106 protein-coding genes, 2 tRNA genes and 2 pseudogenes (2 of these 110 running past the window's edge) are annotated in these 112,966 nt (G+C 64.8%); 63 read left to right on the forward strand and 47 right to left on the reverse strand.

Annotated elements, in window-relative coordinates; translation table 11 throughout:
- Together G566_RS15675 and G566_RS0109065 are read right to left on the reverse strand one after the other, a co-directional pair.
- Positions 1-1,432: the 5' portion of a multicopper oxidase domain-containing protein gene (locus tag G566_RS15675; protein WP_022680354.1), read on the reverse strand. Its footprint begins 515 nt before the window's first position; the window shows 1,432 of its 1,947 coding nt (coding positions 1-1,432); the start codon lies at positions 1,430-1,432; the stop codon falls past the left edge of the window.
- Positions 1,429-2,184, reverse strand: a complete 756-nt coding sequence (locus tag G566_RS0109065) for a MauE/DoxX family redox-associated membrane protein (protein ID WP_029131471.1) — start codon at positions 2,182-2,184, stop codon at positions 1,429-1,431. Before G566_RS0109065 ends, G566_RS15675 begins: the two co-directional genes overlap by 4 nt.
- A 68-nt stretch (positions 2,185-2,252) precedes the next feature.
- Here G566_RS0109065 and G566_RS0109070 point away from each other — a divergent pair, with 68 nt between their 5' ends.
- The 3 genes from G566_RS0109070 to G566_RS0109080 all read left to right on the forward strand — a co-directional run bounded on the left by G566_RS0109070 (position 2,253) and on the right by G566_RS0109080 (position 4,498).
- The gene (locus tag G566_RS0109070; RefSeq protein WP_022680356.1) at positions 2,253-2,651 is read left to right on the forward strand and encodes a MerR family transcriptional regulator; all 399 of its coding nucleotides are present in this window, start codon (positions 2,253-2,255) and stop codon (positions 2,649-2,651) included.
- Between the two features lie 46 nt (positions 2,652-2,697).
- Complete coding sequence (locus tag G566_RS14010; protein ID WP_040605564.1) at positions 2,698-3,813, forward strand: hypothetical protein; 1,116 nt, start codon at positions 2,698-2,700, stop codon at positions 3,811-3,813.
- An 82-nt stretch (positions 3,814-3,895) separates the two neighbouring features.
- A complete protein-coding gene (locus G566_RS0109080) occupies positions 3,896-4,498 on the forward strand; it encodes a hypothetical protein (RefSeq protein ID WP_051135999.1) in 603 nt (200 codons plus the stop codon).
- A 184-nt stretch (positions 4,499-4,682) separates the two neighbouring features.
- On the opposite strand, the gene G566_RS0109085 is transcribed toward G566_RS0109080, so the two are convergent.
- From G566_RS0109085 to G566_RS0109100, 4 genes are read right to left on the reverse strand one after another with little or no spacing between them, the layout of a single operon-like run.
- A complete protein-coding gene (locus G566_RS0109085; RefSeq protein ID WP_022680359.1) occupies positions 4,683-5,453 on the reverse strand; it encodes a precorrin-2 dehydrogenase/sirohydrochlorin ferrochelatase family protein in 771 nt (256 codons plus the stop codon).
- A 21-nt stretch (positions 5,454-5,474) separates the two neighbouring features.
- On the reverse strand, positions 5,475-6,557 hold the full coding sequence (locus G566_RS14015) for an NAD(P)/FAD-dependent oxidoreductase (protein ID WP_022680360.1): 1,083 nt from the start codon (positions 6,555-6,557) through the stop codon (positions 5,475-5,477).
- Entirely contained in the window at positions 6,554-7,282 is a 729-nt protein-coding gene (locus tag G566_RS0109095; protein WP_022680361.1) for a methyltransferase domain-containing protein, read from the reverse strand. Before G566_RS0109095 ends, G566_RS14015 begins: the two co-directional genes overlap by 4 nt.
- Complete coding sequence (locus tag G566_RS0109100) at positions 7,279-8,379, reverse strand: type III polyketide synthase (RefSeq protein WP_022680362.1); 1,101 nt, start codon at positions 8,377-8,379, stop codon at positions 7,279-7,281. Before G566_RS0109100 ends, G566_RS0109095 begins: the two co-directional genes overlap by 4 nt.
- 87 nt (positions 8,380-8,466) lie before the next feature.
- Here G566_RS0109100 and G566_RS0109105 point away from each other — a divergent pair, with 87 nt between their 5' ends.
- Positions 8,467-9,366, forward strand: a complete 900-nt coding sequence (locus G566_RS0109105; protein WP_022680363.1) for a P1 family peptidase — start codon at positions 8,467-8,469, stop codon at positions 9,364-9,366.
- On the opposite strand, the gene G566_RS0109110 is transcribed toward G566_RS0109105, so the two are convergent.
- Entirely contained in the window at positions 9,360-9,905 is a 546-nt protein-coding gene (locus G566_RS0109110) for a hypothetical protein (protein ID WP_022680364.1), read from the reverse strand. The genes G566_RS0109105 and G566_RS0109110 overlap by 7 nt on opposite strands.
- Before the next feature lie 76 nt (positions 9,906-9,981).
- On the opposite strand from G566_RS0109110, the gene G566_RS0109115 reads away from it, so the two are divergent.
- The 3 genes and pseudogenes from G566_RS0109115 to G566_RS15105 all read left to right on the forward strand — a co-directional run bounded on the left by G566_RS0109115 (position 9,982) and on the right by G566_RS15105 (position 12,270).
- Positions 9,982-10,058, forward strand: a tRNA-Arg gene (locus tag G566_RS0109115).
- A 204-nt stretch (positions 10,059-10,262) separates the two neighbouring features.
- A pseudogene (locus G566_RS15100) lies at positions 10,263-10,361 on the forward strand (excalibur calcium-binding domain-containing protein); the annotation flags it as partial.
- 250 nt (positions 10,362-10,611) lie between these two features.
- Complete coding sequence (locus tag G566_RS15105) at positions 10,612-12,270, forward strand: trypsin-like peptidase domain-containing protein (RefSeq protein ID WP_169522823.1); 1,659 nt, start codon at positions 10,612-10,614, stop codon at positions 12,268-12,270.
- Positions 12,271-12,446: 176 nt separating this feature from the next.
- Here G566_RS15105 and G566_RS15925 read toward each other — a convergent pair whose 3' ends face one another.
- From G566_RS15925 to G566_RS14020, 3 genes are all read right to left on the reverse strand, one after another.
- Positions 12,447-12,818 (reverse strand): Rap1a/Tai family immunity protein, encoded by a 372-nt coding sequence (locus G566_RS15925; protein ID WP_419185338.1) that lies wholly within the window; start codon positions 12,816-12,818, stop codon positions 12,447-12,449.
- Between the two features lie 187 nt (positions 12,819-13,005).
- On the reverse strand, positions 13,006-15,996 hold the full coding sequence (locus tag G566_RS0109120; RefSeq protein WP_022680365.1) for a TonB-dependent receptor: 2,991 nt from the start codon (positions 15,994-15,996) through the stop codon (positions 13,006-13,008).
- 58 nt (positions 15,997-16,054) lie between these two features.
- Positions 16,055-17,473, reverse strand: a complete 1,419-nt coding sequence (locus G566_RS14020; RefSeq protein ID WP_022680366.1) for a purple acid phosphatase family protein — start codon at positions 17,471-17,473, stop codon at positions 16,055-16,057.
- A 503-nt stretch (positions 17,474-17,976) separates the two neighbouring features.
- Here G566_RS14020 and G566_RS14815 point away from each other — a divergent pair.
- The 8 genes from G566_RS14815 (at position 17,977) to phnN (ending at position 24,681) form a co-directional block, all read left to right on the forward strand.
- Positions 17,977-18,795 (forward strand): transglutaminase domain-containing protein, encoded by an 819-nt coding sequence (locus tag G566_RS14815; protein ID WP_169522825.1) that lies wholly within the window; start codon positions 17,977-17,979, stop codon positions 18,793-18,795.
- A gap of 173 nt (positions 18,796-18,968) precedes the next feature.
- A complete protein-coding gene (locus G566_RS0109135; RefSeq protein WP_084706830.1) occupies positions 18,969-19,955 on the forward strand; it encodes a phosphate/phosphite/phosphonate ABC transporter substrate-binding protein in 987 nt (328 codons plus the stop codon).
- The gene (locus tag G566_RS0109140) at positions 19,952-20,848 is read left to right on the forward strand and encodes a PhnD/SsuA/transferrin family substrate-binding protein (RefSeq protein ID WP_156874475.1); all 897 of its coding nucleotides are present in this window, start codon (positions 19,952-19,954) and stop codon (positions 20,846-20,848) included. The genes G566_RS0109135 and G566_RS0109140 overlap by 4 nt, the downstream gene beginning before the upstream one ends.
- A complete protein-coding gene (phnE, locus tag G566_RS0109145) occupies positions 20,845-21,750 on the forward strand; it encodes a phosphonate ABC transporter, permease protein PhnE (protein ID WP_022680370.1) in 906 nt (301 codons plus the stop codon). The genes G566_RS0109140 and phnE (G566_RS0109145) overlap by 4 nt, the downstream gene beginning before the upstream one ends.
- On the forward strand, positions 21,747-22,589 hold the full coding sequence (gene phnE, locus G566_RS0109150; RefSeq protein WP_022680371.1) for a phosphonate ABC transporter, permease protein PhnE: 843 nt from the start codon (positions 21,747-21,749) through the stop codon (positions 22,587-22,589). The genes phnE (G566_RS0109145) and phnE (G566_RS0109150) overlap by 4 nt, the downstream gene beginning before the upstream one ends.
- A 16-nt stretch (positions 22,590-22,605) precedes the next feature.
- The gene (gene phnC, locus G566_RS14030) at positions 22,606-23,436 is read left to right on the forward strand and encodes a phosphonate ABC transporter ATP-binding protein (protein WP_022680372.1); all 831 of its coding nucleotides are present in this window, start codon (positions 22,606-22,608) and stop codon (positions 23,434-23,436) included.
- 35 nt (positions 23,437-23,471) lie between these two features.
- Complete coding sequence (locus G566_RS0109160; RefSeq protein ID WP_029131476.1) at positions 23,472-24,122, forward strand: LbetaH domain-containing protein; 651 nt, start codon at positions 23,472-23,474, stop codon at positions 24,120-24,122.
- Positions 24,091-24,681 carry a phosphonate metabolism protein/1,5-bisphosphokinase (PRPP-forming) PhnN gene (gene phnN, locus G566_RS0109165; protein ID WP_022680374.1) on the forward strand — a complete coding sequence of 197 codons (591 nt, stop codon included), beginning with the start codon at positions 24,091-24,093 and terminating at the stop codon, positions 24,679-24,681. Before G566_RS0109160 ends, phnN begins: the two co-directional genes overlap by 32 nt.
- Here the strand turns inward: phnN and G566_RS0109170 are convergent.
- From G566_RS0109170 to phnG, 8 genes are read right to left on the reverse strand one after another with little or no spacing between them, the layout of a single operon-like run.
- Positions 24,662-25,354, reverse strand: a complete 693-nt coding sequence (locus G566_RS0109170) for a DUF1045 domain-containing protein (RefSeq protein WP_156874476.1) — start codon at positions 25,352-25,354, stop codon at positions 24,662-24,664. The two genes, phnN and G566_RS0109170, sit on opposite strands and share 20 nt — an antisense overlap.
- Before the next feature lie 5 nt (positions 25,355-25,359).
- Positions 25,360-26,484: an alpha-D-ribose 1-methylphosphonate 5-triphosphate diphosphatase gene (locus G566_RS0109175; RefSeq protein ID WP_207789920.1), complete on the reverse strand. Its 1,125-nt coding sequence runs from the start codon at positions 26,482-26,484 to the stop codon at positions 25,360-25,362.
- Positions 26,481-27,191 carry a phosphonate C-P lyase system protein PhnL gene (gene phnL / locus G566_RS0109180; RefSeq protein WP_029131480.1) on the reverse strand — a complete coding sequence of 237 codons (711 nt, stop codon included), beginning with the start codon at positions 27,189-27,191 and terminating at the stop codon, positions 26,481-26,483. Before phnL ends, G566_RS0109175 begins: the two co-directional genes overlap by 4 nt.
- 11 nt (positions 27,192-27,202) lie before the next feature.
- A complete protein-coding gene (gene phnK / locus G566_RS0109185; protein WP_022680378.1) occupies positions 27,203-28,000 on the reverse strand; it encodes a phosphonate C-P lyase system protein PhnK in 798 nt (265 codons plus the stop codon).
- A complete protein-coding gene (locus G566_RS14035) occupies positions 27,997-28,944 on the reverse strand; it encodes an alpha-D-ribose 1-methylphosphonate 5-phosphate C-P-lyase PhnJ (protein ID WP_022680379.1) in 948 nt (315 codons plus the stop codon). The genes phnK and G566_RS14035 overlap by 4 nt, the downstream gene beginning before the upstream one ends.
- Positions 28,941-30,056, reverse strand: a complete 1,116-nt coding sequence (locus tag G566_RS0109195; protein WP_022680380.1) for a carbon-phosphorus lyase complex subunit — start codon at positions 30,054-30,056, stop codon at positions 28,941-28,943. Before G566_RS0109195 ends, G566_RS14035 begins: the two co-directional genes overlap by 4 nt.
- A gap of 3 nt (positions 30,057-30,059) precedes the next feature.
- A complete protein-coding gene (gene phnH / locus G566_RS0109200) occupies positions 30,060-30,680 on the reverse strand; it encodes a phosphonate C-P lyase system protein PhnH (protein ID WP_022680381.1) in 621 nt (206 codons plus the stop codon).
- Complete coding sequence (phnG, locus tag G566_RS0109205) at positions 30,677-31,156, reverse strand: phosphonate C-P lyase system protein PhnG (protein ID WP_022680382.1); 480 nt, start codon at positions 31,154-31,156, stop codon at positions 30,677-30,679. The genes phnH and phnG overlap by 4 nt, the downstream gene beginning before the upstream one ends.
- A gap of 162 nt (positions 31,157-31,318) precedes the next feature.
- Between phnG and phnF the strand changes: the two genes are divergently transcribed.
- From phnF to G566_RS14040, 4 genes are read left to right on the forward strand one after another with little or no spacing between them, the layout of a single operon-like run.
- Positions 31,319-32,047, forward strand: coding sequence for a phosphonate metabolism transcriptional regulator PhnF (phnF, locus tag G566_RS0109210; protein WP_022680383.1), 729 nt, complete (start codon positions 31,319-31,321; stop codon positions 32,045-32,047).
- A gap of 8 nt (positions 32,048-32,055) precedes the next feature.
- Entirely contained in the window at positions 32,056-33,183 is a 1,128-nt protein-coding gene (locus G566_RS0109215) for an alpha-D-ribose 1-methylphosphonate 5-triphosphate diphosphatase (RefSeq protein ID WP_022680384.1), read from the forward strand.
- Between the two features lie 2 nt (positions 33,184-33,185).
- A complete protein-coding gene (locus tag G566_RS0109220) occupies positions 33,186-33,947 on the forward strand; it encodes an endonuclease/exonuclease/phosphatase family protein (protein WP_029131484.1) in 762 nt (253 codons plus the stop codon).
- Positions 33,944-35,749, forward strand: coding sequence for an ABC transporter ATP-binding protein (locus G566_RS14040; RefSeq protein ID WP_022680386.1), 1,806 nt, complete (start codon positions 33,944-33,946; stop codon positions 35,747-35,749). Before G566_RS0109220 ends, G566_RS14040 begins: the two co-directional genes overlap by 4 nt.
- Positions 35,750-36,206: 457 nt before the next feature.
- Here G566_RS14040 and G566_RS15405 read toward each other — a convergent pair whose 3' ends face one another.
- Positions 36,207-36,392, reverse strand: a complete 186-nt coding sequence (locus G566_RS15405; protein WP_156874477.1) for a hypothetical protein — start codon at positions 36,390-36,392, stop codon at positions 36,207-36,209.
- On the opposite strand from G566_RS15405, the gene G566_RS0109235 reads away from it, so the two are divergent.
- A complete protein-coding gene (locus tag G566_RS0109235; RefSeq protein WP_029131485.1) occupies positions 36,387-37,658 on the forward strand; it encodes a YdcF family protein in 1,272 nt (423 codons plus the stop codon). The two genes, G566_RS15405 and G566_RS0109235, sit on opposite strands and share 6 nt — an antisense overlap.
- Before the next feature lie 515 nt (positions 37,659-38,173).
- On the opposite strand, the gene G566_RS0109240 is transcribed toward G566_RS0109235, so the two are convergent.
- Positions 38,174-38,248 (reverse strand) — tRNA-Val (locus tag G566_RS0109240).
- Positions 38,249-38,371: 123 nt separating this feature from the next.
- On the opposite strand from G566_RS0109240, the gene G566_RS14045 reads away from it, so the two are divergent.
- Positions 38,372-39,259 (forward strand): N-formylglutamate amidohydrolase, encoded by an 888-nt coding sequence (locus G566_RS14045; RefSeq protein ID WP_022680389.1) that lies wholly within the window; start codon positions 38,372-38,374, stop codon positions 39,257-39,259.
- Between the two features lie 196 nt (positions 39,260-39,455).
- Here the strand turns inward: G566_RS14045 and G566_RS0109250 are convergent, their stop codons facing one another.
- The 3 genes from G566_RS0109250 to G566_RS0109260 all read right to left on the reverse strand — a co-directional run bounded on the left by G566_RS0109250 (position 39,456) and on the right by G566_RS0109260 (position 43,956).
- A complete protein-coding gene (locus G566_RS0109250) occupies positions 39,456-41,555 on the reverse strand; it encodes a TonB-dependent receptor (RefSeq protein WP_022680390.1) in 2,100 nt (699 codons plus the stop codon).
- A gap of 136 nt (positions 41,556-41,691) precedes the next feature.
- Positions 41,692-42,450: a SapC family protein gene (locus G566_RS0109255; protein ID WP_022680391.1), complete on the reverse strand. Its 759-nt coding sequence runs from the start codon at positions 42,448-42,450 to the stop codon at positions 41,692-41,694.
- 99 nt (positions 42,451-42,549) lie between these two features.
- Complete coding sequence (locus G566_RS0109260) at positions 42,550-43,956, reverse strand: FAD-binding oxidoreductase (RefSeq protein WP_022680392.1); 1,407 nt, start codon at positions 43,954-43,956, stop codon at positions 42,550-42,552.
- A gap of 188 nt (positions 43,957-44,144) precedes the next feature.
- Here G566_RS0109260 and G566_RS14820 point away from each other — a divergent pair, with 188 nt between their 5' ends.
- The 6 genes and pseudogenes from G566_RS14820 (at position 44,145) to G566_RS15815 (ending at position 50,421) form a co-directional block, all read left to right on the forward strand.
- On the forward strand, positions 44,145-44,633 hold the full coding sequence (locus G566_RS14820; RefSeq protein WP_156874478.1) for a DUF6491 family protein: 489 nt from the start codon (positions 44,145-44,147) through the stop codon (positions 44,631-44,633).
- 227 nt (positions 44,634-44,860) lie between these two features.
- Entirely contained in the window at positions 44,861-47,782 is a 2,922-nt protein-coding gene (locus G566_RS0109270; RefSeq protein WP_022680394.1) for a TonB-dependent receptor, read from the forward strand.
- A 165-nt stretch (positions 47,783-47,947) separates the two neighbouring features.
- Positions 47,948-49,573, forward strand: a complete 1,626-nt coding sequence (locus tag G566_RS14055) for a DEAD/DEAH box helicase (protein WP_022680395.1) — start codon at positions 47,948-47,950, stop codon at positions 49,571-49,573.
- A 58-nt stretch (positions 49,574-49,631) separates the two neighbouring features.
- A complete protein-coding gene (locus G566_RS0109280) occupies positions 49,632-49,820 on the forward strand; it encodes a hypothetical protein (protein WP_022680396.1) in 189 nt (62 codons plus the stop codon).
- An 81-nt stretch (positions 49,821-49,901) separates the two neighbouring features.
- A pseudogene (locus G566_RS15930) lies at positions 49,902-50,045 on the forward strand (hypothetical protein); the annotation flags it as partial.
- 7 nt (positions 50,046-50,052) lie between these two features.
- Positions 50,053-50,421 carry a hypothetical protein gene (locus tag G566_RS15815; protein ID WP_022680397.1) on the forward strand — a complete coding sequence of 123 codons (369 nt, stop codon included), beginning with the start codon at positions 50,053-50,055 and terminating at the stop codon, positions 50,419-50,421.
- 46 nt (positions 50,422-50,467) lie between these two features.
- On the opposite strand, the gene G566_RS14825 is transcribed toward G566_RS15815, so the two are convergent.
- From G566_RS14825 to G566_RS0109305, 4 genes are read right to left on the reverse strand one after another with little or no spacing between them, the layout of a single operon-like run.
- A complete protein-coding gene (locus G566_RS14825; protein ID WP_022680398.1) occupies positions 50,468-51,736 on the reverse strand; it encodes a nitroreductase family protein in 1,269 nt (422 codons plus the stop codon).
- Positions 51,676-52,605, reverse strand: coding sequence for a sterol desaturase family protein (locus G566_RS0109295; protein WP_022680399.1), 930 nt, complete (start codon positions 52,603-52,605; stop codon positions 51,676-51,678). The genes G566_RS14825 and G566_RS0109295 overlap by 61 nt, the downstream gene beginning before the upstream one ends.
- Positions 52,602-52,970, reverse strand: coding sequence for a hypothetical protein (locus tag G566_RS0109300; RefSeq protein ID WP_156874480.1), 369 nt, complete (start codon positions 52,968-52,970; stop codon positions 52,602-52,604). Before G566_RS0109300 ends, G566_RS0109295 begins: the two co-directional genes overlap by 4 nt.
- 14 nt (positions 52,971-52,984) lie before the next feature.
- Positions 52,985-53,404, reverse strand: a complete 420-nt coding sequence (locus G566_RS0109305) for a protein tyrosine phosphatase family protein (protein ID WP_022680401.1) — start codon at positions 53,402-53,404, stop codon at positions 52,985-52,987.
- 157 nt (positions 53,405-53,561) lie between these two features.
- Between G566_RS0109305 and G566_RS0109310 the strand changes: the two genes are divergently transcribed.
- Complete coding sequence (locus tag G566_RS0109310; protein WP_022680402.1) at positions 53,562-54,410, forward strand: SDR family NAD(P)-dependent oxidoreductase; 849 nt, start codon at positions 53,562-53,564, stop codon at positions 54,408-54,410.
- A gap of 6 nt (positions 54,411-54,416) precedes the next feature.
- Here G566_RS0109310 and G566_RS0109315 read toward each other — a convergent pair whose 3' ends face one another.
- From G566_RS0109315 to G566_RS0109335, 5 genes are all read right to left on the reverse strand, one after another.
- The gene (locus G566_RS0109315; RefSeq protein WP_022680403.1) at positions 54,417-55,250 is read right to left on the reverse strand and encodes a TauD/TfdA dioxygenase family protein; all 834 of its coding nucleotides are present in this window, start codon (positions 55,248-55,250) and stop codon (positions 54,417-54,419) included.
- 49 nt (positions 55,251-55,299) lie between these two features.
- On the reverse strand, positions 55,300-56,829 hold the full coding sequence (locus G566_RS0109320; protein WP_022680404.1) for a DHA2 family efflux MFS transporter permease subunit: 1,530 nt from the start codon (positions 56,827-56,829) through the stop codon (positions 55,300-55,302).
- Positions 56,826-57,965, reverse strand: a complete 1,140-nt coding sequence (locus tag G566_RS0109325; protein ID WP_022680405.1) for an HlyD family efflux transporter periplasmic adaptor subunit — start codon at positions 57,963-57,965, stop codon at positions 56,826-56,828. Before G566_RS0109325 ends, G566_RS0109320 begins: the two co-directional genes overlap by 4 nt.
- Entirely contained in the window at positions 57,965-59,383 is a 1,419-nt protein-coding gene (locus tag G566_RS0109330) for an efflux transporter outer membrane subunit (RefSeq protein WP_029131490.1), read from the reverse strand. The genes G566_RS0109325 and G566_RS0109330 overlap by 1 nt, the downstream gene beginning before the upstream one ends.
- 117 nt (positions 59,384-59,500) lie before the next feature.
- Positions 59,501-60,370 (reverse strand): alpha/beta fold hydrolase, encoded by an 870-nt coding sequence (locus G566_RS0109335; protein WP_022680407.1) that lies wholly within the window; start codon positions 60,368-60,370, stop codon positions 59,501-59,503.
- A 105-nt stretch (positions 60,371-60,475) separates the two neighbouring features.
- Between G566_RS0109335 and G566_RS0109340 the strand changes: the two genes are divergently transcribed.
- Entirely contained in the window at positions 60,476-60,739 is a 264-nt protein-coding gene (locus tag G566_RS0109340; protein WP_022680408.1) for a GlsB/YeaQ/YmgE family stress response membrane protein, read from the forward strand.
- A 1-nt stretch (position 60,740) separates the two neighbouring features.
- Here the strand turns inward: G566_RS0109340 and phhA are convergent, their stop codons facing one another.
- Positions 60,741-61,589 carry a phenylalanine 4-monooxygenase gene (gene phhA, locus G566_RS0109345; RefSeq protein ID WP_022680409.1) on the reverse strand — a complete coding sequence of 283 codons (849 nt, stop codon included), beginning with the start codon at positions 61,587-61,589 and terminating at the stop codon, positions 60,741-60,743.
- Positions 61,590-61,673: 84 nt separating this feature from the next.
- On the opposite strand from phhA, the gene G566_RS0109350 reads away from it, so the two are divergent.
- The gene (locus tag G566_RS0109350) at positions 61,674-63,176 is read left to right on the forward strand and encodes an acetyl-CoA acetyltransferase (protein ID WP_022680410.1); all 1,503 of its coding nucleotides are present in this window, start codon (positions 61,674-61,676) and stop codon (positions 63,174-63,176) included.
- A 3-nt stretch (positions 63,177-63,179) separates the two neighbouring features.
- On the opposite strand, the gene G566_RS0109355 is transcribed toward G566_RS0109350, so the two are convergent.
- The 3 genes from G566_RS0109355 to G566_RS0109365 form a co-directional block, all read right to left on the reverse strand.
- Positions 63,180-64,556: an amidohydrolase family protein gene (locus G566_RS0109355; protein WP_022680411.1), complete on the reverse strand. Its 1,377-nt coding sequence runs from the start codon at positions 64,554-64,556 to the stop codon at positions 63,180-63,182.
- Between the two features lie 67 nt (positions 64,557-64,623).
- Positions 64,624-65,433 (reverse strand): TrmH family RNA methyltransferase, encoded by an 810-nt coding sequence (locus tag G566_RS0109360; RefSeq protein ID WP_022680412.1) that lies wholly within the window; start codon positions 65,431-65,433, stop codon positions 64,624-64,626.
- 12 nt (positions 65,434-65,445) lie between these two features.
- Complete coding sequence (locus G566_RS0109365) at positions 65,446-66,066, reverse strand: DNA-3-methyladenine glycosylase family protein (RefSeq protein WP_022680413.1); 621 nt, start codon at positions 66,064-66,066, stop codon at positions 65,446-65,448.
- 105 nt (positions 66,067-66,171) lie between these two features.
- On the opposite strand from G566_RS0109365, the gene G566_RS14065 reads away from it, so the two are divergent.
- Positions 66,172-67,299, forward strand: coding sequence for a sensor histidine kinase (locus G566_RS14065; protein ID WP_022680414.1), 1,128 nt, complete (start codon positions 66,172-66,174; stop codon positions 67,297-67,299).
- A gap of 4 nt (positions 67,300-67,303) precedes the next feature.
- Entirely contained in the window at positions 67,304-68,095 is a 792-nt protein-coding gene (locus tag G566_RS0109375; RefSeq protein ID WP_022680415.1) for a LytR/AlgR family response regulator transcription factor, read from the forward strand.
- Here G566_RS0109375 and G566_RS0109380 read toward each other — a convergent pair.
- The 3 genes from G566_RS0109380 to ubiG form a co-directional block, all read right to left on the reverse strand.
- A complete protein-coding gene (locus tag G566_RS0109380) occupies positions 68,092-69,231 on the reverse strand; it encodes an alpha/beta hydrolase (RefSeq protein WP_029131491.1) in 1,140 nt (379 codons plus the stop codon). The two genes, G566_RS0109375 and G566_RS0109380, sit on opposite strands and share 4 nt — an antisense overlap.
- Positions 69,228-69,743, reverse strand: a complete 516-nt coding sequence (locus G566_RS0109385; protein WP_029131492.1) for a VOC family protein — start codon at positions 69,741-69,743, stop codon at positions 69,228-69,230. Before G566_RS0109385 ends, G566_RS0109380 begins: the two co-directional genes overlap by 4 nt.
- 64 nt (positions 69,744-69,807) lie before the next feature.
- On the reverse strand, positions 69,808-70,545 hold the full coding sequence (gene ubiG / locus G566_RS0109390; protein ID WP_022680416.1) for a bifunctional 2-polyprenyl-6-hydroxyphenol methylase/3-demethylubiquinol 3-O-methyltransferase UbiG: 738 nt from the start codon (positions 70,543-70,545) through the stop codon (positions 69,808-69,810).
- Positions 70,546-70,648: 103 nt separating this feature from the next.
- Between ubiG and G566_RS0109395 the strand changes: the two genes are divergently transcribed.
- From G566_RS0109395 to ptsP, 3 genes are read left to right on the forward strand one after another with little or no spacing between them, the layout of a single operon-like run.
- Complete coding sequence (locus tag G566_RS0109395; RefSeq protein WP_022680417.1) at positions 70,649-71,908, forward strand: aspartate kinase; 1,260 nt, start codon at positions 70,649-70,651, stop codon at positions 71,906-71,908.
- Positions 71,905-72,933, forward strand: coding sequence for an NAD(P)H-dependent flavin oxidoreductase (locus tag G566_RS0109400; RefSeq protein ID WP_022680418.1), 1,029 nt, complete (start codon positions 71,905-71,907; stop codon positions 72,931-72,933). Before G566_RS0109395 ends, G566_RS0109400 begins: the two co-directional genes overlap by 4 nt.
- The gene (ptsP, locus tag G566_RS0109405; RefSeq protein ID WP_022680419.1) at positions 72,933-75,194 is read left to right on the forward strand and encodes a phosphoenolpyruvate--protein phosphotransferase; all 2,262 of its coding nucleotides are present in this window, start codon (positions 72,933-72,935) and stop codon (positions 75,192-75,194) included. Before G566_RS0109400 ends, ptsP begins: the two co-directional genes overlap by 1 nt.
- On the opposite strand, the gene G566_RS0109410 is transcribed toward ptsP, so the two are convergent.
- The gene (locus tag G566_RS0109410; protein ID WP_029131493.1) at positions 75,191-75,469 is read right to left on the reverse strand and encodes a YciI family protein; all 279 of its coding nucleotides are present in this window, start codon (positions 75,467-75,469) and stop codon (positions 75,191-75,193) included. The two genes, ptsP and G566_RS0109410, sit on opposite strands and share 4 nt — an antisense overlap.
- A 307-nt stretch (positions 75,470-75,776) precedes the next feature.
- Here G566_RS0109410 and rpmB point away from each other — a divergent pair, with 307 nt between their 5' ends.
- Together rpmB and G566_RS0109420 are read left to right on the forward strand one after the other, a co-directional pair.
- Positions 75,777-76,067, forward strand: a complete 291-nt coding sequence (gene rpmB, locus G566_RS0109415; protein ID WP_022680422.1) for a 50S ribosomal protein L28 — start codon at positions 75,777-75,779, stop codon at positions 76,065-76,067.
- A gap of 88 nt (positions 76,068-76,155) precedes the next feature.
- Positions 76,156-76,776 (forward strand): GNAT family N-acetyltransferase, encoded by a 621-nt coding sequence (locus G566_RS0109420; protein WP_040605580.1) that lies wholly within the window; start codon positions 76,156-76,158, stop codon positions 76,774-76,776.
- Here G566_RS0109420 and G566_RS0109425 read toward each other — a convergent pair.
- Complete coding sequence (locus G566_RS0109425) at positions 76,757-77,746, reverse strand: esterase-like activity of phytase family protein (protein ID WP_029131495.1); 990 nt, start codon at positions 77,744-77,746, stop codon at positions 76,757-76,759. The two genes, G566_RS0109420 and G566_RS0109425, sit on opposite strands and share 20 nt — an antisense overlap.
- A 46-nt stretch (positions 77,747-77,792) precedes the next feature.
- Between G566_RS0109425 and recQ the strand changes: the two genes are divergently transcribed.
- Positions 77,793-79,577 carry a DNA helicase RecQ gene (gene recQ / locus G566_RS0109430; protein ID WP_022680425.1) on the forward strand — a complete coding sequence of 595 codons (1,785 nt, stop codon included), beginning with the start codon at positions 77,793-77,795 and terminating at the stop codon, positions 79,575-79,577.
- On the opposite strand, the gene G566_RS14830 is transcribed toward recQ, so the two are convergent.
- The gene (locus tag G566_RS14830; RefSeq protein ID WP_169522827.1) at positions 79,566-80,234 is read right to left on the reverse strand and encodes a glycine zipper 2TM domain-containing protein; all 669 of its coding nucleotides are present in this window, start codon (positions 80,232-80,234) and stop codon (positions 79,566-79,568) included. The genes recQ and G566_RS14830 overlap by 12 nt on opposite strands.
- Before the next feature lie 135 nt (positions 80,235-80,369).
- Here G566_RS14830 and G566_RS15605 point away from each other — a divergent pair, with 135 nt between their 5' ends.
- Positions 80,370-80,672, forward strand: coding sequence for a hypothetical protein (locus G566_RS15605; protein WP_169522829.1), 303 nt, complete (start codon positions 80,370-80,372; stop codon positions 80,670-80,672).
- A 5-nt stretch (positions 80,673-80,677) separates the two neighbouring features.
- On the opposite strand, the gene G566_RS0109445 is transcribed toward G566_RS15605, so the two are convergent.
- The 3 genes from G566_RS0109445 to G566_RS0109455 are packed head-to-tail and all read right to left on the reverse strand — an operon-like array spanning position 80,678 to position 83,364.
- Positions 80,678-81,337, reverse strand: coding sequence for an NrsF family protein (locus G566_RS0109445; protein WP_022680427.1), 660 nt, complete (start codon positions 81,335-81,337; stop codon positions 80,678-80,680).
- The gene (locus G566_RS0109450) at positions 81,337-81,864 is read right to left on the reverse strand and encodes a sigma-70 family RNA polymerase sigma factor (RefSeq protein WP_022680428.1); all 528 of its coding nucleotides are present in this window, start codon (positions 81,862-81,864) and stop codon (positions 81,337-81,339) included. Before G566_RS0109450 ends, G566_RS0109445 begins: the two co-directional genes overlap by 1 nt.
- 60 nt (positions 81,865-81,924) lie before the next feature.
- Complete coding sequence (locus G566_RS0109455; RefSeq protein ID WP_022680429.1) at positions 81,925-83,364, reverse strand: ABC transporter substrate-binding protein; 1,440 nt, start codon at positions 83,362-83,364, stop codon at positions 81,925-81,927.
- Positions 83,365-83,649: 285 nt separating this feature from the next.
- Between G566_RS0109455 and G566_RS0109460 the strand changes: the two genes are divergently transcribed.
- From G566_RS0109460 to G566_RS0109555, 20 genes are all read left to right on the forward strand, one after another.
- Positions 83,650-84,624 (forward strand): cysteine synthase A, encoded by a 975-nt coding sequence (locus G566_RS0109460; RefSeq protein ID WP_022680430.1) that lies wholly within the window; start codon positions 83,650-83,652, stop codon positions 84,622-84,624.
- Positions 84,625-84,647: 23 nt separating this feature from the next.
- Positions 84,648-84,872, forward strand: a complete 225-nt coding sequence (locus G566_RS0109465) for a hypothetical protein (RefSeq protein ID WP_022680431.1) — start codon at positions 84,648-84,650, stop codon at positions 84,870-84,872.
- A gap of 338 nt (positions 84,873-85,210) precedes the next feature.
- Positions 85,211-85,702 carry a division/cell wall cluster transcriptional repressor MraZ gene (locus tag G566_RS0109470; RefSeq protein WP_156874482.1) on the forward strand — a complete coding sequence of 164 codons (492 nt, stop codon included), beginning with the start codon at positions 85,211-85,213 and terminating at the stop codon, positions 85,700-85,702.
- Positions 85,699-86,661 carry a 16S rRNA (cytosine(1402)-N(4))-methyltransferase RsmH gene (gene rsmH / locus G566_RS0109475; protein WP_022680433.1) on the forward strand — a complete coding sequence of 321 codons (963 nt, stop codon included), beginning with the start codon at positions 85,699-85,701 and terminating at the stop codon, positions 86,659-86,661. Before G566_RS0109470 ends, rsmH begins: the two co-directional genes overlap by 4 nt.
- Positions 86,658-87,167 (forward strand): hypothetical protein, encoded by a 510-nt coding sequence (locus tag G566_RS0109480; RefSeq protein ID WP_022680434.1) that lies wholly within the window; start codon positions 86,658-86,660, stop codon positions 87,165-87,167. The genes rsmH and G566_RS0109480 overlap by 4 nt, the downstream gene beginning before the upstream one ends.
- On the forward strand, positions 87,167-88,906 hold the full coding sequence (locus G566_RS0109485; RefSeq protein WP_022680435.1) for a peptidoglycan D,D-transpeptidase FtsI family protein: 1,740 nt from the start codon (positions 87,167-87,169) through the stop codon (positions 88,904-88,906). The genes G566_RS0109480 and G566_RS0109485 overlap by 1 nt, the downstream gene beginning before the upstream one ends.
- A gap of 2 nt (positions 88,907-88,908) precedes the next feature.
- Entirely contained in the window at positions 88,909-90,351 is a 1,443-nt protein-coding gene (locus G566_RS0109490) for a UDP-N-acetylmuramoyl-L-alanyl-D-glutamate--2,6-diaminopimelate ligase (protein WP_022680436.1), read from the forward strand.
- Complete coding sequence (locus G566_RS0109495) at positions 90,348-91,733, forward strand: UDP-N-acetylmuramoyl-tripeptide--D-alanyl-D-alanine ligase (RefSeq protein WP_029131499.1); 1,386 nt, start codon at positions 90,348-90,350, stop codon at positions 91,731-91,733. The genes G566_RS0109490 and G566_RS0109495 overlap by 4 nt, the downstream gene beginning before the upstream one ends.
- Positions 91,730-92,803 (forward strand): phospho-N-acetylmuramoyl-pentapeptide-transferase, encoded by a 1,074-nt coding sequence (gene mraY / locus G566_RS0109500; RefSeq protein ID WP_022680438.1) that lies wholly within the window; start codon positions 91,730-91,732, stop codon positions 92,801-92,803. The genes G566_RS0109495 and mraY overlap by 4 nt, the downstream gene beginning before the upstream one ends.
- 103 nt (positions 92,804-92,906) lie before the next feature.
- On the forward strand, positions 92,907-94,172 hold the full coding sequence (murD, locus tag G566_RS0109505) for a UDP-N-acetylmuramoyl-L-alanine--D-glutamate ligase (RefSeq protein WP_022680439.1): 1,266 nt from the start codon (positions 92,907-92,909) through the stop codon (positions 94,170-94,172).
- A 10-nt stretch (positions 94,173-94,182) separates the two neighbouring features.
- Positions 94,183-95,382: an FtsW/RodA/SpoVE family cell cycle protein gene (locus G566_RS0109510; RefSeq protein WP_022680440.1), complete on the forward strand. Its 1,200-nt coding sequence runs from the start codon at positions 94,183-94,185 to the stop codon at positions 95,380-95,382.
- Positions 95,379-96,503: an undecaprenyldiphospho-muramoylpentapeptide beta-N-acetylglucosaminyltransferase gene (gene murG / locus G566_RS14085; RefSeq protein WP_022680441.1), complete on the forward strand. Its 1,125-nt coding sequence runs from the start codon at positions 95,379-95,381 to the stop codon at positions 96,501-96,503. Before G566_RS0109510 ends, murG begins: the two co-directional genes overlap by 4 nt.
- Complete coding sequence (murC, locus tag G566_RS0109520; RefSeq protein ID WP_022680442.1) at positions 96,500-97,936, forward strand: UDP-N-acetylmuramate--L-alanine ligase; 1,437 nt, start codon at positions 96,500-96,502, stop codon at positions 97,934-97,936. Before murG ends, murC begins: the two co-directional genes overlap by 4 nt.
- Complete coding sequence (gene murB, locus G566_RS0109525) at positions 97,933-98,829, forward strand: UDP-N-acetylmuramate dehydrogenase (RefSeq protein WP_022680443.1); 897 nt, start codon at positions 97,933-97,935, stop codon at positions 98,827-98,829. The genes murC and murB overlap by 4 nt, the downstream gene beginning before the upstream one ends.
- Positions 98,826-99,773 carry a D-alanine--D-alanine ligase gene (locus tag G566_RS0109530; protein ID WP_022680444.1) on the forward strand — a complete coding sequence of 316 codons (948 nt, stop codon included), beginning with the start codon at positions 98,826-98,828 and terminating at the stop codon, positions 99,771-99,773. The genes murB and G566_RS0109530 overlap by 4 nt, the downstream gene beginning before the upstream one ends.
- A complete protein-coding gene (locus tag G566_RS14090; protein WP_022680445.1) occupies positions 99,770-100,645 on the forward strand; it encodes a cell division protein FtsQ/DivIB in 876 nt (291 codons plus the stop codon). The genes G566_RS0109530 and G566_RS14090 overlap by 4 nt, the downstream gene beginning before the upstream one ends.
- A 7-nt stretch (positions 100,646-100,652) precedes the next feature.
- Entirely contained in the window at positions 100,653-101,930 is a 1,278-nt protein-coding gene (ftsA, locus tag G566_RS0109540; RefSeq protein ID WP_040605527.1) for a cell division protein FtsA, read from the forward strand.
- Positions 101,931-101,989: 59 nt separating this feature from the next.
- Positions 101,990-103,510: a cell division protein FtsZ gene (gene ftsZ, locus G566_RS0109545; protein WP_022680447.1), complete on the forward strand. Its 1,521-nt coding sequence runs from the start codon at positions 101,990-101,992 to the stop codon at positions 103,508-103,510.
- A gap of 141 nt (positions 103,511-103,651) precedes the next feature.
- Positions 103,652-105,094 carry a DUF1800 domain-containing protein gene (locus tag G566_RS0109550; RefSeq protein ID WP_022680448.1) on the forward strand — a complete coding sequence of 481 codons (1,443 nt, stop codon included), beginning with the start codon at positions 103,652-103,654 and terminating at the stop codon, positions 105,092-105,094.
- Positions 105,091-106,257, forward strand: coding sequence for a DUF1501 domain-containing protein (locus tag G566_RS0109555; protein ID WP_022680449.1), 1,167 nt, complete (start codon positions 105,091-105,093; stop codon positions 106,255-106,257). The genes G566_RS0109550 and G566_RS0109555 overlap by 4 nt, the downstream gene beginning before the upstream one ends.
- Here the strand turns inward: G566_RS0109555 and G566_RS0109560 are convergent.
- Positions 106,247-107,110, reverse strand: a complete 864-nt coding sequence (locus tag G566_RS0109560; RefSeq protein WP_022680450.1) for an alpha/beta hydrolase — start codon at positions 107,108-107,110, stop codon at positions 106,247-106,249. The two genes, G566_RS0109555 and G566_RS0109560, sit on opposite strands and share 11 nt — an antisense overlap.
- Before the next feature lie 235 nt (positions 107,111-107,345).
- On the opposite strand from G566_RS0109560, the gene G566_RS0109565 reads away from it, so the two are divergent.
- From G566_RS0109565 to G566_RS0109580, 4 genes are read left to right on the forward strand one after another with little or no spacing between them, the layout of a single operon-like run.
- Positions 107,346-107,795: a (2Fe-2S)-binding protein gene (locus tag G566_RS0109565; RefSeq protein WP_022680451.1), complete on the forward strand. Its 450-nt coding sequence runs from the start codon at positions 107,346-107,348 to the stop codon at positions 107,793-107,795.
- A complete protein-coding gene (locus G566_RS0109570) occupies positions 107,792-110,023 on the forward strand; it encodes a xanthine dehydrogenase family protein molybdopterin-binding subunit (RefSeq protein WP_029131503.1) in 2,232 nt (743 codons plus the stop codon). Before G566_RS0109565 ends, G566_RS0109570 begins: the two co-directional genes overlap by 4 nt.
- Positions 110,024-110,030: 7 nt before the next feature.
- Positions 110,031-112,193, forward strand: coding sequence for a xanthine dehydrogenase family protein molybdopterin-binding subunit (locus G566_RS0109575; protein WP_022680453.1), 2,163 nt, complete (start codon positions 110,031-110,033; stop codon positions 112,191-112,193).
- Between the two features lie 41 nt (positions 112,194-112,234).
- Entirely contained in the window at positions 112,235-112,900 is a 666-nt protein-coding gene (locus G566_RS0109580) for a DUF2490 domain-containing protein (RefSeq protein ID WP_022680454.1), read from the forward strand.
- 21 nt (positions 112,901-112,921) lie between these two features.
- On the opposite strand, the gene G566_RS0109585 is transcribed toward G566_RS0109580, so the two are convergent.
- Positions 112,922-112,966, reverse strand: the end of a protein-coding gene (locus G566_RS0109585; protein WP_022680455.1) for a c-type cytochrome. It continues 321 nt past the right edge of the window; 45 of the gene's 366 nt are visible here — the last part of the coding sequence; its start codon lies beyond the right edge, outside the window; its stop codon occupies positions 112,922-112,924.

Consider the following 112,966-nt stretch of genomic DNA (forward strand, 5'->3'; position numbering starts at 1 on the left):
TGTCGCCTTCCTTGCCCAGCACCGGCATGTTCATCATGCCCTTCATCTTGCTGTGGTCCATCCCGGCCATCGGGTCCTTGCCATAGCCATAATCGACCACCGGGAAGGGCGTGCCGCCCGCAGGCTTCTCGGCTAGCGCCACGGCAGTGGCGGCACGCGGGCCGGCGGCCTTGGGGGTACAATGGCCCATGGCGGCATGTTCCGGCGGGCAATCAGGGTCAGCCGGCTTCACGGCCGCGGGAGCCTTGGGGGTGCAATGGCCCATCGCCGCATGCTCCGGTGGGCAATCAGGGTCGGCAGCGCCAGCCGCAACAGGCGTCACACCGGCAATCTGGCAATGGCCCATTGCGGCGTGTTCGGCCGTGCAGGCCTCGCCCGGCGCTGGCATCGAATGGCCCATCTCGGCCAGCAGCAGCACCTGTTTCGGCCGAGCGGCCGGTGCGGCCACGGTGAGCGCCGGATCACTGGTCAACCGCCCGAGCACACTGGCGCGCCGGTCGAGTGTTTCCACCCACAGGGCATGGGCGCCGGCCGGTGGCTCCACGATCACGTCATAGGTTTCAGCCACGCCCATCCGGAATTCATCCACCGTCACCGGCTGCACCGGCCGGCCATCGGCGGCAACGATGGTCATCGGCACACCCGGAATGCGGATGTCCATGAAGCTCATTGCGCTGCCGTTGATGAAGCGCAGCCGCACGCGCTGGCCGGGCTGGAAGGCCAGGGTCGGCCCCGCCGCGGTTGGCCGGCCGTGCATCAACAGCGCATAGCCGGTGACATCGGCGATATCGGTCGCATCCATGCGCATGTCGCCCCACGCCGCGCGCTCGGCCATGGTCGCCTTCATCCCGAATTTCTTCGCATCACGCATCAGCTCGGGCAGCGTGCGCTTGTTCCAGTTGTAATAACCGGAATCGCTTTTCAGATTTTTCTGCACCCGGGCCGGATCTTCACGCGTGTGGTCCGACAGCAGGATCACATGCTCCACATCAGACTTGATCGGGTCCTCGGCCTTGGGCGCGATGATCAGCGCGCCATATTGGCCGGCCTGTTCCTGGCCCCCGCTGTGGGCGTGATACCAATAAGTGCCGCTCTGCCTTATGCGGATGCGATAGGTGTAGGTCTCGCCCGGCGCGATGCCGGCAAAGCCGTTGAACCCCGGCGCACCATCATAGGCACCATCGACCAGAAGCCCATGCCAATGGATGGAGGTGGTGGCGCTCAGCTTGTTGGTGACGCGCACCACCGCTTCCTCGCCCTCCTTGAAGCGCAAGGTTGGGCCGGGCACGGTGCCGTTGATCGCGATCACGCTGTCGGTGCGGCCAGGCACGATCTGCATCGCTGCCCGTTCGACCACCAGATCATAAGTGCCGGCCTGCGCCAGTGCGGGCAGCAACAGGCCAGTAACAAGGAGAAGCAGTCGCAACATCATGCCGCTCCATGCATCGCCAGCATCCAGAAGGCCATGGCGATCATCGTCACATTCTCCAGCAGCGACACAAAGCCCAGGGGCACGTTGCTGCCGCCGCCGACACAGGCGCAGGTGAGCGTGCGGCGCTCGATGTAGACCGCCTTGATCACCGAGACTGCGCCGATGGAGCCAATGAAAAGCGCAATTGCCGACGACAGCCAGACCAATTGGCCCGACAACATCAGCACGCCGGCCGCAGCCTCCGCCCACGCATAGACAGTGGCATAAGGCAGCCACGCTCGCGCCAGCAGATCATAGCCGATGAAGCCGGTGACAAAGCCTTCAATATCCTTCAGCTTCAAAAAGGCGAGCAGGCACATCGCCATCCCAACGAACCATTCGGCGGCGTGCAGCGTGAAGGGCGTGCCCATGGTCGCCATGCTCAGCGCCAGCGCCATCGCGCCGGCCATGCCGAACAGGGCGATCACCGGGCGATAGCTGATCGCCTTCGGGTCATGCAGCTTCAGCCCAAGCCATTGGCGCAGATCATCATGGCCACCGACGCGCTGGCCGGCGATCCAGATCTGCGGGGTGGTCTTCACGTCGTTGGCGGCCTTGAACGCCTCCACCTCTTCGCGGCTGGTCAGCAGTTGGTCCTCGAATTCATAGCCGTGGCTGCGCAGCAAATGGCGCGCGCGCAGGCCCCAGGGGCAGACATGATCGGGCAACGCCATGCGCACCAGCAGGGCTGTGCGGGGAAGCTGTGCATCCATCGGAAACATCCTTTGCGAATCAGCGATGGAAACCTCATACCCTCCGTACCGCGATACGGAGTCAAGCCATGACCAATCTCACCATCGCCCGCCTTGCTGCCAGTGCCGGCGTTGGCGTCGAAACCGTGCGTTTTTACCAACGCAAGGGCTTGCTGCCGGTTCCCGCCAGCAGCGGCGCTGTCCGCCATTATGACGAAGCCGACGTGCAGCGCCTGCGCTTCATTCGCGCCGCCCAGCGCGCCGGTTTCAGCCTGAAGGAAATATCCGAACTGCTGGCGCTCGATGCCAGCGACGACCGCACCCGCGTCCAGGCGCTCACCCGCACGCGGCTGGCCGCGCTCGATGCCGAAATGGCCGAACTTGCCGCCGCCCGCGCCATGCTGTCGGGTCTGCTCAGCGAATGCACCAGCGGCAAGGCTGGCCCTTGCCCGATCATCGCCACTTTCACCGGCAAGGCCTGCCATTGATGGCCCCGGCTCGACACGGCCCGGTGTGTCGCCCAATGTGCCGGCCATGAAAGCCCTTGCACATAATCCCCCTTTGGCCTGGCTGACCGTGATGCTGGCCGGGGCCGTTCTGCCTATTGCGGCCATACTGCTGCTGCGCGATGCGCCGGCGCCGGCACCGCTGGCGCTGATCGGGGGACCGATCCTGGCGGTGGGGCTGATGGGCATGGGCATGATCGCCGCGGCGGCGGCTGGACGGCTGTGGATCGGCCTGGGCCTGGCGCTGCTTGCCGGGGTGGGCCTGATCCTGATCGCGCGAGCGCTGGGCATGCCCGCCCTGCCGCACCCGTTTTCCACCGGGTTGGCGGTGATCGTGGCCAGCCTCAGCTTTGCTGCGCGCGGCACATTATTTGCCCGCGCCATGGGGCGTAACGGCTGGCTGATGGCGCTGTTCGTGGTCGCAGGAGAGGCAGCGATGCTGGTTTCGGCTGCGATGCTGCCGGCCTGGCTGCTCACCCTGCTGCCCGCCCAATGGGCCAGCACGGCGATCCAGACGGCGCTGACCGGCACCGGCACCCGCGCGGCCAGCTCTGCGCTATTCGCACTGGCCGGCACGGCAGCCACGACGCTGCTGGTCGCCTTCCTGTGGCCGCGCCGCTGGCCTTATGCGCTCATGTTCACGGCTTGGATCGGCCTGTCGGCGCTGGTCTGGCACCGGCCCGGCCCGCCGATGCCGCACGCCGATCTGGCAATTTACGCTCTGCCAGCATTGCTGGAGCGTCCGGCTCATGTCGCCCCCATCGCGATTTCACCGCCCGATCCCGCCACGGCCAGCGCGCTGGCGCGGGTGCAGCGCCAGATCGATAACTGGCCCGCCGCGGCCGAACCCGATCTCACCCAGCGCGCCCGCAACCTGCTGCTGATCGCCGCCGTGGCCGATCTTTACGATACTGAACCGCTGCAATCCCAGCTGCCAACGCTGGTCGCTGCCGAGCTCAAATCCCGCCTTCCCGCCGCTCAGCGCACCGCCATCCTCATCGCCATTTCGCTCCACCCCGAACAGGGCAGCGTTGCGGCGCGGGAAACGCTGCCGGCCCTGGGCCTGCCCGCCAATGTGGGCGATGAAGCGCCGGTGCGCGGCCGGGTGGCACTCTATGCCGCGCAACTGGCTACGCAGCCCTGATCAGCAAGGCCTGACGCGGGGGCGACTTGCCAATCCGCAACACCCGCTGTTCTGTGGCGATGTGGGTAATCGAGGAGCAAGCATGACTGCCCTGAGGAGCTTCCCTGCAGCCGTGATCGGGGCGCTGATCGCACTGTGCACACCCCTTGCCGCCAGAACCCAGCCTGCGCAGGCCGCACAACTTGTGCCCGCCGGCTTCACGGTGCCCGTCGCGGCCCAAGCGGCCACCTTCAAACTCGTGCCGCTGGGCCCAGCTTTGGTAAAGATCGATTATGAAGCCTACATGTCGTCCATCGATCATCTGCAAAGGACCTTCACCCGCAGCACGGATTGGCCGCACAAGAACCTCACCGCTGCCGATGCTATGGCCGACATGGAGAACGAAGCGGCCCGTTTCCAGAAACGCGAATCCTTCGCCTATGGCGTGCTCACCCCGGATGGCCGCCGCGAGCGCGGCAGCGTCTATGTCTCGCCCAGCACTGTCGCCGGCTATGATGCCGTGGTCCGATTGTGGGTGACCAAGGCCGAACATGACGCCGGCTTTGATGCGGAACTCTACGTCTGGGTGCAGACCTGGGTGCGCGCCAAATGGCCGTTCGCCAAAGTCGCCTACCCCGGCCGTGCCATCGATTGGGCGACATGGGATGCACTGGTGGCGGCTTCGAAGAAGAACGGGAAAGAGTAAGAGGCCTCCGGCGGGCAGGGCCTGAGGCCCTGCACCCACTTTCGTTTTTGGCAAGCGATTCAGACACCAAACCAGCGCCGCAGGCAATCAATCCCGCCTGCAGCGCTGATGTGTGCGCGTGCTGCAAGGGCAGACCGCAATCGAACGGGTGCACGGACTGCATCTCTGCACGCCGGAGGCCCTCTTACGCTTCGTCCCGCAGCACCACCGTCAGCCCCGCCGGCAACGGATCAGGCACAGCGTCCAGCCGCGCCGCGTCGCGGCGGGCGCGGTCGATGATGGCGGGGACGACGGCGCCGACCACAACCAGCGCGTCGCAGCGGGCCAGGGCATTCAGCTGGTTAAGGGTGAGGTCGCCGGGGTCGTCGCTGGTGATCGCGATCTCCCGCAATTGAGGAGTGGCAGTGGAGCTGCCTTCGATCACGCGCGACACAGCGGCGTCCGCATCGGGCAGTGCGGCGAAGGGATCAAGTGGCCCCGCTTGCGCCAGTGCACGTTCCCAGAGGCGGCGGCGATCATTGGGGGTGGGGTGGCGGGCGGCCACCGCGTCGCGGGCGGCGAGGATGGCGCGCGCCAATGGCCCGAGGCTGGCGGGGAGCAGCGCCTCGAAGCGGGTGCGCAAGGCGCGGGCGAGGCTGGCCGAGGCGCCGGCGGTGGAGATGGCAACCACCACGGGCGAGCGATCGATGATGGCACCCATCAGAAAATCCGACATGGCGGGTTTGTCGACCACGTTGACCAGCAGGCCCCGCGCGCGCAGCCGGGTGGCGGCGGCCAGGGCTTCAGCGTCATCCTCGATGGCGACGAAGGCAAGGACGGCTTCAGCAGCATGTTCGCCCACCAGTTCGCCGCCGGCGGCGCGGACGAGGCGGGCCTTGGCTTCCGCGGGTTCACCGTCGCCAACAAGGATGACCTGGCGGCCGGCGAGGTTCACGAAGATCGGCAGTTGCTGCATGGCGCGGCTGTGCCCTGCGGTTCAGGCCGGTGCAAGTGCGTGCGGATCAGCGACGCGGGTGAGGCGCGCCAACAGCGCAAGGCCGCCGGGGATGGCAGAGAGCCCGGCCATGGCGGCCAAACGCCCCAGCGGGTGCCGGGCAACGGCGAGCGCCGCCATCGCGAGGCGGACAGGGCGGCGGGTGCGGGTGAGCAGCGCTTGGCTGTAATCCGCCGCGCTGGCACCCTGCGCCAGCATGGTGGCCGCCAGCCGCCCAGATTCGAGCGCAATGGCCATGCCGTCGCCGCAGAAACTGGGGATGACGGCGGCCTGATCGCCCAGCCGCCACAGGCCGTCCGTCGTTGGCCCAGCCAGATGCCCGTAGGGCACGCGGGAGATGGCGAGCGGGCGCGGCAGCAAGGGTTCCGCATCGCCCAGCGCGGCAAGGGCTGGCTCGGTGATCAACCTCGCCAGCAGGGCGGGCCAGTTGCCCAGCTCGCGATAATGCGCGCCATTGACCAGCAGGCACAGGTTCAGCCGGCCGCCCTCCACCGGTTGCAGCCCGGCATAGCCGCCATCGAAGAAGGTGACGGCCACGGTGCTGGCAAGGCGGCGGGACAGGGCTGGGTCACGGAAATACATCTTGAAGCCAATCTCGTCCGGCCCATCGGGACGCGGCAGGCCCCGCACATCATGCTTGCCGGTGGCAAGCAGCAGGGCCGGCGCGGCGATGTCTCCTGCGCTGGTCTGGGCGACGCCGTCGGCCAGACCGCGCACGTTCACCCCACGCTGCACCTCCACACCGGCAGTGGCGGCGCGTTCCAGCATCGCTTCATCGAGAACACGGCGCGACAGGCTAAGCGCGGGGAAGGGTAAGGCGGCAGCCGCCTGGCGCTGGCCGGCGTTGATCTCGACACGGGTGATAGGGACGGCGCCGAGGCTGCGTGCATCCTCGCCCAGCCCGGCCAGCGCGGCAACAGCCTCGCCACTGAGAAACTCACCGCAGATCTTGTCGTGCGGGCCTGTCTCGCGCTCCAGCAACAGCGGCGCATGGCCCGATCTGGCCAGATCGATGCCGGCTGCCGCGCCGGCCAGGCCGCCGCCGATGATCAGCGGCGCCGTCATTTCGGGCATGACTCCACCGTCCAGCGGAAGGGGAAATGCCAGCGGACTTCGGCCTCCACGCCGGCCGCCGTCAGCAGCGCCTCCCAATCGGCGCGGGTGAAAGCGCGGCGCACGGACAGCGCGCCATCATGGGCCACGATCGGATGCCAGCGGAAGACAAAGGCAAGGGTACGAAAGCCGGCCCAGGCCAGCCAGTGCCGGTGCAGATCGTTGATCAGCCAGCCGACGCGGGCCGTGCGCTCCATCCACTGGATGAACGCCACCAGTTCATCATCGCGCATGTGGTGGGCCACCAGCGACGAGATGATGAAATCGGGCTGCCAGTCCAGCGCTTCGGCGCGGCCCGTATGGTAAGTGATGCCCAGCGCCGGATCAGTGGCCGCGGCGGCGACCGGCGCCGAACGCGGATTGAGATCGATGCCGGCCAGTTCGGCGTGCAGCCCGCGCCCCTGCAGCCAGCGGGCGATGGCGCGCAGCATGTCACCATGGCCGAAGCCGACATCGAGCAAGGTGAAACCAACGCGGCTGGGCAATTGCCTGCGCAGCCAGGCGATGGTGGGCCAGCGCGCCAGCGTTATCGTGTTGACCTGTGCCAGATCGGCGATGACGGCGGCATAGGTGGCGGGATCAAGCCCGTCGGCATCCATCACCTCCGGCAGATCGGCGCGCTTGGAGAAATCCAGCCGCGCGCGCGGCCAATCCGAAGGAACGGCGTTCGCGTTCACACACCCACCGTTTCAAAGCGGAAGCTTTCCGCCGCCAGGCCCGGCCCGAAGGCCACAGCAAAGCCCGGCACGCCCTTGGGCACACTGGTGCCGATCCCGGCCATGATGCGTTGCAGGACGAACATGATGGTGGCGCTGCTCATGTTGCCGCATTCGCGCAGCACTTCGCGGGACCAGTTCAATGCGCCCTGCCCGATGCCCAGCCCGGTTTCCACCGCATCCAAGATGGCGCGGCCGCCGCCGTGCACGGCCCACACACCATATTCATCCGGGCTGCGGCCATGCAACAGATCGACGCCCGCAGGGCCGGCCAGCGCCTGTTGCAGGATCGCCGGCACGCGGCCCGAAAGCACCATGTCAAAGCCCTGATCGCCCACACCCCAGGTGATGGTATCAGCGGAATCGGCAATGGTGGCGGCGCGGAAATCGGTGAGGGCGATGCCGGTGGGATCAGCCGTCACCAGCGCGGCGGCACAGCCATCGCCGAACAGCAGCATGGCCAGCAACGATTCCAGTTCGCCCGTTTCCTGAAAATGCAGGCTGCACAGTTCCAGATTGACCACCAGCACCCGCGCCGATGGATCGGACCGGACGAAATGATGCGCGAGCCTGAGCGAATTCACCGCCGCATAGCAGCCCATGAAACCCACGTGCGTGCGCTCCACGCCGGGATTGAGGCCAAGGCGCTGCACCAGGATCTGATCGATGCCCGGCGCTGTCATGCCGGTGCAACTGGCAACAACCAGATGCGTGATGCCCTGCAGTTCCGCGGCCGACAGACCCAGCCCGGCGATGGCCTGTTCAGCCAGGCCCGGCGCGGTGGCGGCGAAACGCGCCATGCGCTTGGCCGTCGATGGGAACGCGCCGGGACGATAGAAACCCTCGGCGTCCGCGGTGAAACCGTCCGGGTCTTTCACCGGCGTAAAGAAGCTCCAGCGGTGATCGATGGCGCTGCGGCCAACCAGGCGCTTGAAGATCAACTGGTCGCGCCGATCCTTGATCAGGCCGCCAACGAAATCCACGAACGCCTCGTGCACATCATTGGGCGGCAGCGCGGTGCCGATACGGTTGATGTGCGCGATTGCAGGGGCAGGCATCGCGGAAATTCCTTTTGAGTTGAAGGGCGACAGTGCGCCGGTTGGGCAGGGCTTGCAACAGCACGCACTGCGGCCGATGGATGCGCCATGAACTCATCAGGCATCAGCGCGGTTCCCGGCATATACGTCGGCCATGCCCATTGCGATGTGGCGCGCACCGGCGTCACCCTGATCTTGCCACACGAACCCGCGGTGATGGCGGTGGACGTGCGCGGCGGTGGCCCCGGCACGCGCGAGACGGATGCACTTAATCCCATCAACCTGGTCGAGCGCGCCCACGGGCTGGCGCTGGCTGGTGGTTCGGTGTTCGGGCTGGCGGCCGGCGATGAGTTGGCGCTGCTGCTTTCCGCTGCCGGGCGCGGCCTGCCGATGGGCGACGGCCTGCCCGCGGTGCCGGTCGTGCCGGCGGCCATCCTGTTCGATATCACCAATGGCGGCGACAAGGCGTGGGGCATGGACCCACCCTATCGCCGGCTGACGCGGGAGGCCTTTGCCGCCACCGGCCAGCCGGGCAGTGACGGCCACGGGCCCATCGGTGCCGGGTTCGGCGCGCGGGCCGGCAGCCGGGCGGGCGGCATCGGCAGCGTCTCGCGCGTGCTGGATGATGGCAACATTGTTGGCGCGCTGATTGCTGCCAACAGTTTCGGCGAAATTTATGCCGATGCGCCGCCCGGTGACGGCCCGGTGGAGATGCCAAAACTGGCCAAACATCGCCGCTTCGGGCGGGACAACACGATCATCGGCGCGGTCGCCACCAACGCGCCGCTCACCCGCGCCCAGGCCTTGCGGGTGGCGATGATGGCGCAGGGCGGGCTGACGCGGGCCGTCCGCCCGATCCACACGCCGTTCGATGGCGACTGCCTCTTCGCCCTCTCCACCGCGCCCCCCGGCCAGACACCAGTGGACGATGTGCAACTGATCGAAATCGGCACGGTGGCCGCCGATCTGGTGGCCGCTGCCGTGCGCCAGGCTGTCGGGCTCTACTGAGCCTGCAAGGCCGTGATGCGGCCCGCCAGGGCGTCGAGACGCGGCGCCAGCGTGGCCGCCGCAGCCGGCGCGTCACGCAAGGCTTCAGCCAGCGAAGCGCGGCGATAATCGGCGCCAGCCAGCGGCGCCAGCGCGGCGCCCAGGGCGGATTCGGTCGCTTCCCGTTGCAAGGCAGCAGCCGAATCGGCGGCGCTGCCGGCAGCGCCCGCGCGCGCGGCATCACGGGCGGCGCGGGCCGGGGCAGCGGCGGCTTCCACCTGCGCCACCATCGCTTCCAGCGCGGCAATCTCGGTTTCGGCAGCGGCCGGCGTTGGCGGTGGGGTGGGTGCCGGCATGTCGGGCGCGGCCGGGGACACGGCTTCAGCCGGGGGGGCGCAGTCGGCGTCACCTCTGGGGCAGCGGCCGACACCCGGCACGTTGCGCGGCACCATCGGCGAGATTTCACCGGGACGCGGGTTCAGGCTGGGCCAATCATTGGATCGGCCGGCGCAACCGACCAGCAAAAGGGCAAGAACAAGAGGCTGGGCCATGCGGTGCATGATTTATCGCCTAAAACGGCAAGGAAGAGGTTGCAATGCCCCGCGCGCATGGCTATCAGGCCGGCCTTCACGGTGTGCGCCCGTAGCTCAGCTGGATAGAGCATCAGACTACGAATCTGAGGGTCGGACGTTCGAATCGTTCCGGGCGCACCATTTTTTCCTCAATTTCTTAAGAACTTAGCGTCACGTGCGGCGCTGGCATCCTATGGCTGCTTATTTCATTTTGGCGCCGGGCATCAGATAGGCATCAGACCGACCGGTTTCAGTCGAGCCGGTTTGGCCCAACAGGGCCCTCCCAAAGGCGGCCCAAAGTTTCTTCTTACCTGATTCGCTCCCCCCGGGGGCAGGGCCAACTGTAATGCCGTCAGAGCAGCAGGCGCAGCCCCGCTGAGGCGCGGACAGCCGGGATATGGGCCGCATCTTGACGGCGATCATGATGGCTTAGGGTGTGAGTAAGTCGACGCGCATGTGAAGGTGGCGAGAAAGTCGTCAGAAACTTAAAATCCTCGGAGGGTATCCCTCGTGCCGGTTCGTGTCCCGCCGTCCGCACCAGCATGGATCGAGGTGGGAGCTAAGCCCTCAATTGACACAGAGTCTTGTAATTCGCACGAAGGGCAGAGGAGATCGCAGTTCGCTTCCCCAGGGCGGCAGGAGACGTCTTATGCTAAAACACGCCCGTACGACGGCGCTGGCAATCGCCGGATCAATGCTGTTCGTTGGCGCCCAGCCGGCGCAGGCAGGCTTTTTCAACAACACTGCATTCCTATCAGCCAACAAAGCTGATGAGAATGGCGATTATATCAAAGCCGCGAAGCTGTATGCGAAGGTGGTGGAAGGTGGCAGTCCGGAATTAGCCGCAGCAGCCGCTTTTAAGCTCTACAAATATTATTTAAATGGTATCGGCGTTTTCAAAAATTCCGACTCAGCGTTGCATTATTTAGAGATCGCGGCCCAAAGTGTTGATCCAACATGGGCAAAAATAGCCAACTGGGAGATGGGCTACCAATTGATGACTGGCTTCGAAGGATCAATGCCGATCAAGAGAACAGAAGCTGTGCCATATTTTCTCCGTGCCAAACAGTTAGGCTCAGACGGTAGTTCAAAAGCCTTGGATGTACTTCAGGCGTACCCAGAAGTGATTTTGGCTTCACGAGCGGAATTATTTTCGCCACCGAGCGAGCAAATTGCACCTTTCAGTCTTGCAGCTGCATTCCAATTTCTTAACGCGGGAGATGTCGCAAAAGCCCGGGGCACGCTGAACTGGCATGCTCGACGGGGGAACGAGCAAGCCCAAATCGAATTGGCTTTGTTACTTTTGACAAAGGGTACGCCGAGCGATCTGCAAGAGGCAGGCGGCTGGTTCCTCCTGGCTGCCCGATCAGGCAATGCCAGTGCTCAGCGGTTATACGGACTCATCCTGATGGAAATCGCGAAGGCGCCTCCACTAGAGGCGCTTGAGTGGCTGCAGCGTTCTGCAAATCAAGGCGATCCAGACGCAGAAAACTTCCTAGGCCAATACGCGGCAAATCCTCCACGAAACTACGCCCAACCCGAATATGCCGTAGCAGTCACTCATTTCGTAAAGGCAATGTCATTGGGCTCGCCAAAAGCTGCACTGAATCTTGGCGATCTTTATGCAGATGGACTTGGGGTTGCGAAAGATGCCGCGACCGCTATCGAGTTGTACAAGGCTGCTGCAGATGCGGGTCTGGTGGAGGCGCGAAACCTTCTCTTTTCTAAATTCGACATTGTTTACACTCCTTCGTCGAAGGCAGCTCCTGCGGCTCAGAATGCAACATCTCATCGCCAGGTCATTACGTCCCGCGAACTTTCGCCTGTAGAAATCTATCAGAGGAATGCAGCTAGCGTCTTCTTGATGCAGGCTGAAACTCGGGGCCAAAAAGGTGGCATGGGCGGATCCGCAGTAGCCATTTCGAGCCATGAACTTTTGACGAACTGCCATGTCACGGAAGGGCATAATTTGTTTGGAGTAAAAATTAATGGCGCGTGGCAGCTGGTAGAATTCGGAAAGGGCAAAAAGTCCGTCGACCTCTGCATTTACAAAACAGATTTGAACCTCAGCCCCATAACGCAGGTTCGCGGTTACGAAACTTTGCAAGTTGGTGAAAAGGTTTACGCGATCGGATCGCCGGCGAGACTAGAAAACACCCTATCTGAAGGAATTATTTCAGCGCTGCGTATTTTGAATGGCGTCAAAGACATTCAAATTACAGCTCCGATAGATCATGGATCATCGGGTGGGGCACTCTTCGATGCCCAAGGGCGACTAATTGGAATAACTACATGGCGTCAAGGTGTTTCAGGCAATCTCAACTTCGCTGTTTCAATCGATGAAGCGCCCTAAGCCAAATTGACTAGCCGCTGCTCTGCCCGTTCCAGCGCCGCTATTCGGCAACCGCGCAGCGATGCTTGCCCGCTGGCTTTCACTCAGGTGGCGGCGCTGGGAACGAAAAATAAGTAGAGTGGGCAGGTGATGTAAAAAGAGGCATGTTCGCGCTGCGCGGATCGGAGGGCACCCCGTTACCGAACTTGACGCGGATGGCACGCAGGGAATGCCTGGGTGATTGCCTCCACTGCCAGATTGATCGCTGGCAAATGGCGACGAGCAGGATTGTCCCGTAAATAAAATAGGACAATATCTTCCACTTGATACAAATCCATCCCAATTGGATAACAGTTTTTCCCATCGGCTGTTTCTAGTATTACCAACTTTCTGGTGAATAATATATTTCCAATAAACACCATGCATCGTACATTTTTCATCGAAGTTTTACCTGTGAGGTCTTTGCTGCAAGCTTTATATAAGTTATTACCTGTCTCTAACGGCTCTAAAGGCGGAACCGGCTGGGCCGAGGGGTTTACCTGCGACCGACACTGCCGTGTGCATGTCACGCTCTGCGCGCCATATCCGATGGCGCGAGGCTGCCCGCCAACCTATTGCCCTTGTGTGGGGCTGGAATAAGGCGTCCTGAAAATACGGCGGTGTTGGCTTGGCTGCGCCGTAAACTGGCGCACAAAAAAGGCGGGGCGGCATTGCTGCCACCCCGCCCATTTACAGTTGATGTTTGAATGCCCGGGGTCAGCGCTTGCCGCTGCCGCCCAGGTTGATACGCACGCCACCCATGAAGCGGGCACCGAACTTTTCGAACTCGAGCACGCGGATCGGGATACCGCGGTAGCGACGGCCCGGTTCGTCGAGCAGGTTGGTCGCGTCGACGAACATTTCAACGCGCGGGCTGATGGCATAGCGCGCCGAAAGATCGAGGCGGCCGACACTCTGCCAATAGCCATCGCCGCCAACGTCGGCGCTGCCGATTTCGAACAGATAATCGCTGCGATATTGCCAGCTGGCGCGCAGGGACAGACCATATTGTTCGTAATAGAGCGAAGCGTTGTAATTGGTGTTGGACGCATCGGGCAGCCTGACCTTGCGGCCATCCGGCGTCGTGGCGTTGGAGCGATTCAGGGTGATGTTGCCCTGGAAGCCAAAACCTTCCATCCATTCCGGTGCACCGATGCTGCGCAGCAGCCCGCCAAACGGCTGCACATAGGCGATTTCAATACCCTTGATATCGCCGTTGCCGCCGTTGACCTCGGTGGTGATCTGGTAGGTCGAACGCTCGAGCCCGGGGAGGTCGAAGTCCGTGTTGCCGAACGGCTGGGTGAAATCGAACAGAATGTCGCGGACCTTCTTGTAGTAGAGGCCGACCGACAGGAAGCCTTGGTTGCCCATGTACCATTCGACATAGGCGTCCACGCCGACCGCCTTTTCGGGCACGGCAAACGGGTTGCCGCCCGAAATCGTCAGCAGCGGGTCGTTTATCGTCAGGTTGGGACGCAGCAAGTCATAATCAGGCCGCGCCGCCCCCGTATTCAGCGACAGGCGCAGTTTGATCTCGTCTGTGGCATCATAGTTCAGATGCAGGCTGGGGAAGAACAAAGTGGTGCCAGAGCTGGTGTTCAGTTCCTGGCGCACACCGTTGATGGTGCCGTTCGCCCGCCCGGTGTTGTTCACCCGCTCGCCGCGAACCCCGGCGACGATATTGCCGTTTTCGAAGAACATCGTGCCCATCAGATAGCCGGCGAAGATTTCTTCGGTGACTTCGTAGAAGTTGTTCTCGGTGGTGTTGGGCTGGATGCGTGAGGCGCCAGCGGCAATGTAGCTGTCCAGCAGGTCGCTGCCCAGCTGGCTGTCATGATACCGGAAGCCGTAGCCGATCGGAATGTTGACCTTGAGTGGTGCGTTGGTCGAGATCGCGTCCTGCCGCGGCAGCGCAATGCCCTTGGCGGTCAGATCAGCGGCGCGGGCTTCAATGACCGAAACATTGTTTTCCTTGGTGCGCTTGTTGTATTGGCCGCCGAACTGGATCTTGGTGTCCTGACCGAACAGCGAAATGGTGCGATCGAAATCAAGCCGCGCCGTATAGGCATCGGTCTGCGCCCGATTGTTGGCCCGGTTCATGGTGACGAAATCAAGCTCGGTGGTGGTGATGACATCGCGGCGGGCCCCCAGCGAATAATTCTGGTTGGCATCGGCCAGCGTATTGAACAGGACGACCTTGTTATCGCTTGGGTCGTTGAAATCATAGACGATGCTGGGACGCCGCGTGCGATCTGACGGGCTGACCCAGGTCGAGGTGTACGGGTGGCGGGCGTCGTCCTGGGCGCGGGTGTAGTTCAACCGCCAGTTGGCCTTCCATTCGCCGAAGATGTGATTGCCGCCCAGCGTGTTGGTGAAGATGCGCTGGCGTGACGACAGGCTGTTCAATGTGCTGTCGATTTCAATGCCAAACAGCGTGCCTCGCAGCGGCGTGTTGCCGGTGCGAATATCGGCATAACCGGTGCGGCGGGCGGTCGCCTGGGCTGCCGTGCTGTCGGTGCTGACCGCATTCTGATCGAAATCGAACAGAAACTGGGTGCGCAGTTCGTCGTCGCGGAATTCGGTGAGCACCGAACTCAGGAAGATTTCATTGTTGTTGTCTGGGCGCCAATCGATCTTGCCGCTGAAGGCGGTGTTGGAACGGGTCAGGCGATAGAGCTTGTTTTCAAACTCGCGCGCCCACACGCGGTCGGCGAAGCCCGGCAGGCGATCTTCCGGCGCAATTTCCCAAGGGTCGGCTTCGAAATTGTCGGTGACCATGTCGACTTCAAAGCGCGAGGCCGACAAGAGGATGCCGACGGTGTCATTGAAGAAACGTTCTGAGATGTGCCCGGCAAAGTTGTACTGGCGGCCACCGCCCAGTGCCGAGAAACCGGCACCGACATCGAGGGCAACCTTGAAGCCGGGATAATCGAAGGCGCTGCGGGTGCGGACGTCAACCTGGCCGGCGACGGCTTCGCCGGTCAGATCGGCGGTGACCGCCTTGCGCACCGCCACCTGGCTGGCGATGGTGGCCGGAATGGTGTCGAAGCGGGTTTCGCGGCCGGCCGGGCTGATCACGTTGATGCCGTCGAATGACACCGTGGTCCAGCTGGTGCGGGCGCCGCGAAGGCTGATGAAACGATCCTGGCCCTGGTCGCGCTGCACGGCGACGCCGGGCAGGCGGGCGATGGCGGCGGCGAGGTTCTGATCCGGGAAGCGGCCGACGGCATCGGCGGCGAGCACGCTGACCAGCGCGGTCGAGGCGCGCTGCACCTGCAAGGCAGCGGCCAGTGATTCGGCGATCGGGCGCGAGGCGGTGACAGTGATTTCGCCATCAGTGCCGGTCGCAGCTGCCAAAGTCACGTTGACTTCGGTATCCTGGCCGGCGACGACAGTGATCGTCTGGGTCACGTCGGCACTGCCGAAATAACGAACGGTGATCTTCTGCTGGCCGGCGGGTGCGCCGCGCAGCGTGAAGCGGCCTTGCGCCGTGGTGCTTTCGACAACCGAGGAACCTTCGATGCGCACGGTGGCGCCAGCAACAAAGCTGCCGCTGGCATCGGTGACAACACCGGTGATCTGCCCGGTGCTGGCAGCAGAGCCGGCATCAGCAGCGGCAGCAGAATCAGCCATTTGGGCAGCGGCGGGCAGGGTCGTGACAAGGCTCAACGCGGCGCTGGCCAGCAGAATGGAACGGGTCGGTTTCATTGGTTTCTCCAGTGTGGGTTGTTGTCGTGCAGCCGCGCGGGTGCGCAGCGGTGAACTCTCAGAAATCCGGGCTCTTGTACGGTAGTGTGTTGCCGAAACGCCGCGTGGGCGGCTGGCTATTGTCGTTCTTGATCAAGCGCTTGGTGGCCCCACGCTTTTCGATGATCGCAGCGTCATATTGCACGCCGTCGGCGGTGTAAGCGGTGTAGCTCAGGCGGTTGCCATCGATGCCGATGACCTGGAAGAACTGGCCATTCTCGCCCTGCCGCTCCAGTTTCACACCGGTCGGTGCGTAATCATCCCAGCCCTGCTTGCGGAATTGATATTGCTTGGGGCCGGAAACACTGTTCACGAACATCGTGGTCAAGGTGTCGCCCACCTTGAAGCCGGCGCGACGCGGCGCTTGGCCACCCGCATTGAGCAGCCCGCGCGCATAGGTGTGATCATGACCCTGCAGCACCAGATCGACGCTATTGGCCGTCAAGATCGGCAGCAGCAGAGCCCGGCCGGCCGGGCTGTCCCGCTCCCCGGCCGAGCTGAAGATCGGATGGTGCATGGTGACGATGCGCCAGCGCGCATTGGAGGCTTTCAGTTGCGCATCCAGCCAATCGGCCTGTGGCTGCAGATCGGGCTGGTTGGTATCCAGCACGAACACATCAAGATCGGCAGAATAATGCACGGCATAGGCGGTTTCCTGCACGGCGGCCGGCAGCGCGGCCTCGACCGGCAGCCGGAACTGCGGCCGCCACAAATGGCTGAGCAGGCGACGGCGCGCGGCATCGGCGGGATCGGCCATGTCATATTCATGATTGCCGGCCACTGGGATCGCCGGGATCATGGCATGCAGGAAGCCGCCGGCCTTGAACCAATCCGCCCATTCGATGTCGCGGCTGCCACGGTTCACCAGATCGCCGGCGTGCAGCATGAAGCGCGCATCGGGCGCGGCTTGGAAGGCCGCGCGAATGGTGCGCGACCACAGGGACAGCACGCCATTTTGCGCATCGCCCATGTAGATGAAGAGGATCGGCCCGGATTTGGGCGCCGTGCGGGTCTGGAACCACTCGCTCCAGTGGCCGTCACTGCCCTGCACACGATAGGCATAGAGCGTGTCCGGCTTCAGCCCATCAAAGCGTACGCTGTGATAGGCCACGGCGGGCAGCGTGTCGTTGGCCTGCACGGCCAGCGCGCGGCCATTGGCGATCACCGTATCGAGATCGACCCGTTCGGTGACGGCGGCGACGCTGCGTCCGGTCAGATCGATTCGCGCATCCGGTGTGGCCAGCGTGATTTCGGCGCGGGTGGCGGTGACGTTTGCAGCCGTGCGCCACGCCACCGCAAAGGCTTGCGACGGATCACCTTCGAAGGTCGCCACGATGCGATCGGGCCAGGCCGTGGCACCCTGCCACGGCGGCGGCCCATGGTCACCATCATGCGCAAGAACCGGCAGGGCCAAAGCCATGGCGGTTATCGCCGTCATCAAAACACGCATGAAGCCCCCGCCGCGCTGTTGATATTGGCGGTGGCGTAGTGGCAGTTTGTGACTCCGTGGCGTCCGAAATGTTGCACGCCCAAGACTGGCCACGCTGGACGTTGATCCCCTTTAGAAGGCCAGGAATCAGCCATTCAAAGGTGGCCGTCCCTTCGAGCGCTTCACCCGCGGCGTTCACAAACCGACCAAACCGCTATCGGCCCAAATCCCCAAAACTGCCGCAAAACAGGTGCAGATCACGCCAAGTTTTTGTCAGTTCATTTTCATTTCATGCCTCCGCAACGGCTCTGACTCCACCAAACGGTAGCCAGGTCTCACATACTGCGATCGGAGGTGGACGTGACGGGCTGTCAGGATCATCTCGGATCAAATGCCAAAGGCGCTGCTTGGCTGGCGACGGCTTCGGTGCTCGCCTCGCTGGTCACCGCTGACGCCAGCGCCAGCTCTCTGTGTTGATCTGAATCGAGATGACGGAGGTTTGCACAACAGCCATGCCGACGCGGGTCCGTTTCTCCCTCACCGAGCCAGCAACCAACAGTGCCCCCTTGCTGTTCGGCGTACCATTCAACACGCCCGAACAATCGGTGATCGCGATCGATGTTGTGGCGGGAAACTGCCTTGATCGGGTGACCGCAAGCAATAGCGGGCAGAGCGCCTTGCTGATCGAACCGGAGGGTGGCTGTGCCGTTGTTGACGTGGACTTCAGCGATGCGGCCGGGATGGCGCCGGCATGGCTGTTCGGGTCGACCGGCGGCGCCCACGAACAACCATCAGTGGCCTTGGCAGAACTGATCGACGGTTTGGCCGGCACCACATGCGGGCAGGCCCGTGTGAACAGGATCATCGAACATATCGACGCGCGCTTCGTTTATGGTCGCCGCGAACGCGGGCTGGGCGATGGCGAAGCTGCGATGCCGGCGCTGGTTTGCGACACGCACGCAGGAACCTGTGTCGACACGCACAGCTATGCCGTTGCGGCGATGCGGGCGGGCAATATGGACGCCGCGTACATCAGCGGCGTGTTCTTCAAGGCCGGGCAAAGCCTTTCGCGCCCGGGCCATTGCTGGATCGCGGTACAGGTGGATGGGGCTGCGCAATATTGGGATGTCTCGCACCATCTTAAATATGGCCTTGGGCCATCTCAGCCCGGCTACAATCCGTTGCCCGGGACACGCTTTGCGCTGACGGCCGGCCGCGATCTGCGGTTTGAACTGCCTGGCCGGAGCCTCGCGGTCAGCATTCTCAAGGGGTTTGTTGCAGCGGATGGCGAACAGGGATTGGCGCTGCCAACCACGGCAAGCCTTATCTGACGCCGCAATGTGGGGCCGCTGTCCGAATGAACAATTCGTGACAATTGCGGAACTTGTTCCTGCTCACCAACTCGGTGTTCCATGCAAGCATCTGAAAATGAAATAATAATTTCGTTGTTTCGAGAAAATCCGATCTTGTCGGGGTAATAAAAACAACATGGAGTTCGGTAACAATGAAACTCATGGGATCGGGGATCAGACTTTCCAAACATTTGGTCGCCCTCGCCGTGCTTTGCATCGGGTCGGTGTCGCTGGCTGCATGCGCCAAGGACGAGCCGCCAGCCTTTCCCGAAGGAAGCTGGCAGCAGCGCATGGGCAAGATCCGGGCTGCCGTACGGGGCGATGAGGCCGATCCGGCCTTTGCTGCCACCTGGTCAGGATATCGCAGCCACCTGCAGGCCGTCACCGGGCTTCCCGTCGAAACGTTCGAAGCATCGGATTACAACGGCGTGATCCAAGCCGTTGCATCCGGCCAAGTGGATTTCGCCCTGCTGGGCGCCGGAGGCTATGCCAATGTCGATACCCAAGTGGGCAGCAAGGCGTTGCCGTTTCTGTTGGTCCGGCAAGCCGAAGGCAACACGGGCTATTATTCCGCCCTGGCCGTACGGACGGCTTCTCCGTTCCGCATCTTGGCCGATCTCAAGGGCAAGACAATCGCCTACATCGATTTCAATTCAACGTCTGGTTACATCTATCCAAGGCATGAGTTGATCAAGCAAGGAATTGACCCCGAACGGTTCTTCGCAAAATCGATCATGGCTGGCGGCGGCACGCAGGCCCTGCTTGCCATGATGAATGGCCGAGTGGATGCAGCGATGATCACCGTCAGCGCCGGAACGCCGGAAACCGGCTTTGCCACGGGCAACCATGTCAGTTTGGCTCGTCGGGGGCTGATTAATCTTGATGAGATGCGGATCATCTGGACAGCAGGCCCGATGCCCAACTCACCTTACGTGATGCGCACCGATCGGCCGCAGGCGTTTGCCGATGTGCTGCGCGGCGCGCTTGCCATGCTGCCGTATGAAAAGCCCGATGTCTGGGCCAGCATGGGGCAGGCACCCGGCAATGATTTCCACCCCGTTAGCCGGGCCGACTACGCTGATATCATGGCCATTCGGGCCGAGGACATCAGCCAGCGGCGATCAGGATCCGGCGAATGATGGCTCGTCTTGTCGTGGGCACTGTTGCTGCGCTGATGCTGGTCGCGTGCGGTGGCAGCAGCAAGGATACCGAAGCCGGTGCAGCTCGTCCGCCGACACTGCAACAGCTGCGCATCGGCATACTGGCGCCGGCCGCATCGCCGTGCCGATCGGATGCGCCGGAATGGCCCGCAGCACAGCGCAAATATGTGCAGCACCTGGCATCGCGCATGGAAGTTCCGGTCTCGCTGTGCCCGATGGCGGAATATAGTGCCATTGCTGCGGCCATTGCCGATGGCCGCATCGAGATGGGCCCAGTGGACAGGGCCGGCCTGGCGCCGGTGGCGGAAAAGATCCGTCCGATCCTCGCCGTGCGTCCCGACACGGCGCCAGGCCGGGCCATTGCCGTGGTGGTGGTGCGCGAAGCAGCGCCGGCCCGGACCTTGGCTGATCTGGCGCCCGCGGCCGGCCGCGTGGGGGCGCGGCTGATCCTGTCGCGGGAGAATAGCGATATTCTGGATGGTGTGCGCCGGATCCTGACAAGCGCGGGTTTTCCCGCCGCCAGTCTTGCGGCAGCAAGCGCCCAGCCCGATGCGGAAACCGCTGCCGCCGCACTGCGCAGCGGCGCTGGCGATGCGGCTGCTGTTGGCGGGGCCGAATGGTACCGTTACTGCCGCGGCACCAAGAAGGACGAAACGCCCTGTGCTGGCCTGCGCGAGGTGTGGCGCGGTCGGGAACCGGTGGCAGTGGCATGGAGCGTTAGCCGGAACATCGCTCCGGAAAGCTGGGCGCGATTGGTGGGCATTCACATCGCACTGTTTCTGGAACAGCCCGCCATTGCTGCCTGGCTGGCCCCGGGCGGGAGCGAGATCACACCTGTTGAGGCAACGGCGCTGGAACCGGCAGGGCAATGAGCGTTTCAGCCCTGTTTGATGCAGAGGATCGCCGCCGTGCTGCCGTGTTCGAACAGGATTGGCGAAAACGCCGGCTTGCGCATCGCCTGCAGAATCTCGGTTGGCTGTTGCTGGTTTCTGCCTTGCTGGCGGTCTCGCTGGAATTGAGCGAGCTGCGTAACAGTTCTGTCGGTCTTGGTTGGGGCGAGCGCGTGGCGACCTTCGTCGATCGGATGACCCCGCATCTGCGAGCCGATGCGCTGTTTGCCAGCCGCAACACAGATGGTTCACTGGCCAGCTGGTTCTATGATCTGCCGCTGTGGCTGGTGGCCATACGCGAAACCGTCGCCATGGCCATCGTCGGCACGCTGGTTGGTGGCGTGTTTGCACTGTCGTTGTCCTTTCTGGCTGCGAGCAATCTCAACGCGAACCGGCCGCTGCGGGTGCTGATACGCCGCAGCCTCGATGCGGCCCGAACGATCCCGGATGTGATCTTGGCGTTGATCTTTGCGTCGGCCTTCAGCCTGGGGCCGGTGGCCGGCGTCCTGACCCTCATCGTCAGCACCACGGGCTCGCTTGGCAAGCTGTTCAGCGAGTGCATGGAAAACGCCCGGATTCGTGAAGTGGAAGCGATTGCTGCCACGGGTGGCAACTGGCTGTTGCAGATGCGCTTTGGCGTCATTCCACAATTGTTGCCGCAACTGGTATCGTATTGGCTACTGCGGCTGGAGCTGAATCTGTCAGCGGCCGCGGCGCTGGGCATCGTCGGTGCCGGCGGCATCGGTGTGGAGTTGCAGCGCGCCATCAGCTTCACCGAATTCGATACCTATCTGGCCATCCTGCTGCTGATCATTGCCTGCATCACGGTCATTGATCTTGTGTCGGAACGGCTGCGCCACCGCTTGATCGGAGCGATGGCGTGAACGACACAGTGGCTCTGTCGCCTGCCGATATGATCGCCCGCGCCCGCGCCCGTGTGCCGCGCGCAATCGACATACCGTTACGCGAGCGGCTGCAACCATGGGCGATTGCGACGGCCACCTTCGCGCTGTTTATCGCTTGCTGCATCGATCTTGATCTGGGACCCGACGTGCTGGCCAATGGCATTGGCAAGCTGGGCGGCATACTGGCTGCCATGTGGCCACCAAGCGCCGGTGGGCAGTGGTCGCGGTTACTGCTCGCGATCGCGCAGACGCTGGGCCTGGCCGTGCTGGGGACATTGTTGGGCATTTTGGGCGCCCTGCCGCTGGGGCTGATGGGTGCACGCAATCTGGTATCCAATGCGGCCATCCACTTCATCGTGCGGCGGATGATGGATGTGTTCCGGGGCATCCCTGCACTGGTGTGGGCCCTGATCCTGGTCGCAGCGTGTGGGCTGGGGCCATTGCCGGGTGTGCTGGCGCTGGCGTTTGCCGACATACCGCGGCTGGGCAAGCTGTTTGCCGAAGCCATCGAGAGTGTCGATCGTCGCCAGCGCGAATCCTTGCAGGCGACGGGTGCGAGTGGGTCGTTGGTGATACGTTTTGGTATGCTGCCCCAGGTCCTGCCAGTCTGCCTTAGCCAGTGCCTCTATTACCTCGAACAGAATTTCCGCGCCGCCGCAGTGGTAGGTGTTGTTGGTGCCGGCGGCATCGGTTTTGAACTCAACGAGCGCATCCGCATCTTCGCCTTCGACGAAGTGGCGTTGATCACGATCCTGTACATCGTGATCGTCGGTTTGCTGGACGAGGTTTCGCAGCGCCTGCGGGCGCGGCTGATCTGAACGGGGAAGGGTCTCCATGCTCGAAGTTAATGGTCTGGTCTGCCGCTTTGGCGACGTGGTGGCGGTTGACAACGCGCGGCTGTCGATTGCCGGCGGCGAAATGGTTGGCGTTATCGGTCGGTCAGGCTCTGGAAAGAGCAGTTTGTTGCGCTTGATCAACCGGTTGTATACGCCGCAAGCGGGCAGTATCCATTGGCAGGGCGCTTGCGTGTCTGCCTACACGGGCCGCGACTTGCGGAACTGGCGCCGCCGGGCCGCAATCATCTTTCAGGATTATAATCTCATTCCGCGCCTTGATGTGCTCACCAACGTTTTGTTGGGCACATTGGCTACGCGGCCGGTGCTGCCGTCGCTGGCCAACTATTTCACACCGGAACTGCGGGCGCGTGCCGTCATTGAGCTGGACCGACTGGGTATGGCTGAAGCCGCCTTTAAGCGGACCCAATATCTTTCAGGCGGTCAACAGCAGCGCGTCGCCATCGCGCGCGCCATGGTGCAGGATCCGGAAATTCTGCTCGCAGACGAACCGGTCGCATCGCTTGATCCCGTCAACAGCGAAATCGTCATGCAAAGCATTCTCGACATCAACCGATCGCGCGGGCTGACCGTTTTGATCAACCTGCATTCCATCGACATCGCCCGCCGCTATTGCCAGCGGATCATCGGCATGAACCAGGGACGCATCGTATTTGACGGCCCTGTCAGCAGCCTTACTGATCGGGCCGTCGCGGCAATTTATGGCGTCACGGTCGATCCTGAAGATGCAAGCTCGCCTGAGAGAAGAGAGGCCTTGCCGATCATGGAGCCGCTCTTGGCGACGCCCGCACAGAAGGTGGTGGCGCGATGAGCAGCCGCCTTGCTGGTACAGCCGCAGAACGCGGCATGGCCTATGTTGCACGCCAAGTTCCCGCTCGGCCCCATTCCGTCAACCGGGGGCCAGAACCGCAGATTGATGCGGAGGCCTCCGTGGTCGACTGCGCCCTTGGGCGTTGGACACGGGTGGGAGCGCGAACCCAGCTGAGTGAAGTCGCGTTCGGCGATTATTCCTATATCGTCAGCGACTCCAGCGCTACCTATGCCGATATTGGCAAATTCTGCTCGATTGCCCGCGATGTCAGGATCAATCCAGGCAACCATCCGACATGGCGTGCAGCGCAGCATCATTTCAGCTACCGGGCCATTTCATACGATCTGGCCGATAATGATGACGCCGATTTCTTCGAATGGCGCCGTGCAGATCGTGTTGTCATGGGCCACGACATCTGGATTGGCCACGGCGCCACGGTGCTGGCTGGCGTGACCATCGGTACTGGCGCCGTTGTGGGCGCTGGCGCGGTTGTGTCGAAAGACGTGCCGCCCTTTGCGGTCGTGGTCGGTGTGCCGGCCCGCATCCTGCGCTTCCGCTTTGAAGAGCCGCTGCGCGAAGCGCTGCTGGCGTTGGCCTGGTGGGATTGGGATGATGCGCGGCTGGCAGCGGCTCTGGAGGATTTCCGCCGGCTGAATGCTGCTGATTTCATCGCCCGCCATGACTGAAGCAGTCCGCCCTGGGGTGCTGGTGTTGGTGGTGGGGCCGTCAGGCGCCGGCAAGGACAGTCTGCTGGCCGCGGCTCAACATGTGTTGGCTGGCAATACCGGCTTTGTGTTTCCAACTCGGGATGTCACGCGTCCGGCAGGCTCGGGCGGTGAAGCCCATAACCCGGTGACCGCCGACGAATTTCGACTGCGCTGCAATGCCGGGGCCTATGCGCTTTGGTGGGAAGCCAATGGTCATGGCTATGGCATTCCAACGGCCATCGGTGCAGCGCTGGCAAGCGGGCAGACCGTACTGTGCAATGTCTCGCGCGGCGCGATCGAGCTGGCCCGACAGCGCTTTGCGCGCGTAGCGGTTATCTGGGTAACGGCACCGCTGGAGGTTCTGGCCAGACGCATTGCCGGTCGCGGTCGCGAAACAGCTGACGAAATCGCTGCCCGTTTGGCGCGTTTGCCACCAGCCGAGCCCACAGGATCAGATGTGACGATCATCGACAATGACGGAACACTTGAGGCTGCAGCCGCGAAATTCGTGTCGGCGGTCAGGGCTGCGGCAGCGTGAAACGCGCCAATATCGTGAATGGACTTTTGGTATCGGGCTGATGAAACAGGCTGATCGAAGTCACCTGATGCTGTCCGCAATCGTCCGCAAAATATTGGATGGCGGCATCGAGCAACTGCTGCCGGTCTCCACTATTCTCGATCCGGCCAGTCAACGTCATGTGAAAGCGGAAATCGTTAAAGACATAAGGGTAACCCCAAGCAGCAAGTTGTTCATGCTGGCGATCGGTCAAGGGCGCACGCAGGCGCCTGGCCATATCTGCCGGGGTGAGCGGAGCCCGAAACGGATCAATCAGGCGAACACTTGATTCATGCAACGCCTGCATCGATGTTGACGGCGCGGCGAGCCTGAATGCGATGAAACTGCCCATCGCTTGAGGCTCGATGATTGCGTTAAAGGCGGGATGTGTGCTCGCAAGCATGGCCACCGCAGCGATCAGATCAGCCTGTGTCGCCGTTTCTGCGAGGGCAAAGGGGGCCTTCAGTGTTGCATGAAAGCCATAGTGACGCGGATCGGCAGTGAAGGCCTCGAAACGTTGGCCATCGAACCCCGGTAAAACCGGCTGTGGCAGCACAACACCGGTGGCCGCGTCGCGTCCCAGCCAGGCAGCCGCGCGCTGCCAGAATGCGCTTTCGCAATCCGGGGCGTAATAGATGGCAAAACGTTCAGGCATCGGCTTCAGGCCACCCGGTTGCCGGCCAACCACACGGAAAGTGCCAGCGGCCAACGGCCCGGCTGCCAACGCACCTGCACAAGATCGGCACGCAGGCCCGGCGCAATTCGCCCGCGGTCTGTCAGGCCGGTAGCGCGCGCCGGATTGTCAGTTACTGTTGCGATCGCATCGGGCAACGAAAAGCCTTGGTCTGGTTCGACCAACAAGAATGCCGCCCGGATCATGGAAAGCGGAATATAGTCTGAAGCCAGAATGTCGAGCAGGCCGGCCTGCGCGGCAGCCTTGGCGGATAGATTGCCGGAATGGGAACCGCCACGCACCAGATTGGGTGCCCCCATGGCGATCGTCATACCGGCGTGGCGGGCAGCCTGAGCGGCCACTTGGGTCACAGGAAACTCGGCCATGGTGCAGCCAAGTGACACTGCTTCGGCAATATGTTCAAGCGTGGCGTCGTCATGACCGGCTAGGGCAACGCCCTGCGCATGACAGATGTCGGCTAAGTGGCGTCGATTACGGCGGCACAGATCGGCTATTTCGGTGTCATCCACCGTCTGATCAGACGGCGATTTCAGGTGCAATTGGCGCTGGCCGGGGCGGTGATCCATCAGCGACAACAGCCGCAGCCGAGGATGATCGAGGTAAGGCGCGGCAATATCCAGGATCGCTGACTTGGTCACCTCGAAACGCAAATGCAGGCCATGGTCGATTCGTAGCAGGCCGTCGCGCGTGCACTGGTCAATCGCAGCAACCAACTTGGGAAAAGCGGCAGCTCGGTCGAGCCCGTTGCGTTCACCATGCAGGGCGAGGGAATCGAGCACAGTGGTAATGCCGGCGGCTGCACACTGCCCATCGTGCGCTATTACCGCGCCCAGATCATCCCAATTGGCACCGGGACGCGGCTGATAATGTTTTTCCAGATTGTCGGTATGGATGTCCACTAGTCCGGGGATCAGCAGGTCATCTCCCAGATCGACAGCCGTCCCTGACGGATCTGCGGTCTCCACGACCTCAGCGATGAAACCGCCGCGAACAACAACTTCACCGCTGATACAGCAATCAGCAAGGACGATCCGACGACTGAACAGAACCTGCTGGTGCATCGTGGTCGCGGCGACGATTGCGGTCATCATGCGGCCGCGCGGTGACGCGCTACGTCAAACAAGCGGGTGGCCACCTGTTCGCGCACAATTTCGTCGTGGAAGATCCCAACCATCGCGGTGCCGCGCGCGCGGGCCTCGTTCATCAACGCCACGACCGTGCCCCGGTTGGCCGCATCAAGGGACGCCGTGGGTTCATCGAGGAGCAGCACGGGATATTCGCGCACCATCACGCGGGCGATGTTCACCCGCTGCTGCTCGCCGCCGGAAAATGTCGCCGGCGGCAGCTGCCAAAGCGTGGACGGCAGGTTCAGTTTGGTAAGAATGGTTTCGGCACGTTCCCTGGCTTCGGCTGCGTCCACGCCATTTTCCAGCAAGGGCTCCATGACCAGAGCCAAGGTCGGGATGCGCGGGATCACGCGCAGGAACTGGCTGACATAGCCCATCGTGCGCCGCCTTACGTCGAGCACAAGATGCGGTGGGGCGCGTGTGATGTCCACGAACTGGCTGTCGTGGCTGATCTCGACGCTGCCCGCGCACGGCAAATAATTGGCATAGATCGAACGCAACAATGTGGATTTTCCCATGCCCGAAGCGCCGGCAAGCACGACACACTCGCCGCTGCGAACTTCCAGCGAGACATCGGCGAACACCGGAACCACGGCAGCGCCCTGGTTGTGAAGCGTGAAGCTTTTGCCAAGACCGGTGATGCGGATGGCGGGCTGATCGTTCTGGTGCATCGTTTGCCCCTTCAAATCTGCAGAACGGAAGACACCAGCAACTGGGTGTAACCATGCTGGGGATCATCGAGCACCTGATCGGTCAGGCCATGTTCCACGACGTCGCCCGATTTCATCACCAGCAGCCTGTCGGCCAGCAGCCGCGCCACGCCGATGTCATGGGTTACAATGATCGCTGCTAGGCCCATGTCGCGCACCAGCGCGCGCATTAGATCAAGCAGGCGGGCCTGCACCGACACATCCAGCCCGCCGGTGGGTTCATCCATGAACACCAAACTGGGACCATGTATCAGATTGCGGGCGATCTGCAGCCGCTGCTGCATGCCCCCCGAAAAGGTGCGTGGCTTGTTGTCGATGCGGGCGGTGTCGAGTTCCACCCGTGCGAACCAATCCAGCGAAAGCGCCCGCATTTGGCCATAATGGCGGGTGCCATTCATCATCATTGGCTCAGCAACATTGGCACCGCCCGACACCCGCATGCGCAGACCATCCCGCGGATTCTGGTGGACGTAGCCCCACTCTTCCCGGCTGATTCTGCGGCGATCCTGCTCCGAAAGTGCAAAGATATCGGTCAACCCGTGACGGCGGCTGGCAAAAAGCACCTCCCCGCTGGTGGGTGCCAACTGGCCCGAAAGGCAACGCAGCAGCGTGGTCTTGCCCGACCCGCTTTCACCGACAATGCCGAGAATCTCACCACGGCGAAGTTCGAACGATACATTGCGGCACGCGGCAAGCGGACCGAAGTAGTGATGCAGACTTTTTACGGACAGCAGCGGCCCGTCCGATTGAACCTGTGTCATGACGGTCATGCCTCGATCCCCACAGCGGCGGCGTCATCATCTGTGTTGTCGTCGCCGGTTGCCAGGCCGTCCAGCGCGTGGCCAGCCATCGGTCCGGCATGGCCGGCGACGCGGCGATCGCCGCAATATGCGCTGTCGGAACAAACGAACATGCGGTTGCCCGCATCATCCAGAATGACCTCGTCCTTGTAGCTTTCACCGCAGCCGCACAGCCCGCAGACCTCATCCCAGCTCTGCACTTCGAAAGGATAATCTTCGAAATCCAGGCTGCGCACATCGGTGTGAGGCGGCACCGCATAAACCCGCTTTTCGCGCCCAGCACCAAACAGGTGCAGTGCCTCGCTCTGATGCAGTTTTGGATTGTCGAACTTTGGGATTGGCGACGGCGACATCAAGTAGCGTTCGTCTACCAGCACCGGGTAGCCTGCCCCGCCGGCAATGCGACCAAAAGCTGCCACGCTTTCATAGAGTGAAAGATACTGCAGGCCATATTCCTCATAGGCATGCATGGCCCGTGTTTCAGTTTCGCGCGGTTCAAGGCCGCGCAGCGGTTCGGGCTGAGGCACCTGGTAGACCATGATCTGGCCCGGTCCCAGCGGCGCCTCAGGGATGCGGTGCCGGGTCTGTATGATGCTGGCGTCCTGCGTGCGTTCGGTGGTGGCTACATCGGCAACCCGCGCAAAGAAGCGGCGGATGGAAACGGCATTGGTGGTGTCGTCGGCACCCTGGTCGATGCATTTGTACACATCGTCGGGCCCGATGATCGCGGCCGTCAACTGGATGCCGCCCGTGCCCCAGCCATAAGGCACCGGCATCTCGCGCGAACCAAATGGCACCTGATAGCCGGGGATGGCGATGGCTTTGAGAATGGCGCGGCGCACCATCCGCTTGGTCTGCTCATCAAGATAGGCATAGTTATAGGCGCGCCGGTTGCTCTGATTTGCAATGGTCATTCTGCTGCCTCCGAAAGGCCATCGCCCGGCGCGCGCGCAGCCTGCCATTCCCGGCGCAGGCGCCGGATGAACTGAAGCTCGGCCTGGAAGTCCACATAATGTGGCAGCTTGAGATGCTGCACGAAGCCCGACGCTTCGACATTGTCGCTGTGATACAGGACAAATTCCTCGTCTTGTACGGCGTGAGCGGGCGCTTCGCCCACTTCGGCATGACGCAATGCGCGGTCAACGATCGCCATGCTCATGGCCTTGCGTTCATTGTGGCCAAACACCAGTCCATAACCGAACGTGAATTGCGGCGGGCGTTCTGCCGAACCCTCGAAATTCGAGATCATCTGGCATTCGGTGACAGTGATTTCGCCCACTTCGATGGGAAATCCCAACTCTTCGGGCTGAAATTCCACCACGACGTTGCCCATGCGGATTTCGCCGCACAAGGGGTGGGTGTTGCCCCACCCGCGCTGCGACGCATAAGCGAGGCTTAGCAGAAAGCCCTCGTCACCGCGGGCCAGCGCCTGAAGCCGCTGGTCACGCCCGGCCGGGAACGCCATGGGCTCGCGAGTCAGGTCATAGGGTTCGCTTCCGTCCGCTGGATCGGCTTCCGGTGTTTCCAGCAGCGCTTCGTGCGCAAACACGGAAGCGATCGTGGGCATCTGGTCAGCCAGCGGCTTGCTGGCGAGGGTGGCCTTGGTGTCGGGACCGGTGTCGGCCAGATCGAAGTTGATCAGCCGGTGGGTATAATCAAAGGTCGGGCCGAGAATCTGGCCGCCAGGAATATCCTTGAAGGCAGCCGAAACCCGCCGCTGGACAGCCATGTCCTTGGTGCTGACGGCTTGCGACATGCCAAATCGCGGCAAGGTCGTGCGGTAGGCGCGCAGCAGGAAGATCGCTTCGGTCACATCGCCGCGCGCCTGCTTCAGCGCCAGGGCGGCCAGTTCGGGATCGTAACAGCTGCCTTCGGCCATGACCCGGTCAACCGCCAGCGACAGTTGTTCGCGGATCTGGGCAACTTCGATCTCGGCCACACCAGGATCGCCGCGGCGCTTTTCGTCGAGCCAGCGATGGGCGTTGTCGATCGCCCGCTCACCGCCTTTTACGGAGACATAGGCCATGGTTCATTTCCCTTTGGCTGAAGACGGTGAAATCCGCGTTGATCGCGGCAAACCGACGATCTGAGTGCCACAAGTCAACACGAGATCGACACCGAGCTGGAACCGGGCACGATCCTGCGCCACCGCGCCCCAGAACGCCGCAGACAGGCCCGCCGGCGCAATGGACAACGGTTCGGCAATACCGGGCCCGGTCAAATCGATTGCCGCTCCGCCCACGAGGGCCGGACAGACGATCAGCAGTGTCGTCGACCTTTCCGGGTATTTGGCATCGCCGGCGTTGAAATGATCAATCTGCGGCACGTTGTGCGGCCCAGCCAGAGCAAAGGCGGCGGCAGCAGGATCAGTGGTGACGGGGCAACCGCAATGGAACCGGACCCAGTTTGCCAGACGGCGGCCGTCAGCGTCATCCGGGAACCAAACTGGCGTTTCAAAATCCAGCAGCGCCAGCGCAATTGCTCCGGCCGCTTCAAAACCAGGCACGGGCGGTGAGACCAGTACATCTAGATCCGTTACGCGTCCGGGCTTGGCCATGGAATCCATCAGGCGGCGAAAGGTTCGCTGCGCATCAAGCGCCAGATCGGCAAAACCCGGCGCCATATCGGTAAGCGCTTGCGCAGCAATCATTTCGGCCCCCGGTTGCGTACCATCGTGAAGAACTCCACCTTGGTCGCTGCCGCCTTGCGCGCCTCCAGCGCTTCGCGGGCGGCCTGTTGTTCGGCCAGCGGCACCAGAATGTGTTGTTCAAGAACATCGCGCCACGCCGGATCCTGGACCATGGCATCGGCAAGCGCCGCCAATTCGGCGTGGTCGTGATCCCGGCCAATCACATAGCCGACCCCAACAGTGCCATTGGCGATCTGCATGGTCGCGCGGGCGACAGGCATTTCGCCCAGGTTGAAACGGGCACCATCACCACCGATACGTCCACGCACCATGATCAACCCGGTTTCGCTGGGCCGCAGCCGCTGGGTAGCCGGCAAATCGGGCAACGATTCGAACAATGCGCGCACCGTCTCCTGAGGATTACGGGCCACAAGCGCATGAGCCCGCTGCCGCGCCTCAACAACCTCCTGCCCTTGTTGCATTTCGCTCTCAGCCATAACGAATATATCCCAAGGAACACCAAAACCTTTTATAGAAAAGTAAAGAGTCAGCTCAATACAAATCAACGTTGCAGAAATATGACTAATTTAAAACTTGTTGCCGCTTAAATGTTACTGTCATGATTCCTTATTATTCCGGGCTCTGGAGGGCGAGCGGGGATGTGGGACACGATAGCGACCGATCTAGAGCGGGCCATCGCTGAGCGCCGGCTGGCACCAGGCGACAAACTGCCGAGTGAACAGCAGCTTGTCCGAAAATATTACGTCAACCGGCACATGGTGAGGCGGGCACTGTCCCGGCTTGTGCAAAAGGGCTTGATCATCAGCCACCAGGGCCGCGGCAGCTATGTTTCCCGATCAACGTTTCAGATGCCGATCACCCAGAGGACCCGTTTCAGCCAGTCGGTGCGAGCGGCCGGTGCAGTTCATTCGAGCCAAACACTGCGTTTGGAAGTGATCCCCGGGCCGGCCGACGTCGCCCGGGAACTCGAGGTAAAGGCAGGCACGGCAATGCTGCGCCTTCAGCGGCTTTCTGTAGTGGATGGGCAGGCAACCGGGATCAGCGACCATTACTTCGTTGCCGTCCGTGTGCCGGGCTTTGCCGAGGTCTACGAACAGTGCGGCTCGATCACGGCAACGCTCATTACAATTGGCATTCATGACTATGTGCGGCTGCGCACCCGGATCCATGCCCGGTTGCCGACACCAGGCGAAGCCCAACTGCTGGGCATGCCGCAGCATGTCCCATTGATCATTACCCGCGCTACCAATGTGGACCTGGATGGCGCCATCCTCGAATACGGCGAAGCGCGTCTGGCAGCTGACCGCGTTGAACTGGTCATGCAGTCGCCCCCCACACCCGAACCCAACGGAGCTTCAGGTTCATGAGTATGCAGATGATCACCAATGCGCGTATCGTTACAGCGGAAGCCGTCGTCCATGGCTCGGTCATCATCGAAAACGGCATCATTCAAGAAATAAAAGAAGGTGATTTTTCAAGTGTAGGCCTTGATGTTGATGGTGACTTTGTAACGCCTGGTATTGTCGATATGCATACCGACAATCTGGAGCGCCATTTCTTTCCGCGCCCGAATATTGACTGGGATCCGGTGTCCGCCGCCATCGCTCACGATGGCGTCTGCATCGCCAGCGGCGTCACCACCGTGTTCGACAGCTTTTCCCTGGGGTCGTGGAACAAGAGTGAAGCGCGCGGGTTGACCAATCTGCGCCGACTGTTGGGCGGCGTGGACACGGCACGGGCGTCTGGCGCGCTGCGTGCCGACCATTTCGTGCATTGGCGCTGCGAGCTGCCCGCCCCGCATCTGCCGGAGTTGGTCGACGAATTCATGGCTCATCCGATGACCCGGTTGGCCTCGCTGATGGATCACACGCCCGGCCAGCGCCAATATCGCGATCTCGAATTTTTCCTGAATCGCAATTGGCGCAGCGAACTAGACGAAGGTGAAGTGGCCGAGCGATTGGCCCAGCGGCGCGAGAACCAGGCGGCTTATGCTGACGCCCACCGGGGCCATGTTGGGGCCTCGGCCGCGAGCCACGGCATCGTGCTCGCCAGCCACGACGACGAGACAGCCGAGCATGTGGCGGCCGCACAAGACGCCGGTGCGGTGATCGCCGAGTTTCCGGTGACGCACGAAGCGGCAGCCGAAGCGCGCCGCCGGGGCATGATCAACATCATGGGCGGGCCTAATCTGGTGCGCGGTGGCTCCTATTCGGGCAATGTCGGCGCGGCCGAATTGGCCGAGGAAGGCCTGCTTGATGGCTTTGCATCCGATTATGTGCCGCGCAGCCTGATCGAATGTGCGTTTCGCCTGGCCGAACCGCCGCATGGCTGGTCGCTGCCCGCCGCAGTGGCAACCGTTTCCAAGGTGCCGGCCCATGCGTTGGGGCTGGTGGACCGCGGCGAGATTGCACCGGGCCAACGTGCCGATCTGCTACGGGTCAGCCTGCACGGCCACCTGCCCGTCGTGCGCGGGGTGTGGATCGCCGGCACCCGGCAGGCCTGAGGATGGCCGTGCTGCGCGCGGTGTCGTTCAACCTTTGGAAGAACGACGGCCGCTTTGCTGATCGCATGCGGCGCATCCTGTCCGGACTGGTGGCCTTGAATGCCGACATCATTGCCCTGCAGGAGTGTTTTTTTGCGCCGGCAGCAGACATCGATGTTGCAAGTCAGATTGCTCATCGCTGCAACCTCCAGTTGGCGAGGGCTGCACAGCGTGGGAAGCCGCGATTGCACGGTACCGGACTGCTCGACAGCCGCTCTGATCTTGCCCTGTTGACCAAAGAGCATCACTCCGTTGCTACGTGCATTGCCCTGCCCGAAGACCCTAGGGACGGTGAGCGTCGCCTGCTGATCGCCAACCTAATCTGGGAAGGCCGGCCACTGCGCATTGGCTGCACCCACTTCACGCACCTTGCCGACGGTCAGTCCTTGCGCCGCGCGCAAGCTGATGCGGCCGTGACCGCGCTGCTGTCCGATCCCGGCTGCACCACGCTGTTTATGGGTGATCTCAATGGGACGGCCGCCGCCCCGGAACTGGCCGGCCTGTTTCAACATCCACGGTTGCACCCAGAATGTGTTGCAGAGGCACAAACGGCTGCAAGCGGCGGCCGGGTTGGCGGCGCCATCGATCATGTGCTGTTGTTCCCGGCGCTGGGCGAATGCTGGCGTTATGATCGCCAGATCATGCTGCCGCCCGACCCGGAAGACTTGCCAGGAGGCCCGAGCGATCATCCTGCCATCCTTTGCAACCTGGAACGACTGTCATGAGCGGCACTGCAGGCATTTCACATGTGCCACGGCGCACCACCACCTTGAGCTGGCAACAAACGCTGGCGGCCTTTGCCCGTTACTGGTTGACCGAGCGTGGCCGGATCGCGGCCATCATCGCACTGCTGCTGCTGGTGGTTGCTGCCGAAACGGCGACACCGCTGGCACTTGGCCAGTTGGCCGGTGCGGTGGCCCAGATTGGGCCGGGGGTTGCCACGGCGATGATTTTGCAGTCGCTGCTCGCCGTGGCCAGCGCCATGGCGGCGGCCATCCTGCTGCGCCAATGGCTGGACCGACTGTGGAACGGCCTGACCACCCGCGCCATGCAGAGTTTGCAGCTGGATCTGTTCGCGCGGGTGCAGCGGCTGCCTGCGGACTGGCACGCCAACAGCTTTGCCGGCGCCACCGTGCATCGCATTTCCCGGGCGCGCTGGGCGCTGGACATGCTGAGCAACATCATCGTGTTGCGATTGTTTCAGCCGGTGCTGACCCTGCTGATCGTCGGGGCCATCCTGTGCTGGCGTTACCCGCTTGCCGGTTTGACGTTCACCGCTGGCGCCACCGTCTATTTCTTAGCCAGCTGGATGCTGGCCACGCGGTGGGTGCGCCCGATAAGCGTTTCCGCCGCCACGCGCGACAGCCAACTGACCGGGGCGTTAGCCGACGCCGTTGCCGGCAACAGCACAGTCAAGGCCTTCGGTGCCGAACCGCGTGAGGATGAACGCCTGCGCGGCATTTCGGACCATTGGGCGCAGGTTGCCGTGGTCTCCTTCGACCGTGCGACCGATACAAACGCGGTCCAGCAATTGCTGTGGATGGCAACTCAACTGGGCGTGCTGGCGCTGGTGGCATTGCAAGCGATGCAGGGGCAGGCCGGCGTGGCCGACATCGCATTTGTCATGTCGGCCATTGCGCTGCTGTCGGGCAGCTTGCGCAATCTGGGGCAGGATATCCGCACCACCCAGCGCGCCTATGCCGAGCTTGAAGATGCAGCTGAGTTCCTGATCGCCAACCACCGGGCCGAACATGCCCAGCGGCGCCTGCCGGCTGGCGCAGTCGCCGGACGGATAGAGTTTGACCACGTCAGCTTCAGCTATCCATCGGGCCGACAAGTTTTCGATTGTCTCAGCTTTGTGGTGCCAGCCGGATCACATGTTGCCCTCGTGGGCCCATCGGGTTCCGGCAAATCGACAGTGACCAAGTTGGTTCAGCGGCTGTACGAGATCGATTCCGGTTGCATTAGCATTGATGGTCACGACATTTCCGATTTGGCGATCGCAGAACTGCGATCGATGATTGCCATCGTGCCGCAAGATCCCATTCTGTTTCACCGCAGTCTGGCCGACAATATCCGTTACGGACGGCCTGATGCCACCAACGCACAGGTGCACGACGCCGCGCGGCGCGCCCGCGCGGATCTGTTCATCGAGATACTGCCGAACGGCTATGACACGGTTGTTGGTGAACGCGGCGCCAAGCTTTCGGGCGGGGAACGCCAGCGCGTCGCCATCGCCCGGGCTTTGCTTGCTGATCGGCCAATCCTGCTGCTCGACGAAGCGACATCCAGCCTTGATAACGAAACTGAGGTGCTGGTGCAGCAGGCACTGGCTGAATTGGTGACCGGCCGCACCACCATCACAATCGCACATCGTCTGTCCACGATCCGCGATGCTGATCTTATCCTGGTGTTTGGCGAAGGTGGCATTGTCGAAACGGGAACCCACAGCAGCCTCATCAGCCAATCCGCCGGCCAGTATCGCCGTCTTGTCGAATTGGGGATGGAAACACAGTTGGCCGTTTAGAGCCTTTCCAAACGGCCCGCAGGCTGCCGCGCTTACGCCGCATGTGGAAGCCGATGGGCGGAAGTCTCTGCGCCGATCGGGCTACATAATTCGCTGAGCGGTTAGTAATAACTGCAATCTGGTATGAAAACAGACAACGCAAATTAATAAAAATATTAATAAATCAACCATAAAGATACTATCGATAAAATTCTGTCCGGCGCATTATTTAATAAATCAAGTAGATTTATTTTTTCTTAAAACGTACTGAATTCGTACCGAAAATAGGGGAGTGTAAAACACGTTCCTGCAAGCGCTAATGAATACCTATGCCGCTGCACCTCGGCAATAAGTCAGAGAGGCTAGACTGCGCTGTCGGCGCTTTTAAAACTCACTTCTGCATGTGGGAAGTTCACAAGGATCGGCACGCCGGTCGTTCGTTCTTCGCCCAAAATCCTGAAAACTTGCCCATCGCTTTTCAAATAATGGCGGCATCGCGCATCAGCTCGGCTTCCAGCATATTCTTGCTGGTAAACCCCGTCGCGGCTTGCCGCTGGCCACTGTTCGGCCAAAATGTCCGCTTCATGCTCATCAAGGCGTGGTAGAGCGCATCGTCAAGCGGTGTGCATTGCAACCCGCCGCCCGGGGAGAGCATCGCATGCAAAGTACATCCATGATCGGTGTGGCCGCGGGAGTGCTGGCGATGTCTTCAGCGGTGGCATGGCCATACCCGGTAATGGCGATGGACCCGCCGGGTTATACTGCGCCATTTGTGGACTCGTTGGAAACGCTGACCTTTCCGCTGCTAGCGATGATAAGGCGTGTGCCCGGTTGGGCGCCGGCCCTGCGCGCCGATCCCGCCTTGCAGGCACTGGCAGCGGCGCGGGCGCAGCGTGTGGCCGCGGCCTCTGCGTGCACCCCGCGGCCCGATTGTCTGGCAGAGGCCTGGGCGTGGACACCGGCAGACATTGCAACCGTCACCGCTGCACTGCGCACTGTGGCGGCGCGTCCGGGCATGGCCGACGTGCTGGTGCGGACCCATATGCGCGCCTCCGGCCGTTTTGCGCGTCACGCGGCCCTTGCTAATGCCGAACTGTTGGCAGCGGCGTGGGCCGATACCGCAGCTGGCCTCAATCATCTGGTCGCAGTGTATGGAGCTGGTGAGCCGCCGCGTTATCCGGCAATCGATGCCATTATCTTCGATGTGAAAAGGCCGGAATTTGCGGCTGTGCTGGATGCCCATGCCCGGGTGACCGAAGCCGCGGCGCGCCCCGATGATCTGGTGTTCGACCCGTCGCTGCGCTTTGGCATCGGGCTGCTTCGCCTGAATGAGCGCACCGACGCCGCCGCCTTTCGCCCTTTGCTGGCCGGCGAGAATACAGCGGCTTTGGCGCAGGTTCGGCGCACGCGCTGGAGCGACTATCGGTATCCCGCGCTTCTGGTGTTCGGCCATGGCCCCGAAGACGCTCAATCGCGCACCGGCGTGCTCGGCCATATCCGCATGGCGCGGGCCGCCGATCTGTTCGCCCGGCGCCTCGCTCCTTTCATAATCGTCAGCGGCGGCAATGTTCATCCTAATCGTACGCCGTTCAATGAAGCCATCGAGATGAAGCGGCTGTTGATCGCGCAATACGCTATTCCGGCCGACCGCATCCTGATCGAGCCTCATGCCCGCCACACTACCACCAATCTGCGCAACAGCGCGCGCCTGCTGCTTGCTGCCAGGTTCCCCACCAATCAGCCCTCGCTGATCGTCACCGACCCTTCGACGGCCCCATATATCGGCTGTAAGGTGCTGCAGGAGCGGACGCGGGCGGAGACTGGCGTGCTGCCGGGGGTGGTGGCGCCGGCATCCACGCCTTTCGCCTTTGAGTTCCGCCCCGACCGAGCAGCGTTTCATGTCGATCCCTCCGATCCGCTCGATCCCTGACCAAGATGAATACGCTATGGCCGACCTTTCCTGCCGCCTGTTTTCTGGACCGTTTCGAGCTGGAGAATTCCAGTTTAGGCTGGATGACGAACGGGACGTCACGTCAAGTTTGACGTGCACGCCAGGTTGATGCCGTTGAAAAGCATAGTGCTTTGCATTGATAGCTGATGGTTCGCATGCCGCTGTGGAGAGTGGGGTATGCCTGCGACCCCGATAGGCGGTGATATCAGTGGCTATCCATGGAACTAACTTCATTTGCGGGCAGTGATGACTGCAATCAGCTGCAGGGCCACAAGAGGAGATTTTATTAAAATATAAATAAATCAATTACATAGACGTTATCCGCTTCGTTCTGTCCGGCGCACCAACTCCCCCCTTCCAAACCGCAATCACCGGGCCAGCCAGCCCGGTTTTCTTGTGGTTGATCGCGTGGTGCCGCACCGGCGCACGGCACACATGCGCCGGCCCGTTGCGGATCGCGCAACTGACTGAACGTAAGCGGTTTATTGGGAAAATGGTGGACGCGGCAGGGATTGAACCTGCGACCCCTGCGATGTCAACACAGTGCTCTACCACTGAGCTACGCGTCCACGGGAAGGCGCCTGTTAGTGGCATCGGCCCAGCTTGGCAAGTGCCTTGGCACGTCCTGTGGGGGCACGCCGTGTCATTTGTCACCTTGGCAGCGGCCAGCCCGCGTGCTTGGAGCGTGCGGGATGATGTTTCGCGCCTCTGCCGCCGGCCAGTCGGCCATTTTCCCATGGGGGCGCCTGTCGGGCGATGCCGATGGGCGCTGGCCGCTGCTGCTCACCTCGCCGCACAGTGGCCGGCATTATCCGCCTGCGCTGCTGGCGGGGTCGCGCCTGTCGCTGGCGCAATTGCGGCGGGCGGAAGATGCGTTTGTTGATGCCCTGCTCGATGGCATTGCCGGGGTGCCAGTGCTGGCCGCCAGCCATGCCCGCAGCTGGCTCGATCTCAACCGGCGGCCCGATGAGCTGGATCCGGCGATGTTCGATGGGCCACTGGCCGTGCCGGTGGCCGCCACGGAGCGCGTGGCGGCTGGGCTGGGCGTGATCCCGCGCCTCGCTGGCCACGGGCTCGATATCTATGCCCGCGCGCTGCCGGCGGCCGAAGCCGTGGCGCGGCTGGCCAGCCTGCATGCGCCGTGGCACGAACAGGTGGGCAGCATCCTGGCCGCCGCCCGCGGCCAGCACGGCGCGGCGCTGCTGATCGATTGCCATTCGATGCCATCGCCCACCGGGGCACGGCCGCCGCAGATCGTGCTGGGCGATTGCCACGGCCGCAGCGCCGATCCCGCCATCATGCAGGCGATCGAGGATCATTTCCGCCGCGCCGGTTGGCGGGTGGCGCGCAACGCGCCTTATGCCGGCGGCCACACCACGCGGCACCATGGCCAGCCCGGCACCGGCATCCACGCCGTGCAGATCGAGATTGATCGAGCGCTTTACCTGGATGGCCACAAGCTGGTGCTGCACGCCGGCGCCACCAAGGTGCGCAGCGTGATGACCGCGCTGGTGCAGCGGCTGGTGGCAGATTGGCCGCAACTGGCTTGCCCGTCACCCTGGGCCGAGGCTGCCGAGTAGACACGAAAAGGCCGCGCTGGTGGGGGGCAACCAGCGCGGCCAGATCAGAACCTTCATCCAGGTTCGGAAGGTGGCAGGCCCAAGGAAAAATTGGGGCCACAGGCGATCACCGAAAGGGGGGAACGGTGCCGCAATACACCTGATTTGGGGTCATTCCGGCGGCTTTCAAGGGCCACCGGCGCGATTTTCTCCGCGCTTAGAAGGCAACGCGCAGCGAGACTCTGATATCGCGGCCGAACAGAGGCGCCACGTCTTTCAGGAAACTCGAATGACGGCGGGCTTCGACATCGAAGATGTTGTTGGCCTGCACCATCAGTGTGGACGCCGCTTCAGCACCGAACGGCTTCCACGACAGGCTGGCGTTGACGAGGCTGAAGGCGGCGGTGCGGGTTTCAAAGCTGGCCGTGCGATCCTGCGCCGTCACATGCTCGATCTCCAGCCGGCCGCCGACCACGCCGCCCGTGGCTTCAATGCCACCGATCATGCGCAGCGGCGGGATGCGCGGCACGGCGCCGCCGCCCGAAAGGATGGTGGCGCGCGTGTAATCGAGCAGGCCGGTGACTTCGACACGGGTGGCGCCCAGCTGCGCCACCTTCACGCCGGCTTCCACTTCCACGCCCCAGAAGCTCGCATCGGACTGGGCATATTCAAACACCGGCAGTTCGTCTTCCTCAAGGCCATTGGGATTGAGGAAGATATAATTGTCGAAGCGGTTGACGAAGGCGGACAGTTCCAGCCGCCAGCCGTCACCGCGGCCGCGCAGCACAGCTTCGGCACCCAATTGGCGTTCGGTGCTGAAATCCGGATTGCCGATTTCAACGGCACGGGTGGCGGCGTGGGCACCATTGGCGAACAGCTCTTCCGCCGACGGCGCGCGTTCGGTGCGCGCCCCGCTCAACGCCAGGCGGAAGCCGCTGCCCAGATCAACGGAGCCGCCAACCGAGAACGACACCGAATTGAACGTGCGTTCGCGGCCCACCTGCGCCGATTTCACATTGGCATGTTCATAGCGCGCGCCGCCTTCCAGCCGCACGGCGCCCAGATCGAATTCCTGCAGGGTGAACAGGCCGAACTGCAGGGTTTCGTTGGCCGGGATATAGGCTTCCTCGCCCACGGCGCGGAAATTGCGGCTGAAATACTGCACGCCGCTGGCGCCCTGCCAGCCATCCTTTTCAGCCTGCACCAGCTCAAGCCGGGCTTCCCAGCTCTTGTTGAAGAAGCTGGTGCCGACGGCGCCATCGGGTTCGATTTCGTCGTGCCGGTAATTCGCCCAGCCGCCGCGCACGCGCACTTCCTTGAAAGCGCCTGACAAGGGCAGCGCGCCGCGCACGTCAACGCGGGTCTGGCGCATGTTGAGGGTGATGTCCTCGTGGGCATGTGCCTCCTCGCCCTCATGCGCTTCACCCTCGTGGCCTTCGCCTTCATGCTCGTCATGGCCGATCTCGAGGCTGTTGGGGATGCCGTAGCGATTCTGGAGGTGGCTCACCGCGACGCCGAAATTGGCGCCGTTCTCGCCGATCCAGGCGATACTGCCCGCCACATCCCAGGTGCGGGCGGCAGTGTTTTCAAGCCGGCCGCGCTTCTGCGCCTCTTCGGCCACTTCGCCGCCCTCTTCGGCTGCTTCGGCGCGCAGGCCTTCGGCGAAAACAAAGCCGCCGGTGCGATAATTGTCCGATTCGAAGAAGCTGCCGTCGACATGGGCGACGAAACCGCCGCCCAGTGGCAGGTTGAGCGCCGCCGCGATGTTGCGCTCGCGCGCGGCGGTGCCGACGCCGGCATTGGCATCGACATGCGGGCCATCGGGCACTTCACGCGGGATGCGCAGATCGCGCATGTTCACAACACCGCCGATGGCGCCCGAACCGAACAGCAGCGCCGCCGGGCCGCGCATGATCTCGATGCGATCGGCCAGCAGCGGATTGGCCGCAACGGCATGATCGACCGAGGTGTTGGAGACATCGAAGCTGCCGATGCCATCGGTGAGCACGCGCACGCGTTCAGCATCAAGGCCGCGCAAGATGGGCCGCGAGGCGTTGGGACCGAAGAAGGTGGAGGACACGCCGGGCTGGCGCGCCAGGGTTTCGCCGATGGTGGAGCGCAGCTGCAGTTGCAGCGCATCGCCCTGCAGCACGGTGACGGCGGTGGCCACCAGCTTGCGATCCCGGGCATAGGGCGCGCTGACGATGATTTCCGGGTCGCTGCTGCCGTGCTGTTCATCCTGCGGCGCAGCCTCTTCGGCCAGCACTGGAGCGGCAGACAGGAGCAGCAGGGCTGCAAGCGACAGACGCGACGACATCGGATCTCCTATGGCGGCTTGGGGACAGGCACCCCGATATGATGATACGATGTAACACGTCAAGAGATGGATGATGCACATGAAAAAAGGGGCGGTGGCCTGGCCACCGCCCCTTCATTCAGCGTTTGATCAGGAGTCAGGCCGCGTTGGCAGACGTCGCAGCGAACTGGCGTTCGAACAGCGGGCTGATCAGCGACAGGCTGAACAGATGGGCATAGATCAGGCCCATCAGGCCGGACTGCACCATCTTGCGGGCCTGATCGCCGCGCAGGTTCTGCAGCTTCTGTTCGTCGACCATGCGGAAACCGCGATACACCGCCGGCTGGGCCAGGCCTTCGCGCTGGATGGTGACTTCACCGTCCATCAGCAGATCGAGCTTGGTCAGTTCCTCCATGAAGCCACGGGTGCGCATCACGGCCTGTTCGAACTGTTCGCAGAACTGCAGGATTGCCTTGGTGGTGTCGGTCGGATCGGTGCCGGCAAACAGCTTCTCGCCTTCGTTATCAACCACGATGCCCGCGGTGTCGTCAAAGCACAGCGACAGTTCCTGGGCGTCCGGGGTCAAACGGGCCAGCATGAACGGATAGCGGCGCACGAAAGCGGGCACATAGGCGTTTGCTTCCCACTGATCATCGGCGCCCAGATAGAGATTCTCGCCTTCCTGCAGGCCAACCAGCGCCAGCGGAGCGGGATTTTCGCCCACGCCGAACACGATCGGATAGTTGCGCTGCACCAGCGGGAATTCATCCACGGTCACCGGGATGGCGTGGGTGCCGCGGGTAAAACCCAGATCGCCGCGCGGCTTCAGGCCATGGTTGGGGTGCAGTTGCGACGACAGCGGCGCCAGGCCGTTGTAGAAAAGGGGAAGCTGGTTGGCAGGAGGCTGGCTGGCCATGGGATTATCTGCGCTTTCGTGACTGGAGTGAAGAATTGGTGCGCTTTCCTAAAGCGCAGATGAAGCTTCTGCAAGGCTGTGCTGCGACAGCACGACGCGTCAGTATATTTTGCCGGGATTCATGATGCCGAGTGGATCCAGCGCCTGTTTTACCGCCCGCATCGCGGCCAACCGCGCCGGATCGCCCAGGCGGGCGAGATCATCGCGCTTCATCACACCGATGCCATGTTCGGCCGAAATCGATCCGCCGGCGGCCGCCACCATTTCATGCACGCGCGCCGTTATTGCCGTGCGGTGATCGGCGATCCAGGCGCCCGCAGCGTCTCCTGCGGGCGCGCGCACGTTAAAATGCAAATTGCCGTCGCCCAAGTGGCCAAAGGCCAACACCCTGCTGCCGGGGAACGCGGCCTCGATCGCGGCCGACGCCATTTCGGCGAAATCCGCCATCGCCGATACCGGCACGGCGATATCATGGTGGACGGCCGGGCCATCCATGCGTTCGGCCAGCGGCAATTCCTCGCGGCGGCGCCACAGGGCGGCGGCCTGCGTTTCGGATTGGGCGATCACCGCATCATCGGCATCAGCCAGCCCTTGCGCCAGCACATCGTCCAGCGGCTGCGGCCCGGCCAGTTCCACCAGGCAGGCCCAGGCATGGCGGCCGGCCAGCGGCGATGCGAGGCCCAGATGGGTGGCGACCAGATCAACGCCATCGGCCGGGATCAGTTCGAAGCTCTCCACCTGTCCGCCAGTCAGCTGACGCAGGCGGGAAAGCAGGGCAAGCGCGCGCTGCGGCCGGTCCACCCCGGCCCAGGCGACAGCGCGATGACGCGGTGCCGGCACCAGTTTCAGCGCCACGGCGGTGATGAAGCCCAACGTGCCTTCAGCGCCGATCAGCAGCTGCTTGATATCCAGGCCGGTGTTGTCCTTGGCCAGGCCCTGCAATTGGTTCAGCACGCTGCCATCGGGCAAAACGGCTTCCAGCCCCGCCACCAGCGCCCGCATGGTGCCGTGGCGCAGCACCTGCACGCCGCCGGCATTGGTAGAGGCGAGCCCCCCCACCGTCGCTGAACCCTTGGCCCCCAGCGACAGCGGAAAGGCCATGCCCTGATCGGCCGCCGCCGCGTGAACATCCGCCAGGATCACGCCGGCTTCGGCCACCAGCAATTGCCCGGCACCATCAACCTGGCGGATTCGGTTCATGCGCGTGCAACTGACCAGCACCGCCGAGCCATCAGCCGGCGGAATGCCGCCACCCACCAGCCCGGTGTTGCCGCCCTGCGGCACCAGGGCAACGCGATGCGCGGCCGCCGCCCGCACAATGGCCTGCAACGTGGTAACATCCCGCGGCAGCAGCAGCAGCGGCGTGGTGCCCGTATAGCGTCCACGCCAATCGACCAGCCGCGGGCCGATCAGATCGGGATCCTCGCTCCAATCACGGCCGGCCGCGGCCTTCAGGGCAGCCAGCGCATCAGCGGACGGCGGCGGCGGGATCACGAGATCGGTCATGCGCGTTCCCTAGCGGTTTTCCAGGCACAGCTGAACCCAAAGGTTGCAGGCCATATTCAGCCCCCTATTCAGACAAGGTTCAAGCGGTGCGGGGCAATTACCCGCTTTTACGGGCGGTTGGGGGCAGCCACCGGTTTACACGGGACGGCACAGTCGCAGCTGCGTCAGCAACAGGGGAACAGTCAGGATTGTCGGCATTTCGGTCTGGCGTGATGGCGAGCGTGGCAGCGCTGATGCTGCTGGCTGGCCCGGCCGCGGCGCAGAACCGCCGCGCACCGCCACCGGCTGCGGCACCGCAAAGCTTTGATGGCCAGGCCTGGCGCCGCGTGCCGGTGCGACCGGGCGGTGACCGGGTGGAAGACGGCGCGCTGGCACGGCCCACCCCGCCGCGCGCCGGCCGCAACCGCTGCATCGCCACCAACGGCATCGCCGGTGCCCAGTTGTACGGCGACCGCGCCATCGAACTGACCATGCGCGGCGGCCGGCGCTGGCGGCTGCACCTGGCGCAGGAGTGTCCGGGGCTCAGTTTCTATCAGGGCTTTTATTACCAGCAGAAACAAACCGGCCAGCTGTGTGCCGGCCGCGATGCCATCGGCGCCCGTTCCGGCGGCGAATGCGCCATTGCCGCCATCGTTCCGGTGGCGCCGCCGGCCCGAAAAGCCCGCCGCCGGCGCTGAAACCAGGGTTTAATGTCATCAAACTGTTGCCTGACAGACACAGGCACCGCACCACACGCCAACTGTACCGGCCAAAACCCGTGCAGCTCTGGACAAAATCCTTGTCGCCTGTCCAAACTGATGATTGCGGCATGACAGCCACACGGGCGTCATGTCACGGCACAGGATCCGGCCATCAGAGCCAACAACAAGATCCGGCCTTTTTGGGTTTTTGGGGAGGACGTCATATGAAGATTGCACTTGGAATCCGTGCCGGTCTGGTGGCCAGCGCATCGCTTATCGGGTTGGTTGCCTTGCCGGCATTCGCGCAAACCGCGCAGGCCGATGAAGACACTGGCATCGCCGAAATCGTCGTGACCGCACAGCGCACGGCGCAAAGCCTGCAGGACGTGCCGATCGCGGTGACCGCCTTCGATGCCGGCGCCCTGCAGCGCCAGCAGATCAACAACCCGCTCGATATCCAGCTGACCCTGCCCAACGTCACCTTCACCAAGGGCAACTTCACCGGTTCCAGCTTCACCATTCGCGGCATCGGCGATCTGTGCGTGGGCGTGACCTGCGATTCCGCCACCGCCATCCACGCTGAAGGCATGCCGCTGTTCGCCACCCGCCTGTTCGAAGCCGAATTCTTCGATCTTGAGCGCGTTGAAGTGCTGCGCGGCCCGCAGGGCACGCTGTTCGGCCGCAACGCCACCGGCGGCGTCGTAAACTTCGTCAACGCCAAGCCGCGGATGGACGCCATCCATGCCGCAGGCGAAATCGAATACGGCAATTACGACTCGCTGCGTCTGAAGGGCATGTTCAACCTGCCCATCACCGACAATCTGGCGGTCCGTGTCGCCGGCACTTATCTGAAGCGCGATGGCTACACCACCAACGTGTTCAACAACACCCGCATCGATGGCCGCGATCTTTATGCCATCCGCGGCAGCATCCGCTGGGAACCGACGGAAAACACCACTGTCGACGCGATGGCCTATTATTTCCGCGAACAGGATGATCGCAACCGCAACCAGAAGCAGCTGTGCCAGACCGATCCGACCGGTGTGCTGGGCTGCTTGCCCGGTCGCCGCGACAACGGCTTCATCAATGCCAACACCACCTTTGTTGGCACGCTGACCAGCCGCGAATTCCTGACGACCCAGGGCGGCGCCGGTTTTGCCGCATTGGCCCTCGGAAGCGTCTATGGCACCGATCCGTACAACTACGCTGGCCACACCAACCCAACCGACGTGCGCGAGATCCGCACCGATTACACGCCGAAATATTTCGCCGAAGAAGAACAATATATGCTGCGCGTTCAGCATGACTTCGGCAGCATCAAGGCGCAGGTCACCGGCATGTACCAGCGCAACGCGGTGGACAGCTCGATCGACTATAACCAGAGCGTGTTCAACCCGGCCGTAGCCCGTGCCGCGATCACCAGCCTGCGCGCAATTTCGGCCGCCATTCCCGGCTTGACCAATGTTGCCAATGCCATCAGCAGCGGTGCCCAGTTCTGCACCTCGCAACCGGTCGAGAACGGCCTTGGTGCCTATGGCGGGTTCCGCGACTGCTCCGCGACCCCGCAGGATTTTGATCGGTCCAACCAGATCGTGCGCGGCAAGACCTTGGAAGCAATCGTCAGCTCTCAATTTGATGGCAAGTTCAACTTCCTGATCGGCGGTATCTATGTGAACACCGTGCTGCCGGAAAACAGCTACTACGTGAACACTTGGGGCATCGACTATGTCACTGGCATCTTGGGCGCTGCCAACGGCGGCTACCTGGGCACGCCGTTCTTCCGCAACAACACCGCCCGCTACTCTCTGAAGAGCTATGGCATCTTCGGTGAAGCCTATTTGAACCTCACCGATAATCTCAAGATCACCGCCGGCCTGCGCTACAACAACGACGAAAAGGCCGTCAGCGCGCGTTCGACGTTGGCCAGCTTCTTCGTGCCGTTCAGCACCACCGGCAGCGTCTTCAACTCGCCGGCTGCCGCCGGCTTCGACGGCGATCCCAACCGCGCCGGCATCCAGCCCTTCTCCAATCGCGAAGTCAGCCAGAATGCCGTGACCGGGCGCTTCGTGCTCGACTGGAAGATCACCGAAGACAATCTGCTCTATGCGTCCTACTCGCGCGGCTACAAATCGGGCGGCATCAACCCGCCGCTGCAGCCGATCTTCGCGGTGCCGGACACGTTCACGCCGGAATTCGTGGACGCGTTTGAAATTGGTTCCAAGAACAGCTTCCTCGATGGCAAGCTGCGCGCCAACGTCACCGCCTTCTACTACAAGTATAAGGGCCTGCAGCTGAGCCGCATCACGGCGCGCACCTCGGTGAACGACAACGTTGATGCCAATGTCTACGGCCTGGAAGGCGAATTCATCCTGTCGCCAACCCGCAACCTGCTGATCAACCTGAACGCGTCGTATCTGTACACCAAGGTGGCCAGCGACAAGTTCCTCGCCAACCCGCGCGATCCGTCGGGCGGCCGCAGCGATGCCGTGATCATCAAGGACATTTCCAACGGCGCCAACTGCGCCGTGGTCCCAACCACGGTCGGCAATGCCGCTGGTGCCAACGGCTTCGTAGGCCAGGCCAACACGCTGATCAACGCGGGTGCCATTCCGGGCCTGCAGGCCGGCGCCGGCCTGCGCGCTCCGTCGGCCTTCCCGACCGACAGCGGCCTGAACGGTGCCACCGGCGCCTTCTCGTTCTGCGGCGTGCTGCAGGCGCTGGCACCCACCGTGGGCGCAGCCTTCGGTGGTGTGCAGATGCTGCCGGAAGGCGTGCTGACCAACCTGCGCGGCAACCAGCTGCCGCAGGCGCCCACCTACAAGTTCTCGGCGGGTGTGCAGTATACCTTCCCGATCGGCGACAGCATGAACCTCATCCCGCGCGTCGATCTGGCTCACACCGGCGAAAGCTTCGGCAACATCTTCAACGGTTCCATCAACCGTGTGCCGAGCTTCACCGTGATCAACGCCCAGATCCAGTTCAACGGCCCGGATGACAAATTCTATGTCCGCGGCTTTGTGCAGAACCTGACGAACAACAGCGCCGTCACCGGCCTGTATGTCACCGACCAGTCGTCGGGCCTGTTCACCAACATCTTCACGCTGGAACCCCGGCGTTACGGTGTGGCAGCGGGCTTCCGCTTCTGATCTGACCGGCAACGGTTGAACCCCGCGGGGCGGCTGGCAACAGCCGCCCCGTTTGGTTTTGGGCCAAAGGCGAAACCAGGTACGGCCATTGACTTTTGCCGCCCTGCCCCGCATTTGACCGCTGAATAAATCCGGGCGGACACCGCCCCCATTCACAGGAACACGATGAGCTTTTCCGACCTGGGCCTTTCCGATGCCCTGCTGCGCGCCGTTGCAGACAGCGGCTATGAAACGCCCACGCCGATCCAGCGCCAGGCCATTCCGTCGGTGCTGATGGGCAAGGACATCATCGCCATCGCCCAGACCGGTACCGGCAAGACCGCCAGCTTCGTGCTGCCGATGATCGATATCCTCGCCGAAGGCCGCAGCCGCGCCCTGATGCCACGCAGCCTGATCCTGGAACCGACCCGCGAACTGGCCCAGCAGGTTGCCGAGAATTTTGACAAGTACGGCAAGAACCACAAGCTGACGATGGCGCTGCTGATCGGCGGCGTTTCTATGGGCGATCAACTTGCGGCGCTGGAAAAGGGCGTCGATGTGCTGATCGCCACGCCGGGCCGCCTGATGGACCTGATGAACCGCGGCAAGATCTTGATGTCGGGCTGCGCCATGCTGGTGATCGATGAAGCCGATCGCATGCTCGACATGGGCTTCATCCCGGATATCGAGACCATCTGTTCCAAGCTGCCGAAATCGCGGCAGACCCTGCTGTTTTCGGCCACCATGCCGCCGCCGATCAAGAAGCTGGCCGACCAGTTCATGGAAAGCCCGAAGAGCATCGAGGTTGCGAGGGCCGCCAGCACCAACACCAACATCACCCAGTGGGTGGTGGTAACATCGAACCGCGAAAAGAAGGATCTGGTCCGCTCGTTTCTCGCCCAGGACGATGTGAAGACCGCCATCATCTTCTGCAACAAGAAGACGATGGTGCGCGATCTGGCGGACGTGCTGAAGCGCGCCCGCATGCCTGTGGGGCAGATCCATGGCGACATGGAGCAGAGCGACCGCATCCGCGAGCTCGACCGTTTCAAGCAGGGGGACATCACCATCCTGGTCGCTTCCGATGTCGCCGCGCGCGGCCTCGACGTGCCGGGCGTGTCCCACGTGATCAATTTCGACATGCCGTGGCACCCGGATGATTATGTGCACCGGATCGGCCGCACGGGCAGAGCAGGCCGCACCGGCATCGCGATTTCCTTCGCGACGCCCGAGGATGCCGAAAATCTCGCCAATATCGAAAATCTGACCCGGCAGAAGATTGCCCGCTGGAAAGGCGATGCCGCCACCGTGCAGGTGACCGTGCCGGCAGCGGCGGAAGCCAGCGATGCAGCCGAAGCGCCCGCCGAGGAACGCAGCGGTGATCGCCGCCGGGCCCGCAAGCCGCGCCGTGACCGGGCAGACGATGGCGCGCCCCAGGCATCCGCTCCGCCGGCCGCGCCAGTGGCTGAGGCCGAAGCCGCACCGCGATCCGATCGCCGTCGCCGCGACGAGCGTGCCCCGCGTGAAGCCCGCCCGCCCCGCGAAGCCCGGCCCGCCGGCGAAGCCCGCCCCCCGCGGGAAGCCCGCCCCCCGCGCGAGGCCCGCCCGCCCCGCGCCGAGCGTACGCCGTTGGGTGAAAAGCCGCGCACCGTGCGCCAGGCTGCGGCGGGTGATCCGCTGGCCAGTTACCGTTCCATTGCCCCGTCGGCGCCAGCGCGGCGCAACGATGAAGGCGATGGTGACCGTTTTACCGGCTTTGGCCCCGAAGGTGTGCCGGGCTTCCTGTCCCGGCCGATCCGTACAGACGCCTGACGCTTGCTTCTGCCCTGCCGGCTGAAAACGTGCCGGCGCTGGCTTTTGGGGTGCGTGCGTGTCGGGTGAATGGTTTGCCAACTATGTGAAGGCCCCGCGCCATCCCGGCAAAGGCAGGGTGATCCGCGCTCTGCTGGGTCTGCTTGATGGCCGCCGCCTGCCCTCCGTCTATGGCCCGCTGATGACCGTGCGCAGCCAGGATACCACCAACCGCTTTGCCCTGCTCGGCACGCTGGCCGAAGATTAGCGCGACGTGCACGCCCTGATCATGGCGATGGCGCCGGGCGAATGCTTCATCGATATCGGCGCCAATCTGGGCCTGTTCACCATGGTCGCCAGCCGCCACCTCGGCCCGGAAGGCCGCGTGGTCGCCTTTGAACCCAACCAGACGACATTCGCGGATCTCGCCGGCAACCTTGCTGCCAACAACTGCACCAATGTCGTCACCGTCTGCGCCGGCGTGTCCAACGCCACAGCGCGTGTGGCGTTCGATCCCGGCCCGGCCGGGTCACAGCGGCATCGCCCACATCAGCGAAAGCGGCAGCAGCGCCATCATGGTGCTGGGCAGCCAGCAGGTTGCCGATCTCATCCTCAACGTCGCCGCCGGCCGCCGCATCACCATCAAGATCGACGTGGAAGGCCATAAAAACCAGGTCATCGAAGCACTGATGCCGCTGCTCGGTGAAAGCCAGATCGCCAAGATGATCGTCGAAGTCGATCCCGACAATCTGCCAAAGCACGGCACCACCCGCCAGACGCTGTTCGCCCGGCTGGCCGAGAAGGGCCTGACGCCGAGCGTGAACGACCCCACGCGCCGACATTATAACGAAGTGTTCGTGCGGGCTTGAGGAAAAGTGGCCTCAGGCCCTGCCCTCCGGAGGCCACTTTTTCTTCTCAGTACGCTCCGCCCGCTTCCTTCCACTGCTCCACTTCCCACGCCATGCGCGCCGGTGGGCCAATCACGGCACTGACCGGGCGGCGCAGCGCAGCGCCGGCCGGGGCATCGGCCAGCCCCAGCCGGAACGCAAAACTCGGCCGCCAGGCCGGATCATCGAGCAGGGCATCGGCAGCGCGGGCGAAGCGCGGCGGGGCGTGCAATTGGGCTTCACGGTCGATCATCTCGGGCAACTGGTTCAGCGGCTGGGCGACCAGACCGGCAGAAGTGGCATTCAAATGCAGCCTCTGCCAGGCGCTGCCGACGAGCAGGGCGGAACGGCGATCATGCGGCCCAGGCGTGAGGATCAGGCCGAACAGCGAAGCGGTGGGCAGATGCACATCGCGGGTGGAGGCCAGCCAATATTTGCCTTCATCCGCTGCCGATTGTGCGGGCAGCATGGCCCCGGCGGTGGCCAGCCAGGGGGAGACGCCAGAGGTGGCCAACGTCAGCCCATCCATCAACCGTTCGGCGTCGCGGCGTTCGTGGCGGAACCAGCGGTGGCTGTCGGCCATCATGGCAGCATCGCCGGTGATGGCGACCGTGGCCTCGTCAGTGAGGGCAGCAAAACGCTTGCCCAGCGGGCTCGACGCCGCGAACAACGCGACCTTCACGCCGGCAAAGGCCGGAAAAGCCAGCACGGCCGCCAGCTTTGCCTCGCTCACCGGCCCGCCGCGCCAGGCGCCGCGGTGGGTGTGGCGCCGCGCGATGAACGGCAGCAGCGGGTGCGCGGCAGGCCCGCTGCCATCGGGACCGAGGATAACACGGGCAACATGGGCCGGATTCTGGGGATCGGGCAGCAGCTTCACCTTTGCTGCCCGGCCCAGCGCTGTGCTGGCCAGCGCCATGTTGTGGATTGCCCCGCCCAGCCCGGCCAGCCGCTCGCGGCCAAACGGATCCATCGTGCCAAGATTCCGGCCAGGCACCTCGAAGATATCGACGCCGAAGCGGCCGATGGCGAACGTCCACGGCTGAGTATTGTGCGGACTGGACGCCAGCACGCCGGCACCCACCAGCTTCAACGGGCCGGCCTGGCGCTGGCTGGCCCAATCATCCCACGCCGCCAGCGCCGGATTGTCGCCGCCCAGCAAGCCCTGCTGCCACGCGCGGCCGGCCAACCCGGCGACAGCGAGGCCGCCGGCGCCGATCAGCAAGCGGCGGCGGGCGATCATTCGGCCGGAACGGCCGAAGGTGGCAGCGATGCTGGCGGTGCGGTTTCGGCCTGCCACTGTGCCCGCAAGGCATCGGCGGTTTCACCCGACAGCGCGCCCGGCGGGCCGAAGGCGGCCACAAAGGCAGTTTTCAGGCTGCGGGCGCGGGCGACATCGCGGAAAATGCCCACCCATTCGTGGACCGCGACCCACAAGGGATTGAAGGTGCCCAGGTTGCGGATGATGCCATAGCGCGGCGGTTCATCGGCGCGCTCCGCTTCGAACGTGCCGAACAGCTTGTCCCAGATGATGAACACGCCGGCATAATTGCGATCGAGATAGCGCGGATTGGTGCCGTGGTGGACGCGGTGGTGCGACGGCGTGTTCATCACCGCTTCGAACCAGCGCGGCATCTTCCCGATCACCTCGGTGTGGATCCAGAACTGATAGATCAGGTTGAGCCCACCGCAGAAGGCCACCAGCTCGATCGGTAAGCCGATGAAAAACAAGGGCAGCTTGATGATGAAGGTGAGGCCGAACAGCCCGGTCCACGTCTGCCGCAGCGCCGTGGACAGGTTATAATGCTGCGATGAGTGGTGGATCACATGTGCCGCCCAGGCCCAACGGATGCGGTGGCCGGCGCGGTGGATCCAGTAATAGGCCAGATCATCGATCAAGAAGCACAGCGCAAAGCTCCACCACGCCACCGGGATATCGAACATCCGGTGCTGCCACAGCCACAGCGCCAGGCCGGTGACGCTGCCGGCCAGCAGCGCGCCGCTGATGGTGTTGCCCAGGCCCATGGCCAGGCTGGTGCCGGTGTCGCGCCAATCATAATCGCCGCGCCAGCCCATGCGGACCGCCACCAGTTCGATGATGATGCTGATCACGAACACGGGGATGGCGATGGCCACCGGATCGGCGCTGAGGATGGACTGCCAGTTCACAGCCGACCCGCCCAGCGCATCGCCACCGCTTCGCCCAGATCAAGCATGGTTTCGGGGAACATCGCTTCATCGGGGCGCACGCGCAGCAGGCCGCCGGCACGGGCGACGATGGGGGCTTCCAAGGGCCGCACCACGAAACGATCGCCCAACGGTCGCACCAGCGCAACGCGACCATCGTGCGCCGCCACCAGCGCGCCGCTGCCATCGCGGCTCACAGCGGCTTCTGCGGCGCGAAAGCCCGGCAGCGCCTCGGCCACCAGCCGCACTGCCAGCGCTGGATCGTCAATCTGTGGCCGGCGCGCAAAACCAAACAGTCGCGCCAACACGACCAAGGCCACCACACCAATGACGGAGAATGCCAGCATGCCCAAGCGGTCCATCAGCGCGGCGCCAATTGCTTCAGCATGGGCAGCAGCCCGGCAACATTGTAGCCGCCTTCGCCCGCCGCCGCGATGATTTCGGTCGGATCGCCGCCCTGTTTTGCCGCCGCCAGCGCCCACAGATTGCAACTGCGCGTGCCGGAACGGCAGAAGGCCAGCACCGGCCCATGGTTCAAGGCGCTCACCATCGCTTCGACCTGATCGAGATTGAAGCCGGTGTGATCGATGGGAATGGCGACAAACGCCAGCCCCGCCGCGTGCGCCGCCGCCTCGATGTCCGCGCCCGGCGGCTGATCCAGGCTCTCGCCATCTGGCCGGTTGTTGACGATGGTGCGGAACCCCTGCGCAGCGGCAAGCGCCACATCTTCGGGCGCGATCTGCGGAGCGACGGACACAGCCTGAGTGATGCGGGTGAACATACGCATGAGGTTAGGCCCAGAGGCGCTGGGGCTCAATAGGGGATGGTGCAGGTTATGATCATAAGCTGTGATCATGCATCACGGCAGCGCCCTTGCTTGTGACAGTTGGCTGCAGCCGGCGGCCGCCTATTCTGCTGGCCAACAAGGAGCACGCAACATGCAGGATCTGGTGGGCAAGGTCGCCTTCGTCACGGGCGCGGCATCGGGCATCGGGCTGGGTATCGCCGAAGCACTGGCACAGGCCGGGGTGAAGGTGATGATGGCCGATATCGAACAGGACGCGCTCGATCGCGAAGTGGCGCGGCTGGCGGCGACCAATGCCGATGTGGCCGGCGTGCGCGCGGACGTGTCGTTGAAGGCCGAACTGCAACGCGCCGCCGATGCCACCATCGAACGGTTCGGCAAGGTGCATATCCTGGTCAACAACGCCGGCGTGGGCGGCGGCGGCACTTATGGTGAATGGAGCGATGCCAGCTGGGACTGGGTGATTGGCGTCAACCTGATGAGCGTGGTGTGGGGCATCGAGATCTTCGGCCCACTGATGGAAAAGCACGGCGAAGGCGGCCAGATCGTCTCCACCGCCTCGATGGCTGGGCTCGTGGCCGCCGTGGCGCCGGGCTACAATGTCACCAAATATGGCGTGGTCGCGCTTTCGGAAGGGCTGCGGCCAACGCTGGCGACGAAAGGCATCGGCGTGTCGGTGCTCTGCCCCGGCTTCATCCGCACCCGCATCATGGAAAGCGCGCGCGCCATTCCCGAGCGCCTTGTGGGCCAGATCGCCCTGCCTGATCCCACCGCACTGCCGAACGAATTTGCGGTGATGGCCACCCAGGCCATCCAGAACGGCATCGATCCGCTCTATGTTGGCGAACTGGTGGTGGAAGGCATCGAGGGCGACTGGCCCTATATCTTCACCGACAACAATTTCGAAGCCGGGGTGGACCTGCGCTTTGCCGCGATCAAGGCGGGGTTCGACAAGATCAGGGGACGAAAGCCGCGCCACTGACCCTGTTCAGGCAGCGGCGATGGTCGTGCGGTGCAGCAACCGTGCGTGGCCCTGATATCCACCGGTGGCGGCGTGCAGCACCGATCTGTTATCCCACATCACCAGCATGTTCGGCTGCCAGCGGTGGCGATACTGGAAGCGTTCCTGCCCTTGCCAGTGATACAGTTCGACCAGCAGCGGCAGCGCCTCTTCGTCGGCCATGCCTTCAAAACCGATGACATAGCCCAGGCAGCCGAACAGGCCTTCGCGGCCGGTTTCGGGGTGATGGCGGATGAAGGGATGGCGCTGGGTGGCGCGGGCCGTTTCCGAAGGGCGGATGTCCATGCTGCGGCCTTTATCGCCCGCACCATAGAAGCCTTCGGGGGCATAGGCTTTCTGCGCCGAATGAATGGCGGTCAGCCCTTCGATGCGCGCCCGGATCGCGGTCGGCATCGCGTCCAGCGCCAGATGCTGGTTGGCAAACAGCGTGTCGCCGCCCATCGGCGGAATGGCGATGCCATAAAGGCAGGTGCCGGCCGGCGGGCGCGCCTGAAAGCTCCAATCCGTGTGCCAGGTCTCGGCAAAGATCGGCGCGGTTTCATCGGCGGCCCGCGCGACAGCAATGATGTGCTGGCGGCCGGCGATGGGGGCAATGAACGGGTCTTCGCCGAAGCCGCCCATGGCCAGGGTGAACCGCTCCAGATCATCGTCGCTCAGACGCTGATCGGGGAAGGCCAGCACATGATGCTGTAACCACGCCGCGCGGATGGCGGCCACCGTTTCAGCTGCCAGCGGGCCGGCAAGATCAACCCCCGTCACCACGGCCCCGCAGGCTTGTCCCGTCGGCTCGATCTGCATCATCCTCTCCCCGTCTTTTGCCCGTGATGCTGGCAGGGCAAGGGCGGTTCGGTCAATGGCCGCCGCCAATTGCCCCGGTGATCTTCACCTTCGGGATCAGCCACACCAGTGCGGCGGCAAAGAAGAACAGCAACGCCGTGCTGGCATAGATATGCAGATTGGCCAGCGTCGCCGCTTGCACCTCCAGCAGCCGATCGATACTGGCGCGCGCCTGCTCCATGGAAAGGCCGGCGCCCTGCAGTTTGGCCATGGCGGCATCAACCCCGTTCATGCCGTCGGCCATGGCTGCGCGCACCTGGCGCGAATCCGTGTCCCACTGGCTGGTGGCGATGGCGGTGCCGATCGCCCCGCACAACACGCGGCAGAAATTCTGGATGCCGGCGGCCGACACGCTTTCTTCCGGCTTCACGCTGGCCATGGCCAGGCTGGTGAGGCCGATGAAGAAGAACGGCATGCCCAGGCCAGTGAGCAGGTGCGGCAACACCAGATCGAGATAGCTGCTGTCGGTTGACCAGCTGGTGCGCCACGCCGCCATCACGCCCAGCCAGATCACCCCGCAGGTGACCGTGATGCGCGGATCAACGCGGGTCAACAGCAAGCCGGCCACGGGTGCCACCAGAACCGAAAACACCCCGATCCACGCTACCGTGTAACCAGCCTGCGTCGCCGAGTAGCCAAACACCGATTGCAGCCACAGCGGGGTGAGCACCACCACGGCAAAGAAACTGCCAAAACCGATGCTGATCACCGAGGTCGCGGCCGCAAAGCCCCGGTGACGGAAGATCTTGAGATCGACGATCGGATGATCATCGGTGAGTTCCCAGATCACGAACACCGCAATGGCAATCGCCGATACGATGGCGAGCCCGATGATCTCGCGCGAGGCAAACCAGTCCTGCTCCCGGCCGGTGTCCAGCATGATCTGGAAAGCGCCAACGCCAATCACCAGCAACACGAAACCAATGATGTCGATCGGCTGGCGCTGCAGCGGCGTTTCAAACACGCGCAGGCGCTGGAACACCACGAACAGGCAGATCGCCACCACCGGCAGGTTGATGAAGAAGATCCAGTGCCAGCTGACATTGTCGGAAATCAACCCGCCCAGGATCGGTCCCAATATGGGCGCGGCCATGGTGGTCGCCGCCCACAGGCCGATCGCGGCGCCCTGCTTTTCCTTGGGAAAGATCTGCTGCAGGATCGCCTGGCTCAACGGCATGATCGGCCCGCCGGCAAAGCCCTGCGCGATGCGGAACAGCACCAGCGACTCCAGGTTTTGCGACAGGCCGCACAGCAGCGAGAACAGGCCAAAGCCGAACAGCGAGATGCTGAACCAGCGCACCACGCCAAAGCGCAGCGCAAGCCAGCCAGCCAGCGGCACCGAAATGGCTTCGGCCACCGAATAACTTGTCACCACCCAAGTGCCTTGCGATGGTGCCACTGCCAGGCTGCCGGCGATGGCCGGGATGGAGACATTGGCGATGGTGATATCCAGCACCACCACGAAATTGGCCAGCGCCAGCGCCAACGCCGTCAACCACAGGCGCGCGCCGGTCAGCGGCTCCGGGGCGGCGGCGGCCGTCATTGGCGCGTGTCGATCACCGCGGTCATCGACAGGCCAACCCGCAACGGATGCGCCTTCACTTCGGCCGCATCCAGCGCGATGCGCACCGGCAGGCGCTGCACCACCTTCACCCAGTTGCCGGTGGCGTTCTGCGCCGGGATCAGCGCAAAGGCCGCACCGGTGCCGCCGGCCATGCCGACCACCTTGCCGTGATAGGTGACGCTGCCGCCATAAAGATCGGATTCCAGCTCGACCGATTGGCCAAGGCGGATGGTCTTGAGCTGGCTTTCCTTGAAATTGGCATCCACGAACAGGCCGACCGTGGGCACCAGAGTCATCAACGGCGCCCCGGCGGCAACGCGCTGGCCGATCTGCACGTTGCGGTTGGTGACAATGCCAGCGACCGGCGCCTTGATCACGGTGCGATCCAGATCGAGCTTCGCCTTGGCCAGCGCGGCCTCGGCAGCGCGGATGTCGGGCGCGGTGGACAGTGTCGTGCCACGCACCATTGCGGCGGCAGCAGCAGCATCGCCGGCCGCGGAACGCGCCGTGTCCTGCGCCGCAGCGACCGCCGTGCGCGCGGCATCGCGGGTGGCCATGGCAGCGGCCAGCGCAGCCCGCGCCGCGCCCAGTTCCTCGTTCGACACCGCGCCGCTGCCGGCCAGCGTCTGCCGCCGATCAAATTCGCCTTTCACCCGCGCCAGCAGAGCCTCGACTTCGATCAGGCGACTGCGGGCCGAGGCAATCTCGGCCGTGCGCCCGGCGGCCCGCGCGGACGCCGCATCGGCCATGGCGCCGGCCTGGCCATAACGCTGCCGCGCCTGCGCCAGCGCCGCTTCGGCCTGCGCCACGGCAATGCGCGCATCGGCATCGTCCAGCACCACCAAGACATCGCCGGCGTTCACGGCCTGGGTGCCGCCCACCTTCACTTCGGTCACGGTGCCGGCCAGTTGTGGCGTCACCAGTGCGGTGTCGCCGCCCACATAGGCGTTGTCGGTCTCCACCCGGCCGCGGGAAAAGATCGCCCAATACAACCCGGCAAGCAGCGCGGCGATCACCACCACCCCGCCCAGCACCCGCAGGGCCCGCGCGCGTTTCGGATTGCCAGTTTCCTTGCCCGTTTCGGCAGCGAGTTCCGTGGTTGCCATGTCAGCCATCACTGGCCCTCCTGTTCCCGAAAGCCGCCGCCCAGTGCGCGCACCAGCGCGACATCGGCGGCAAGGCGAAAGGCGCTCACATCAGCCAGCGTGCGCCGGGCGGTGACCACGGCATCATCGGCAGTGAGCACCAGCAACTGGTTCGACAGCCCGGCATCGTAACGCAGCGTCGCCACGTTCCGCGCCCGCGTCGCTTCGGCCAGCCCCTGCGTGAGCGCCTCACGCTGCAGGTCCAGCGCGGTCACCGCGCCGGCGGCATCGGCCACTTCATTCAGCGCGCGCAGCAGTGTCGCATCATGCACCGCCACCGCCGCCATCCGCGCTGCGCGGGCGCTGCGGGATTCGGCGGCGCGGCGGCCGCCATCAAGGATTGGCAGGCTCAATGCCGGGCCGAACTGGCCATAAAGGCTGTTGCCTTCCAGTAGCTTGCCAAAACCCAGGCTTTGCTGGCCGATGGTGGCATTCAACGTCAGATTGGGCAGGAAGGCACGGCCAGCCGCCATTTCACGCGCGCCGGTTGCTTCGGCGCGCAAGCGGGCAGCAACGATATCGGGCCGGCGCGCCACCAGAGCGATGGAAACCCCTTCGGGCAGGCCGGGCGGCAGCGGCTTGATGTTGGGCGGCGTGAGGCTCAGCCCGCGATCCGGCCCGGCACCCAGCAGCAACGCCAGCCGGCGCCGCGCCGCCGTCACCTGGGCGGCGGCCGCGACCAGATCGCTTTGCGCCAGCGCCAACCGGGTCGCGGCCTGGGCGCGGGCGCCATCATTGTCCAGGCCCGCGGTGACGCGATTGGCGGTCAGCTCCAGCGTCTGCCGGCGGATGGAGACGGCATCACGGGTCACGGCCAGGCGATCCAGCGCGGCGCCGAAATCGGCATAAGCCGCCGCCACGCTGGCCGCCAGAAACAGCCGTGTCTGCGTGCGTTCCACCGCCACCGCGTCGGCCTCGCGCCGGGCGGCGCGCAACTGCGCGCGGCCCTGGCCCCACAGATCGAGATTCCAGCCCGCCTGCAGGTTGATCAGGCCCGATTCGAGCACACCCGGCGGCACGAATTGCGCCGGGATGCCAAGATTGCGCGAGAGTTGCTGCCCACCCAGGCTGGCATTGCCCGTCAACGACGGCAGCAGCGACGCCCGGCTTTGGCGCGCGGCGGCATCGGCGGCGACAACCCGGGCTTCGGCGGCCGCCATGTCGGGATTGCCGGCCAGCGCCTCGGCCACCAGCGCGTTCAGTTGGCTGTCTCCCCAGGCCTGCCACCAGTCCGCCGCCGGCCAATCAAATTCGCCTTTCGCGGCCAGGGTGATCGTGCTGGCCGCAGTCGCCGGCGCACGCGGCAGCGGCGCCGGCCCAAGCTTGGGCGGCACGGCGCAGGCGGCAAGCGCCGCAGCCATGAACAGGGTGGAGAGCGAGCGGCGCACGTGAGAAAATCCGGACGAGAGAAGACCGTAGCAGCTTTGAGCCTTGCTCAATTGCCCGTCAACCTCACACTCGTCATGATCGGGCGCACGGCTTGTCGCACCGGTAGCTGCGACGGATTACAGGAACGCCCGCAGCTCCGCCACGAACCGATCAAACTGGTCGTGGTGGAGCCAGTGGCCAGCATTTTCAAACGTCACCACCCGCGCGGTGGCGAAATGTTCGATGCGGCCATCGTCGACCGGGTTCGATGCCCAGCTTTTCTCGCCATACATCAGCAGGGTCGGGCAGGTAATACGGCGCCACAGCTCTGCCACCATCTCGCCCGGCATGTCGTGCAGCCACGGCAGGTGCAGGTAATTGTCGAATTTCCAGCTGTAGCTGCCGTCCTCGTTGCGGTGAGTGCCGTGGATGGTGAGGTGGCGGGCCTGTTCCTCACTCAGGAAGCTGTTTTCCTGGTGCATGCGCGCGAACGCCTCTTCCAGCGTGGCATAACGCTTGGGGCTTCGGGCGGCGGCGGCGCGCTTGGCGTCGATCCACTGGCGCTCCCGCTCGGCAAAATCGGTCTTCAACCGCTCGGCCAGCATCTTCGGGGACGGGCCAAGGCCTTCGATGGCAACCAGCTTCTTCACATTGTCCGGATAAAGCCCGGTGTACCGCAGCGCGATATTGCCGCCCATCGAATGGGCCACGATGGTGACTGGCGCCAGCTTCAGCTGATGGATCAACTGCGCCAGATCATAGACATAATCGTGGGTGATATAGTCACCATCGGGGGCCCAGGCGCTGTCACCATGGCCGCGCCAATCCGGCGCGATGATGTGCCACTCATCCTTCAGCTCGCGCGCCACCCAATCCCAGCTGCGGGCATGGTCGCGCCCGCCGTGCAGAAGCAAAAGCGGCGGGGCGGAAGGATTGCCCCAGTCACAATAATGCAGGCGCAGTCGCTGCGAGATGAAGCTGTGCGAGGTGGGGCCCAAATCGATCATTTCTGCCCTTTGCCATGATGGCAGGGAACAGGCCAGCATTTGGGGCGTTAGAACCAATTCCAGAAATCAGCGTGATGGCCGGTGGCTATCCAAGGGAGACATATCATGGGTTGGATCGTGGCATTGATCGTGGGCGGCATCGCTGGCTGGCTGGCCAGCATGGTGATGAACCGCGACAACAGCATGGGGCTGTTCCTCAACATCGTCGTCGGTTGCGTCGGTTCGGTGCTGGGGAATTTGCTCCTCAACCAGTTCGGCATTGCCGGATCGGTGCAGAATTTCTCCCTCACCGGCCTCTTGGTGGCGGTTGTCGGCGCCGTCGTGCTGCTCGGCATCGTCAATCTGGTGCGGCGCGGCAGTTTGCGCTGAATCAGACGGGCTGGCGGGCACCTGCGACGTGGCTCTGGTCACCGCGGGTGAACACCCTATCTTGGGGCAGGATGGCGGCGATGGGGATGTCCCGGTCGCCGGCCAGCCGCTGGTAAAGCGGGCCAAAATCCGTTTCCAGCGTCACCTTCAGCAGCTGGTCGAAACTGTCGATGACGAAGTAGTTCTGCTGGAAATCGTCGATGATGTAGGGCGTCTTCAGCACCCGTTCGAGGGTCCACCCGATGCGGTTGGGGCTGGCGCTGTCCAGCGCGAACAACGTTTCGCCATGGCTGGAAACAATGCCGGCGCCATAGATCGCCAGGCCCTCATCTGAGCGGATCAGGCCGAATTCCACCGTGTACCAATAGAGCCGCGAGAGCCGGTTGATGGCGTTGTATTCGAGCGCCCGCAGGCCGCCGCGGCCATAGGCCTGCATGTAATCCGCGAACGCCGGGTGGGCCAGCAACGGCACATGGCCGAACACGTCGTGAAACACGTCCGGTTCCTGCAGATAATCCAGCTGGTCAGGCTTGCGGATGAAATTGCCCGCCGGAAAGCGCCGGTTGGCAAGATGATCGAAAAAAACCGCATCGGGCACCAGGCCCGGCACCGCCACCACCTGCCAGCCGGTCAGCGCCATCAGTTCATCGTTCAACCGGGCAAAATCCGGCACGCCGGGCCGCGTCAGGTCGAGCCGCTTCAATCCATCGAGAAACGCCGGCGCCACCCGCCCGGGCAGCAACCGCGTCTGCCGATCGAACAGATGATCCCACACGCCGTGATCAACGGCGGTGAAATGTTCCCAATCTTGAGGAACGGTCCAGTCAGGGGAAGGCGCAACGTTTATCACCCCGCGATTGTAGCAGGGGTGTCGCCGCTTTGCGACCAAGGCCCGCGCCTGTATCAGTGAGGGCCACACGGGGAGAAACACGCCATGTCACTGCCAGCCGAACGCACACCGGTGATCATCGGCGTAGGCGAGGTTCTGGACCGGCCCGCCGATCCGGGCCAAGCTCTGGAACCGCTGGCGCTGATGGAAGCGGCCGTGCGCGCGGCCGATGCCGATGCCGGCGGCGGCTTCCTTGATCGCATCGACAGCCTGGATGTGATCAACCTGATTTCATGGCGCTATGACCGGGTTGCGGCCCGGCTGGCCGAGCGCTTGGGCATTGTCCCACCGCGCGCCGTCTATGCAGTGGTCGGCGGCGAGACGCCGACGACCAAGATCCACGAAGCCGCGCTGCGCATCATGAACGGCAACAGCGTGGTCGCGGTGATCACCGGCGGCGAGGCCCAGAACGCCGTGGCCAAGGCCAAGGCCGCCGGCATCACCCTGCCGTGGACGCCGCCATCGAAAACGCCGGAAAATCCGATCATCCCGTCGGAGCATGTGACGCCATTGGGCATGCAGCACGGCATCTTCCAGCCGATCCACATCTATCCGCTGTATGAAAATGCCACGGTCGCCGCCTGGGGGCTGACTCCGCGCCAAGCGCTCGCCGAAAGCGGCGCGGCGTACGAGCGGATCAGCGCGGTCGCCGCCACCAACCCGTTCGCCTGGGGCCGCAAGGCGTTCAGCGCCGATGAAATCACCACGGTGTCCGACGACAACCGCATGATCTGCTGGCCCTATACCAAGCGCATGGTGGCCAACAACAATGTCAACGCCGCCGCCGCCGTGCTGATGACCACCCTTGCCGCCGCCCGCGCCGCCGGCATCCCCGAAGACCGCATCATCCACGTCCACGGCGGCGCGTCGGCGGGCGAGCACATGGATTATCTGAAGCGCGATCAATATGTGCACAGCTGCGCGCAGGATGCCGTGCTGGGCCAGGCGATTCGGATTGCACCCAATGGTTTTGACCGGGTGGAACTGTACAGCTGCTTCCCCACCGTGCCGAAAATGGCGCGGCGCACGCTGGGATTGGGCGCAGATGTACCGCTGTCGGTGATGGGCGGGCTCAGCTTCGCCGGCGCCGGCCTCAACTGCTACATGCTGCATTCCACCTGTGCGATGGTGCGCTCCCTGCGCGATCGGCCCGCCGATCAGGCGCTGCTCTATGGCCAGGGCGGCTATGTCACCAAGCATCACGCGCTGGTGATCGGCAATCGCCCGGCCGAACCGGCCTGGCTGATGCTGAACAAGGATGTGCAGGACGTCGCCGAGGACGCGCGCGGCGACGTGCCGGCCTATGATGGCAGCTACGTGGGGCCGGCGAACCTGGAAACCTACAGCATCGTCTTCGGCCGCGACGGCCAGCCTAGCCACGGCAGCGTGGTTGGCCGCACGCCCGACGGCGCGCGCACCCTCGGCAAGATCGACATTGCCGATGCGGACGCGCTGGCCACCCTGCTCAGCCTTGATGCCCACCCCATCGGCCTGCCCGGCGCGGTGAGCGTGGCCGACGACGGCCTGCAGCGTTGGCGGTTCGCCTGAACCTCAACGCGGCGCCAGTGCCGCCTCGTTGACCACGCCGCCCTGCTTGTAGAGCGTGCCGCCCTTCATGATGTGGGTGGGGTTCTGCAGCAGCGCGATCGTGCGCAGCACGTCGCCGCGCACGGCGATGATGTCGGCATATTTGCCCGCAGCGATGGTGCCGCTGTCCTTTTCCACGCCCATGAACTTGGCCGGCCAGTAGGTCGCGGCCTGGATCGCTTCCATCGCCGGCACATTCAGCCCATTCACCCACACATCCAGCTCGTTCCAGGTTGTCTGGCAGTGGAAGGCGGTGGGAATGCCGCTGTCTGTCCCGATCAGCAGGATGGCGCCAGCCTTGCGCAACTGGGCGAACTTGGTGTCCAGCGTGGGTTTGCGGCGCGGTGTGAGCTGGTTGTATTCCAGCGCCGACACATCCTTCAGCGAGGCCTTGATGTCGGCGACCGTATCGGGCTTCAGCCCGCGCGCCCAGCAGGCATCGTCGAGCTTCTCAGGGTTGGCCAGCAGATTGCCGTGGTTGAACAGGCCGCTGATGGTGGGCGTCCAATAAAGCGGGTTGCCCCGCACCCGGCCTTCAGCGGCGCGGGCTTCCAGCGCCACCATGATGTCATCGGGATATTTCGGCGCCGCGCCCAGGCCGGTGTGCTCGAAATTGTCGATGCCGGTTTTCAGGCCGATGCGGATTTCTTCGGGCAGATGGCTGTGGCCCACCACTTTCAGGCCCAGCTTGTGCGCTTCTTCGACAATGGCGCGGGTGGTGACTTCGCCCACTTCGTCCTGATCGACGAGCTTGATGATGTCGACACCGGCCGCCTTCAGCTTGCGCACCTTGGCGCGCGCATCTTCCGCGTTGTCCACGCCCCAGCGGAATGCTTCAGTGCCGGGATAGGCTTTCTTCTGCAGGAACGGCCCGGACACATAGAGGCGCGGGCCCGGCTTGCGGCCAGCCTTCACATCCTCGCGGATGGCAATGCTTTCGGCCAGCGGGCCACCGAGGTCGCGGGCGCTGGTGACGCCGGCCAGCAGCAGCTGCACGGCGCTGGCGGGCATGATTTCGGGGCCGAAGCGGTTCAGATACGCCTTGTCCCAATGGGTGTAATCGGCGTGGCCATTGATCATCAGGTGGACGTGCATGTCCCACAGGCCGGGCAGCACATCCATGCCTTCGGTAGAGACCACGGTGGCACCCGCCGGCACCGGCAGCGTGGCGACCGTGCCAATAGCGGCGATGCGATCGCCATCAACCAAGATCACGCTGTTGGCCAACGGTGGCCCGCCCTGACCGTCGATCAGGCGGCCACCCACCAATGCGGTGATAGGTGCGGCCGTTGCAGCGGCACTGGCCAGCAGGCCCGCAAGGAAAAGGGTGATGGCACGCATGGTTGAAGACTCCCTGTTGTGCGCAAGCCGTGGGCCGCGCCTGCGGGAGCGTCAACCTAACATACTGTCATCCAAGCTGATCAAGCGCATGATACAGCAGCACGCCGGCGCACACCGCGACGTTCAAACTGTCTGCGGCACCCAGCATCGGCAGTTTCACCACCGCGTCGCACTGCGCGGTGTAATCCGCCGGCAGGCCAGCCTGTTCGTTGCCCATCAGCAGAAAGCAGGGCGCGTTATAGGTCGCCGCGCGATAATCCACCGCCTGATCGGTGAGCGCCGCGCCCACCAAATGGGCTGGTCCCTGCCGCAGCCAAGCAAAAAACTCCGGCCCGGTTGCCCGCGCCACCTGGCGGCTGAACAGCGCCCCCATCGAGGCGCGCACCGCCTCCACGCTGAACGGGTCGCACGACTGATCGAGCAAGATCACCCCGCCCGCACCCGTGGCATCGCAGGTACGCAACATGGTGCCGAAATTGCCGGGGTCCTTCAGATTCTCGGCGACCAGCCACAGCTTCGCGGTGCTGCGGTCGATCCGGTCCAGGGAGATGTCGGGGATGGGATAGGCGGCGGCAACGGCTTGTGCATTATCCTTGCCGGTGAGCCGCTGCATCAGATCGGGGGTGGTGCGCAGGATGGTGCCGCGCAAATCCCATGTCGCGTCGATCAGCGCCTGGGTCAGCGCATGGCGTTCGGCTTCGGGCGTGAACAACAGGGTTTCGGGCACCTGTCCCGCGCTGAGCGCCTCGGTGCAGACCCGCAGCCCTTCGGCCAGAAACTGCCCCGCCTCCCGCCGCCCGCGCTTGTCGGACAGGGCTTTCAGGGCCTTCAATACCGGGTTGGACGGCGAGGAAATATCGGTGATGCGCGGCTGCATTGGCGGCGCCTATCACAATGCGACGATATTGTAATTGTGCCAAAGCAGGATGGAGAGGGCCCCCCGGTGCGGGCGCATCGGTTCGGCCAGCAGGCGCGCGCGCTTCTCGGTGGGCCGCGCGTCCTCACCCAGCATCCGGCCCAGCTGGATCTGCAAGGCCAGATCGCCGGCCGGGAAAATATCCGCCCGGCCCTCGGCGAACAGCAGATAGATCTCGGCCGACCAGCGCCCGATGCCCTTGATCGACGACAGCAGCGCAATCGCCGCCTCATCCTCGTCCGGCAGCGCGCCAAAATCGATCTGCCCGCTGGCCACCGCCTCGGCCAGCGCGTGGACATAGCTGGCCTTCTGCCCGGAAAGCCCGGCGCCACGCAGCACCTCGAACGGCGTTGCCGCCACTTGGCCGAGATCGTCCATGTCGCCGCCGCACGCTGCTTCCAACTTGTTCCAGATGCTGGCGGCGGCCTTGGTGCTCACCTGCTGGGCCACGATCGCCCGCATCATGGTGCCGGCACCGCGTGGCCGCAAACGAGGCTCGGGCACGCCATGGCTGGCCAGCGCATCGGCGACCGGCGGATGATCGGCGGCCAGCGCGTGGAGACAGGCGTGCAATTGTTCGGCGGAAAGTCCCATGATCTGCAGCCTAGGCGGCGCGCGCCCGGCTGGCCAGCCGGGCAGACGGTGGCGTCCGGAAACCGCCAATTTGGCCTTTTCTTCCCATGTCGCTATGGTGCCCCGATGGTTGATCCGCATATCCGCCAAGGCTTTTTCCGCGACAAGAACCGCGCCTTCTGGATGCTGCAGGGCGGCGGCTGGTTTGCGTATCTGATGTTGCGCGCCCTGTCGGGCCTGGCCAACTCCATGGGCCTCAATTTCGTGGTGCCGGCGATCATCGTTACGGCCACCGGCTTTTCCATCACGCTGCTGCTGTCGGCCGCCTATCGCCGCCTGATCGCCGTAAAGCCGATCTGGACGTGGACGCTCACCGCCATGCTGCTGATCGGCGCTTCCGGGCTGTTCTCGGTGCTGGAAGTGTGGGCGCACGCCACCTTCTATCAGCCCGGCTGGCAACCCAAGGGGGTGCAGTTCTTCGGCGCCATCCTGCTCGATTTCGCCGTGCTCGGCGCGTGGACGGCGCTTTATTATGGCATCAACTATTATCTGCTGCTGGCCGAACAATCGGCCCGCATGGTCAACATGGCGGCCCAGGCCAACAGCGCCCAGCTGGAAATGCTGCGCTACCAGCTCAATCCGCATTTCCTGTTCAACACGCTGAACAGCATATCGACGCTGGTGCTGCTGAAACAGACGGAGCGCGCCAATGCCATGCTGTCCCGCCTGGCCAGCTTCCTGCGTTACAGCCTGGTCGGCGAACGCGAAGGCCTGGCGACCGTGGCGCAGGAAGCCGAAGCACTGAAGCTGTATCTGGATATCGAGCGCACACGGTTTGAAGCCCGCCTTCGCACCCGCTTCGATATCGCGCCCGATGTGATGGAGGCGCGGCTGCCCAGCCTGCTGCTGCAACCCATCATCGAAAATGCCATCAAATATGCCGTCACCCCGGCCGAAGACGGCGCCGACATCTTGGTGGACGCGCGGCGCATGGGCGATCGGCTGGTAATTACCATCGCAGACACAGGCCCGGGCCTGGGCGCAGTGCCGGCCGAAGCATCGGGAACCAATGTGGGCCTTGGCAATATCCGCGAGCGGCTGGCGCAAAGCTATGGCGCCGATCACCGCTTCGAACTGGCCGACAATGAACCCCACGGCCTGATCGTGTTGATCGACATTCCGTTCCAGACCGACAATCCGGCACAACCCGTCGCGCCAGCGGTTGCAACGCCGGTGTTGGCCCCCCAAGTGTAACGCCATGACCATCCGCACCATACTCGTCGACGACGAGCCACTGGCGATCCAGGGCCTCGAACTGCGGCTGCAGCCGTTCGAGGATGTCGAGATAATCGAACGCTGCGCCAACGGCCGTGAGGCGATCCGCGCCATTCGCACGCTGAAGCCCGATCTGGTGTTCCTTGATATCCAGATGCCGGGCTTCGACGGTTTCTCCGTCGTTTCCGGCCTGTCCGATATCGAACCGCCGCTGTTCGTGTTCGTCACCGCCTTCACCCAACATGCACTGAAGGCCTTTGAAGCGCAGGCGGTGGATTATCTGTTGAAACCCGTGGAGGAAGACCGGCTGGCCGCCACCATCGAGCGCGTGCGCCAGCGCCTTGCGGAAAAGCAGGGCGCGCAGGGCGCCGAGCGGCTGAAGGAAATCCTTTCCGAAGTCGCACCCGAAGCCCTGCCCGACGATCTTTCGGATGCACCGCAGGCCGGCCGCTTTGAACGGGTGATCAACATCAAGGATCGTGGCCAGATCTTCCGGGTGGACGTTGGCGATATCGAACGCATCGATGCTGCCGGCGATTACATGTGCATCTACACGGCGGATCAGACGCTGGTGCTGCGCGAGACGATGAAGGATCTGGAACGCCGGCTCGATCCGAAGAAGTTCCAGCGCATCCACCGCTCCACCATCGTCAATCTCGACAACATCAAGAGCGTGAAGCCGCACACCAACGGCGAATGCTTCCTGGTGCTGGGCAGCGGCACGCAGGTGAAAGTCTCGCGCTCCTACCGCGACGTGGTGGCGCGCTTCCTCTAAAGCGCCCGGCCCAACCAGTCCGTCACGATGCCGGCTGCTTGGCGAAGATGCTCCGGCTGGAACGCATAATAATGGGTCGCGCCCTTCACTTCGTGCAGTTCGCGGGACGTGGCGTTCTCCACGCACTCGAACAATCGCCGCGTGTGGCTGGGCGTGCAGGCATCATCGGCCGTATTGCCCACCACCAGCACCGGCAGCCGGATGCGGTGGCCAACCTTCAGTGAACAGGCGTTGGATTTGAGGCTCCACTGGGACAGCCATGACCTGAGCGTGGTGAAGCGGCCCAACCCGCCGGGTGAATCGTTGATCAGCCGCGGGTCACCCAAATAGCAGCGGCCGGGCGCGCGATCATTGGCGTCAACCGCCGGATCGAGCCAGCACGGCGCCGCCATGGTGCCATGCACGATGAAGGCGCGCTCCGCATGCGGGCCTTCGCGGGCTTTCAGTTCGGCCAAGGTCGCTTCCGCCCACGCCGTGATGCGGTTCGACCGTGCCACCTGCCGGGCAGCATATTCGGCGAGGAAGTCCGCAGAATAGGCCGGTTGCGGGCAATCGGGGCTGTAAAGATTCCACTTCGGATCGCGCACCGGGCCGTTCTCGTCCACCACCGAGGCGTCCAGCCACTCGGTCAACGTCTGGCTGCGCGAAACATGCGCTGCGAGCAGCATGATGCCATCAACCGGCGGCAATTTGGCTTCGGCCATCGGGAATGGATCGCCGGCCGGCGTGTGCGTAACCTGCGGGTCACAGGCTTCGGCCTGGTAGAACAGCGCCAGGCTGCCGCCGCCCGACCAGCCGGCCAACACGACGCGTTTATACCCCAGCACCTCGCGGCAATGCGCCACCCAGCGGCCGAGATCGACCGCCACCTTCTCCATGATCAACGCATTGTCGTTGTTGGGATAGCGCGACACCGCGGTGAGCACGTGCACACCCGCATCGGCCAGCGCCGGCGGCAGCGGCAGATAATGCATGATCCCCATCGGGTGCATGAAGATCACGATGGTATCGGATCGCGTCTCCGGCTTGAGATGATGCGCCTGCAACGCCACCACGCCATCGATGCCGCCATAGGTGTCGCGCAGGCCCACTGCCTCGCGAAAGGCGATCAGCAGCGGGATACGGCTATAGCTCATGCCGCCTTCTCGCTGGCCTTGCGGGCGCTCCACGCCTTGATGATGGCATGGGCGGTCTTGGCATCTTCGGCTAGGATCGCATCGTGTGCGGGCACCCGCGCGGTGATTTCCAGCGGCAAGCCGTTCGGATCGGAGAAATACACCGATTTCACAAAGCCATGATCGATCGGCCCGAAACAGGGCACACCGGCCGCGTTCAGCTTGTCGCGCCAGTCGAGCAGCTTCACCTCGTCGTCCGCTTCGAACGCGACATGGCGGTCAAAGCCATGCACCAGATTGAAATCGCCTTCCTTCACCGTGCCGGGCGCATCGAAGAAGGCGATGAAATTGCCATCGGGCATGCGGAAGAATAGGTGCACGAACGGATTGGGCCGGCCCGAACCGGGCTCCTTCTCCTCCTGCACCACCGCTTCCAGCGGCAGGCCGAGCACATCTTCGTAAAAGGCCCGCGTTTCCTCGGCGTCGCGGCAACGATAGGCGCTGTGGTGAATGCCCTTCAATGCTGTCGTCATGGCAGGCCCTCCTTCAACAGGAGAGTGCCATGCACTGCCGCCCCAAGAAAGCCTGCACGAAGGATCAGGCCGTCCGGGTGGCACTCAGGAAATAATTCACCGACACGTCGCTGCCGATGTGGAAGCCCTTGCCTGGCCGCCACGACAGGCCGGCGGGCTCCTGCGGGTTCAGGCCGGCGTGGGCCAGTGCTTCGGCGAGTTCGGCCGGCGTGAAGAAGCGGTTCCAGTCGTGGGCGCCCTTGGGGATGGTGCGGGTGATATGTTCCGCCCCGGCGATGACCACGGCCCAGCTGGCCGGCGTGCGGTTGGGGGTGGAGAAGACGGCGAGGCCACCGGGTTTCAACAGGCCGGCCAGCGCGGCGAAGAAGGCATCGCGGCCGGCGACATGCTCGACGACTTCAAGGCAGGTGATGAGATCATAGCGCGCGCCCGTCGCGGCCAAGTCTTCCACCGCGATGCACTGGTAATCGATGCTCAGCCCGCTGGCTTCGGCATGCGCCTTGGCCGCCTCGATATTCTCCGGTGCGGCATCGATGGCGGTGGTGGCCGCACCCATGCGCGCCAACGGCTCCGCCATCAGACCGGCACCGCAGCCGACATCCAGCGCGGCGAGGCCCGCCAGTGGCCGGCGGCTCTTCGCATCCAGCCCGAAATGCGCCAGCGCCAGCCCACGGATATAGGCCACGCGCACCGGCGTGATGCGGTGAAGCATGGCAGACGTGCCCTTGGGATTCCACCAGTCGGCCGCCAGCTTGCCAAAGAAGGCGGCTTCGTCGGGGTTGATGCTGGCGGCTGCTGACATTTTCTTGTCCTGCACGTCTCTAGGGCTTTCTTGCCATTGCCCGCCCACGTTCCTATCAGGCAAGGGCAATAGTGAAGCACCCTCATAAAGGAAGTCGCCGGCAATGGCCCGGATCGTGATGAAATTCGGTGGCACCTCGATGGCGGGGACGGAGCGGATTCGCAACGTTGCATCGCGGGTGAAACGCGAAGTGGACGCCGGCAACGAAGTGGCCGTGGTTGTCTCTGCCATGTCGGGCGAGACGGATCGGCTGGTCGGTTATTGCCGCGAAGCCTCGCCGCTGGCCGACCCGGCCGAATATGACGTGGTGGTGGCCGCTGGCGAGCAGATCACCTCCGGCCTGCTGGCCATCACCCTGCAATCGCTGGGCGTGAAGGCGCGCAGCTGGCTGGGTTGGCAATTGCCGATCCGCACCAGCAGCGCCCACAGTGTGGCCCGCATCGAAGACATCGAGACGGCTGCCATCCTGGCCAGCATGGCGGCGGGCGAAGTGGCGGTGGTGCCGGGCTTCCAGGGGCTGACGGCGGATGAGCGGGTGACAACGCTGGGCCGTGGCGGATCCGATACGTCGGCGGTGGCGATGGCGGCCGCGCTGAAGGCGGATCGCTGCGACATCTATACTGATGTGGATGGCGTCTACACGACCGATCCGCGCATCGTGCCGCGCGCCCGCAAATTGCATCGCATCACCTATGAAGAAATGCTGGAACTGGCCAGCGTGGGCGCCAAGGTGTTGCAGACGCGGTCGGTCGAACTGGCCATGAAGGAAAAAGTGGTTGTGCAGGTGCTGTCGAGCTTCTCCGACGCGCCGGGCACGCTGGTGGTGGACGAGGATGACGAGATGGAACAGGAACTGATCGCCGGCATCGTGGCCGACAAGGGTGAAGCCAAGGTCACGCTGGTGGGCGTGCCCGACAAGCCTGGCGTGGTGGCCGGCATCTTCGGGCCGCTGGCCGATGCCAATATCAATGTCGACATGATCGTGCAGAACATCGCCAAGGGGGAAGGCAAGACCGATGTCACCTTCACCGTGCCGCGCGCGCAGCTGCCGGCCTCGATGGACGTTCTGGAAAAGGCGCGCGATGCCATCGGTTTTGCGTCCTTGCTGGCCGATGATGATGTGGCCAAGATCTCGGTGGTGGGCGTCGGCATGAAGAGCCACGCCGGGGTGGCCGCCACCATGTTCCGCGCGCTGGCCAGCCGGGGGATCAATATCCAGGCCATCACCACCTCGGAAATCAAGGTGAGTGTGCTGATCCCGATGGATTATGTCGAACTGGCCGTGCGCGTGCTGCACACGGCCTATGGTCTGGATGGGCCGATTGCCGGCGATGTGGCCGAAGATGCGGAGAGCGATGCGTGAGCGATACCCCCCACCTCGACGCTGCATCGGCCAAGGGCCGCGAATTTCTTGGCACCCGCCACGCCATCATGGCCGGCGCCATGACGTGGGTTTCGGAACGTCACCTGGTTTCCGCCATCTCCAACGCCGGCGGTTTCGGCGTGCTGGCGTGCGGGGCGATGCCGCCGGCCATTCTTGAAGCCGAGATCATCGCGACGCGGGCGCTCACCAGCAAACCGTTCGGCGTCAACCTGATCACCCTGCACCCACAGCTGGATGAACTGATCGATATCTGTGGCCGGCAGGGCGTGAGCCATGTCGTGCTCGCCGGCGGGCTGCCGTCGGGCGCGGCGATTGCCAAGATCAAGGGCTTTGGCGCCAAGCTGATGTGCTTTGCGCCCACCGCCGCGCTGGCCAAGAAGCTGGTGCGATCGGGTGTTGATGCGATCATCATCGAAGGTTCCGAAGCCGGTGGCCATATCGGCCCAGTGTCGCTCACCGTGCTGGCGCAGGAAATCCTGCCGGTGATCACTGATGTGCCGGTGTTCGTTGCCGGCGGCATCGGGCGCGGCAATGCGATTGCCGCCTATCTGGAAATGGGCGCATCGGGCGTGCAGCTTGGCACCCGCTTTGCCGCTGCAGCCGAAAGCGTGGCGCACGACAAGTTCAAGGCCGCGTTTGTCCGCGCTTCGGCCCGCGATGCGCTGTCCAGCGTGCAAATCGATCCGCGCCTGCCGGTGATCCCGGTGCGCGCCCTGAAGAACGCCGGCAGCGAAGCCTTCAACGAGCGTCAGCGCGAAGTTGCCGCCGCCGTTGATCGCGGCGAGATGGATCTGGCCGCCGGGCAATTGGCCATCGAACATTATTGGGCCGGCGCGCTGCGCCGCGCCGTAGTGGATGGCGATGTCGAAGGCGGCAGCCTGATGGCCGGCCAATCGGTGGGTATGGTCACCAGCGTGCAGCCGGTGGCCGAGATCATCGACGAACTCACCACCGACGCCGAAGCCGCCCTGTCCCGTCGGACCGTCAGAGAGGCCGCTGCCTGATGGCCCAAGTCAACGCCGCCCGCGAGATACTGCGCCGCCTTCACGATGTGATGGCTGGCAAGGCGGCGGCGCAGGTGAAGCTGAACCAGGTGGTGAAGCTGGTGGCGGCCGAACTGGGCAGCGAGGTCGCCTCCATCTATCTGCTGCGCGATGGCGTGCTGGAACTGTTTGCCACGCAAGGCCTGGCGCAATCGGCCGTGCATGTCACCCGGCTTTCCATGGGCCAGGGCCTGGTGGGCAATATCGCCGCCCGCCGCGAACCGCTGGCATTGGCCGAAGCCAAGGCCCATCCCGATTTCGCCTATCGCCCGGAAACCGGCGAAGATGATTTCCACAGTTTCTGCGGCGTGCCGATCCTGCGCCGCGAAGCCGCCATCGGCGTGCTGGCCGTGCAGCACCGCGAACCGCGCAATTATGCCGAGGTGGAGATCGAAGCGCTGCAAACCGTGGGCATGGTGCTTTCGGAATTGATCCACGGCGCAGGGCTGGTGGATGATGCCCAGGCCGCCCGCATGCGCGCCGCCAACAGCGGGCCAACCCGATTGAATGGCCTGAAGCTGGTCGATGGCCTCGCCCGCGGCGTGGCGGTGTTTCACCAGCCGCGCGTGGTGGTGGAACACACGGTGGCCGACGATGTCGATGCCGAACGCGTGCGGCTGGTCGATGCCTTTGCTCGGATGCGCACCCAGATCGACGACATGATGGGCCGATCCGAATTCGTTGCCGGCACCGATCACCACGAAATTCTCGAAACCTACAAGATGTTTGCCTATGATGAAGGCTGGGCGCGGCGCATCAACGAGGCGATCGAAACCGGCCTCACCGCCGAAGCCGCCGTGGAACGGGTGCAATCGCGCAACCGGCTGCGCATGCGATCAATCGACGATCCGTATCTGAAGGAACGGCTCACCGATCTCGATGATCTCGCCAACCGGCTGCTGCGCACCCTTTCCGGCCAATTGGGCACGGCAGCGCAGTTGGGCATCACCGGCGATGCCATATTGATCGCCCGCAATCTCGGCCCGGCCGAACTGCTGGAATATGACAAGCGCCACCTGAAGGGCGTGGTGCTGGAAGAAGGCAGCCTGACGGCGCACGTCATCATCGTGGCGCGCGCCATGGGCGTGCCCGTGCTTGGCCGCGTCGATCAGCTGTTTGCCAACGTGAATGACGGCGATGAACTGATCGTCGACGCCGGCAACAATGCGCTGCTGATCCGGCCGACGGCAGCCACGATCAAATCCTACCAGGCGATGCGGGCGCTGAAAGCGCGTCAGGCCGAACAATGGGCCAAGGTGCGCGATCTGCCGGCCATTTCCAAGGATGGCCGCCATATCGCGCTCTATATGAACGCCGGCCTGCTCGATGATGCCGCCGCGATTCCGCTGGCCGGCGCCGATGGCATCGGGCTGTTCCGCACCGAATTCCAGTTCCTGGTTTCGGCCACCCTGCCGCGCCGCGAACGCCAGCAGAGCCTGTATCGCGGCGTACTGGAAGCCGCGGGCGACAAGCCGGTGGTGTTCCGCACCGTCGATATCGGCGGTGACAAGGCCGTGCCCTATATCGACGGTGACGAGGAAGACGAAAACCCGGCGATGGGCTGGCGCGCGCTGCGGCTGGCGCTCGGCCGCTCCGGCCTGATGAAGGTGCAGGCCCGCGCCCTGCTGGAGGCTGCAGCCGGCCGCACCTTGAACGTGATGTTCCCGATGGTCTCCGAACCCTGGGAATTCGCCGAAGCCCGTGGGCTGGTGGAACAGCAACGCGAACGGCTGGCCAGCACCGGCCACGCCGTGCCCACCGAGATCCAGTACGGCGCCATGATCGAGGTGCCGGCCCTGATCGAGCAGCTCGACCTGCTGCTGCCGATGACCGATTTCGTGTCGATCGGCACCAACGACCTGACGCAATTCCTGTTCGCCGCAGACAGAGCCAATCCGCGCCTGGCCGACCGTTACGACTGGCTATCCCCCGCCATCCTGCGCGTCATCCGCCGCGTGGTGTGCGCCGGCGCCGAGCATGATGTGCCGGTGACCGTGTGCGGTGAAATGGGCGGGCGCCCGCTTGAGGCGCTGGCGCTGATCGCGCTCGGTGTCGAGCGCCTCTCCATCACGCCGGCCGGCATTGGTCCGATCAAGGCGATGATCCGTTCGGCGACGCTGGAGCCGCTGTCGCAGGCCATGCAGGAGTGGCTGGCCAAGCCGGGTGTCAATATCCGTGCCGAGCTGTCGAGCGCGGCGAAGCGGCAGGGGCTCAGCTTCTAGGGCAACACCTTATGCCAATTCGTTACCGACCGGCTCTCGAACAGCCCGGCCAGGTGATAGGGATCGGCATTGGCAAAGGCGATCGCCGCATCGCGATCATCGAATTCCATGATCAGCAAGCTGCCCATCGCCCGGCCATCGGGGCGCAAAAGCGGCCCACCAACCAGCACCTGATCCTTGAAGGCGTTGATATGGGCCAGATGATCGGACCGCGTTTGCACACGCAGTTCGGCGCTGTCGGGCTTGTCGATGCAATGAATGGCAAACCAGGGCATGAATCGAACCTGCCGGCGCCGTTGATTCGCCACCGTTGATTTCGGTCTAGCCCGGCAAAAGCGGTGAGAAAAGGGCCATGTGCCCGATTTGGGGCGGCCTGAACCGGCCGCGTGCCGGGCGGCGATTCGCGGCGACCCGGCCCGGCCTGCCGCACACGGCGTTGGCCAAGGCGCTGAAATGGCCGGGCTGCCGAGGGGAAAGGCCGCGCAACAGTTGACGCCGCACCGCCCCTCCGCTATGCGAGACGGTCTGTTGCTGGTCCGTACGGGCTGGCATTTGCGAAATTCTTGATGACAGGATTGAACGATGTCGCGCGTTTGCGAATTGACCGCCAAGGGCCGCCAGGTTGGCCACAACGTGTCCCACGCCAACAACAAGACCAAGCGCACCTTTCTGCCCAACCTGCAGAACGTGACGCTGATCTCTGATGCGCTGGGCAAGGGCGTGCGTCTGCGCGTGTCGATGAACGGTCTGCGTTCGGTCGAACATGTCGGCGGCCTTGATAACTGGCTGGTCAAGACCAAGGACGAGCTTCTGTCTGACCGCTGCGTCAAGCTGAAGAAGGAAATCAACAAGAAGCTGACCGCCGCCGCCTGAGGCCGCGCTGCTCTTGTGATCCGCCAAGGCGGCCGGGCACCAAGCCCGGCCGCTTTTGTTTGTGGCGGCATCACTTATGCTGGCGGCCATGCGCCCCAACCCCGTGATTCGCCCCGCCACCCTGGCAGACCGCCCGGCCATCATCGCCGTGCTGGCCGCTGCCTTCATCGATGATCCGGCGCTGGCGTGGATCTTCCCCGATGCCGCCCGGCGCCCCGCCCGGCTGACCCGATTCTTTGATCTGATCACCCGTGCCGATGGTCGGCTGCCCCTGGCCCATGTCGCCTGCGCCAGCGACGGCCGCATCATCGGCGCTGCGCTGTGGCGACCGCCGGGGGCTTGGGGGCTGCCCACCACCAGCCTGATCGCCAACCTGCCGCGCCTTGCCGCCACCTTCACCACCGCGCTGCCGCGCACGCTGGGCCTGATGGGCGCGATGGACCATCAGCATGATCGCCGGCCGCACTGGTATCTGCAGTTCATTGGCGTCGCGCCCGCCGGGCAAGGCCAGGGCGTGGGCGGTGCCCTGCTGCGTGCCGGCCTCGCTCGCGCCGCGGGCCAGCCCTGCTACCTTGAAACGGCCACGCCATCGAACGTCGGCCTCTATCAGGCCCATGGTTTTGGCGTGCGCAATGAATGGCAGCACGGCGATGCACCAAACTTCTGGTCGATGTGGCACCCCGGCAGCGTCATCGCAGCGGCGCAATGATCTCCAGTTGCAGCAGCAGCGTGCGCTGCGCGGCCGAAAAATTATCGTCGGACACCAGATAGACAATCGGCGGCCCGGTCTTGCGGCGCACCAGTGCGATGCCTTCCATATTGTCCACCGGCCACTCGCCATCTCGCCCCCATCGCGCCAGCAGCCGGCCCGGCGCGGCGCTGCCGCCGGCCAGCACCGGCGCCAGATCGACGATGCTGATCGCAGCGGCGGTTTCGGCACCGGTGAAGCGGCGGTGCAGCACCAGCAGGTGGGTTTCGTCCAGGGCCACCGCATCGGTGGGCGCAAAGCCATCAACCGCATCGATCATGATCCGGCGCGTCAGGCCGGCGGGCGCCACCAACAGCGCGGTGAGCGCGCCATCGGCTGTGGCAGCATTCTCGGCAATCCAGATCAGACGGCCATCGCCCAGAACCGCCAGCGATTCGCCGCCGCCATTGGGCGGCCAGCCCATGGTATCGGTGCGATACAACGGTTCACCGGCTGGGGTGAGCGGCGGACCATGGCCGGCAAAGCCCAGGATGCGGTGCTGCTGTTCCAGGCTGATCAGCGTGCGGCCATCCGGCGTGAAGGCAATCGCTTCCGCATCGCGATCGCTTTTCACATCGCCGGGCATGCTGATGCTGCCCATTTCACCAGATGGTGCGCCGGGGCGGAACAGCAGCCAATCCCCCGCATCGGTCACCGCCAGCAACCGGCCATCCGGCAGCGCGGCGAGGCCCGAAAGGCCGCCGAACGATGTTTCCGGGCTGGTCAGCACGGCCGCGCTCGTCAGGCGGAACGGGCCGATCTTGCTGCCGGCGCCGGCCAGCGGCGCGGCGGTGATGGTGATGCTGTGCCGGGGCTGGTTGGCGGCGGTGGCCAGCGGGCGCAACTCTGTCCACAAAATCCAGATCGCCGCCAGCAGCAGGGCTGCCAGCCCAGCGGTTTGGCCGGCTTGGGAAATCGCCACGCGCCTCATGGAAAAAGCATAGCAGGCAGGGAACGCCTTCGCTATCCACGCCGCCATGACCCCCCATGAAATCCTGCACCGTGTGTTCGGCCACGCCGAATTCCGCGGTCCTCAGGAACAGATCATCAGCGACGTGATTGCTGGCCGCGACTGCCTGGCGATCATGCCGACCGGGGCGGGCAAATCGCTGTGCTATCAGGTGCCGGCGCTGGTGCGGCCCGGCACGGCGCTGGTGATCTCGCCGTTGATCGCGCTGATGGAAGATCAGGTGCAGGCGCTGCACACCCAGGGCGTGCGTGCCGGCACGTTGAACAGCCAATCGACCGATGGCGGCCAGGTGTGGCGCGATTTTGTCGATGGCCAGTTTGATCTGCTCTATGTCTCGCCCGAACGCGCGCTGTCGGATGGTTTCGGCCAGATGGTGCAGCGCACGGAAATCGCGCTGATCGCCATCGACGAAGCCCATTGCGTTTCCCAGTGGGGCCATGATTTCCGCCCCGAATATCGCCGGCTGAAGCCATTCTGCGATTCCCTGCCCGGCGTGCCGCGCATTGCGCTCACCGCCACCGCCGATCGCGAGACCCGCGCCGATATCGCGCTGCAGCTGGGCATTGCCAGCGATCGCATCACGCTGTCGGGCTTTGATCGGCCCAATATCCGCTATGACGTGGTGGGGCGCGACACCCTGCATCGCCAGTTGCTGGCCTTCATGGCTGGCCAGGCCGGTCGCGCTGGCATCATCTATGCTCCCACGCGTGCGGCCACCGAAAAGATCTGCGACTGGCTGGTGGAAGCCGGCTACCGCGCCCGGCCCTATCATGCCGGGCTGGAAGCCGGCATCCGCAGCCGGCACCAGGCGGATTTCGTGAAAAGCGAAGACATGGTGATGTGTGCCACCATTGCCTTTGGCATGGGCATCAACAAACCCGATGTGCGGTTCGTGGTGCACGCCGGCCTGCCCAAATCGATCGAATCCTATTATCAGGAAACCGGCCGCGCCGGGCGCGATGGCGATCCGGCGGTGGCGCACCTGATCTGGGGCGGCGAGGATGTCGCCCGGCTGCGCGGCTTCATCGCGGCTGGCGATGGCAGTGATGCCCACAAGGCCAATGAAGCCCGCCGCATGAACGCGCTGATCGCCTTTCTGGAAACCGCCGGCTGCCGGCGGCAGGAATTGCTGCGCTATTTCGGCGAAACCGCGCCAGCCACATGTGGGAACTGCGACAATTGCCTGAACCCGCCCACGCTGCTGGATGCCACCGAAGCCGCGCGCAAGCTGCTTTCGGCGGTGTATCGCACCGGGCAGCGCTTTGGCACCGGGCACCTAATCGAGGTGCTGGGCGGCAAGGCGACGGAAAAAGTGCAGAAATTCGGCCACGACCGATCCAGCGTGTTCGGCATCGGCAAGGATTGGCCCGCCGATCAGTGGAAAAGCCTGGCCCGCCAGCTTGAAGCCATCGACGCATTGGAGCGTGATCCCCAGCATGGTGGCCTGGTGCTGGGCCCCGCCGCGCGGCCGATCCTGAAGGGCGAAGTGGCCATCAACCTGAAACAGGTGGAGCCACGCCGGGCGGCCAAAGCCAGCAGCAGCGCGGCGGGCGCCGATGTGGCCCCGCAGGATCGCGCCCTATTCGATGAATTGCGCAGCTTGCGCCGGCAACTCGCCGCCGATGCCGGGGTGCCGCCCTATATCGTGTTTGCCGATGCAACCCTGCGCGCCATGGCCGCCCGCCGCCCGCAAAGCATGGCCGACATGGCCCGCATCCCCGGCGTCGGCGCCGTAAAACTGGAAAGCTGGGGGCCGGCCTTTCTGGCCGCGATTACCGCCTCAGCAGCCTGAACGTTCGATGGCGCTGCCAGCCAGCGCGCCAACCAGGCCGCCGATGATCACGCCCGGCGTGCGATCCCAGCGATTGCCAAGGCCATAGCCGATGCTGGCACCGGCAATGCCGCCCACCAGTGCGCCGCCGCCCGTACCGCGGCAACGGCCCCAGCCGCGACCGCCACCCCAGCCGCCACCAAAACCGCCACCAATCACCACGCCCGGGCCCCAGCCGCCATTCCAGCCACCTCGACTCCAACCACGGTTCCAACCTCTGTTCCAGCCGCCACCCCAGCCAATCGGCACGCCATAGGCCGGGCCGCCCCAACCGCCATAGGCAACCGGCACGGGCACCGGCACCACGGTGCGCGTGTGCACCACCTGCACCGGCGGTGGTTGCTGCCAACCCTGTTGCCAACCTTGGCTTTGCACGGCCGGCATCACCGGTGCCTGCTGCTGCCAGGTTTGCGCCGTGGCCGGCGCCCAACCGGGCGGCAGCGCCGCCGCATCCGCGGCGGTGGGCATCAGGCGCGCGTCCATCGCCGGCGGTGGCAGCGCGGCGGCGGCAACGGCGTCGCGCATTTCGGGCACATACGCGTCTGCCGGTCCGGCAGGCTGGGCGAAGGTCGGCGCACTGGCCAGAAGGGCAAGAGCCGGCAAGATCATCTGCTTCATCATGAATTCACCTTTCACCTGCCAGCTTGAACATCGGTTGAACCTTCGGGTAACACTTGCTGCAACCGACAAGTGCACCCACGGTTAACCCACCAAGCATGCGCCCTGCTTCACAGGCTGTGCAAGAGGAGAATGATGATGCGTACCCCCCTGATGCTTGCGGTTTCGCTGTGCCTGATGCTGCCGGCTGTCACGCCGGCCTTTGCCCAGCAGGGCCAGCCGACGCTGTATGAATACAACGGCAAGCAGTACAATACGCTGGCCCAGTGCCAGCGTGCCAAGAAACGCGCCAAGGCCCGCGGTGCCGTCGCCGGCGCGGTGATTGCCGGTGTCGGCACGGCACTGCTGGGCGGCAATGTCGGTGAGACGGCGCTCGTCGCGGGTGCCGGTGCTCTGGCCGGCCGCGAGATCGGCCGCGCCACCGTCAAGCGCTGCTGATCGGCCTACCAGCGCACGAGGCGGGGCACCACCAGGCGCCCCGCCAGCGCGGCAATGCCCACCGCCAGCCCGTACCACAGCCCGATATAGACCATCGAATCATAGGGGCAGTGCAGATTGTAAGCCAGCGCGCCCAGGCTGCCGCCGGCCAGGCCCACAAGCAGGCCAGCGCGCTGCGGCGCCACCGGCGCACCGCGCCGCAGGTGCAGCACCATGGGCACCGCGCACAGGGCAGCGGTCGCCAAGCTCATCCGCAAAAATTCCCAACCGCTGGCAGAGCCTGCCATCGCCATCGCATGGTCGGGCTGATCCAGCGCCATGATCGCACCCGACAGCGGAAACAGCAGCGCCATCGCCGCCGCCACTTTCCACCCGGCATTGCTGCGGCCCACGCCGGGATGGGCCTGGGCCAGCACGGCGGCCACGCTCACCAGCCCCAGCACCGCCAACGTGCCACAGCGCAGCAGGAACATCGGGTTCGGCTGCCCGGCCATCAGATCGGGCCGCAGCCCCAGCCAGGCCAGCATCAGCACCGCCGCCACCAGCAACAGCGCGGCCAGCACCAATATCGTCGGCCGGTCCTCCAGCGGCTGGACGGGCGCCACATCAGCGGCAAGCCGGTCCATCAGCGCCTCCAACTGCCGGTTGGGGGAAAACTCAGCCATCACCTATCCTCGTCCACCGCCGCGGCCATGCGTTTCAGGCCGCGATGCACATTCACCTTGATCATCGATTCCGATTGGCCCAGCCGCGCCGCCGCTTCGATCACGCTCAGCCCCTCGATCTTCACGGCGCGGATGGCAGCGGCTTGGGGCCCCGGCAGCATCCCCAGCAGGCGATCACAGCCCAGCCGGCCAATCAGCGCCGCTTCGCCCGATTCCACCGCGATATCATCGAACAGCGCATCGGTATCGCGCACCCGGGCGCGGCGCAGACGATCCACCCAGCGATAGCGCGCGATCGCCGCCAGCCACGGCAGGAACGGCCGCGCCGGATCCCAGCTCGCCCGGCGCTGGTGCACGGCCAGCAGCGTATCCTGCACCAGATCATCCAGATCAGCCGGCGCCACCTTGCGCCGGAACCAGCGCATCAGCAGCGGTGCTGCCCTCCCCAGCAACTGGCGATAGGCAAGGGCATCGCCGGCCTGAGCCGCGCACATCAGCCGGGCCAATGTGGCCTCGTCACTGGTCATGGCTGCAGACGCGCGTGGTCATGCCCGAACTTCGCAGCACCCGTGCAAAAGGTTGCAGGCTCAGCGGCCATCGCCAGCAATGCGGCCCAACGGATGACGCCCGAGCAGATTGGCCTGGAACCCTGACAGTTCATTCGCCACCAGCGCCCAGCGCACCGGCCGCAGCAACGGAATGAAGGCCGGATCGGCCATCAGCGCCGCTTCCGCCGCTGCCGCTGCCGCCTGCCGCGCGGTGAGATCATTGCCGGCCGCCGCCGCGTCATCCAGCAGGCGATCAGCAGCCGCGCTACACGGGCGCACCCGGCCACAGCGCCATTGATCCAAGTGCGCCACCACATCGGCCACACGCGCCGTCTGTTCAACCAGCGCCAGATCGGCCGCGCCGCTGCGCCGCGCTGCGGCAAAGCCACCGGGGCGCGCACGCTGCACGGCCAGGCTGATGCCCAGCGGCTGCAGATTGGCCGCCAGCGTTTCGGCCAGCGCCTGAAATTCCGACCCGGCTGGCACCAGCAGGGACAGGCGCAGCGGCTGTTCCGGCCCGATGCCAATCTCCCGCAGCAGCGCGGCGGCCAGCGCGCGGCGTTCTTCGGCGGGGCGCGCCCGGTCATCCGTGGGCGGCGGCAGGCCATCCCACAACCGGTTCTGCGGCACCAGCAGGGCCAGCGCCAGCCGATTGGCCATCGGCCGGCCATCAGCCGCCAGCAGCAGCGCGCGGCGCAGCCGCACATCGGTGAGCAGGCCACTTCTGGCATTGATGGCCAGCCCAATCACGCCCGGCACCGTCTCCAGCTTCAGCGCCCGCCCCTGCCCAGCCGCCCGCGCCGCGCCCAGACCAGCCAGGCCCTCGCCCAGCACCAGCTGCACCTCGCCCTTGGCAAAGGCCGAAACGGCCTCTGCAGCGTCGACGGACGCGATCCGGATACTGGCGGCGCGGGCATCGGGCAGCGGCCGTTCACTGCGGCGTTGCAGGCGCCAGGCCCCGCCATCCTTTTCCAGCACATACGGCCCGGGAAACAGCCGACCACGCCGATCACGCACCGCCAGCGCCGGTTCGGCCAGCCAATCGAGCAGCAGCGGGGTGGCCGGTTGCGGCGCGAGTTCCACCACCCGGGCAATCGGCGCACGGGCGGTGCCGCGCTTGCTCAGCCCGGCGGCTGCCAGCGCGGCACGGCCCTCATTGCCGCTGCGGCGCAGGCCCAAGGCCACATCCTGCGCCACCAGTTCCAGCCCCGGCTTGTCGCCCGCGCCCGGCCAGCGCAAGGGCGCCAGCCGCAGGATCAGATCGTCGCCGTCATCCAGAAAGCGCCAGCTCGTCGCCACGCCAGCCTCCACTTCGCCGCCGCTGCCGCGCCGGATCAGCGTGGCCCGGCTGGCTTCCTGCGCCAGTTCTTCGGCCAGCGGCCCTTCGCCCACCACCGCCACGTCGAGATCGCCGCCGGGCCGGCCGCCGGAACAGGCAGCCAACAGCAGGGCAAGGGCAGGCACGAACAGGGGGCGCATCTTGGCGCTACTCTAGCCAGGCTTTGCCAAGGCACAACTAGGGTCAGGACCCATTAATTCCATACCCCGTCATTGAACGGGGAGGCAAAATGGCAAGGAGGGCGGCCGCAGGCGGGGCAGCGCCCCCCGGCAAGGCCATCCGACGCCGCCATTTTGCCTCCCCGTTCAACCCGTAGGGCGGCCCGCAGCGCCCCGGCACAGCGGGCCGTGCCGGGGCATGGAATTAATGGGTCCTGACCCTATGCTTCCTTGCGGGGCTGGCCGGCTAGGGCGTAAAAGCGCCCCATGCATATCGCCCCCGACATCATCAGCCTGATCGGCAACACGCCGCTGCTCACCCTGAAGGGGCCCAGCCAGGAAACCGGCTGCACCATCCTGGGCAAGGCGGAATTCCTCAATCCCGGCGGCAGCGTGAAGGACCGCGCCGCGCTGGGCATCGTCGAGGATGCGGAAAAACAGGGCCTGCTCAAACCCGGCGGCATCATCGTGGAAGGCACCGCCGGCAACACTGGCATCGGCCTGGCGGTGGTGGGCGCGGCGCGTGGCTATAAAACCATCATCGTCATGCCCGAAACCCAGAGCCGCGAAAAGATGGACACGCTGCGCGCGCTGGGTGCCGAACTGGTGCTGGTGCCGGCCGCCCCCTATGCCAACCCCGGCCATTATGTGCACACCAGCCGCCGCATCGCAGGGGAAACGCCGGGCGCGATCTGGGCCAACCAGTTCGACAATGTCGCCAACCGGCTGGCGCACATCCGCACCACCGCCCCGGAAATCTGGCGACAAACCGAAGGCCGCATCGATGGCTTCACCTGCGCGGTGGGCACTGGCGGCACGCTGGCCGGCGTGGCGCTGGGTCTGCGCGCCGAAAAGCCCGATGTCACCATCGCGCTCACCGATCCCGAAGGCGCTGCCCTGTTCAACTGGTTTGCCCACGGCGAACTGAAGGCCGAAGGGTCAAGCGTGTCGGAAGGCATCGGCCAATCGCGCATCACCGGCAATCTCGATGGATTGCACGTGGATGCCCAGTTCCGGGTGCCCGATACGGAAGGGCTGAACTGGGTGCGCCGGCTCAATGCCGAAGAAGGCATCTGCCTTGGCTTGTCTTCTGGCATCAATGTGGCGGGCGCGGTGCGGCTGGCGCGCCAGATGGGGCCTGGCCATGTGATCGTCACCATCTTGTGCGACAGCGGCCTGCGCTATCTTTCGACCATCTACAATCCGGATTGGCTGGCGGCGAAGGGGCTTGCCGCGGTCTGACTCAAGGGCGTAGAATCAGCGTGATGGATCTGCCCCCAATCTCGTCTGCATCCGATCTGCGCGCCCGCCGCAGCGGGGAGCGTCTGCGCTGGGGCCTGACTGGCCTGGCAGCCGTGTTCCTGATCGTTCTGGCCGCCGCCGCCGGCCTGGGCCCGACCGGCCGCGAGGAACAGCCCGGCGCCGGTGAGCCCCTGGCCGTGCTCGGCGTCGCCCCCGGCCCGGCCACACGGCCGGCTGAAGAGCAGTGAACAGCCCAGATTCGCCGCGCATTCGGGGCGAATCAGCAGGCCCGGTGGGGGCCAATCCCATGCGAATCCAGCGCGTGCTGCCCCACAGACTTATCCACAACCCAAATCAAGCATCAAACCACCCTAGAACAAGGCGGGAACATCGCCCCAATTGGCCACATTCCACCAAGGATATCCCCATTTAAGCGGGCATTTGCCCATCAGATTCCATTGGCTCCCATCAAATCCCATGATACATCCGTTTTCCACAGCGGGTGTATCCGCCGTGCAGCCGTTCATCGACCCAGCAGTATCGGGACGAAACTGGCTGCAACGGCACCCCGCGGCAGGGGTATGGGGTGTCGGCAAATTCGTATCTTGGTTATGGGCTGAACGCGGTTGACGCGAAGAACCGGCTGTCTGTGCCGGCGAGCTTCCGCGACGTCCTCACTGCGAAGTCCGGCGGCAAGCAGGTGCTGGTCGGGCCGGGCCATGCCGGCCGCCGCTGCCTGATGGCGTTCGACACGCTGTTTGCCGAACAACTGCACGCCACCCACGAAGCCCGCCACAGCGACACCGGCAGCCGCGAAGCCTTTGACGAGCGCGCCTATCTGTTCGGTTCGGCCCAGCCGCACAGCATCGATGATGCCGGCCGTATCGTGCTCTCCCCGGTGCTGCGCCGGGTCAGCGGCATCACCAGCCATGTCTGGTTTGTTGGCGGCTTCGATTATTTCGAACTGTGGGATCCCTGGGCGTTCAAGGCGTTGCCGGGCCTGCCCGAATTGCAGCGCATCCAGATCGAGATGGAACTGGAAACGCGCGGCCTGCCCATCGATGGCCCGGTCGCATGAGTGCGGCACCGCACATCCCCGTGTTGCTGGCCGAAGTGCTGGCCGCGCTCGCGCTGAAGCCCGGCGATCTCTATGTCGATGCAACGCTGGGCGCCGGCGGCTATCTGCGCGCGGCCCGGGCGCATGGTTTGGGCCACGCCTATGGCTTTGATCGCGACCCGCAGGCCCATGTGCTGAATGCCGATATCGCCGGCGCCGATGATGTTACCCTGATCCGCCGGCCGTTTTCGGAAATGGCGGAAGGGCTGGCCGACCATGGCGTGACGGCGGTTGATGCCATCGCCTTCGATATCGGCGTCTCCTCCATGCAGATCGACACGGCAGAGCGTGGCTTTTCCTTTCAGGCCGATGGCCCGCTCGACATGCGGATGAGCCAGGAAGGCATGAGCGCCGCCGATTTCATCAACAGCGCCAGCGAGGAAGAGATTGCCGACGTGCTCTTCCATCTGGGCGACGAGCGCGCCTCGCGCCGGATCGCGCGCGCCATCGTGGCCGATCGGCCGTTTGCCCGCACCAGCGAACTGGCCGGGCTGATCCGCCGCGTCTTGGGCCGGGGCGAACCGGGCAAGGACCCGGCCACCCGCAGCTTCCAGGCGCTGCGCATCCATGTGAACGACGAACTGGGCCAGCTGGATGCCGGGCTGGTTGCCGCCGAACGGTTGCTGAAGCCCGGCGGCCGGCTGGCGGTTGTCTCGTTCCATTCCGCCGAAGACCGGCGGGTGAAGAATTTCCTGCGCGACCGGTCCGGCCAAGCGCCGGCCGCCTCGCGCCACGCCCCACTGGCCGCGCCCACCCGCGCCGCCAGCTTTGAAAAGCCGATGAAGGCCGTGCGCCCTTCGGCCGCCGAGATCGCCCGCAACCCGCGTGCCCGCAGCGCTACCTTGCGCAGTGCCGTGCGCACCGCCGCCCCGGCGTGGGGAGTCCTTGGGGGAACCGCAATCGAGGGAGGCCGCACATGAGGCAGTATGTTTCGGCTCTGTTGTGGATTGCCGGCACCACGATCGTCGTGGCCGGGGCCCAAGTGATCACCACGCGCGCCGCCGCCGAACGCCGGGCGGTGACCAAGCTCAACTTCGAACTGGTGGAAAACACGTCACGCGTGCGCGAACTGGAAGCCGAGCTGCGCACCCGCGCCGGCCTGCCGGAATTGCAGCGCTGGAATGATGCCGTGTTCCAGCTGGCGGCGCCGCAGGGCGGGCAGATTCTGCGCTCGCCGGTGCAGCTGGCCAGCTTTGCCGCCCGGCCCGATGCCGGGCCGACCGTGCAGTTCGCGGTGGCCGAAATTGGCCCGGCAGCGCCCGGCAGCCTGCCGCCAGCGGCCGGCAGCCCGCCGGCACAGTCTGGCCCCGCACCGGCACAGCCCGGCAGCGCCGCGCGCCTGGTCCGCACCAGTTTCGGCGACGCACCAGCCCCTGTTATCGAACCGGAAATGCTGCCGGCTGAGCCGCAGGACGGGGAGGCCTGATGGCCAGCATCCCCGGCAATGATCCGTTGATCGGCGCCGCCCCGGCAGTGGCTGGGGAACGGGTGACGGCGCGCGCCCAGGCCCGGCAGCGGCTGGCCTTCCTGATCATGCTGTTCCCGGTTCTGGCCCTGATCATCCTGGTGCGGCTGGTCGATCTTTCCGTGATCCAGGGCACCCCCGGAAGCGAAACCAAACTGATCAGCGCCGCCCCGCCGCGCGGTGACATTGTTGATCGCAACGGCGTTGAACTGGCCCGTACCTTTGAAGCCTATGCCATCACCGTCATCCCGCGCCGGCTCACCTCCGATCCGGAAGTGCTGGCCACCAAGCTGGCTGAAATCCTGCCGGAACGCACCCGCGACGAAATCCTGACCGACCTCACCTCATCCAAGGGCCTGCGCTATCTGGCCCGCCGCGTTCTGCCCGGCCAGGCCCGCCGAATCAATGACTTGGGCGAACCGGCGATCGAGCTGACCCGGGAAGCCGAACGCCTCTATCCCAACATCAACCTCGCCTCGCAGGCGCTGGGCTATACCGACGATGACGGCCATGGCCTGATTGGCGTGGAGAAGGCCTTTGACCAGCGCCTCGCCGATCCGGTGCAGCGCGCGGCGCCACTGGCGCTCTCCATCGATGTGCGCGTGCAGCAGGCGATGCAAAATGAACTGGCCGCGCTGGTGGCCGATCAGAACGCCAAGGGCGCCGCCGGCGTGGTGATGGACGTGAACACCGGCGAAGTGCTGGCCATGGTGTCCTTGCCGGATTTCAACCCCAACGTGCCGGGCCAGCGCGCCGATGGCACCAAATACACCACCCAGAACGACGACGGCAGCCGTTTCAACCGGGTGACGCTGGGCGGTTATGAACTGGGCTCCACCTTCAAGGCCTTCACCATCGCCACCGCGCTGGAAACCGGCACGCTCACCAACCTGCAGAAGCTGTATGACGCCACCGCGCCGCTCTATGTTGCCGGTTTCCGCATCCGCGACGATCACGCCAAGAACCGCTGGCTCACCGTGCCGGAAATCTTTATTTATTCCAGCAACATCGGCACCGCGCGCATGGCCGTGGAGCTGGGCCGCGATCGCCAGCGCGAATATCTCGACAAGCTGGGCTTCCTGAGGCCCGTCGAGGTCGAGCTTAAGGAAAAGGCCCGCCCGCAATTCCCGCCGCTGTCGAACTGGGGCCAGAGCGCCACCATGACGATCAGCTATGGCCACGGCCTCACTGTCTCGCCGCTGCACCTGGCCAATGGCTATGCAACGCTGGTCAACGGCGGCATCTACCGTGCGCCCACATTGTTGAAGCGCGATGCGGCCGCGGTGCAGCCAGGCCGCCGGGTGTTTTCGGAACGCACAAGCATGGAATTGCGCCGGCTGCTGCGCTTGGTTGTCACCAAGGGCACCGGTCGCAAGGCCGACGTGCCTGGTTACCGCGTGGGCGGCAAGACCGGCACGGCCGAGAAGATCGAGAATGGTCGTTATGTGCGCGGGCAGAATGTGGTGAACTTCGCCGCTGTCTTTCCCGTCGATGCGCCGCGCTATGTCGTGGTCGCCATGATCGACGATCCGCGCGGCAGCAAATCCACCTATGGCTTCCGCACCGCCGGCATGGTGGTGGCGCCGACCATCAACAACATCATCCGCCGCATCGCACCGCCTTTGGGTGTCGTGCCCGAACCCAATCGTGATCTGGATCTGACGGGCCTGCTGCCGGCCGCCGTCGAAGCCAAGGAATAGCGATGCGGCTCGGCGCGCTCCTCCCCAATGCAGGCAAAGCCGGTGATGAAATCGTCACCGGCTTTGCGCTTGATCACCGCAAGGTCGCGCCGGGCACTATCTTTGGCGCCTTCCAGGGCGCCCGCGTGAACGGCGAGGACTATATCGAAGCCGCCATCGCCGCCGGCGCCATCGCCATCGTGGCACGCCCCGAAGCCAGGGTGGAGGGCGTGTTGCACGTGGCCGATGCCAATCCGCGCCGGGCTTTTGCAGCACTGGCCGCCCGCTATTTCGCGCCCTTCCCGGCCACCACGGTTGCCATCACCGGCACCAACGGCAAGACCAGCACGGCCGAACTCACCCGCCAGCTGTGGCAGGCGGCAGGGCACCGCGCTGCCAGCATCGGAACGCTGGGCGTGACCACCGGTTATGACAGCGTTTCCCCGCGCGATGGCACCGGCGGCCTGACGACGCCCGATGTCGTGACGTTTCTGGCCACCATGGCCGGCTTGGCGCGTGAAGGCATCAGCCACGCCGCGTTCGAAGCCTCCAGCCACGGGCTTGATCAGTATCGCACCGAGGGTCTGCCGGTCACGGCCGCAGCCTTCACCAATCTTTCCCGCGACCATCTTGACTACCACGGCACCATGGAGGCCTATTTCGCCGCCAAGACCCGCCTGATGTCGGACGTGGTAGACGCTGGCGGCCATGCAGTGATCTGGGCCGACGATGGCGACTGGTCGGCCCGCATGATCGCTGCCGCCCGCCAGCGCGGCCTCACACTGCTCACCGTGGGTGAAACCGGCGAAACGCTGAAGCTGATCAAGCGCACTCCCACGGCGCTGGGCCAGGATCTGGTCATCGAAGCCGGCGGCCAGACCCATAAAATCGCACTGCCGCTGATCGGCGCCTATCAGGCCGCCAACGCGCTGGTTTCCGCCGGGCTGGTGATCGCCACTGGCGGCGACATCAAGCAGACGCTGGGCAATCTCGCCCGTGTGTCGGGAGTGCGCGGTCGGTTGGAGCGCGCGGTCATCACGCGTTCAGGTGCTGCCGTTTATGTGGATTATGCCCACACGCCCGATGCCATCATCGCAGCCTGTGCGGCGCTGCGCCCGCATGTGACGGGCCGGCTGATCATCGTTTTTGGGGCCGGCGGCGACCGTGACGCCGGCAAGCGTCCCCTGATGGGGGAGGCTGCGGCCGCCCATGCCGATGTCGTCGTTGTAACCGACGATAATCCCCGCAGTGAAAACCCGGCGGCCATCCGCGCCTCCATCCTCTCTGCCACGCCCGGCGGACAGGAAATAGCGGATCGCCGCCGGGCAATTGCCGCGGCCATTACCATGGCCCTTGCCGGCGACATCGTGCTGATCGCCGGCAAGGGCCATGAGCAAGGCCAGACTGTGGGCGACCGGGTGCTGCCGTTCGACGACGTGACCGTGGCGCGGGAGTGCGCGGCATGAGCCTATGGACCAGCGCCGCCATCGCCGAAGCGTGCGAAGGCACGGCGGCCGGCGAGTTCGCAGCCAATGGCGTGACGTTCGACAGCCGCGAGGTCGTAGCGGGAGACCTGTTTATTGCCCTGAAGGGCGAAGCCACCGATGGCCATCGTTTCATTGGCAAGGCGCTGGAGCGCGGCGCCGCCGGCCTGCTGGTGAGCGAGGCGGTTGACGCAGCGCATATCCGCGTGGCCGACACGATGGTCGCCCTGAACGCGTTGGGCGCTGCCGCGCGCGACCGCAGCCGCGCCACCCGCATCGGCGTGACCGGCAGTGTTGGCAAGACCGGGGTGAAGGAAGCACTGAAGGCGGCTCTGTCACGCTTTGCGCCGGATGCCGTGCACGCCAGCGTGAAAAGCTACAACAATCACACAGGTGTACCCCTGTCGCTGGCGCGGATGCCGGCGGCGTCGCGTTTTGGCGTGTTCGAAATGGGCATGAACCACAGCGGCGAACTGGCCGAACTGACGCAATTGGTGCGCCCGCACATCGCCATCGTCACCTGGGTGGCATCGGCGCACCGCGAATTCTTCGCCACCGAATCCGATATCGCGATGGCGAAAGCCGAGATTTTTGCGGGGCTTCCAAAGGGCGGCACCGCCATCATCCCGCACGACAATCCTCATGCCGATCTGTTGGCCGGCGCCGCCGCCGATGCTGGCGCCAAGGTGGTGCGTTTCGGACTGAACGACGGCGCCGATGTGCACGCCGAGAAAGTGGCGCTGCACCCCGATTGCAGTTGCGTGACCGCCCGTATCGGCAAGGAAACCCTCACCTTCAAGATTGGTATGGCCGGCCAGCATTGGGTCAACAACGCGCTGGCCGTACTGGCCGGCGTGCAGGCCGCTGGCGCCGATCTGGCGTTGGCCGGCCTGGCGCTGGCCGAACTGAATGATCTGCCCGGTCGCGGCCGCCGCCTGCGGGTGGCCGCCGGTGCCGGTCAGGCCATCGTGATCGACGAAGCCTATAATGCCAATCCGGCCAGCATGGCGGCCAGCCTCGCCGTGCTGAAGGCGGTTGCGCCCGCGCGCCACGGTCGCCGCCTGGCGCTGCTGGGCAGCATGAAGGAACTGGGCGCGCTGTCGGATGAATTCCACGCCGGGCTGGCGCCGCACATTCGCGAAGCCGGCGTTGCTGCCGCCGTGCTGGTCGGCGCGGAAATGAAACCGCTGGCCGCCGCCCTGGGCCGCAGCATCGATGTGCGCCACGTCGCCGATGCCGATGCCGCACGCGCCGAAATCGCCCGAATGATTGCGGCCGATGATGTGCTGCTGGTCAAGGGGTCCAATTCGATCGGGCTGGCCCGCGTCATCGAGGCGCTGGCCAGCGGAGACATGATGCCATGATCAAGTTGCTTGCCGATCTCGCCGGCTATGAAGGCCTGTTCAACATCTTCCGTTACATCACCTTCCGGGCGATCGCGGCGTTGATGACCAGCCTGGCCATCGCCTTGGTGCTCGGCCCCCGCTTCATCGACATGCTGCGCGCCAAGCAGGGTAAGGGCCAGCCGATCCGCGAAGACGGCCCGGAATGGCATCTGCTCACCAAACGCGGCACGCCGACGATGGGCGGCCTGCTGATCCTGATCGGCATGACCATTTCCACGCTGATGTGGATGGATTTCGGCAATGGCTTCGTGTGGGCCAGCCTGCTGGTGACGCTGGGTTTCGGCGCTATCGGTTTCATGGATGATTATGACAAGGTGACCAAGCAGAGCCACAAGGGCGTTTCCGGCCGGACCCGCCTGGCCATGGAGTTCCTGATTGCAGGCCTCGCCTGCTCGTGGATCGCCAGCCGCACCGGCTTCACCCTCTATCTGCCGTTCCTGAAGGATGCCGGGCTTTATCTGGGCCTGTTCTACATTGCCTTTGCCGCCTTCATCGTGACCGGTTTCGGCAACGCCGTGAACCTTACCGATGGCCTTGATGGCCTCGCCACCATGCCGGTCATCATTGCCGCCGCAGCCTTTGCGGTGATTGCCTATCTGGTCGGCAACATCCGCTTTTCAGATTATCTCGGCATCCATCATGTGCCGGGATCGGGCGAACTGGCGGTGTTCTGCGCGGCGTTGATCGGGGCGTGTCTGGGATTCCTGTGGTTCAACGCGCCGCCGGCGATGGTGTTCATGGGCGACACCGGCAGCCTGGCCTTGGGCGGCGCGCTCGGCACCATAGCGGTGATCACCAATCACGAACTGGTGCTGCTGGTGATCGGCGGGCTGTTCGTGCTCGAAACGCTTTCAGTCATCATTCAGGTGGCGAGCTTCAAGACGACAGGCAAGCGCGTGTTCCGCATGGCGCCGCTGCACCATCATTATGAAAAGAAAGGCTGGAAAGAATCGACCGTGGTGATCCGCTTCTGGATCATCGCCATCCTGCTCGCCTTGGCGGGCCTGGCGACACTGAAACTTCGGTGATGGCCATGCTCGTCAGCAGCGTCCTCCTCCTTGAACCTGCATACCCCGCACCGCGTGTGCTGCTGCGTAACCGTGGCGCACGGGGGGGGAGGACGCTGCGCCGGTGATTACCTCGCCCGCCTTTGCCGGCAAACGCTGGGGCGTGCTGGGCCTGGCCCGTACGGGGCGCGCCGTAGCGGCTGCGCTGGCCGCGTCTGGCGGTGAAGTGTGGGCGTGGGATGATGGCGAAGCGGCGCGGGCGTCGTACGAGGGCGCGCTGGTCGATCTGAACACGGCTGATCTGACCGGGCTCGCAGCTATTGTCGTGTCGCCCGGTGTGCCCCACTCCGCACCGATTTTCGCCACCGCTGCTCGCTATGGTGTGCCGGTGCTTGGCGATACCGAGCTGTTTGCCCTCAGCCAGCCAGCCGCGCGCATCGTTGGCATCACCGGCACCAACGGCAAATCGACCACCACCGCGCTGCTGCATCATCTGTGCACCACTGCCGGCATCCCGGCAGCCATGGGCGGCAACATCGGCCTGCCCATCATGGCACAGGATCCCCTGCCGGCCGGCGGCGTGTGGGTGCTGGAATTGTCGAGCTATCAACTCGAGATCACCCACAGCCTGGCCTGCGACGTCGCGATCCTCACCAACATTACGCCCGACCATCTGGAACGGCACGGCACCATGGCTGGCTATGCCGGTGCCAAGGCGCGGCTGTTTGCCATGCAGAAGCCCGGCAGCACGGCCATCGTTGGCAAGGCAGCGCAGGCCACGTGGTCGGTGGCTTCGGGGCCGGTGCTGCTCATAGAGAATGTGGTGCTGCCCTCTCCGCAAAGCAACTGGCCGGCGCTGAAAGGACCGCACAACCTGGAAAACGCCCGTGCCGCCATTGCTGCGGCCCGCGCGCTTGGCATCGCCGACAACGTGATCGCGCGCGGCCTCGCCACCTATCAGGCACTCGCCCACCGCATGGAACCGGTGGGTGAAAAGCGCGGCCTGCTGTGGGTGAACGATAGCAAGGCCACCAACGCTGACAGCACCGCCCCGGCGCTGACCGCCTACCCACGCATCCACTGGATTGCCGGTGGCCGGCCCAAGCTGGATGCCAACGGCAAGGCCGATCTGTCGGCGATCCTGCCGCATATGGGCGGCGTCGTGGGCGCCTATCTGATCGGCGAAGCGGCGCCAATGTTTGCCGAACAACTGCAGGGCCAGGTGCCGGTCACCCAGTCGGGCACGCTGGCGCATGCCATGGCGGATGTTCTCGTCGCCGCCAAACCGGGCGAGGTCGTGCTGTTCAGCCCGGCTGCTGCCAGTTTCGATCAATACAAGGATTTCGAGGACCGCGGCGCTGCCTTCCGGGCAGCGGTCGCGGCACTTTGAGGGGGACCAGATGGCCAGCCGCAGCACCAATCGCACGCTTGCCGCCGCGCTCACGCGCGGGGACCGCTCCACCATCGGCCGCTGGTTCTGGACGATCGACAAGACGCTGCTGATCATCATCTTCGCGCTGGTCGCCGCCGGCATCGTTGCCGTGGCGGCCGCTTCCCCGGCCGCTGCCCGCAGGCTTTCGGGCACCGCGCTGCGCTTTGACGATCTCTATTTTCTCTATCGCCAATTGGGTTGGGTGGCGCTGGGTCTGCCGCTGATGCTGGCGACCTCGATGCTGGACATGCGCCTGCTGAAGCGGCTGGCGGTCATTGGCACACTGGGCTGCCTGGTCGCGCTGCTGCTGGTGCCATTCATCGGCGGCGGTGCCAACGGCGCGGCGCGCTGGATCCAGTTGCCAGGGTTCCAGTTCCAGCCGTCAGAGTTCTTCAAGCCCTGCTTCATCGTCACCACAGCCTGGCTGCTCAGCCTTAAGGTTGAAGACCGCAGCCTGCCCACCATGCAGATCAGTCTGGGGCTGCTCGGTATGGCGCTGATCTGCCTGATCGCCCAGCCGGATGTCGGCCAATCGGCGCTGATTTCGGCGGTGTGGCTCACCCAGGCGATGCTGGCCGGCCTGTCGCTCACCATCGTCGGCGCGCTGGCTGGGCTGGGCATCGTCGGGCTGGTCGCGGCCTATTTCACCCTCGATCACTTCGCCGCCCGCATCGACAAATGGATATTGGGCACCGGCGACACCTTCCAGATCGACAAGGCGCTCGATTGCTTTCGCGCCGGTGGATGGCTGGGCACCGGGCCAGGCGAAGGCCGCATGAAGTTCCGCCTGCCTGAAGCCCAGACCGACTATATCTTCTCGGTCATCGGTGAGGAGTTCGGCCTGATCGCCTGCTTCATGCTGGCCGGCCTGTTCATGGGCTTGGTGGTGCGCGCCCTGCTGGTGGCGATGGACGAGGAAGATCCGTTCGTGTTCCTCGCTACCGCCGGCCTGGCCGCGCAATTCGGCTTCCAGGCGGCGATCAACATGATGGTCAATCTGGCACTGCTGCCGTCCAAGGGCATGACCCTGCCGTTCATCAGCCACGGCGGCTCCTCTTATCTCGCCATCTGCGTCGGCGCCGGGCTGCTGCTGGCGCTGACCCGCTGCAACCCGTTCCTGAAGGGCCAGCCCTGGGCGCGGCCGCCCGGCAGCCTGCGCGCGGCATGACGGACAATCCCCGCCAGATGACTCCCGGCCCCGGCGGCACTTATGTGCTGTGCGCTGGCGGCACCGGCGGCCACATGGTGCCGGCGCATTGCCTGGCGCTGGAGCTGATGGCGCGGGGCCACAAGGTTCATCTGGTGACGGATGAACGCGGCTTGCGCTTCCCTGGCCTGTTTCCGGGCGTGCCGGTGACCAAGGTGGAGGCGGCTTCCACCGGTCGCAGCGGCTGGCGGTCACTGCCGCAGGTGGCGCTGTCGATCTGGAAAGGCCGCAGCGCCGCGCGCAAGCTTTTCAAGGACATACACCCCCGCGCCGTCATCGGCTTCGGCGGCTACCCGGCCTTGCCGGGGCTACTCGCTGGCCTTTCGCTGTACCTGCCCTGCCTGATCCACGAACAGAATGCCGTGCTCGGCCGCACCAACCGCTATCTGGCGCCGCGGGTGCGCGCCATCGCCACCAGTTTCCCCCGCGTGCGCCGCATGGAGGGCAGTTGGCAGCGCCGGGCGCATTTCGTCGGCAACCCGGTGCGCCCCGAAGTTCTGGCTGCCCGGGATGTAAAATTCGACGAAAATGCTGCCCGCTTGAAGCTTTTGGTGACCGGCGGCAGCCAGGGAGCGGCAGTTTTGAACCGGGTGGTGCCGGCCGCTGTACGGCTGCTGCCGGCCGCTGTCCGCGCCAACCTGGACATCACCCACCAGGGCCGCGACGAGGATCGCGAGGAGATGCTGGCCGCTTACCACGATGCCGGGATCGAGCCGACCATCGCCGCATACTTCCCCGACCTCCCCGCTGAAATGGCGTCCAGCCATATCGTCATCGCCCGGTCAGGCGCGTCGACGGTGGCGGAACTCGCGGTGATGGGCCGGCCGTCCATATTGGTGCCACTGCCGATCGCAACCGATGATCATCAGGCCGACAATGCCGCCGCCCTGGTGGCAGTCGGCGGTGCGCAGATGATCCGTCAACAGGATTTTACGCCAGAGCAACTGGCAGAGGCCTTGACGGGGTGGCTGACAGACCGGAAGGGCTTGGCCGAAGCCGCCGCCGCAGCGCGTGCCGCCGGTCATCCCGAGGCCGCGATACGCCTGGCCAATCTTGTCATTGCCACCGGATTGATCGCATGAACCCCGCTCCCGAAAATCTCCGCCTGCGCCCCGGTTTCCGCACCGATATTGGCGTCATCCACTTCGTCGGCATCGGCGGTATCGGCATGTCCGGCATTGCCGAGGTGATGGCAAATCTGGGCTTTGACGTGCAGGGCAGCGATTCTGCTGAAGGTTATGTGGTCGAAGGCCTGCGGAAGAAGGGCATCAAGGTCTTCATCGGCCAGAAGGCGGACAATGTCGCCAACGCCGCCGTGCTGGTCACCTCTACCGCCATCAAGGCCGACAATCCCGAAGTGGTCGCCGCTCGGGCCAAGCGCATCCCGGTGGTGCGACGCGCCGAAATGCTGGCCGAACTGATGCGGCTGAAAAGCTGCGTGGCGGTTGCCGGCACCCACGGCAAGACCACCACGACTTCCATGGTCGCCACATTGTTGGATGCCGGCGGGCTTGATCCCACGGTGATCAACGGCGGCATCATCAATTCGATCGGCTCCAACGCCCGCCTGGGCGCGTCAGACTGGATGGTGGTGGAAGCTGATGAAAGCGACGGCAGCTTCCTGCGGCTGACCGGCACCTTCGGCATCGTCACCAACATCGATCCCGAACATCTCGATCACTGGGGCAATTTCGAAGCGGTGAAGCAGGGCTTCGAACGCTTCGTCCACGCCGTGCCTTTCTATGGCGCCGCGATCCTCTGCATCGATCACCCGGAAGTGCAGGCGCTGATCCCGCGCGTGTCGGATCGACGGATCATCACCTATGGCTTTGCCGCCACTGCCGATGTGCGCGGGCTGGACGTGACGCCGGTGCCGGGCGGTAACCGCTTCTCGGTTCTGGTGCGCACCCGTGATGGCCAGCGCCGCATTGATGATCTGGTGCTGCCGATGCCGGGCCGCCACAATGTGCAGAACGCGCTTGCCGCCATTGCCGTGGCGCTGGAACTGGGCGTGGATGATGCGGGCCTGCGGGCCGGCCTGGCCCGCTTTGGCGGCGTGAAGCGCCGCTTCACCAAGGTCGGCGAAGTGGCCGGCACCACCATCATCGATGATTATGGCCACCATCCGGTGGAAATCCGCGCCGTGCTCGCCGCCGCCCGCGAAGGCGCAACCGGGCGCGTGATTGCGGTCGTGCAGCCACACCGCTTCACGCGATTGCGCGATCTGATGGCGGACTTCTGCGCCGCCTTCAACGATGCCGACATGGTCTATGTCGCACCCGTCTATGCTGCCGGAGAAGCACCCATCGAAGGGGTGGACGCCGCTGCGCTCGCCGCCGGGCTGGTCGCGGCCGGACACCCGAGCGCCGACACGGTGACAGGCGCCGACAATCTGGCGGTGAAACTGGCCAGCGTGGTGCAGCCGGGTGACCAGGTCATCTGCCTGGGCGCTGGCGACATCACCAAGTGGGCCGCGGGCCTTGCCGATGCAATCGGCAAGGTGAAGGCGGGGTGACAGCCCTCGCCGCCCCTCCGGCCGCGCGCGGCAAGCTGACGGCGTCTGCGCCGCTGGCGCCGCTCGTCTGGTTCAAGGCCGGCGGCGTGGCGGACTGGTTGTTCGAGCCGGCCGATGTCGATGATCTGCGCGCTTTCCTGAAAACCCTGCCTGCCGATGTGCCGGTGATGGCGCTGGGGCTGGGCAGCAATCTGATCGTGCGCGATGGCGGCGTGCCGGGCGTTGTGGTGCGGCTGGGCAAGGCGTTCGGCAAGGTCAGCGCGACAAGCGACACACTCACCTGTGGCGGCGGTGCATCGGGCATCGCGGTGAGCAGCGCCGCGCGCGATGCCGGCGTGGCGGGCCTGGAATTCCTGCGCGGCATCCCCGGCACGGTGGGCGGCTTCGTGCGGATGAACGGCGGCGCTTATGGCCGCGAAGTCGCCGATGTGCTGATGGACGTCATGGTGGTTACCCGGGACGGCAGCATTGAAACCCGCGCCCTGTCGGCGCTCGACTACAGCTATCGCCACAGCAATCTGCAGGACGGCGAGATCGTCGTTTCGGCACGTCTCAAGGGTCAACCCGGCGAGAAGGCCGCCATCCAGGCCGAGATGGACCGCATCGCCGCCGCCCGCGAAGCCAGCCAGCCGCTGCGCACCCGCACCGGCGGTTCCACCTTCAAGAATCCAGCGCCGCACAAGGCCTGGGAACTGGTGCACAATGCCGGCTGCCGAGGGCTGCGGGTTGGCGGGGCTGAAGTGAGCGAGAAGCATAGCAATTTCCTGATCAACAGTCACCGCGCCACCGCCGCCGATATCGAGGCGCTGGGCGAACTGGTGCGCGCCCATGTGCTGCGCACGCAGGGCGTGTCGTTGGAGTGGGAAATCCAGCGCGTGGGGCGGGTGCAATGAAGGTGGCAGTGCTCATGGGCGGCTGGTCGGCGGAGCGCGAGGTGTCCCTCACCTCCGGCCGCGGCATCGCGCAGGCCTGCCGCAGCCTGGGCCACGACGTGGTGGAAATCGACATGGGCCGCGATGTGGCGCAGCGCCTGATCGAGGCCGCGCCTGATGTGGTGTTCAACGCGCTGCACGGCACGCCAGGCGAAGATGGAACGGTGCAAGGCCTGATGGACCTGCTGGGCCTTTGCTACACGCACAGCGGGCTGACCACTTCGGCCATTGCCATCGACAAGGAACTCACCAAGAAAGTGCTGGTGCCGGCGGGCGTGCCGATGCCGCTGGGCAAGGTCGTTACCAGTGAAAGCCTGTTCGACGGCGATCCGCTGGCCCGGCCTTATGTGCTGAAGCCGGTCAACGAAGGCTCGTCCGTCGGCGTCGCCATCGTCACCGACGCCAGCAATTACGGCAATCCCATCCGCCGCGACGTGCCAGGGCCTTGGGCTGCATTCGAAACACTGCTGGCCGAGCCGTTTGTGGCCGGCAAGGAATTGACCGTGGCGGTGATCGGCGACGAAGCCCTGGCCGTGACCGAATTGCAGACCTCCAGCGGCTTTTATGATTACGAAGCCAAATATACCGATGGCATGACCCTGCACATCTGCCCCGCCGAACTGCCGGCCGATGTGGAAGCCGCCTGCCTGGCCCATGCGCTGACCGCCCACCGTGCGCTTGGCTGCCGGGGCACCAGCCGTTCCGATTTCCGTTGGGATCCGGCGCTGGGGCTGGCCGGCCTGTTCCTGCTGGAAACCAACACCCAGCCGGGCATGACGCCCTTGAGCCTGGTGCCGGAGCAGGCAAAGTATCGCGGCATCAGTTACGAGCAACTGGTGCAGCGCCTGATCGATATGGCCCTGCATGATTTTGGGCGCGACCACGGTAAGGGAGGCCAGCCATGACTGCCGCCGTTCTGAAACGCGGCGCCAGGCCACCAAAAGCCGCGCAGAATCGGCCGACGCGCGTGTCTGGCGCACAGAAAATCACCCGCCAGCAGTTGGGTATCGGTGGCGCGGTGTTACTGGCGATTGCGATCGCGGTGATGGTCGCCGTGGGCGTGCCGCAGCGCATCTGGAACGGCTTTGTGGAATGGACCGCCGCGCAAGGGTGGGAAGTGCGCCATGTCGAACTGACCGGCGCCCGTGAGCAGGAGCGGCTGGCGATCTATGCCGCCGTCTTGAATGGCCCGAGCAACGCCATGCTCGCCACCGATCTGGACGATGTGCGCGACCGGCTGCGCGCGCTGCCGTGGCTGGCCGATGCCAGCGTGCAGCGCCGCCTGCCCGATACGCTGGTGATCGAGGTGAAGGAACGCAAACCCGTCGCGCTTTGGCAGTATCACCAGCGCCTGGCCGCCATCGATATCACCGGCAAGGTGCTGACCCGCGAGCGCCTGGAACGCTGGAACGATCTGCCGATCCTGGTTGGTGCCGGCGCCAATGCCCGCGTGCGCGACGCGCTGGAACTGATCGCCGCAACGCCGCTGGGCCGTGACGTGAATGCCGCCGTGTTCGTGGGTGGCCGCCGCTGGGATTTGCGGTTCAAGAGTGGCGAGACGCTGGCGCTGCCCGATCAGCCCGGCCAGGCCCGCGCGGCGCTGGCCACATTTGCCAAGTTGGATGGGCAGGGGCCGGAGCGGTTGCTGGGCGGGCGTTTCACCCGGTTCGATCTGCGGTTGCCGGGCCGCATGATCGTTGCGGGACCTGCGGTGGCCGAAACATTGGCCGAAGCGGAAAAGGCGCGCCGCGCCGCCGCACAGGCCCAAAAGATCTGAGGAACATATGGCCCCCCGTATTCCCCTTCCTCCCCTTGGCCGGAGCCAGTCCGAACGGCCGGTCGCCGTGCTTGATGTCGGCACCTCGAAAGTATCGGCCTTGATTGCGCTGGTGGGAGGCGACGGACCGCCGCGGATCATCGGCAGCGGGCAAAAGCCCTGCATGGGCCTGAAGCGCGGCACCGTGACAGATTTCGACAAGGCCGAAATGGCGATCCGTGGCGCCATTGACCAGGCCGAACGCGCGGCCGGCATGCAGATGGACAGTGTTGTGGCCAGCTTTGCCGCCGGCAACATGGCCAGTAGCATGGCCAGTGCCGAGATCGACATCGCTGGCGCCAGCATCACCCCCACCGACATGGTGACGCTGCGCCAGGCCGGCCGTGCCGCCATCGATCCGCGCGGGCGCAGCGTGGTGCATGCCTTGCCGGCGCTGTACACGCTGGATGGCCTGCCCGGCGTTGAAAGCCCGCTGGGCCTGCATGCCGATCGGCTGGGCATGGATATCCATGTCGTCACTGCCGACACACCGGCGATTCTGAACTTCACCCGCGCCGTGGCGCAATCGCACCTGGGCATTTCCACGCTGGTTGCCAGCCCGCTGGCCGCCAGCCTCGCCGTGCTGGACGAGGAAGAGCGCGATATCGGCGTGGCGCTGATCGACATCGGCGCCGGCATGACCAGCATTGCCGTGCACAAGTTCGGCATCGCCGTGGGCGTCGCCACCGTGCCCATGGGCAGCGCCGACATCACCGACGACATTGCGGCGGCCTTCGACACCAAGCGCAGCATTGCCGAACGGTTGAAGACCTTTGATGGCGCGGCAGTGGCCACCATCCGTGATCAGTCCGACCCGGTGCTGATCACGCCGTCGGTCGAGGATGGCAGCGTGGAAGCCCGTAAGGTACCACGCGCACAACTGGTGGGCGTTATCCGCACCCGGCTCGACATGTTGTTCGGCGAGATTGGCAAGGCGCTGTTATCGCTGGGTTTTGTCGGCCCGCAGGCACGGCGGATCGTGCTGACCGGCGGCGGCTCCGATCTGCGCTCGATCGCCGATTATGCCGGCTCCTATCTGGGCTGCAACGTGCGCATCGGGCGGCCGCGCGGCCTTACCGGCCTGCCGGTGGCGCAGGAAGGCCCGGCCTTTGCGACACTGGCCGGCCTGGTGCTGTTTGCGCAAGGCGACCCCGGCGACGTGTGGCATGCGCAAGTGTCGGGCGAAGCTCCCTCGCTTCGGCGCGGATTCGGGGGAGTCATCGAAAAACTGTGGGGAAGTCTGTGAAGTCACTTCCCAGCGATTCACGCATCATCTAGTATGCTTTTGACCTCGGGAGACACGACATGCTGGAATTCGCCAAGCCAGAACTGACCGAACTGAAGCCGCGTATCGCTGTCATTGGTGTCGGCGGTGCCGGCTGTAATGCGGTGGCCAACATGATTGCCGCCGATCTGATGGGCGTGGAGTTCGTGGTCGCCAACACCGATGCCCAACAGCTGGCCATGAGCCCGGCTGGCACCCGCATCCAGCTTGGCATGAAGATCACACAGGGCCTGGGCGCCGGCGCCCGCCCGGAAATCGGCCGTGCTGCCGCCGAGGAAACGCTTGAGCAACTCGAAACCGCGCTGGATGGCGCGCACATGTGCTTCATCGCCGCCGGCATGGGCGGCGGCACCGGCACGGGCGCAGCCCCAGTCGTGGCCCGCGCTGCGCGCGAAAAGGGCATATTGACGGTTGGTGTCGTCACCAAGCCGTTCAGCTTTGAAGGCGCCAAGCGCATGCGCGCCGCCGAGGAAGGCATTGCCGAACTGCAGAAGCATGTCGACACGCTGATCATCATCCCGAACCAGAATCTGTTCCTGATCGCCAACGCCAACACCACCTTCAAGGACGCCTTTGCGATGGCGGACCAGGTGCTGCATCAGGGCGTGCGCGGCATCACCGATCTGATGATCATGCCGGGCCTGATCAACCTCGATTTCGCCGACATCCGCACCGTGATGAGCGAGATGGGCAAGGCGATGATGGGCACCGGCGAAGCCACGGGCGAAGGCCGTGCCATCGAAGCGGCGCAGAAGGCGATTGCCAACCCGCTGCTCGATGAAGTGTCGATGCGCGGCGCCAAGGGTGTCATCATCAACATCACCGGTGGCGACGATCTGAAGCTGATGGAAGTGGACGAAGCCGCTTCCTACATCCGCGACATGGTCGATACCGAAGCCAACATCATCGTGGGCAGCGCCTTCAACAAAGATCTGGATGGCCTGATGCGGGTGAGCGTGGTCGCCACCGGCATCGATGCTGCCAGCCGCCCGATGCCGGTACCGGCGCCGCAGAAGAAGGCGGCCGCACCGGCCTTCCTTTCGCAGCCCAGCATCTTCACTATGCCGCCGCCGATCAGCCAGCCGGAACCGGAGCTGGAGCCGGTGGCTGAAGTGCAGCCGGAACCGGAACCGGTGAACGAAGCGCCCGTTGCCCCGACGCTTGACTTGCCCGTGGGCGAGGAAGCCATGGCACGCGTGCTCGATGGCATCGATGGCAATCAGCCCGAACCCGCCGACGCGGTGGAGGACGACGCCATGGATCTGGCCGAGATGGGCGAACGGATTGAAACCAGCTTCACCTTCACACCGGTCACGCCGGCAGTGTCTGGACCTGTCGCTGGCCCGGCGGCGAACCCGCCTCCGGCGCCGGAGCCGGTGGCTGAAGATCGCCCGCTGACCCTGTTTGAACGCATGATGGGCATGAGCCGCAAGCCGCGCGCCCCGGAAGCGCCGCCCGCCACGCTAGCGCCGCAGCCGGAACCGCCGCAGGCCAGCGATGATGATGTGCCCGGCTTCATGAAGCGGCAGGTGAATCGCTGAGACAGGCGTGGGCTGCAACGGACGGACTTGTCCCACAACCCATTGCAGACCGTTCACGCTGCAAGATGATCAAGGCCCGGCTGGCAACAGCCGGGCCTTTTTCGTGCGAGGGAAAAGCCGCGCTGCAGCGTTGTTGATGGCATGAGCCTTTCTGCAATTGCCCTCAATCGCTTCGGCCTTGGCGCCCGCCCCAGCGATGCAGCGCCTGCCGATCCGCGCGGCTGGCTGCTGGGTCAACTTGGTCGATTTGATCCACGCCCGGCCGTGATCACCGCCCTCCCCAATGCTGCGGCGATGACCCTGCAATATCGGCAGAATCTGGCGCAGCTGCGCCGGCAAGGTCTGATCGGCGCCCGCCGGCCGGGCGATCCAGAAGCGCCACGTGGCCCTGAAGCCGAAGCGGCCAACGAGATGGGGGCCAACCAGGCCCAACGCGAGCGCCGCCAGGCCTTTGCCCAGGCCTATGGCGGGCAGGTCGGTGCGCGGTTGACGCTCTCGCTCACCAGCGCGACCCCCTTTGCCGAACGGCTGGTGCATTTCTGGGCCAATCATTTCGCCATTTCCACCGACAAGCTGGCCACCGCCACCATGGGCGGCCCGTTGGAGTTCGAAGCCATCCGCCCCAACATCGGCGGCCGGTTCAGCGACATGCTGCTGGCCATCACTCGCCATCCGGGGATGCAATTCTATCTGGATCAGGCGCAATCGATCGGCCCAAACAGCCTGCTGGGTGAGGCGGCCCGCCGCCGTAACGCCCCCCGTCAGCCTGGCCTGAACGAAAATCTGGCCCGCGAGATCCTCGAACTGCACACGCTGGGTGCCGGCAACTATACGCAGGCCGATGTCGCCGGCCTCGCCCGCGCGCTCACCGGCTGGAGCATCGGCGGCTTCGTGCGCCGGCCTTTGGGGGTGGCCGCGCCAGACGGGCAGTTCGTCTTCCAGCCGGCCTGGCATGAGCCGGGCGGTGTAACCGTGGCGGGGCGCCCCTATCGCCAGAATGGCGAGGCGCAGGCGCTGGCCATTTTGCAGGATCTTGCGCTCAATCCCCTCACCGCCCGTCGCCTCGCGGTGAAACTCGCCCGGCATTTTGTCGCCGATGCGCCGCCGCCGGCGCTGGTTGATCGCATGGCCGCCGCCTACCTGGCCAGCGGCGGGCAATTGCCGGCGCTCTATCGCGCCTTGATCGAAGCCCCGGAAGCCTGGGCGACACCATTGGCCAAGTTCAAGACGCCGTGGGACTGGCTGGTTTCGTCCCTGCGCGCCCTGGGCCGCGAGAACGTGCCGCCACTGCAGGCGATCGGCGCGCTACGCGAACTGGGCCAGCCTGTGTGGCGCCCCGGTTCACCCGCCGGTTGGGAGGATGACGCCGCGCGCTGGGCCGCGCCCGATGCGCTGCTGCGCCGGGTGGAAGTCGCCAGCCGCATCGCTGCGCCGCTGGCCGCCACTCTCGATGCGCGCAGCCTTGCGCCGCGCATTCTGCCCGGCACGCTGTCGCCTGCCACCGCCAGCGCCATTGCACGGGCAGAAAGCCCGGCCGAGGGCCTCGCGCTGCTCCTCGTCGCTCCAGAATTCTTGCGCCGATGATCGACCCCAAAATCAACCGCCGTTCCCTGCTGGCGCGCGGCGCCCTCATCGGTGGCTTTGCCCTGACCCCACAGCTGGCGCTAGCGGCGGCCGGCACCGATCAACGCCTGGTGTTCATAATCCTGCGCGGCGCCATGGACGGGCTGGCCGCCATCCCGCCGATTGGCGATGCCCGCCTGAACCAATTGCGTGGGGGCCTCGCCCAGCCGCCCGAGCAGTTCGGCGCCATGCTGAAGCTGACCAGCGATTTTGCCGCCCATCCGGCACTCAAAGGCTTTGCCGGGCTGTTCGCGGCAGGCGAGGCCAGCGTGGTGCACGCCATCGCCAGCCCCTATCGCGAGCGCAGCCATTTCGATGCGCAGAACATCCTCGAGACCGGCGGCAATGCGGCTTATGCGCTGAAGGATGGTTGGCTGAACCGGCTACTGCCTCTGCTACCAGCGGCCCCGCCGCCCGTCGCCATTGCCGCCACCCTGCCCGCGCTGTTGCGCGGGGCTGCGCCCACCACCAACTTTGCCCCCAGCCGCCTGCCCGATGCCAGCGCCAGCCTGAAAGCCCGCGTTGCCGCGCTGTATGAGAATGACGCGCTGCTGCACCGGCTGTGGAGCGAGGCGATGGCCACCGAGATGATGGCTGGCACCAACGATGGCGGCACCGGCAATCCGCAAGACCTCGCTACCAGCGCCGCGCGTCTGCTTGCTGATCCGGCGGGCCCACGCATCGCCGTGCTCGATCTGGGCGGGTGGGACACGCATGCCGGCCAGGCGCTGCGGCTGGGCAATCAGCTGCGCCAACTGGATGGCGTGATCACCACGCTCAAAACCGGCCTGGGCCCAGCCTGGGCCAACACGCTGGTGATCGCCGCCACCGAATTCGGCCGCACCGTGGCGGCCAACGGCACCGGCGGCACTGATCACGGCACGGCAAGCGCGGCGCTGCTGGCTGGAGGTCAATTGAAGGGTGGCCCGGCAGCGGGCCGCGTGCTGGGTGATTGGCCGGGCTTGAGCACTCTTTACGAAGGCCGCGATCTGCTGCCAACGACCAGCCTCAATAGCCTGTTTGCCGGGGCCGCAGCGGGCTTGTTCGGGTTGGACCCGGACCTGGTGACACGCCGCGTGTTCCCCGCAGCCCCGGCCCCACCACTGGCACTGATCAGGGCGTAAGCACACGCAGCAAAAAGTTGCTGGCATCGGTGAGCGCATTGGCCTTGCCGCGAAACGGCTTGGACAAGGCCAGCAAGATGCCGATGTGGCCAACATCGGGATAGAGCCTCACCTCGGCGCGGCCACCCAGATCGGTCAACGCATTGGCCAACCGCTGGCTGTTGCGCGGCAGCACGGTGGTATCGGTCTCGCCATGCAACAGCAGCAGCGGCGGCGCATCGGCGCGGGCGAAATGGATCGGCTGCGTGTCGTTCGGATCGGCCGCCTTGCCCAACGCCGCATCCGCCGCGCCGCCGGCCACGAACGGCCGGAAATCATAAGGCCCAGCCAGGCCCACGGCGGCCTTGATCTGGTCTGCCACGCCCCAGCGCCGATCGAGCGCCAACAACAGCGCGATGTGAGCGCCGGCACTGTGGCCCATCACCGCCACGCGGGCCGGATCCCCACCGTGAGCGGCGATATTGGCGCTGACCCATTTCATCGCCGCCGCGCCATCCTCCACGAACGCCGGCCAGCGCACCTGCGGCACCAGTCGATAGTCCGGCACCACCACCACAAAGCCGCGCGCCGCCAGCGCCCGCGCCGCAAAGCCATAACCTTGCCTGAGGCCGCTGTTCCAGCTGCCGCCATAGAAGAAGACGATGACAGGCAATTTCTGGTTGGCGCCTTGGGGTGCCCACACATCAAGCTTCTGGCGCGGATCGGTTCCGAAGGCCGCTCCGTCCACCAGTTGCTCCACGCCGCCATCACCGGGCGTGAGCCGGTTGAGGCCGTTCAAGGCGCCCAGCGGCGAACAGGCTGCGGCCAGTGGCGTCAGAGCAGCGACGGAGAGTAGCGAGCGGCGGGACATCATGCCGGCCCGATAAGGGGTTGAAGCAGAAAAGGAAAGCCTCCGGCGGGCAGGGACTCGTCCCTGCACCCGTTCGTTGGGCTGGGCTCTCGTGTGCCAGCATGCAGAGCAAATTTGAAAGCGGGCCGGCTGAAATCGAACGGGTGCAGGGTCTGCGATCCTGCCCGCCGGAGGCCACTTCTTCCCCTTCCCTTTCGTTCCCGCTATGCTGATACTCACGCACAGGGGAGTCCGCATTATGAAGCTGAACATCAACGGCAAGTCGGTTGACGTCACTGCCGATCCGGACATGCCGCTCTTGTGGGCGTTGCGTGATGTGCTGGGCCTGACCGGCACCAAGTTCGGCTGCGGCGCTGGCTTCTGCGGGGCGTGCACGGTGCAGCTGGATGGTGAGCCGGTGCGCGGCTGCCAGACGCCGGTTTCGGCCGTGGGCACCGCCAAGATCACCACCATTGAAGGGCTTTCCGCTTCGGCCTGGGGCCGCAAGTTGCAGGATGCATGGTTGGCGCTGGATGTGCCGCAGTGCGGCTATTGCCAGGCCGGGCAGTTGCTGGCCGCCGAAGCGCTGCTGCGGACTACCCCCAAGCCCACCGATGCCGATATCGATGCAGCGATGAGCGGCAACATATGCCGCTGCGCCACCTACACGCGCATCCGCGCCGCCATCAAGCAGGCGGCGGCCGCATGAAGGCCTCCCGCCGCGACATCCTGAAAGCCGGCGTGCTGGCTGGCGGCGGGCTTTCGCTGGGCCTGCAATTCGCCGGCGGTGCAAAGGCCAGCGTGCCCGGCGCGCTGTCGGCATTCGTGATCATCGATCCCACTGGCAGCATCCGCATCACCGCCCACCAGCCGGAAATCGGCCAGGGCGTGCGCACCAGTTTCCCGATGATGATTGCCGAAGAGCTCGACGTTGATTGGGCGCAGGTGACCGTGGTGCCGGCGCCAGGCAACCGCCAGGTTTATGGCGTGCAGCTGGCCGGGGGTTCATCGGCCACCCCGACCCAGTTCGAGCGCATGCGCCGGCTGGGCGCGGGGGCGCGCGCCATGCTGGTGCAGGCCGCCGCCAACAAGTGGGGTGTGCCGGCAGGCGAGATCACCACCTGCAGCGCCATGCTGCATCACAAGGCCAGTGGCCGCAGCGCACGTTATGCCGACATGGCCGAAGCTGCAGCCAGCATCGCGCCGCCCAAGCCGGAAAGCCTGACCCTGAAGGACCCGGCGCAGTTTCGCATATTGGGCACGCGCATCGGCGGCGTGGACAATCGCGCGCTGGTGACGGGCAAGCCGCTGTTCGGCATCGATACCCGCCTGCCCGGCATGGTTTATGCGGCGTTCGCCAAATCGCCGGTGTTCGGCGGCAAGCTGAAGAGCGCCAACCGCGCCGCTGCGCTGGCGGTGCCGGGGGTGAAGGGCCTGATCAACGTCGCCGAGCGCCGCGATCTGAAGACGCAGATCGATGTGGGCTTGCCTGGCATCGAAGTGCTGCCTGAAGGCATCGCCGTGCTTGCCACCAGCACATGGGCGGCGCTGAAGGGCCGCGATGCGCTGGCCGCCGTATGGGAAGGCGGCGATGCGGCCTTCCAGTCAACCACCGCATGGGAAGCCGCCGCAGCCAAGGCGTTCAAGGATGGCCCGCAAAAGCCCGGTTACATGAACCACGGCAATGCGCCGGCCAAGATGGCAACCGCTGCGAAGAAGGTGACAGCGGATTACAGCTACCCGTTCCTCGCCCACGCCGCGCTGGAGCCGATCAACGCCACAGCCCATGTGACAGGCGACAAGGCCGAGTTGTGGCTTTCGACGCAAACGCCGGAAGACGCGCGCCGCATGGTGGCGCTGGCGCTGGGCCTGAAGGTAGAAAATGTCACCATCCACCTGATGCGATCCGGCGGTGGTTTCGGCCGGCGGCTGATGAATGATTTTGCCGTGGAAGCCGCCGTGATTGCCAAGGCCGCCGGCGTTCCGGTGAAGCTGCAGTGGGACCGCGCACAGGATTTCGCCCACGACTGGCTGCGCCCCGGTGGCTGGCACAAGCTGGAAGCCGGGCTGGACGAGAAAGGCGACATCATCGCCTGGCACGATCATTTCGTCAGCTTCGGCGCTGATGGTGCGCTGAACCCCACCGCTGTGATCGATGGCTCGCTGTTTCCATCGGGCGTGATCAAGGATTTCCGCGCCGATGTGACGGTGCTGCCGATTGCCTCCACGCTGGGCTGGCTGCGCGCGCCGATCAACAACGCCTTTGCCTTCGTCACCCAGGGCTTCATCGACGATTGCGCGATTGCTGCCGGGCGTGACCCTCTGGAGTATCGCCGCGCCGTGCTCGGCACCCCGCGGGCCATCCCGATCGCCGAGGAGTTCAGCGGCGAGACCGGCGAGGCGATGAGGGGCACGCCCTACAACACGGGGCGCATGCGCGGCGTGTTGGACAAGGCCGCCGAAATGGCCGGCTGGGGGCGCAAACTGCCACCGTGTCGCGGTTTGGGCATCGCCTTCCACTTCAGCCACCTCGGCTATTTCGCCAATGTGGTCGAAGCCAGCGTGGCGGGTGATGGCAGCGTGAAGGTGCATCACGTGTGGGTGGCGGCCGATATCGGCAAGCACATCGTCAACCTGTCGGGCGCGGAAAACCAGGTGCAAGGCAGCGTGATCGACGCGCTCGGCGCCGCGTTGGGCCAGCGCATCACCTTTGCTGAAGGCGCTGTTGAACAGAAGAATTACGGCGATTTCCATCTTGCCCGCATGGACATGGCGCCGGCCGTGGATGTCGCTTTCCTGTCCACCGATTATCCGACCACGGGTTTGGGCGAGCCGGCCTATCCCAGCCTCGCCCCGGCGCTGGCCGGCGCGATTTACCAGGCGACGGGCAAGCGCCTGCGCACCCTGCCGCTCGACACCAGCCAACTCACCGCGTGAGGCCACTATGAACATCCAGCTCAGCCGCCGCACTTTCCTGTTTGCCAGCGCGGCGGTTGGGGGCGGCCTGTATCTGGGGCTGTCGCCTGAGAAGGCCGAGGCGGCAGAAGCCGGTCAGCTGAATGCCTGGGTGGTGATACCGGCCACAGGTCGCATCCGCATCATGGCCAGCAATCCGGAAGTGGGCCAGGGCATCCGCACCAGCCTGCCGATGGTGATCTGCGAAGAGCTGGACGCCGATTGGGCTGCTGTGGAGATCGTGCCGACATTGGCCGATGCCAAGATCTATGGCCGGCAGGTGGCTGGCGGATCGCAGGCGATGCCGACGCAATATGAACCGATGCGCCGGGTGGGCGCAGCGGCGCGCGGGATGATTTTGCAGGCAGCGTCCACCGCATGGGGCGTGCCGGTGGCAGAGCTGAGCACGGACAAGGGCCATGTCGTCCACGGCACGAAGCGCGCGCCTTATGGCCAGTTCGCGGCTGTGGCCGCTGCATTGCCCGCGCCGGACGCGGCGAGCGTGGCCGTGAAAGACCCCAAGGCCTTCCGCCTGATCGGCAGTTTCCAGCCCGGCGTGAACAACCGCGCCATCGTGGCCGGCAAGCAGGATTACGGCATCGATGCGGTAGTGCCGGGGATGCTGTACGCGGCCTTCCACAAATCCGGCGTGCAGGGCGCCAAGGTGAAATCGGCCAATCTGGCGGCGATCAAGGCGATGGGCGGCGTGAAGGACGCCTTCATCGTGGCCGGCACCGAGGAATATGAAGGCCTGGCCAGCGGTGTCGCCATCCTTGCTGACACGACCTGGCACGCCGAGCGCGCCCGCGCGGCGCTGAAGGTCGAGTGGAACGACAGCCCCGCCGCCTTCCAGTCCACCGCCACTTGGGCGAAGCTGGCGGCCGATGCCAAAGGCAAGCCGGCCGCCCTGCCGATCCACGCGACCGGCGATGTGAGCGCGGCGATGGCCAAGGCCACCAAGCGCGTGGCCGCGGATTATGCCTACCCCTTCATCCCGCACGTGCCGATGGAGCCGATCAACTGCACCGCGCGGGTCGATGGCGACAAGGTCGAGATCTGGGCGCCGACGCAGAATCCGGAGCCGGGCCGCGCTGCCGTGGCGAAACTTCTGGGCGTGCCGCCGGAGAATGTCACCATCCACATGATGCGGGTGGGCGGCGGTTTCGGCCGGCGGTTGCAGAATGATTATATGGTGGAAGCGGCGGCCATCGCAAAGCAGGCCGGCCGGCCGGTGAAGCTGACCTGGACGCGCGAGGACGACATCACCCAGGATTATCTGCGTCCCGGCGGCTGGCATTATCTGGAAGCCGGGCTGGATACCCAAGGTCGCTGCATCGCGTGGGACAATCACTTCATCAGCTATGGCCGCGATGGCAAGTTCGCCCGCGCCGCTGGCATCGGCCCCACCGATTTCCCGGCCGGCATTGTCGAGGATTTCCGGCTGGGCGCCACCGTTTTGCCGCTGATCCACACCACCGGCTTCCTGCGAGCGCCGTCCAACAACGCCTTCGGCTTTGTCACCCAGGGCTTCATCGATGAACTGGCGCACGCTGCCGGCGCTGATCCGGTGCAATTCCGCCGCGATTTCTTAGGAACTCCCCGCATCATCGGCGATCCCAAATCGCGCGGGCCCTACAACACCGGCCGCATGCGCGCCGTGCTGGACAAGGCTGCCGCCATGGCTGGCTGGGGCCGAAAACTGCCCAAGCGCACCGGGCTGGGCGTCGCCTTCCACTTCAGCCACTTGGGCTATTTTGCCAATGTGATCGAAGCCAGTGTGGCGGCAGACGGCACGGTGAAGGTGCACAAGGTGTGGGTGGCCGGCGATATCGGCCGCCAGATCGTCAATCCTGCCGGCGCCATGAACCAGGTGCAGGGCAGCATATTGGATGCGCTGGGCGCGTGCATGGGCCACGAAATCACCTTTGCCGATGGCGCCATCGAACAGCGCAATTTCGGCGACGTGCCGATGTTGCGCAACGAACAGATCCCGCCAATCGAAGTCGCTTTCCTCACCCCGGACTATCCGGTGACGGGGCTGGGAGAGCCAGCCTATCCGGCGGTCGCGCCGGCGCTGGCCAATGCGATTTTTGCGGCGACGGGCGTGAGGCTGCGCAAATTGCCACTGGATGTCAGCCTGCTGAAGGCCTGAACTGTCACGGCACTGCCACATTGGCTTGGCAGTGAGCGGTGATGTATTACACGCGCTTCATCTTGGGCCTGCTGGTGGCCGCCCCCGCCGCCGCGCAGGATGTGCAGAGCTGGAACACGCTACTGGTGCAGGGGCCGGTAGACGGCAAATTGCTGCTGTGGGCTGAAGGCCAGCCGCGGTTTACCCGCGATGCCGGGCGACTGGGTCAGGTGGTCGCGCGGGTGGGCGTGGGTGTGCGCACCAGGAACGACATTGATTTCCACGCCGGCTACCATTTTCAGCACAACAACCCGGCGCCGGGCCGGACCAGTGACGAACACCGGTTCTGGCAGCAGGTGATGGGGCCGGTGTTCCGGCAACCAAACGGATTGGCGTTGATCACGCGCTGGCGGCTGGAACAACGTACGTTCGAGAACGCAAACGATCTGGGCTGGCGGCTGCGCATGTTCTGGCGGCTACAGGCGCCGCTGAACGGGCCGGGCACCGCCGGTCCGCTGCTGATCAGCGAAACGTTCGTGGCGTTCAACAGCACCGATTGGGGCGCGCGCCGCGGCTTTGATCAACAGCGGGTGTTTGTGGGCTGGCTGCAGCCGCTGGGCAAACGGCTGAATCTCGAAGCCGGTTACATGCACCAGCACATCAATCGGCCCGGCCCCAATGCCGGCAACCATATCCTCAACCTCACGCTCAACCGCCGGCTCGGCTGAGCCGGCGGTTGGCGCGGTCGCTCACTTCAGCGTCTTCAGATACGCGATAACGTCCTTGCGCTTCTT

It is taken from the genome of Sandarakinorhabdus limnophila DSM 17366, from assembly GCF_000420765.1.
GTDB lineage: Bacteria > Pseudomonadota > Alphaproteobacteria > Sphingomonadales > Sphingomonadaceae > Sandarakinorhabdus > Sandarakinorhabdus limnophila.

Coding starts and splice junctions, on each gene's coding strand:
- G566_RS0109480 (WP_022680434.1), top strand. CDS start 86,658: ATGAGGCAGTATGTTTCGGCTCTGTTGTGGATTGCCGGCACCACGATC.
- G566_RS0109220 (WP_029131484.1), top strand. CDS start 33,186: ATGGCCGTGCTGCGCGCGGTGTCGTTCAACCTTTGGAAGAACGACGGC.
- phnF (WP_022680383.1), top strand. CDS start 31,319: ATGTGGGACACGATAGCGACCGATCTAGAGCGGGCCATCGCTGAGCGC.
- G566_RS0109315 (WP_022680403.1), bottom strand. CDS start 55,250: ATGATGCAGATCGAGCCGACGGGACAAGCCTGCGGGGCCGTGGTGACG.
- G566_RS0109420 (WP_040605580.1), top strand. CDS start 76,156: ATGCGCCCCAACCCCGTGATTCGCCCCGCCACCCTGGCAGACCGCCCG.
- G566_RS14040 (WP_022680386.1), top strand. CDS start 33,944: ATGAGCGGCACTGCAGGCATTTCACATGTGCCACGGCGCACCACCACC.
- G566_RS0109385 (WP_029131492.1), bottom strand. CDS start 69,743: ATGACGACAGCATTGAAGGGCATTCACCACAGCGCCTATCGTTGCCGC.
- G566_RS0109110 (WP_022680364.1), bottom strand. CDS start 9,905: ATGCACCGCATGGCCCAGCCTCTTGTTCTTGCCCTTTTGCTGGTCGGT.
- G566_RS0109320 (WP_022680404.1), bottom strand. CDS start 56,829: ATGACGGCCGCCGCCGCCCCGGAGCCGCTGACCGGCGCGCGCCTGTGG.
- G566_RS0109120 (WP_022680365.1), bottom strand. CDS start 15,996: ATGAAACCGACCCGTTCCATTCTGCTGGCCAGCGCCGCGTTGAGCCTT.
- G566_RS0109350 (WP_022680410.1), top strand. CDS start 61,674: ATGTCACTGCCAGCCGAACGCACACCGGTGATCATCGGCGTAGGCGAG.
- G566_RS0109100 (WP_022680362.1), bottom strand. CDS start 8,379: ATGCCTGCCCCTGCAATCGCGCACATCAACCGTATCGGCACCGCGCTG.
- G566_RS0109355 (WP_022680411.1), bottom strand. CDS start 64,556: ATGCGTGCCATCACCCTTTTCCTTGCGGGCCTGCTGGCCAGTGCCGCT.
- G566_RS0109340 (WP_022680408.1), top strand. CDS start 60,476: ATGGGTTGGATCGTGGCATTGATCGTGGGCGGCATCGCTGGCTGGCTG.
- G566_RS0109460 (WP_022680430.1), top strand. CDS start 83,650: ATGCATATCGCCCCCGACATCATCAGCCTGATCGGCAACACGCCGCTG.
- G566_RS14045 (WP_022680389.1), top strand. CDS start 38,372: ATGATGTTTCGCGCCTCTGCCGCCGGCCAGTCGGCCATTTTCCCATGG.
- G566_RS0109065 (WP_029131471.1), bottom strand. CDS start 2,184: ATGGATGCACAGCTTCCCCGCACAGCCCTGCTGGTGCGCATGGCGTTG.
- G566_RS0109565 (WP_022680451.1), top strand. CDS start 107,346: ATGAAGCTGAACATCAACGGCAAGTCGGTTGACGTCACTGCCGATCCG.
- G566_RS0109555 (WP_022680449.1), top strand. CDS start 105,091: ATGATCGACCCCAAAATCAACCGCCGTTCCCTGCTGGCGCGCGGCGCC.
- rpmB (WP_022680422.1), top strand. CDS start 75,777: ATGTCGCGCGTTTGCGAATTGACCGCCAAGGGCCGCCAGGTTGGCCAC.
- G566_RS14055 (WP_022680395.1), top strand. CDS start 47,948: ATGAGCTTTTCCGACCTGGGCCTTTCCGATGCCCTGCTGCGCGCCGTT.
- phnL (WP_029131480.1), bottom strand. CDS start 27,191: ATGCACCAGAACGATCAGCCCGCCATCCGCATCACCGGTCTTGGCAAA.
- G566_RS0109485 (WP_022680435.1), top strand. CDS start 87,167: ATGGCCAGCATCCCCGGCAATGATCCGTTGATCGGCGCCGCCCCGGCA.
- rsmH (WP_022680433.1), top strand. CDS start 85,699: ATGAGTGCGGCACCGCACATCCCCGTGTTGCTGGCCGAAGTGCTGGCC.
- G566_RS0109425 (WP_029131495.1), bottom strand. CDS start 77,746: ATGAGGCGCGTGGCGATTTCCCAAGCCGGCCAAACCGCTGGGCTGGCA.
- G566_RS0109495 (WP_029131499.1), top strand. CDS start 90,348: ATGAGCCTATGGACCAGCGCCGCCATCGCCGAAGCGTGCGAAGGCACG.
- G566_RS0109575 (WP_022680453.1), top strand. CDS start 110,031: ATGAACATCCAGCTCAGCCGCCGCACTTTCCTGTTTGCCAGCGCGGCG.
- G566_RS0109490 (WP_022680436.1), top strand. CDS start 88,909: ATGCGGCTCGGCGCGCTCCTCCCCAATGCAGGCAAAGCCGGTGATGAA.
- phnK (WP_022680378.1), bottom strand. CDS start 28,000: ATGACCGTCATGACACAGGTTCAATCGGACGGGCCGCTGCTGTCCGTA.
- G566_RS0109300 (WP_156874480.1), bottom strand. CDS start 52,970: ATGCTGGCATTCTCCGTCATTGGTGTGGTGGCCTTGGTCGTGTTGGCG.
- G566_RS0109410 (WP_029131493.1), bottom strand. CDS start 75,469: ATGCCCTGGTTTGCCATTCATTGCATCGACAAGCCCGACAGCGCCGAA.
- G566_RS14015 (WP_022680360.1), bottom strand. CDS start 6,557: ATGACGGCGCCGCTGATCATCGGCGGCGGCCTGGCCGGCGCGGCAGCC.
- G566_RS14065 (WP_022680414.1), top strand. CDS start 66,172: ATGGTTGATCCGCATATCCGCCAAGGCTTTTTCCGCGACAAGAACCGC.
- G566_RS15105 (WP_169522823.1), top strand. CDS start 10,612: ATGCTGTTCGTTGGCGCCCAGCCGGCGCAGGCAGGCTTTTTCAACAAC.
- G566_RS14815 (WP_169522825.1), top strand. CDS start 17,977: ATGCCGACGCGGGTCCGTTTCTCCCTCACCGAGCCAGCAACCAACAGT.
- G566_RS0109335 (WP_022680407.1), bottom strand. CDS start 60,370: ATGATCGATTTGGGCCCCACCTCGCACAGCTTCATCTCGCAGCGACTG.
- phnE (WP_022680370.1), top strand. CDS start 20,845: ATGAGCGTTTCAGCCCTGTTTGATGCAGAGGATCGCCGCCGTGCTGCC.
- G566_RS0109365 (WP_022680413.1), bottom strand. CDS start 66,066: ATGGGACTTTCCGCCGAACAATTGCACGCCTGTCTCCACGCGCTGGCC.
- G566_RS0109215 (WP_022680384.1), top strand. CDS start 32,056: ATGATCACCAATGCGCGTATCGTTACAGCGGAAGCCGTCGTCCATGGC.
- G566_RS0109325 (WP_022680405.1), bottom strand. CDS start 57,965: ATGGCTGACATGGCAACCACGGAACTCGCTGCCGAAACGGGCAAGGAA.
- G566_RS0109160 (WP_029131476.1), top strand. CDS start 23,472: ATGGCCTATGTTGCACGCCAAGTTCCCGCTCGGCCCCATTCCGTCAAC.
- G566_RS0109445 (WP_022680427.1), bottom strand. CDS start 81,337: ATGGCTGAGTTTTCCCCCAACCGGCAGTTGGAGGCGCTGATGGACCGG.
- ubiG (WP_022680416.1), bottom strand. CDS start 70,545: ATGTCAGCAGCCGCCAGCATCAACCCCGACGAAGCCGCCTTCTTTGGC.
- G566_RS15605 (WP_169522829.1), top strand. CDS start 80,370: ATGATGCGTACCCCCCTGATGCTTGCGGTTTCGCTGTGCCTGATGCTG.
- G566_RS0109170 (WP_156874476.1), bottom strand. CDS start 25,354: ATGCCTGAACGTTTTGCCATCTATTACGCCCCGGATTGCGAAAGCGCA.
- G566_RS0109255 (WP_022680391.1), bottom strand. CDS start 42,450: ATGGCCAGCCAGCCTCCTGCCAACCAGCTTCCCCTTTTCTACAACGGC.
- mraY (WP_022680438.1), top strand. CDS start 91,730: ATGATCAAGTTGCTTGCCGATCTCGCCGGCTATGAAGGCCTGTTCAAC.
- G566_RS0109270 (WP_022680394.1), top strand. CDS start 44,861: ATGAAGATTGCACTTGGAATCCGTGCCGGTCTGGTGGCCAGCGCATCG.
- G566_RS0109140 (WP_156874475.1), top strand. CDS start 19,952: ATGATGGCTCGTCTTGTCGTGGGCACTGTTGCTGCGCTGATGCTGGTC.
- G566_RS14090 (WP_022680445.1), top strand. CDS start 99,770: ATGACTGCCGCCGTTCTGAAACGCGGCGCCAGGCCACCAAAAGCCGCG.
- G566_RS0109360 (WP_022680412.1), bottom strand. CDS start 65,433: ATGCAGCCGCGCATCACCGATATTTCCTCGCCGTCCAACCCGGTATTG.
- phnC (WP_022680372.1), top strand. CDS start 22,606: ATGCTCGAAGTTAATGGTCTGGTCTGCCGCTTTGGCGACGTGGTGGCG.
- G566_RS0109510 (WP_022680440.1), top strand. CDS start 94,183: ATGGCCAGCCGCAGCACCAATCGCACGCTTGCCGCCGCGCTCACGCGC.
- G566_RS0109550 (WP_022680448.1), top strand. CDS start 103,652: ATGAGCCTTTCTGCAATTGCCCTCAATCGCTTCGGCCTTGGCGCCCGC.
- G566_RS14020 (WP_022680366.1), bottom strand. CDS start 17,473: ATGACGGCGATAACCGCCATGGCTTTGGCCCTGCCGGTTCTTGCGCAT.
- G566_RS0109085 (WP_022680359.1), bottom strand. CDS start 5,453: ATGCAGCAACTGCCGATCTTCGTGAACCTCGCCGGCCGCCAGGTCATC.
- ftsA (WP_040605527.1), top strand. CDS start 100,653: ATGGCCCCCCGTATTCCCCTTCCTCCCCTTGGCCGGAGCCAGTCCGAA.
- G566_RS0109570 (WP_029131503.1), top strand. CDS start 107,792: ATGAAGGCCTCCCGCCGCGACATCCTGAAAGCCGGCGTGCTGGCTGGC.
- G566_RS0109175 (WP_207789920.1), bottom strand. CDS start 26,484: ATGATGACCGCAATCGTCGCCGCGACCACGATGCACCAGCAGGTTCTG.
- G566_RS0109465 (WP_022680431.1), top strand. CDS start 84,648: ATGGATCTGCCCCCAATCTCGTCTGCATCCGATCTGCGCGCCCGCCGC.
- G566_RS0109380 (WP_029131491.1), bottom strand. CDS start 69,231: ATGAGCTATAGCCGTATCCCGCTGCTGATCGCCTTTCGCGAGGCAGTG.
- G566_RS0109135 (WP_084706830.1), top strand. CDS start 18,969: ATGAAACTCATGGGATCGGGGATCAGACTTTCCAAACATTTGGTCGCC.
- G566_RS0109305 (WP_022680401.1), bottom strand. CDS start 53,404: ATGTTCACCCGCATCACTCAGGCTGTGTCCGTCGCTCCGCAGATCGCG.
- G566_RS0109580 (WP_022680454.1), top strand. CDS start 112,235: ATGTATTACACGCGCTTCATCTTGGGCCTGCTGGTGGCCGCCCCCGCC.
- G566_RS0109070 (WP_022680356.1), top strand. CDS start 2,253: ATGACCAATCTCACCATCGCCCGCCTTGCTGCCAGTGCCGGCGTTGGC.
- G566_RS14035 (WP_022680379.1), bottom strand. CDS start 28,944: ATGACCATTGCAAATCAGAGCAACCGGCGCGCCTATAACTATGCCTAT.
- ptsP (WP_022680419.1), top strand. CDS start 72,933: ATGGCCCAAGTCAACGCCGCCCGCGAGATACTGCGCCGCCTTCACGAT.
- murG (WP_022680441.1), top strand. CDS start 95,379: ATGACGGACAATCCCCGCCAGATGACTCCCGGCCCCGGCGGCACTTAT.
- G566_RS14010 (WP_040605564.1), top strand. CDS start 2,698: ATGAAAGCCCTTGCACATAATCCCCCTTTGGCCTGGCTGACCGTGATG.
- G566_RS0109235 (WP_029131485.1), top strand. CDS start 36,387: ATGCAAAGTACATCCATGATCGGTGTGGCCGCGGGAGTGCTGGCGATG.
- G566_RS0109310 (WP_022680402.1), top strand. CDS start 53,562: ATGCAGGATCTGGTGGGCAAGGTCGCCTTCGTCACGGGCGCGGCATCG.
- G566_RS0109530 (WP_022680444.1), top strand. CDS start 98,826: ATGAAGGTGGCAGTGCTCATGGGCGGCTGGTCGGCGGAGCGCGAGGTG.
- murC (WP_022680442.1), top strand. CDS start 96,500: ATGAACCCCGCTCCCGAAAATCTCCGCCTGCGCCCCGGTTTCCGCACC.
- G566_RS0109260 (WP_022680392.1), bottom strand. CDS start 43,956: ATGACCGATCTCGTGATCCCGCCGCCGCCGTCCGCTGATGCGCTGGCT.
- G566_RS0109080 (WP_051135999.1), top strand. CDS start 3,896: ATGACTGCCCTGAGGAGCTTCCCTGCAGCCGTGATCGGGGCGCTGATC.
- G566_RS0109375 (WP_022680415.1), top strand. CDS start 67,304: ATGACCATCCGCACCATACTCGTCGACGACGAGCCACTGGCGATCCAG.
- G566_RS0109455 (WP_022680429.1), bottom strand. CDS start 83,364: ATGCGCCCCCTGTTCGTGCCTGCCCTTGCCCTGCTGTTGGCTGCCTGT.
- phnH (WP_022680381.1), bottom strand. CDS start 30,680: ATGATTGCTGCGCAAGCGCTTACCGATATGGCGCCGGGTTTTGCCGAT.
- G566_RS0109450 (WP_022680428.1), bottom strand. CDS start 81,864: ATGACCAGTGACGAGGCCACATTGGCCCGGCTGATGTGCGCGGCTCAG.
- G566_RS0109395 (WP_022680417.1), top strand. CDS start 70,649: ATGGCCCGGATCGTGATGAAATTCGGTGGCACCTCGATGGCGGGGACG.
- phnN (WP_022680374.1), top strand. CDS start 24,091: ATGCTGCTGATTTCATCGCCCGCCATGACTGAAGCAGTCCGCCCTGGG.
- G566_RS0109560 (WP_022680450.1), bottom strand. CDS start 107,110: ATGATGTCCCGCCGCTCGCTACTCTCCGTCGCTGCTCTGACGCCACTG.
- phnG (WP_022680382.1), bottom strand. CDS start 31,156: ATGGCTGAGAGCGAAATGCAACAAGGGCAGGAGGTTGTTGAGGCGCGG.
- ftsZ (WP_022680447.1), top strand. CDS start 101,990: ATGCTGGAATTCGCCAAGCCAGAACTGACCGAACTGAAGCCGCGTATC.
- G566_RS0109105 (WP_022680363.1), top strand. CDS start 8,467: ATGAACTCATCAGGCATCAGCGCGGTTCCCGGCATATACGTCGGCCAT.
- recQ (WP_022680425.1), top strand. CDS start 77,793: ATGACCCCCCATGAAATCCTGCACCGTGTGTTCGGCCACGCCGAATTC.
- G566_RS0109250 (WP_022680390.1), bottom strand. CDS start 41,555: ATGTCGTCGCGTCTGTCGCTTGCAGCCCTGCTGCTCCTGTCTGCCGCT.
- G566_RS0109195 (WP_022680380.1), bottom strand. CDS start 30,056: ATGGCCTATGTCTCCGTAAAAGGCGGTGAGCGGGCGATCGACAACGCC.
- G566_RS14830 (WP_169522827.1), bottom strand. CDS start 80,234: ATGAAGCAGATGATCTTGCCGGCTCTTGCCCTTCTGGCCAGTGCGCCG.